The 102,663-nt window shown below is 64.3% G+C and carries 94 protein-coding genes; 40 read left to right on the top strand and 54 right to left on the bottom strand.

All coding sequences use genetic code 11. The features are described 5' to 3' along the window. Window positions 1-757 precede the first annotated feature (757 nt). The gene (locus AC0L3C_RS26345) at window positions 758-1,240 is read right to left on the bottom strand and encodes a cupin domain-containing protein (protein ID WP_473264064.1); all 483 of its coding nucleotides are present in this window, start codon (window positions 1,238-1,240) and stop codon (window positions 758-760) included. A gap of 188 nt (window positions 1,241-1,428) precedes the next feature. Next, the gene (locus tag AC0L3C_RS26340; RefSeq protein ID WP_473409351.1) at window positions 1,429-2,307 is read right to left on the bottom strand and encodes an SDR family oxidoreductase; all 879 of its coding nucleotides are present in this window, start codon (window positions 2,305-2,307) and stop codon (window positions 1,429-1,431) included. Between the two features lie 124 nt (window positions 2,308-2,431). Here AC0L3C_RS26340 and AC0L3C_RS26335 point away from each other — a divergent pair, with 124 nt between their 5' ends. Next, entirely contained in the window at window positions 2,432-3,055 is a 624-nt protein-coding gene (locus AC0L3C_RS26335) for a TetR/AcrR family transcriptional regulator (protein WP_473264066.1), read from the top strand. Between the two features lie 150 nt (window positions 3,056-3,205). Here the strand turns inward: AC0L3C_RS26335 and AC0L3C_RS26330 are convergent, their stop codons facing one another. From AC0L3C_RS26330 to AC0L3C_RS26315, 4 genes are all read right to left on the bottom strand, one after another. Next, window positions 3,206-3,385 (bottom strand): hypothetical protein, encoded by a 180-nt coding sequence (locus AC0L3C_RS26330; protein WP_473279548.1) that lies wholly within the window; start codon window positions 3,383-3,385, stop codon window positions 3,206-3,208. Window positions 3,386-3,981: 596 nt separating this feature from the next. Beyond that, on the bottom strand, window positions 3,982-4,386 hold the full coding sequence (locus tag AC0L3C_RS26325) for a YccF domain-containing protein (RefSeq protein WP_473264068.1): 405 nt from the start codon (window positions 4,384-4,386) through the stop codon (window positions 3,982-3,984). A gap of 101 nt (window positions 4,387-4,487) precedes the next feature. Further along, window positions 4,488-6,032 (bottom strand): acyl-CoA synthetase, encoded by a 1,545-nt coding sequence (locus AC0L3C_RS26320; protein WP_473409348.1) that lies wholly within the window; start codon window positions 6,030-6,032, stop codon window positions 4,488-4,490. Between the two features lie 138 nt (window positions 6,033-6,170). Continuing rightward, a complete protein-coding gene (locus AC0L3C_RS26315; protein WP_473409347.1) occupies window positions 6,171-6,980 on the bottom strand; it encodes a crotonase/enoyl-CoA hydratase family protein in 810 nt (269 codons plus the stop codon). 116 nt (window positions 6,981-7,096) lie between these two features. Here AC0L3C_RS26315 and AC0L3C_RS26310 point away from each other — a divergent pair, with 116 nt between their 5' ends. Continuing rightward, a complete protein-coding gene (locus AC0L3C_RS26310) occupies window positions 7,097-7,969 on the top strand; it encodes an SDR family oxidoreductase (protein WP_473264071.1) in 873 nt (290 codons plus the stop codon). Window positions 7,970-8,190: 221 nt separating this feature from the next. Beyond that, entirely contained in the window at window positions 8,191-9,771 is a 1,581-nt protein-coding gene (locus AC0L3C_RS26305) for a fatty acid--CoA ligase (protein WP_473409346.1), read from the top strand. Window positions 9,772-9,965: 194 nt separating this feature from the next. On the opposite strand, the gene AC0L3C_RS26300 is transcribed toward AC0L3C_RS26305, so the two are convergent. Beyond that, a complete protein-coding gene (locus AC0L3C_RS26300) occupies window positions 9,966-11,240 on the bottom strand; it encodes an acyl-CoA dehydrogenase family protein (RefSeq protein ID WP_473409345.1) in 1,275 nt (424 codons plus the stop codon). A gap of 209 nt (window positions 11,241-11,449) precedes the next feature. On the opposite strand from AC0L3C_RS26300, the gene AC0L3C_RS26295 reads away from it, so the two are divergent. Further along, the gene (locus AC0L3C_RS26295; RefSeq protein WP_473409344.1) at window positions 11,450-12,229 is read left to right on the top strand and encodes an enoyl-CoA hydratase-related protein; all 780 of its coding nucleotides are present in this window, start codon (window positions 11,450-11,452) and stop codon (window positions 12,227-12,229) included. A gap of 154 nt (window positions 12,230-12,383) precedes the next feature. On the opposite strand, the gene AC0L3C_RS26290 is transcribed toward AC0L3C_RS26295, so the two are convergent. Genes AC0L3C_RS26290 through AC0L3C_RS26280 form a run of 3 tightly spaced genes read right to left on the bottom strand, consistent with a single transcriptional unit; the run spans window position 12,384 to window position 14,549 of the window. Then, on the bottom strand, window positions 12,384-12,761 hold the full coding sequence (locus tag AC0L3C_RS26290) for a DUF6285 domain-containing protein (protein ID WP_473264075.1): 378 nt from the start codon (window positions 12,759-12,761) through the stop codon (window positions 12,384-12,386). 2 nt (window positions 12,762-12,763) lie between these two features. Then, the gene (locus AC0L3C_RS26285) at window positions 12,764-13,750 is read right to left on the bottom strand and encodes a phosphotransferase family protein (RefSeq protein ID WP_473409343.1); all 987 of its coding nucleotides are present in this window, start codon (window positions 13,748-13,750) and stop codon (window positions 12,764-12,766) included. Window positions 13,751-13,760: 10 nt separating this feature from the next. Continuing rightward, complete coding sequence (locus AC0L3C_RS26280) at window positions 13,761-14,549, bottom strand: enoyl-CoA hydratase/isomerase (RefSeq protein WP_473409342.1); 789 nt, start codon at window positions 14,547-14,549, stop codon at window positions 13,761-13,763. Between the two features lie 167 nt (window positions 14,550-14,716). Here AC0L3C_RS26280 and AC0L3C_RS26275 point away from each other — a divergent pair, with 167 nt between their 5' ends. From AC0L3C_RS26275 to AC0L3C_RS26265, 3 genes are all read left to right on the top strand, one after another. After that, window positions 14,717-15,496: an SDR family NAD(P)-dependent oxidoreductase gene (locus AC0L3C_RS26275; protein WP_473409341.1), complete on the top strand. Its 780-nt coding sequence runs from the start codon at window positions 14,717-14,719 to the stop codon at window positions 15,494-15,496. 108 nt (window positions 15,497-15,604) lie between these two features. Further along, on the top strand, window positions 15,605-15,985 hold the full coding sequence (locus AC0L3C_RS26270; RefSeq protein WP_063993157.1) for a VOC family protein: 381 nt from the start codon (window positions 15,605-15,607) through the stop codon (window positions 15,983-15,985). A 276-nt stretch (window positions 15,986-16,261) separates the two neighbouring features. Further along, on the top strand, window positions 16,262-17,539 hold the full coding sequence (locus tag AC0L3C_RS26265; protein WP_473409340.1) for an acyl-CoA dehydrogenase family protein: 1,278 nt from the start codon (window positions 16,262-16,264) through the stop codon (window positions 17,537-17,539). Between the two features lie 168 nt (window positions 17,540-17,707). Here AC0L3C_RS26265 and yghU read toward each other — a convergent pair whose 3' ends face one another. Next, the gene (yghU, locus tag AC0L3C_RS26260; RefSeq protein ID WP_473409339.1) at window positions 17,708-18,589 is read right to left on the bottom strand and encodes a glutathione-dependent disulfide-bond oxidoreductase; all 882 of its coding nucleotides are present in this window, start codon (window positions 18,587-18,589) and stop codon (window positions 17,708-17,710) included. Window positions 18,590-18,893: 304 nt separating this feature from the next. On the opposite strand from yghU, the gene AC0L3C_RS26255 reads away from it, so the two are divergent. Beyond that, on the top strand, window positions 18,894-20,027 hold the full coding sequence (locus AC0L3C_RS26255) for a nitronate monooxygenase (RefSeq protein ID WP_473409338.1): 1,134 nt from the start codon (window positions 18,894-18,896) through the stop codon (window positions 20,025-20,027). 168 nt (window positions 20,028-20,195) lie between these two features. Then, entirely contained in the window at window positions 20,196-21,704 is a 1,509-nt protein-coding gene (locus AC0L3C_RS26250) for an acetyl-CoA acetyltransferase (RefSeq protein WP_473409337.1), read from the top strand. Between the two features lie 146 nt (window positions 21,705-21,850). Here the strand turns inward: AC0L3C_RS26250 and AC0L3C_RS26245 are convergent, their stop codons facing one another. From AC0L3C_RS26245 to ltnD, 6 genes are all read right to left on the bottom strand, one after another. Further along, window positions 21,851-23,053, bottom strand: coding sequence for an efflux RND transporter periplasmic adaptor subunit (locus tag AC0L3C_RS26245; RefSeq protein ID WP_473409336.1), 1,203 nt, complete (start codon window positions 23,051-23,053; stop codon window positions 21,851-21,853). Continuing rightward, window positions 23,040-26,219 (bottom strand): efflux RND transporter permease subunit, encoded by a 3,180-nt coding sequence (locus tag AC0L3C_RS26240; RefSeq protein ID WP_473409335.1) that lies wholly within the window; start codon window positions 26,217-26,219, stop codon window positions 23,040-23,042. The genes AC0L3C_RS26245 and AC0L3C_RS26240 overlap by 14 nt, the downstream gene beginning before the upstream one ends. A gap of 245 nt (window positions 26,220-26,464) precedes the next feature. Beyond that, the gene (locus AC0L3C_RS26235; RefSeq protein ID WP_473409334.1) at window positions 26,465-28,156 is read right to left on the bottom strand and encodes a methyl-accepting chemotaxis protein; all 1,692 of its coding nucleotides are present in this window, start codon (window positions 28,154-28,156) and stop codon (window positions 26,465-26,467) included. Between the two features lie 168 nt (window positions 28,157-28,324). Next, complete coding sequence (gene otnK / locus AC0L3C_RS26230) at window positions 28,325-29,614, bottom strand: 3-oxo-tetronate kinase (protein ID WP_473409333.1); 1,290 nt, start codon at window positions 29,612-29,614, stop codon at window positions 28,325-28,327. Next, a complete protein-coding gene (gene otnI / locus AC0L3C_RS26225) occupies window positions 29,611-30,393 on the bottom strand; it encodes a 2-oxo-tetronate isomerase (RefSeq protein ID WP_473409332.1) in 783 nt (260 codons plus the stop codon). Before otnI ends, otnK begins: the two co-directional genes overlap by 4 nt. 14 nt (window positions 30,394-30,407) lie before the next feature. Next, entirely contained in the window at window positions 30,408-31,325 is a 918-nt protein-coding gene (gene ltnD, locus AC0L3C_RS26220; RefSeq protein WP_473409331.1) for an L-threonate dehydrogenase, read from the bottom strand. Window positions 31,326-31,428: 103 nt separating this feature from the next. Here ltnD and otnC point away from each other — a divergent pair, with 103 nt between their 5' ends. Next, window positions 31,429-32,103, top strand: coding sequence for a 3-oxo-tetronate 4-phosphate decarboxylase (otnC, locus tag AC0L3C_RS26215; RefSeq protein ID WP_473409330.1), 675 nt, complete (start codon window positions 31,429-31,431; stop codon window positions 32,101-32,103). Between the two features lie 184 nt (window positions 32,104-32,287). On the opposite strand, the gene AC0L3C_RS26210 is transcribed toward otnC, so the two are convergent. From AC0L3C_RS26210 to AC0L3C_RS26185, 6 genes are all read right to left on the bottom strand, one after another. Further along, complete coding sequence (locus tag AC0L3C_RS26210) at window positions 32,288-32,992, bottom strand: ABC transporter ATP-binding protein (protein WP_473264090.1); 705 nt, start codon at window positions 32,990-32,992, stop codon at window positions 32,288-32,290. Further along, a complete protein-coding gene (locus tag AC0L3C_RS26205; protein ID WP_473366291.1) occupies window positions 32,976-33,707 on the bottom strand; it encodes an ABC transporter ATP-binding protein in 732 nt (243 codons plus the stop codon). The genes AC0L3C_RS26210 and AC0L3C_RS26205 overlap by 17 nt, the downstream gene beginning before the upstream one ends. Further along, a complete protein-coding gene (locus AC0L3C_RS26200; RefSeq protein WP_007593738.1) occupies window positions 33,704-34,687 on the bottom strand; it encodes a branched-chain amino acid ABC transporter permease in 984 nt (327 codons plus the stop codon). Before AC0L3C_RS26200 ends, AC0L3C_RS26205 begins: the two co-directional genes overlap by 4 nt. Further along, the gene (locus AC0L3C_RS26195) at window positions 34,687-35,565 is read right to left on the bottom strand and encodes a branched-chain amino acid ABC transporter permease (protein WP_026233279.1); all 879 of its coding nucleotides are present in this window, start codon (window positions 35,563-35,565) and stop codon (window positions 34,687-34,689) included. Before AC0L3C_RS26195 ends, AC0L3C_RS26200 begins: the two co-directional genes overlap by 1 nt. Before the next feature lie 154 nt (window positions 35,566-35,719). Next, window positions 35,720-36,964 (bottom strand): ABC transporter substrate-binding protein, encoded by a 1,245-nt coding sequence (locus AC0L3C_RS26190; protein ID WP_473279531.1) that lies wholly within the window; start codon window positions 36,962-36,964, stop codon window positions 35,720-35,722. A gap of 89 nt (window positions 36,965-37,053) precedes the next feature. Beyond that, window positions 37,054-37,869, bottom strand: a complete 816-nt coding sequence (locus AC0L3C_RS26185; RefSeq protein ID WP_473409329.1) for a putative hydro-lyase — start codon at window positions 37,867-37,869, stop codon at window positions 37,054-37,056. Between the two features lie 120 nt (window positions 37,870-37,989). Between AC0L3C_RS26185 and AC0L3C_RS26180 the strand changes: the two genes are divergently transcribed. From AC0L3C_RS26180 to AC0L3C_RS26165, 4 genes are read left to right on the top strand one after another with little or no spacing between them, the layout of a single operon-like run. Next, a complete protein-coding gene (locus tag AC0L3C_RS26180; RefSeq protein ID WP_473264094.1) occupies window positions 37,990-38,907 on the top strand; it encodes a LysR family transcriptional regulator in 918 nt (305 codons plus the stop codon). Between the two features lie 32 nt (window positions 38,908-38,939). Then, entirely contained in the window at window positions 38,940-40,190 is a 1,251-nt protein-coding gene (locus tag AC0L3C_RS26175) for an allantoate amidohydrolase (protein ID WP_473409328.1), read from the top strand. A gap of 12 nt (window positions 40,191-40,202) precedes the next feature. Next, complete coding sequence (locus tag AC0L3C_RS26170; RefSeq protein WP_473409327.1) at window positions 40,203-41,114, top strand: NAD(P)-dependent oxidoreductase; 912 nt, start codon at window positions 40,203-40,205, stop codon at window positions 41,112-41,114. An 11-nt stretch (window positions 41,115-41,125) separates the two neighbouring features. After that, window positions 41,126-42,199: a malate/lactate/ureidoglycolate dehydrogenase gene (locus AC0L3C_RS26165; RefSeq protein ID WP_473409326.1), complete on the top strand. Its 1,074-nt coding sequence runs from the start codon at window positions 41,126-41,128 to the stop codon at window positions 42,197-42,199. Window positions 42,200-42,360: 161 nt separating this feature from the next. Here the strand turns inward: AC0L3C_RS26165 and AC0L3C_RS26160 are convergent, their stop codons facing one another. After that, window positions 42,361-43,434, bottom strand: coding sequence for a tartrate dehydrogenase (locus tag AC0L3C_RS26160; RefSeq protein WP_473409325.1), 1,074 nt, complete (start codon window positions 43,432-43,434; stop codon window positions 42,361-42,363). Between the two features lie 157 nt (window positions 43,435-43,591). Here AC0L3C_RS26160 and AC0L3C_RS26155 point away from each other — a divergent pair, with 157 nt between their 5' ends. Together AC0L3C_RS26155 and AC0L3C_RS26150 are read left to right on the top strand one after the other, a co-directional pair. Then, window positions 43,592-44,368 carry an SDR family oxidoreductase gene (locus AC0L3C_RS26155; protein WP_473409324.1) on the top strand — a complete coding sequence of 259 codons (777 nt, stop codon included), beginning with the start codon at window positions 43,592-43,594 and terminating at the stop codon, window positions 44,366-44,368. Between the two features lie 156 nt (window positions 44,369-44,524). Further along, window positions 44,525-45,943, top strand: a complete 1,419-nt coding sequence (locus AC0L3C_RS26150; RefSeq protein WP_473409322.1) for an amidase — start codon at window positions 44,525-44,527, stop codon at window positions 45,941-45,943. A 70-nt stretch (window positions 45,944-46,013) separates the two neighbouring features. Here the strand turns inward: AC0L3C_RS26150 and AC0L3C_RS26145 are convergent, their stop codons facing one another. Together AC0L3C_RS26145 and AC0L3C_RS26140 are read right to left on the bottom strand one after the other, a co-directional pair. Then, window positions 46,014-47,117 (bottom strand): amino acid ABC transporter permease, encoded by a 1,104-nt coding sequence (locus tag AC0L3C_RS26145; RefSeq protein ID WP_473409321.1) that lies wholly within the window; start codon window positions 47,115-47,117, stop codon window positions 46,014-46,016. 2 nt (window positions 47,118-47,119) lie between these two features. Beyond that, window positions 47,120-48,307, bottom strand: coding sequence for an amino acid ABC transporter permease (locus AC0L3C_RS26140; protein ID WP_473264102.1), 1,188 nt, complete (start codon window positions 48,305-48,307; stop codon window positions 47,120-47,122). Window positions 48,308-48,393: 86 nt separating this feature from the next. Here AC0L3C_RS26140 and AC0L3C_RS26135 point away from each other — a divergent pair, with 86 nt between their 5' ends. From AC0L3C_RS26135 to AC0L3C_RS26120, 4 genes are all read left to right on the top strand, one after another. Beyond that, window positions 48,394-49,266 (top strand): MurR/RpiR family transcriptional regulator, encoded by an 873-nt coding sequence (locus tag AC0L3C_RS26135; protein WP_473264103.1) that lies wholly within the window; start codon window positions 48,394-48,396, stop codon window positions 49,264-49,266. A gap of 3 nt (window positions 49,267-49,269) precedes the next feature. Then, the gene (locus AC0L3C_RS26130) at window positions 49,270-50,619 is read left to right on the top strand and encodes an aspartate aminotransferase family protein (protein WP_473264104.1); all 1,350 of its coding nucleotides are present in this window, start codon (window positions 49,270-49,272) and stop codon (window positions 50,617-50,619) included. A gap of 12 nt (window positions 50,620-50,631) precedes the next feature. After that, a complete protein-coding gene (locus AC0L3C_RS26125; RefSeq protein WP_473409320.1) occupies window positions 50,632-51,645 on the top strand; it encodes an amino acid ABC transporter substrate-binding protein in 1,014 nt (337 codons plus the stop codon). Window positions 51,646-51,708: 63 nt separating this feature from the next. Continuing rightward, the gene (locus AC0L3C_RS26120) at window positions 51,709-52,359 is read left to right on the top strand and encodes an aspartate/glutamate racemase family protein (protein ID WP_473264106.1); all 651 of its coding nucleotides are present in this window, start codon (window positions 51,709-51,711) and stop codon (window positions 52,357-52,359) included. On the opposite strand, the gene AC0L3C_RS26115 is transcribed toward AC0L3C_RS26120, so the two are convergent. After that, entirely contained in the window at window positions 52,356-53,003 is a 648-nt protein-coding gene (locus tag AC0L3C_RS26115) for a TetR/AcrR family transcriptional regulator (protein WP_473264107.1), read from the bottom strand. The genes AC0L3C_RS26120 and AC0L3C_RS26115 overlap by 4 nt on opposite strands. Before the next feature lie 134 nt (window positions 53,004-53,137). On the opposite strand from AC0L3C_RS26115, the gene AC0L3C_RS26110 reads away from it, so the two are divergent. From AC0L3C_RS26110 to AC0L3C_RS26090, 5 genes are read left to right on the top strand one after another with little or no spacing between them, the layout of a single operon-like run. After that, the gene (locus tag AC0L3C_RS26110; protein ID WP_007607931.1) at window positions 53,138-53,347 is read left to right on the top strand and encodes a ferredoxin; all 210 of its coding nucleotides are present in this window, start codon (window positions 53,138-53,140) and stop codon (window positions 53,345-53,347) included. A 57-nt stretch (window positions 53,348-53,404) separates the two neighbouring features. Continuing rightward, on the top strand, window positions 53,405-54,628 hold the full coding sequence (locus AC0L3C_RS26105; RefSeq protein ID WP_473264108.1) for a cytochrome P450: 1,224 nt from the start codon (window positions 53,405-53,407) through the stop codon (window positions 54,626-54,628). A 33-nt stretch (window positions 54,629-54,661) separates the two neighbouring features. After that, the gene (locus tag AC0L3C_RS26100; protein ID WP_473279521.1) at window positions 54,662-55,984 is read left to right on the top strand and encodes an MFS transporter; all 1,323 of its coding nucleotides are present in this window, start codon (window positions 54,662-54,664) and stop codon (window positions 55,982-55,984) included. A 3-nt stretch (window positions 55,985-55,987) separates the two neighbouring features. Continuing rightward, window positions 55,988-56,650, top strand: coding sequence for a sulfite oxidase-like oxidoreductase (locus AC0L3C_RS26095; RefSeq protein WP_473264110.1), 663 nt, complete (start codon window positions 55,988-55,990; stop codon window positions 56,648-56,650). 27 nt (window positions 56,651-56,677) lie between these two features. After that, window positions 56,678-57,901 carry a bifunctional alpha/beta hydrolase/OsmC family protein gene (locus AC0L3C_RS26090; protein WP_473409319.1) on the top strand — a complete coding sequence of 408 codons (1,224 nt, stop codon included), beginning with the start codon at window positions 56,678-56,680 and terminating at the stop codon, window positions 57,899-57,901. A gap of 10 nt (window positions 57,902-57,911) precedes the next feature. Here AC0L3C_RS26090 and pdxR read toward each other — a convergent pair whose 3' ends face one another. Beyond that, window positions 57,912-59,342, bottom strand: a complete 1,431-nt coding sequence (pdxR, locus tag AC0L3C_RS26085; RefSeq protein WP_473409350.1) for a MocR-like pyridoxine biosynthesis transcription factor PdxR — start codon at window positions 59,340-59,342, stop codon at window positions 57,912-57,914. A 99-nt stretch (window positions 59,343-59,441) separates the two neighbouring features. Between pdxR and AC0L3C_RS26080 the strand changes: the two genes are divergently transcribed. Further along, window positions 59,442-60,356: a DMT family transporter gene (locus AC0L3C_RS26080; RefSeq protein ID WP_473409318.1), complete on the top strand. Its 915-nt coding sequence runs from the start codon at window positions 59,442-59,444 to the stop codon at window positions 60,354-60,356. Here AC0L3C_RS26080 and AC0L3C_RS26075 read toward each other — a convergent pair. The 16 genes from AC0L3C_RS26075 to AC0L3C_RS26000 all read right to left on the bottom strand — a co-directional run bounded on the left by AC0L3C_RS26075 (window position 60,335) and on the right by AC0L3C_RS26000 (window position 74,293). Next, on the bottom strand, window positions 60,335-61,393 hold the full coding sequence (locus AC0L3C_RS26075; RefSeq protein ID WP_473409317.1) for a YeeE/YedE family protein: 1,059 nt from the start codon (window positions 61,391-61,393) through the stop codon (window positions 60,335-60,337). The two genes, AC0L3C_RS26080 and AC0L3C_RS26075, sit on opposite strands and share 22 nt — an antisense overlap. Window positions 61,394-61,395: 2 nt before the next feature. Beyond that, window positions 61,396-62,400, bottom strand: coding sequence for a quinone oxidoreductase family protein (locus tag AC0L3C_RS26070; RefSeq protein WP_473409316.1), 1,005 nt, complete (start codon window positions 62,398-62,400; stop codon window positions 61,396-61,398). Between the two features lie 51 nt (window positions 62,401-62,451). Next, window positions 62,452-63,783 carry a phenylacetate--CoA ligase PaaK gene (gene paaK, locus AC0L3C_RS26065; protein ID WP_473409315.1) on the bottom strand — a complete coding sequence of 444 codons (1,332 nt, stop codon included), beginning with the start codon at window positions 63,781-63,783 and terminating at the stop codon, window positions 62,452-62,454. 35 nt (window positions 63,784-63,818) lie between these two features. Then, on the bottom strand, window positions 63,819-64,268 hold the full coding sequence (paaI, locus tag AC0L3C_RS26060; protein ID WP_473264116.1) for a hydroxyphenylacetyl-CoA thioesterase PaaI: 450 nt from the start codon (window positions 64,266-64,268) through the stop codon (window positions 63,819-63,821). Between the two features lie 55 nt (window positions 64,269-64,323). After that, window positions 64,324-65,406 carry a 1,2-phenylacetyl-CoA epoxidase subunit PaaE gene (paaE, locus tag AC0L3C_RS26055; RefSeq protein ID WP_473409314.1) on the bottom strand — a complete coding sequence of 361 codons (1,083 nt, stop codon included), beginning with the start codon at window positions 65,404-65,406 and terminating at the stop codon, window positions 64,324-64,326. A 2-nt stretch (window positions 65,407-65,408) separates the two neighbouring features. Further along, window positions 65,409-65,912 (bottom strand): 1,2-phenylacetyl-CoA epoxidase subunit PaaD, encoded by a 504-nt coding sequence (gene paaD, locus AC0L3C_RS26050; RefSeq protein ID WP_473409313.1) that lies wholly within the window; start codon window positions 65,910-65,912, stop codon window positions 65,409-65,411. Continuing rightward, on the bottom strand, window positions 65,906-66,682 hold the full coding sequence (paaC, locus tag AC0L3C_RS26045; RefSeq protein WP_473409312.1) for a 1,2-phenylacetyl-CoA epoxidase subunit PaaC: 777 nt from the start codon (window positions 66,680-66,682) through the stop codon (window positions 65,906-65,908). The genes paaD and paaC overlap by 7 nt, the downstream gene beginning before the upstream one ends. Continuing rightward, window positions 66,682-66,969, bottom strand: coding sequence for a 1,2-phenylacetyl-CoA epoxidase subunit PaaB (paaB, locus tag AC0L3C_RS26040; RefSeq protein ID WP_106942621.1), 288 nt, complete (start codon window positions 66,967-66,969; stop codon window positions 66,682-66,684). Before paaB ends, paaC begins: the two co-directional genes overlap by 1 nt. Window positions 66,970-66,979: 10 nt before the next feature. Then, complete coding sequence (gene paaA / locus AC0L3C_RS26035) at window positions 66,980-67,972, bottom strand: 1,2-phenylacetyl-CoA epoxidase subunit PaaA (protein WP_007607910.1); 993 nt, start codon at window positions 67,970-67,972, stop codon at window positions 66,980-66,982. Between the two features lie 76 nt (window positions 67,973-68,048). Next, a complete protein-coding gene (gene paaX, locus AC0L3C_RS26030; RefSeq protein WP_473409311.1) occupies window positions 68,049-68,915 on the bottom strand; it encodes a phenylacetic acid degradation operon negative regulatory protein PaaX in 867 nt (288 codons plus the stop codon). Window positions 68,916-69,112: 197 nt separating this feature from the next. Next, window positions 69,113-69,883, bottom strand: coding sequence for an esterase/lipase family protein (locus AC0L3C_RS26025; RefSeq protein WP_473264121.1), 771 nt, complete (start codon window positions 69,881-69,883; stop codon window positions 69,113-69,115). Between the two features lie 201 nt (window positions 69,884-70,084). Beyond that, the gene (locus AC0L3C_RS26020; protein ID WP_473409310.1) at window positions 70,085-71,371 is read right to left on the bottom strand and encodes a DUF445 domain-containing protein; all 1,287 of its coding nucleotides are present in this window, start codon (window positions 71,369-71,371) and stop codon (window positions 70,085-70,087) included. Window positions 71,372-71,582: 211 nt separating this feature from the next. Next, window positions 71,583-72,038 carry a phasin gene (locus tag AC0L3C_RS26015; protein WP_027568907.1) on the bottom strand — a complete coding sequence of 152 codons (456 nt, stop codon included), beginning with the start codon at window positions 72,036-72,038 and terminating at the stop codon, window positions 71,583-71,585. A 202-nt stretch (window positions 72,039-72,240) separates the two neighbouring features. Then, window positions 72,241-72,834 carry a GNAT family N-acetyltransferase gene (locus AC0L3C_RS26010; RefSeq protein WP_473264123.1) on the bottom strand — a complete coding sequence of 198 codons (594 nt, stop codon included), beginning with the start codon at window positions 72,832-72,834 and terminating at the stop codon, window positions 72,241-72,243. Further along, the gene (locus tag AC0L3C_RS26005; RefSeq protein ID WP_473264124.1) at window positions 72,831-73,913 is read right to left on the bottom strand and encodes a PHA/PHB synthase family protein; all 1,083 of its coding nucleotides are present in this window, start codon (window positions 73,911-73,913) and stop codon (window positions 72,831-72,833) included. The genes AC0L3C_RS26010 and AC0L3C_RS26005 overlap by 4 nt, the downstream gene beginning before the upstream one ends. Beyond that, window positions 73,910-74,293 carry a hypothetical protein gene (locus tag AC0L3C_RS26000; RefSeq protein ID WP_473409309.1) on the bottom strand — a complete coding sequence of 128 codons (384 nt, stop codon included), beginning with the start codon at window positions 74,291-74,293 and terminating at the stop codon, window positions 73,910-73,912. The genes AC0L3C_RS26005 and AC0L3C_RS26000 overlap by 4 nt, the downstream gene beginning before the upstream one ends. Window positions 74,294-74,464: 171 nt before the next feature. Here AC0L3C_RS26000 and AC0L3C_RS25995 point away from each other — a divergent pair, with 171 nt between their 5' ends. Together AC0L3C_RS25995 and AC0L3C_RS25990 are read left to right on the top strand one after the other, a co-directional pair. Beyond that, window positions 74,465-75,379, top strand: a complete 915-nt coding sequence (locus AC0L3C_RS25995; protein WP_473409308.1) for an alpha/beta fold hydrolase — start codon at window positions 74,465-74,467, stop codon at window positions 75,377-75,379. 149 nt (window positions 75,380-75,528) lie between these two features. Further along, window positions 75,529-75,993: a nuclear transport factor 2 family protein gene (locus tag AC0L3C_RS25990; RefSeq protein WP_473264126.1), complete on the top strand. Its 465-nt coding sequence runs from the start codon at window positions 75,529-75,531 to the stop codon at window positions 75,991-75,993. A 100-nt stretch (window positions 75,994-76,093) separates the two neighbouring features. Here the strand turns inward: AC0L3C_RS25990 and AC0L3C_RS25985 are convergent, their stop codons facing one another. The 6 genes from AC0L3C_RS25985 to AC0L3C_RS25960 are packed head-to-tail and all read right to left on the bottom strand — an operon-like array spanning window position 76,094 to window position 83,738. Continuing rightward, window positions 76,094-76,768: a spermine/spermidine synthase domain-containing protein gene (locus AC0L3C_RS25985; RefSeq protein WP_473409307.1), complete on the bottom strand. Its 675-nt coding sequence runs from the start codon at window positions 76,766-76,768 to the stop codon at window positions 76,094-76,096. 30 nt (window positions 76,769-76,798) lie between these two features. Further along, a complete protein-coding gene (locus AC0L3C_RS25980) occupies window positions 76,799-80,032 on the bottom strand; it encodes a bifunctional cytochrome P450/NADPH--P450 reductase (protein ID WP_473409306.1) in 3,234 nt (1,077 codons plus the stop codon). 45 nt (window positions 80,033-80,077) lie between these two features. Further along, complete coding sequence (locus AC0L3C_RS25975; protein ID WP_473409305.1) at window positions 80,078-81,073, bottom strand: alpha/beta fold hydrolase; 996 nt, start codon at window positions 81,071-81,073, stop codon at window positions 80,078-80,080. A gap of 10 nt (window positions 81,074-81,083) precedes the next feature. Then, complete coding sequence (locus tag AC0L3C_RS25970; protein ID WP_473264130.1) at window positions 81,084-82,634, bottom strand: WS/DGAT/MGAT family O-acyltransferase; 1,551 nt, start codon at window positions 82,632-82,634, stop codon at window positions 81,084-81,086. Window positions 82,635-82,680: 46 nt separating this feature from the next. After that, complete coding sequence (locus AC0L3C_RS25965) at window positions 82,681-83,481, bottom strand: esterase/lipase family protein (RefSeq protein WP_473409304.1); 801 nt, start codon at window positions 83,479-83,481, stop codon at window positions 82,681-82,683. Then, window positions 83,481-83,738, bottom strand: a complete 258-nt coding sequence (locus AC0L3C_RS25960) for a DUF6489 family protein (RefSeq protein WP_007593837.1) — start codon at window positions 83,736-83,738, stop codon at window positions 83,481-83,483. Before AC0L3C_RS25960 ends, AC0L3C_RS25965 begins: the two co-directional genes overlap by 1 nt. A 306-nt stretch (window positions 83,739-84,044) precedes the next feature. On the opposite strand from AC0L3C_RS25960, the gene AC0L3C_RS25955 reads away from it, so the two are divergent. The 12 genes from AC0L3C_RS25955 (at window position 84,045) to AC0L3C_RS25900 (ending at window position 97,843) form a co-directional block, all read left to right on the top strand. Next, window positions 84,045-85,640 (top strand): ABC transporter substrate-binding protein, encoded by a 1,596-nt coding sequence (locus AC0L3C_RS25955; protein WP_473279502.1) that lies wholly within the window; start codon window positions 84,045-84,047, stop codon window positions 85,638-85,640. A 105-nt stretch (window positions 85,641-85,745) separates the two neighbouring features. Next, window positions 85,746-86,726 carry an ABC transporter permease gene (locus AC0L3C_RS25950; RefSeq protein ID WP_007607877.1) on the top strand — a complete coding sequence of 327 codons (981 nt, stop codon included), beginning with the start codon at window positions 85,746-85,748 and terminating at the stop codon, window positions 86,724-86,726. Window positions 86,727-86,736: 10 nt separating this feature from the next. Beyond that, the gene (locus AC0L3C_RS25945) at window positions 86,737-87,708 is read left to right on the top strand and encodes an ABC transporter permease (RefSeq protein ID WP_473279501.1); all 972 of its coding nucleotides are present in this window, start codon (window positions 86,737-86,739) and stop codon (window positions 87,706-87,708) included. A 57-nt stretch (window positions 87,709-87,765) separates the two neighbouring features. Then, window positions 87,766-88,752, top strand: coding sequence for an ABC transporter ATP-binding protein (locus AC0L3C_RS25940; protein ID WP_473409303.1), 987 nt, complete (start codon window positions 87,766-87,768; stop codon window positions 88,750-88,752). Continuing rightward, complete coding sequence (locus AC0L3C_RS25935; RefSeq protein ID WP_473409302.1) at window positions 88,749-89,738, top strand: ABC transporter ATP-binding protein; 990 nt, start codon at window positions 88,749-88,751, stop codon at window positions 89,736-89,738. The genes AC0L3C_RS25940 and AC0L3C_RS25935 overlap by 4 nt, the downstream gene beginning before the upstream one ends. An 81-nt stretch (window positions 89,739-89,819) precedes the next feature. Next, a complete protein-coding gene (locus tag AC0L3C_RS25930; protein ID WP_473409301.1) occupies window positions 89,820-91,631 on the top strand; it encodes a gamma-glutamyltransferase family protein in 1,812 nt (603 codons plus the stop codon). Window positions 91,632-91,640: 9 nt separating this feature from the next. Next, window positions 91,641-92,351, top strand: coding sequence for a DUF1028 domain-containing protein (locus AC0L3C_RS25925; RefSeq protein ID WP_473279499.1), 711 nt, complete (start codon window positions 91,641-91,643; stop codon window positions 92,349-92,351). Next, window positions 92,348-93,337, top strand: coding sequence for an ABC transporter ATP-binding protein (locus tag AC0L3C_RS25920; protein ID WP_473409300.1), 990 nt, complete (start codon window positions 92,348-92,350; stop codon window positions 93,335-93,337). Before AC0L3C_RS25925 ends, AC0L3C_RS25920 begins: the two co-directional genes overlap by 4 nt. Continuing rightward, window positions 93,337-94,455 carry an ABC transporter ATP-binding protein gene (locus tag AC0L3C_RS25915; RefSeq protein ID WP_473409299.1) on the top strand — a complete coding sequence of 373 codons (1,119 nt, stop codon included), beginning with the start codon at window positions 93,337-93,339 and terminating at the stop codon, window positions 94,453-94,455. The genes AC0L3C_RS25920 and AC0L3C_RS25915 overlap by 1 nt, the downstream gene beginning before the upstream one ends. Window positions 94,456-94,460: 5 nt before the next feature. Continuing rightward, window positions 94,461-95,978 carry an ABC transporter substrate-binding protein gene (locus AC0L3C_RS25910; protein WP_473409298.1) on the top strand — a complete coding sequence of 506 codons (1,518 nt, stop codon included), beginning with the start codon at window positions 94,461-94,463 and terminating at the stop codon, window positions 95,976-95,978. 31 nt (window positions 95,979-96,009) lie between these two features. Continuing rightward, on the top strand, window positions 96,010-96,951 hold the full coding sequence (locus AC0L3C_RS25905) for an ABC transporter permease (RefSeq protein WP_035974921.1): 942 nt from the start codon (window positions 96,010-96,012) through the stop codon (window positions 96,949-96,951). A 4-nt stretch (window positions 96,952-96,955) separates the two neighbouring features. Further along, on the top strand, window positions 96,956-97,843 hold the full coding sequence (locus AC0L3C_RS25900) for an ABC transporter permease (RefSeq protein WP_007607862.1): 888 nt from the start codon (window positions 96,956-96,958) through the stop codon (window positions 97,841-97,843). Between the two features lie 206 nt (window positions 97,844-98,049). On the opposite strand, the gene cnbZ is transcribed toward AC0L3C_RS25900, so the two are convergent. The 4 genes from cnbZ to AC0L3C_RS25880 are packed head-to-tail and all read right to left on the bottom strand — an operon-like array spanning window position 98,050 to window position 102,487. Continuing rightward, the gene (gene cnbZ, locus AC0L3C_RS25895; protein ID WP_473247592.1) at window positions 98,050-98,796 is read right to left on the bottom strand and encodes a 2-amino-5-chloromuconate deaminase CnbZ; all 747 of its coding nucleotides are present in this window, start codon (window positions 98,794-98,796) and stop codon (window positions 98,050-98,052) included. A gap of 9 nt (window positions 98,797-98,805) precedes the next feature. Then, window positions 98,806-100,056, bottom strand: a complete 1,251-nt coding sequence (locus AC0L3C_RS25890) for an adenylate/guanylate cyclase domain-containing protein (protein WP_473264141.1) — start codon at window positions 100,054-100,056, stop codon at window positions 98,806-98,808. Then, a complete protein-coding gene (locus AC0L3C_RS25885) occupies window positions 100,053-100,442 on the bottom strand; it encodes a response regulator (protein ID WP_027516726.1) in 390 nt (129 codons plus the stop codon). The genes AC0L3C_RS25890 and AC0L3C_RS25885 overlap by 4 nt, the downstream gene beginning before the upstream one ends. After that, window positions 100,439-102,487 (bottom strand): sensor histidine kinase, encoded by a 2,049-nt coding sequence (locus AC0L3C_RS25880; protein ID WP_473409349.1) that lies wholly within the window; start codon window positions 102,485-102,487, stop codon window positions 100,439-100,441. The genes AC0L3C_RS25885 and AC0L3C_RS25880 overlap by 4 nt, the downstream gene beginning before the upstream one ends. Window positions 102,488-102,663: the final 176 nt, after the last annotated feature.

The raw sequence follows: 102,663 nt of genomic DNA, 5'->3' as shown, positions 1-102,663 counted from the left end.
AGCCGCCGGAGGCGGTGGCGCGCAAGCGCCAGCCTTGAGGCCGGCCGATCGCCGGGCTACTTCAACACAGTTGCTCCCCGGGGAGCGATGCACTATTGCCCCCGTCGCCTTGCGGACGATCGATGCACGCACCCGGTCGGGCCGCACATCACCGCAAGCCTTGACGCACAGACCCCGGGCGTCAGGACCACACGCTTTTGCCGTCCGCGGACGTCCCTCCCCGGACATCCGGAAGCTCGCGCGTGCTCGCCTCCGAAGCCGAAAAGAACCGCTGTGACAGTGCCGGGTCGTTCGCGCAGATCGCGATGGCTCACAGGGGTCGCCCGCCCTGCCACCTCGTCACGCGCCGGCGCTGCCGCGTCCATTGCATCCCGGCCCACGCATCGTGACGATCGCGAAACGCCCTTTTTAGCGGGCCGGAATGTCTGCGGTTTACCCGAATTTATGAATTCGGTCAATCAGAATATTTGGCAACACAGCCCTTGACCTGTCTGTGGCGTGTTTTGCCTGTCGGGCAACGCGAGGGATGGTGGGCGGAAGGTGCTTGAGCGCAACGGCCTCGCCGGATGGGGCGACGACGCACGGATCATCAGACCGGCCGCCTCGGCCTGCGGATAGCCGCTAAGTGTTGCGCATCGCGCCTGGACTCGCCAGCTCCGGCGGACGGTTCGATAGGTCTCGGTGACGCTCTCCCCATCCTACGAGTTCTGAAGCGCACGGCGGTCGGCCATGTACTGACAACCGAAGGAGCACAACTTTATTTTTGCTTTCGTGGATCATCCTCGGCGTTCAAATAGTCGATGCCGGTCGGTCCGATCCCGGTGATCTCGAAGATCACCTCTTCATCCCTGGTTTCCGCAAACTGCCACACCTTTGGCGGCACGTGCGAAAACGTACCGGGAGGAAAGCTCAGGAGTTTCGATGCATCGACCTTGTCGCCGAGCGCAGAATAGTACGTTCCCGAAATGATAACGCGAACGCGTTCGTCAGGGTGTGAGTGCACAGGCATCTTGGAATTCGCCGGTACTTTGAGTCGAACAGTATACAGGCCAGGCTTGCCCGGATTGCCGTGGAGCACCACCGATTGCGTCCCTCTGGGCATCGAAGCCAGCGGGCTCCACTTCAAGGCGGTCGCCGTCACGCGGTTGTATTCAAGTGAACTATCTTCCGCCAAGGCCGCACAAAATCCACTCGCCGCAAGGACGGCCAAAAAAGCGATCCCAAACTTGAAAAAGGACATCTCGCGCTCCGTTGAAAATATCCGGCGCGGCTACTCTACTCCAAGTGGTCTTTCTCTGCCATGGGTCGTCGCCACGCATAGGAAAGGTACAGCCCTTGCGAAACCCATCATGCTTCGTCATCGCTGACGGTGATGGGTTTCGCTCTCTATCCTTCCTACGAACTGACAGTGTGCTTATCGTCTTCGCGTCAAATCATGCTCGCCATGCCGAGCGCGCGAAGGAGGTCGTTCTGGATCGGCGCGACGGCCTCGTTCAGCCGCTCGACACCGAAATCCATGCCTTCGGGCATCACGACCGTCCGCAGAGGCCGCCGTTCCGTGGCCTCGACCAGCTGCGCGATTGCATTCGCGACGCGCTGGGGCTGTGGCGGATTCTGCGGATCATTTGCATCGTTGGAGTGCTGCTTGATCTGACCCGGGATCGCCGCAACACCGCCATAGGTTTTCAGCACGTCCTGGTCGGACGGTTCGGGGCTGGATGGAAGAAGGTTGCTCGGGAACGGGCCCGGCTCGACGATGACCGAATCGACGCCGAAGCTCGAAAGCTCGTAGCGGTAGGCTTCCGCGAGGGCTTCGAGCGCGAACTTGCTGGCGGAATAGACACCGAAGAACGGGAAGACCACCCGACCCATGAGCGACGTGACATGGATGAGGACCCCGCTGCCGGCGGCCCGCATGTGCGGCAGAACGGCGCGATCGGTGCGAACGGCGCCGAAGAAGTTCACGGCGAACTGCGCTTCGATTTCCTTGACCGTATAGGCTTCCGTGACGCCGACGGGCATCATTCCCGCGTTGTTGACCAGGGCATCGACCCTGCCGTGCTGCCGGATGACATCCGCGATCGCGGCGTTGACGGATCGTTCGTCGGCGACGTCCATCTCGAGGACCTGGAGCGCATGCCCTTCAGCCTTTGCCGCCTCGACAAGCTCGTCGCGAACACGGCTATTTCTTCCTGCGACATCGCGCATGGCAGCAACCACCATGTGGCCCCGCTTTGCGAGTTCCAAGGCGGTGAGTTTTCCGAAACCACTGCGTGCACCCGTCACAACCACAACTTTTCCGCTCATTTCAGCTCTTTCTTTGAAATCCAAGGGACGACGGAACTTGTAGACAGACCTGTATGTATTTGCAATCCCAAACTTGACAGAATAGTCTGTCCAGCGACGCAAACGGCTCGGTTAAGGACGATCGATGGGCACGCTGCTTGATTTCGTGGACGTGGATATTCAACCGCTCGATGCGCTCGCCCCGCGCGAGCGCATTTTGAAGACGGCGTCAGACCTGTTTTACCGGTTCAGCATCAACTCTGTCGGCATCGACCGGATCATCGCCGAAAGCGGCGTGGCCAAGATGACGTTCTACAAGCACTTTCCCTCGAAGGCCGACCTCATCGCCACCTACCTGCGCTATAAGAGCGCCGTCTGGTTTCAGATGCTTTTGACCTCCACGGAGCGAGCCGGTCTCACGCCAGTGGAGCGCGTTCTCGCTGTTTTCGACGCACTCGAACAACCGCTCCTTTCGCCTTCGTTCCGCGGCTGTCCGTTCGCGAAAGGCATGGCCGAATTCGGCCCGGAGGCAAACTCGCCGGGCGTAGAGGCGACCATCGCAGCGTATTTTACAAAGTTGCACGACTTCGTTGCGTCACTCATTGAGCCGTTGTCATTGAGCAAACCCGAAAGGGCCGTGATCCAGATCCTGTCGCTGTTCGAAGGCTCGCTCGTGATCGCACAGTCAACGCGTGATCCCGCCATCGTCGGGGCTAACCGCGAGGCAGCCAGAGTGTTGCTGGAACAAGGGATCGCATCGTCGTCTTAATCTGGAGCCCTTGCGAAACTCTTCCTTCTTCGTCATCGGCAAGCGGACTGATGAGTTTCGCTTCGCCTACCCATCCAGCGGGCTATAGACTGTTTCTCTGCCCAAGAAAATTGTCCCACTCCTCCCTGAGGATTGTGCGTTAGTTGGTGATCAAGCTCCCGGATGTGCTTCGCGGTACGTATTAGCGCGGTCACCAACTCCGATCTCGGGACAATAGTGACGCTTACGAGTGGTGATGGTGCCGCCAGCCATAATGATGGCCTCGACCTCTGCCCCAACCGTAATGATGACCACGGCCACCGTGATGACCCCAGCCGTGGCCACCACCATGTCCGTGGCCGCCCTTGACCTCGATAGTGGCAGTCTGAGACGCGCCCAGTGCGTCCGGCTTGGCAACGGGCATCGCCGAAGCAGAAGGTGTGGGTGTTAAAGCAGCGGCCCCCGCCACAAAGCCGACCAAGCAAAGCCATTTCATGCAATCGCCTCTCGATAAGAATGAGCCAAGGGCCAGCCAGCCGCGGCACATTGCGGCCGCGTTCGCTCTCGTTCTTCAACAATGAAGCCGGGAAAAGTTGCAATGAAATCTGACGCATTGCCGAGGGGCGGGATAGCTATGCCGGTTGAAAGCAGTCTCGGTCCACTTCGAACCAGCGCGTCGGATGGGTTGAGCCCTTGCGAAACCCATCATGCTTCATCATCGGCGGACGGATTGATGGGGTTTCGCTGGCGTTCTATCCATCCTACAAGCGGAGCAAGCGCCTCGTCCTTCGAGACGACCGCTTCGCGGTCTCCTCAGGATGAGGCTGAGCTGCGTCGGGACTCGTTGCAGGTGCAGCCAAGTGTTCGGCCCTCATCCTGAGGGCCCGCCGAGGGCGGGCGTCTCGAGGATGTGCCACGAGGACGCTGCTTCAAAACGCGTCCGCGCCTTAAGCCGGCACGATCACCTTGCCGATCGGCCAGAGCGCGATGCCCGCGAGCTTGAGATGGGCCCAAGCGAAGGGGATACCGATGATGGTAATCGCGAGGGCCAGGGCGGTAAGGAGATGGCCGAGCGCCAGCCACCAGCCGGCCAGCACGAACCAGATGATGTTGCCGATGACCCCGAGCGGGCCGGTGCCGATATCGCTCATGCCGGTGACCTCATAGCGGCTGACGGCCCGCGAGCCGAACGGCATCAGCGTGTAGACCGCGATGTTGAACGCCGCCCGCGCCCAAGGCAGGCCGATGATCGTGACCGCCATGATGACCGCGGCGACCAGCCAGCCGAGCGACATCCAGGCGCCGCCGATGAGAATCCAGAGCAGGTTTAGCAGGATGGAAACGGGAGCCATGGGATATCCGAAGGTCGATGATCCCGTTGGTATAGCACGATGAGCGAGGTTGCGGTCCATGAAGCCGCTCACGAATTCGCGGTCTCGTGTACTACGCACCGTCAGATCTTCCGCCCCGCCTGCTCCCAATAGGGATCGCGCAGGCGGCGCTTGAAGATCTTGCCGGAATCTTCGCGCGGCAGCCCGGCGCGGATCTCGATGTGCTTTGGGACCTTGTAGTCGGCGAGCGACGCCTTCAGCCGCGTGCGAATATCGCCGGCGTAGAGCGCGATGCCCACCTGCGGCTCGACCACCGCCATCAGCGCTTCGCCGAACTCGGCATCAGGAATGCCGAACACCGCGCAATCATGCACGCCGGGGACGGCGTGCAGCACGGATTCGATCTCGGCCGGGTAGATGTTGACGCCCCCCGAGATCACCATGTCGCGCTTGCGGTCGCAGATGAAGACGTAGCCCTCTTCGTCGATGTAGCCGACGTCGCCGGAGGTGATGAAGCCGTCGCGATCGATCTCGGCGCGCTTCTCCGGCTTGTTGTGGTAGGTGAAATCAGCCATCCCGGCCATGCGCGAGTAGATCTCGCCGATCTCGCCCACGCCCAGCAGGCTTCCGTCCTCGCCTATGAAGCGCAGCTCGGCGCCGGGCGATATTTTGCCGACAGTGCCGGGTTTCCTCAGCGCATCCTCGGAGGTTGCGAAGGTGACGGCGCTGGATTCGGTCGAGCCGTAGAATTCGTAGATCACCGGCCCCCACCATTCGATCATGGCGCGCTTGACGTCCGCCGGACAGGGTGCTGCGGCATGGATGATATGGCGGAGCGAGGAGACGCCGTATTTGTTGCGCACCTCCTCCGGCAGCTTCATCAGGCGGATGAACATGGTCGGCACCATGAAGATGGTGTCGATCCTGTACCGCTCGATCAACTGCAAAAACTCCTCCGGCTCGAAGCGCGGCATCAGCACCAGCGCACCGCCAAGCTTGCCGGCGCGGATGCCGAACGAGTTCGGCGCGGAATGATAGAGCGGGCCCGGCAGGATCGTGCGGGCGCCGGGCTTCAGCCCGTAGATCATCGCGCGCATGCGCTCGCCGGCGGCCGCCTGCTCCGGCGTCGGCGCATTGCGCCGCACGCCCTTGGGGTGGCCGGTCGTGCCCGAGGTGTAGATCATGTTCATGGGCTGCGGCACGATCGGACCGTCATAGGGCTGGAATGCCGCGAGCCATGACTCGAAATCGATCGCGAAGTCCGGCGTCTTCAGATGCTCGGGATCGATCTTGTAGCTGGACAGGATCTCCGGCGGCGTCGGCACGCTGAGCACGGTGACGGCTTTCGGGATCGCATCGCGCAAGGCATGCAGCATGTCGGCATGCCCGATCAGCACGGAGGTGCCGGTATCCTCAAGGATGTAGTCGATCTCATCCGGCTTGAAGTGCCAGTTGATCGGCACGCCGTAGGCGCCCAGCCGCATGGCGGCGTAGGCGGCTTCCAGAAAGGCGATGTCGTTGCGCATCAGCATGCAGACGCAAGCGCCCTGCCTGACGCCGATTTGGCTGAGACCGCTCGCGATGCGATCGGCACGATCAGCGACCTCGGCATGGGAGCGGCTGCGCTCGCCGGAGACGATGCCGAGGAAATTTGAGGTTTCGCTCATTTGTTTTTCTTAGTTGTTTAGCGACGATGTCCGCTAGTCGTCATCACCGGGCTTGTCCCGGTGATCCACGTTCTGCTTCGTCGCCTTTCCAAAGAACGTGGATGGCCGGGACGAGCCCGGCCATGACGGAGAAAGTCGCTAATCCGCAAACCTCGGCGCGCGCTTCTCCAGATTCGCGCGCACCGCTTCGGTCTGGTTCGCACTGCCGATCAGCTTCTGCTGCTCGACGGACTCGGCGAGCAGCGCGGGGCCCGGATCGACCGAGAGATTGTTGAGCAGGCGTTTGGCGGCGCGGATCGCATCGGGGCTCTTGCCCGCGATCTCGCGCGCGACTTCGAGGGCGCTCGCGCGCGGGTCGTCGCAGATGCGCGTGGCGAGACCGTAAGCCATCGCCTCCTGCGCGGAGAAGATCCGGCCGGTGTAGGTGAGATCGCGCAAGATGTCGTCGCGCACGAGCGAAGCCAGGATCGGTGTGCCCGCCATGTCGGGCACCAGGCCCCATTTGATTTCCATCACCGACATCCGCGCATCGGGGGTGAGGAAGCGCATGTCGGCGCCGAGTGCGAGCTGGAATCCGCCGCCAAAGGCGACGCCCTGGATCGCTGCGATCACCGGCACGGGAAGCTGTCGCCAACCCCACGCCGCCTGTTGCGCAAAATTCGCCTGGCCGTGCGTACGCTTGGTGAGATCGCGATTTTCGCCACCCGGAATTCCGTTGCCGCCCTTCTCCTTCATGGCGGCAAAACGCCCCATGTCGAGACCGGCGCAGAAGGCACGGCCTTCTCCGGACAGCACCACGACGCGCACGCCTTTGTCCTTTGAAAGCCGATCCGTTGCGGCAACAAGCGCCTCGAACATGGCCTGATCCAGCGCATTCATCTTGTCCGCGCGCACCAGGCGCACGTCGGCGACGCCTTCCGAGATCGAGATCGAGACGCGCTCTTCCATGGATGAATTCTCCCCTGGTTCCCTGCTGTTCTTGTTCGGTGCCGCTTTACAGAAAGACGGCGGCCGGATTTAGTCAATCGACCAATTAACTGACAATCCCTGCGGAGGAAACAGCCATGTTCAAGGAAAACCTTCTGGCCGGCCGCAACATCCTCGTGACCGGCGGTGGCACCGGGCTCGGCAAGTCGATGGCGGCGCGCTTTCTCCAGCTCGGCGCAGAGGTGCACATCTGCGGCCGGCGCAAGATCGTCTGCGACGAGACCGCGACCGAGCTGATGGCCGAGTATGGCGGCCGCGTGAGCAGCCACGGCGTCGACATCCGCAACGCGCTCGCGGTCGAGGAGATGATCGAGACCATCTTTCGCGACGCCCCCCTCACCGATCTCATCAACAACGCCGCCGGCAATTTCATCTCGCGCAGCGAAGAACTGTCGCCTCGCGGCTTCGACGCGGTCGCCAACATCGTCATGCACGGCACGTTCTACGTGACGCAGGCGGTCGGCAAGCGCTGGATCGCCTTGAAGCAGCCCGGCAATGTCGTCTCGATCACCACGACCTGGGTGCGCAACGGCTCGCCTTACGTGGTGCCGTCGGCGATGAGCAAGTCCGCGATCCATGCCATGACGATGTCGCTCGCGGCCGAATGGGGCCGCTACGGCATCCGGCTGAACACGATCGCGCCGGGCGAGATCCCGACGGAAGGCATGAGCAAGCGCATCAAGCCCGGCGACGAAGCCGGCGCGCGCACCAAGGCGATGAACCCGATGGGCCGCGTCGGCACCATGGAGGAATTGCAGAACGTCGCGGTGTTCCTGATTTCCGGCGGTTGCGACTGGATCAGCGGCGAGACCATCGCCATGGACGGCGCGCAGGCACTCGCGATGGGCGGCAATTTCTACCAGCTCCGCGACTGGAGCGACGACGATTGGAAAACCGCGCGAGAGAGCATCATGGCGCAGAATGAGAAGGATCGGGCGAAGCGGGGGTAGTTGTTGTCGTCCCGGCGAAGGCCGGGACCCATAACCACCGAATCTTGTTTGGCGAAGATTGGCCATGGCCAGTCTTCGCCAAATTGCGTTTTGTGGCTATGGGTCCTGGCTTTCGCCAGGACGACGGCGTGGAGGCGTCAGCGCGACCCCCTCCCGTCTTGTCATCGCCCGCGGATGACGCCACACTCCGCACCATAAAAACAAGACGTCACGGGAGAGACATGTCCACCACACAGCCATTGGCTAATCTCGCCGACATGGTGCGCGAGCGCGCGACGAGCCGCGGCGACGCCATCGCCTTCGAGTTCGAGGGGCGCGCCACCAGCTTTGCCGAATTCGACGTCAAGACGAATAAAGTGGCCAACGCGCTGATCGCGATGGGTGTGAACAAGGGCGAGCGCATCGCCTATCTCGGCAAGAACAGCGACATCTATTTCGAGCTGCTGATGGGCGCGACGAAGGCCGGCGTGGTGATGGCGCCGGTGAACTGGCGGCTCGCCGGCCCCGAGGTCGCCTTCATCGTAAGGGATTGCAAAGCGCCGGTGCTGTTCGTCGGACCTGAGTTCATCACCCAGGTCCGCCAGATCAAGGACCAATTGCCGGGCGTGCGCAGCGTCATCACCACCGAAGGCGGCGCAGCGGAATGGCAGGATTTTACAGTCTGGCGCGATGCACAGGGCGGCGACGATCCCAAGGTGCCGATCGCGACGCGGGACATCGCGATTCAGCTCTATACGTCGGGTACGACAGGCAAGCCGAAGGGCGCGATGCTGTCGCATGCGAACTTCCTCAACCTGGTGCAAACCGGCAATGCCGAGGACAAGCCCGAGTGGAACCGGTGGTCGACCGATGACGTGTCGCTGGTGGCGATGCCGATCTTCCATATCGGCGGCTCCGGCTGGGGCGTGATGGGGCTCTATCACGGTGCCCGCGGCGTAATCGCGCGCGAGTTCGATCCGACAAAAGTGCTGGATTTCTTCGAACAGTCCGGCATCACAAAACTGTTCATGGTGCCGGCCGCGATGCAGTTCGTGGTGCGGCAGCCACGCGCGAAAACGGTCGATTTCTCCCGGTTGAAATACATGCTGTACGGCGCCTCGCCGATCCCGGCGGCGCTGCTGAAGGAATGCATCGAGATCTTCAAATGCGGCTTCGTGCAGATGTACGGCATGACCGAGACGACCGGCACCATCGTCGCGCTGCCGCCGGAGGATCATATCGAGGGGCTCGAGCGGATGCGCTCGGCCGGCAAGGCGCTGCCGGGCGTCGAGATCGCGATCCTCGATGTCGACGGCAAGCCGCTGCCGCCGCGCCAAGTCGGCGAGATCGCGACGCGCTCGGGCTCCAACATGGCGGGCTATTGGAATTTGCCCGAGGCGACCGCCGCGACGCTCCGTGGCGACGGCTGGCTGCGCACCGGTGACGCCGGCTACACGGACGAGGACGGCTATCTCTACATCCACGACCGCATCAAGGACATGATCATCTCCGGCGGCGAGAACATCTACCCGGCCGAGGTCGAGAGCGCGCTGTGCGATCATCCCGACGTCGCGGAAGCTGCCGTGATCGGCATACCCGACGACAAATGGGGCGAGGCGGTGAAAGCCGTCGTGGTGATGAAGCCGGGCAAGCAGGCGACCGCCACCGACATCATCAACTTCACCCGCGAGCGCATCGCCGGGTTCAAGACGCCGAAGAGCGTGGAGTTCCTGCCGGCCCTGCCGCGCAATCCGTCAGGCAAGATCTTGCGGCGGCAGTTGAGGGAGCCGTATTGGGCGGGGAAGGATAGAAGGGTGAATTAGGCCGCTCTATCCACATCGTCGTCCTGGACAAGCGAAGCGCCGATCCAGGACCCATTATCCCAGAGAGCAGTTTGGGGAAGACTCGTGGTGACCTGCCTGCTTCGCCAACTTCTTCCTGGGGCAATGGGTCCTGGCTTTCGCCAGGACGACGTGGAGAGATAACCCGACGTGGAGAGATAGTTCGCAACAATGCCTCAATGCTTCCCCGGCCCCATATACCCGAACAAAAATCCCGCCACCTTGCGGATCTGGATCTCCTCGCTGCCCTCGGTGATGCGGTAGCGGCGGTGATGGCGGTAGATGTGCTCGAACGGCTTGTGTCGTGAGTAGCCCATGCCGCCGTGGACCTGCATGGCGCGGTCGGCGGATTCGCAGCAGAGGCGGTTTGCCCAGTAGTTGCACATCGAGACGCGGTCGGAGAGCGTGCGCTCGATCTGCTCCTCGGTGAGCTTGTCCATTTCCCAGGCGGTCTTGCGGATCAGCAGGCGCAGCATCTCGGCTTGCGTCGCCAGCTCGACCAGCGGGAACTGGATCGCCTGGTTCTCGGCCAACGCCTTGCCGAACGGTTTGCGCTCGCGCGCATATTTCACGCTCTCGTTGATACAATAGACAGCCGCGCCCAGCGAGCTCGCCGCCTGCCGGATGCGGTTCTGATGGACAAAACACTGCGCCAGCGACAGGCCGCGCCCGACCTCGCCGAACAGCGCGTCCTCCGGCACGAACACGTCCGTGAAACTGACGCGCGGATGATCGGTCGGCATGTTGAAGGTCCACATGTACTCTTCGATCTTCACGCCGAGGCTCTTGGCAGGCACCAGGAAGCAGGTGATGCCGCGCGCATCGCCGTCATTCCCTGACGTCCGCGCGAACAGCGCACAGTGCGTGGCGACGTGCATGCCGGTCGTCCACATCTTCTCGCCGTTGATGATCCAGCCTTTCACGTTGTCGCGGGTCGCGGGCACTGCGCGCGTTTCCATGTGGGTGGCGTCGGAGCCATGATTTGGCTCGGTCAGGCCGAAGGTGATGCGGTACTTGCCTTTGATCGAACCGTCGATCATCGCCTTCTGGTCGTCGCGTCCATAGCGATCCAGCATGGTGGCGACGGGGAAGTTGCCGACGATGGAATGCTCGTTCTGGAGGTCGTTGTGCAGGCCGAGCCCCTTGGCGGCAAAGTGCTCGCGGATCACGGCCATCCAGAGGTTGGAGCCATCCTTGCCGCCATATTGCTTCGGCACCGCAAAGCGCAGGTGGCCGGCGGCGTCCGCGAGATCCTTGGCCTTGCGCAGCAGCGCTTCCCATTCGTGGCGCGGCAGGCCGCCGTTCTCGAAATCGGTACGCGCCCATTCGCGGCGGTGATCGAAGAAGCGGATATTGTCGTCGGCCGCTTCCAGCGGCTTGATCTCGCGTTCGATGAAACGGTCGAGCTCTGCGAGATAGGCGACGAGATCGGCAGGCAGTGAGAAATCCACGGCTCTCTCCCGGGTGTTTTTTCGTTTTGCGTTAAGGCGCTGGGCGCAGCTTTGCTTCGCACGATTAAGGTGAGAAGAGCGCCGCCAAGTCAAGCAATGCGAGGCGTGTGAGACGCGCAAGGCGCGCCCGCGCAATTCGATGGTGCTGAAACGCGCCCGCGCGCTAGTATAGCCGCAATATTCCTTCACGAGAAAAAGCGGGAGCGACCATGGAGCTGAAGTTCTCAAAGGTGGAACGCAAGGGGCCGATCACGATCGTCACGCTGTCGCGGCCCGAGGTCTACAACGCGCTGCACACCGACGCGCATTTCGAGCTGCAAAAGGTGTTCGACGATTTCTCCACTGACCCTGCGCAGTGGGTCGCGATCGTCACTGGTAGCGGCGACAAGGCGTTCTGCGCCGGCAACGATCTGAAATGGCAGGCGGCCGGCGGCAAGCGCGGCTGGGACAAGGGCGGCTTTGCCGGCCTCACCGCGCGCTTCGACTGCGACAAGCCGATCATCGCCGCGGTCAATGGCGTTGCCATGGGCGGCGGCTTCGAGATCGCGCTGGCCTGCGACCTCATCATTGCCTCGGAGAACGCGACCTTCGCCCTCCCCGAGCCGCGCGTAGGGCTGGCCGCACTCGCCGGCGGCCTGCACCGGCTGCCACGCCAGATCGGCTTGAAGCGCGCCATGGGCATGATCCTCACCGCGCGCCATGTCAGCGCCAAGGAGGGCCTCGAACTCGGCTTCGTCAACGAGGTGGTGCCGCAGGGCGAGGCGCTCACGGCCGCGCTGCGCTGGGCCGAGATGATCACCAAGAATTCGCCGATGTCGATCCGCGCTTCGAAGCAGGCGATCCAGAAGGGCCTCGGCGTGTCGCTGGAGCAGGCGATCGAGGAGCAGCGCGAGTATCCGGCCGTGAAGGCGATGGTGGCTTCACAGGACTACATCGAAGGCCCGAAGGCGTTTGCGGAGAAGCGGCCGCCGAAATGGGTGGGGAAGTAAACTGTTTCCGTCATGGCCGGGCTTGTCTCGGCCATCCACGCCTCAGCGCACGGCACGAAGAACGTGGATGCTCGGGACGAGCCCGGGCATGACGATGCGGAGAGAGTAGCGCGCCTGCTTCGTCGCTACGCTCATCGCAATGACGAGGAGAGGTCTACCCACCTCGCGACAACTCCCGTTTGTACGACGCATAATTCGGCTGGTCGACTGCAAGCTTGTCCATCGTGGTCGCCCACAGATGCTCGGCAAGGCCGGGCGTCGCCAGATCGGCCTCGCCCTTGGCGATGCGCTCGGCGAGTGCGCGGTTGAGATCGGTCACCGAGCCGTCCATGCCGAGCAGAGCACGCAGCCGCTCCATCTCCGCACCGTCGCTCCCCTCTTCCTGCGTCAACTGCCGCGTCACGAGGTCGAGGATGTTGATGGCCACGCGCAGCTTGAAGGCCTGGTGGCCGGAGATCAGCGGCGCGATGTCGTTGCGGAGGAAATCGGAGACCGATTTGGTCAGCTCGATCGGGGTCGGCTCGTCCTGCATGGTCAACTCCCCCGCGGCGCCAGCAGCCGCAACAGATCGATCTCGGTCTCGGAAGCGCGACGGCCGATCATGGCGCGTTCCATCGAATGGTCCGGGCCTTCGCGAAATCGCTGCATCATGCCGCCGCACATGATACCCCAGCGTAGCGTGCCCATCACTTCCCAGAATTTGACACGCGATGGATCGACCTTGCGCCCTGCCGCCTCATAGCCGGCGAACAGCTCCTCACGCGAGCCAAACCCGCCGACGGGCTTGTCGATCTCGCCAAAGCGCCAGGAGTTGACGCAGACCCAGCCGAGATCCTCCATGGGGTCGCCGAGATGAGCGAGCTCCCAGTCGAGCACCGCGCGCACGCCGTCGGCGCCGATGATGAGATTGCCGTTGCGGAAATCGCCATGCACCAGCGTGGTCTCGGCCGAAGGACCCGGGTCGTGGTCGCGCAGCCAGCGCAGCGCCAGCTCGAACACGGGTTTTGGCCAGTCCAGGCTGCGATAGTCGCGTTCGAACTCAGAAATCTCCTCCGTCGCGGACCGGCTGCGCAGCTCGGGCAATTTGTCCCGCGGCAGCCCGTGCAGCTTCGCGAGCACGCCGCCGATCTGCCGTGCGAGATGCGGCCGCGCCGCGGCGAACTCGTCGTCGCGCAGGATCTTGCGTGCGATGGTCTCGCCCTCAACCCGCTGCATGATGAAGCCAGTGCCGAGATCGTCGCCCGGCGTGAGCACATGCATCACGCGCGGCGACGGCACGCCGGCCTCATAGGCAAGCTGCATCAGCTGCGCTTCCGCACCGAGTCCTGCCGCGCGCGTCGGCGCAGCGCCATACCCCTTCGGCGAGCGGCGCAGGATCGCACCGATCGGCCCATCGGGATGCGCGATATCGAAGCGCCAGGTCTCCTGACTGGCGCCGCCGGACAGCCTTGCCAGGCCGGCAACACCGGTCGCGCCCAGGCACCAGCGCGCGACGCTGCGGGACAGTTCGGCCTCGATCATCTGCCCTTGATCACTTACCGTTGAATTTGGCCGGGCGCTTCTCCAGGAAGGCGCCGACGCCTTCGCGGAAATCATCCGTGTCGCCGGCGCGGAGCTGGCACTGGAATTCGAGATTGAGCTGATCCTCGAAGGAATTCTCCGGGCTGTCCCAATAGAGCTTGCGGATCAGCGACAGCGCGACCGTCGGGCCGCTGGCGAGGTCGTGCGCGAGCTTCATCGCCTCCTCCATCAGCACGCCGTCATCATAGACGCGGTTGACGAGGCCCCATTCCAGCGCCTTCTCGGCAGGGAGCCGCTCGCCCATCAGCGACAATTCGATCGAACGAGCCTTGCCGATCAGCCGCGGCAAGAGCCAGGTCGAGCCGCAATCCGGCACCAGGCCGATGCGGCGGAAGGCTTGCAGGAAATAGGACGAGCGCGCGCACAGGATCATGTCGCCGAGCAGCGCGAAGCTCATGCCGGCGCCGGCCGCCGGGCCGTTGACCGCGGTCACGATCGGGCAATGCAGATTGCGAATGCGACGCAGGAAGGGATGGAAGCCGGTCTCGAGCGTCAGGCCGGCCTTGGTCTTCTTCGACTGGTTGTTGCGGCCCTGGAGATTCGCCCCAGTGCAGAACGCCCGCCCCGCGCCCGTCAGCACGACGCAGCGCACCTCGTCCTTCTTTTCCTCGATCGCGTCGAGCGCTTCCGCGAGCCCGCCCAGCATGTCCACGGAGACCGCGTTCATCACCTCCTGATGGTCGAGCTTGAGGATCGCGACCGAACCATCGAGATCGAGCGTGACGTGTTTGAACTGCATGGTTTCCTCGTGAGTTGCGGCCTGCACCAGTTTCGCAGACCGGAATTGCTTTTGCCGGCGCGCATATTTGATTTTTGGCGCGGTCTTGTCCATGGTGATCGGAGCATAGCAAGCAATCTTGCGCGCAGCGGCTGATGCGCGACCCAAGCAAAAACAGGAAACGCGCCATGAACCTTTTCGACCTTTCAGGCCGGGTCGCCGTGATCACCGGCGGCAATGGCGGCATCGGGCTAGGCATCGCGCAGGCGCTCGCCGGCCAGGGCTGCAACGTCTCGATCTGGGGCCGGAATGCTGACAAGAACAAGGCCGCTGCCGCGAGCCTGGCGGGGCTATCCGGCAAGGTCGACGCGCGGGTCTGCGACGTCACCGACCCGGCCTCGGTCAATGCCGCGATGAAGGCCACGCTCGACACATTCGGCCGCGTCGACGGCTGCTTCGCCAATGCCGGAATCGGCGGCGGCGGCCGGCGCTCCTTCATCGAACGCACCGAGGAAGAATGGCGCACGATGTTTGCGACCAATCTCGACGGCGTGTTCCACGCGTTCCAGGCGGTCGCAAAACACATGACCGCGCGCGCCGAGGCTGGCGATCCCTTCGGCCGGCTGGTGGCGACTTCGAGCCTCGCCTCGATCTTCGGTACCGCCCGCAACGAGCACTACGCGGCGACCAAGGCCGCGATCAACGCGCTGGTCCGCGCGCTCGGCGTCGAGCTGGCGCGCCACGGCGTCACCGCGAACGCGATCCTGCCCGGCTGGATCAAGAGCGACATGACCTCGGGCCTGATGGCCAACGAGAAGTTCGTGGCCAACGTGATGCCGCGCATTCCGGTGCGCCGCTTCGGCGAGCCCAGCGATTTCGGCGGCATCGCGGTGTATCTGATGAGCAAGGCCTCGTCGTATCACACCGCGGATACGTTCGTGATCGACGGCGGCTATACGGCGTTTTGAGTCTCGTAGCCCGGATGGAGCGCAGCGCAATCCGGGACCGCCAAAAAGGCAAACAAGACCCGGTTTTCGCTTCGCTCCATCCGGGCTACAAGATGAGGGAACGGCAAAATGTTTTCACACGTGATGATCGGCACCAACGACCTCGACAAGGCCAAGGCGTTCTATGACAATTTGCTGACCACGCTCGAGGTGCGGCCGGCGCGCGTCGACGGCCATCGCATCTTCTACATCACCAAGACCGGCGTGTTCTCGGTGACGAAGCCGATCAACGGTGAGGCGGCAACGCCAGCGAATGGCGGCACCATCGGCTTTGCCGCCAACTCGCCTGAGCAGGTCAATGCATGGCATACGGCCGGCATCGCCGCCGGCGGCGTTCCTTGCGAAGATCCTCCCGGCATCCGCCAGGGCCCCGGCGTCAACCTCTATATTGCGTATTTGCGTGACCTCGACGGCAACAAGATCTGCGCGATGCATCGGATGGCGAACTGAGCCAGCCGCAACCACCGCTGTCATGCCCCGGCTCGACCGGGGCATCCAGCACGCCGCGGCCTCTCCATGAATCACCGACGCCTCGGAGTACTGGATCGCCCGATCAAGTCGGGCGATGACAGCGAGAATGCAGCCCCATTCAAACAACATTTCAAACGCCCTCGCGATATTCCATCACGTGGCATGGCTCATGTTGGAAAAATGCGCGCTCGCACTTTGGCGACGCTGCGACTATTCTCCGGCTCAACGCGATCTCAGCGCCCCCCGGGAGGAACAATGACAAAACACACCTATATTCCCCGCACCACCAACTACACCCTCAATCCCGGCGACGAGCTCAACGACCTCCGGATGTCGGACCAGGTCCGGCCGCTCTATGATCACGTCAGGAAATTCATCCGCGACACCGTCGAGCCGATGTCGATCGAGTTCGCCAAGGCTGGTGAAGGCAAAGCTGATCGCTGGAGCTTCACGCCGAAGCAGCTCGAGGTGCTGGAGAAGGCCAAGAACAAGGCAAAGCAGGAAGGCCTCTGGAACTTCTTCCTGCCCGACGACGAGACCGGCCAGGGCCTGAAGAATCTCGACTACGCCTATATCGCATCCGAGCTCGGCAAGAGTCCGCTCGCCTCGGAGAGCATGAACTGCTCGGCGCCGGATACCGGCAACATGGAGGTGCTGGAGCGCGTCGGCACCCAGGAGCAGAAGGAGAAGTGGCTGAAGCCGCTGATGAACGGCGAGATCCGCTCGGCCTATGTCATGACCGAGCCGAACGTCGCCTCCTCCGATGCCAAGAACATCTCGACCACCGCCAAGCTCGTCGGCGACGAATGGGTCATCAACGGCGAGAAGTATTACATCTCCGGCGTCGGCGATCCCCGTTGCAAGATCCTCATCGTGATGGTGAAGACCAATCCGGATGCGGCGCCGAGCAAGCAGCAGTCGCAGATCCTGGTGCCGCGCGACACGCCTGGCGTCGAGGTGCTCGGCCCCATGTACGTGTTCGGCCAGGACCACGCGCCGCGCGGCCACATGCACATGCGCTTCAACAATGTGCGCGTGCCCAAGGAGAACATTCTGCTCGGCGAAGGCCGCGGCTTCGAGATCTCGCAGCTTCGGCTCGGGCCGGGCCGCATCCATCACTGCATGCGCACCATCGGCAAGGCCGAGAAGGCGCTCGATTTGATGGTGCAGCGTGGCCTCACCCGCGAGGCCTTCGGCAAGAAGATCGCCCATCTCGGCGGCAACATGCAGATCATCGCGCAGGCGCGCTGCGAGATCGAGGCGATGCGGCTGATGGTGCTGAAGGCCGCCAAGGCCATGGACGTGCTCGGCAACAAGGAGGCTCGTGTCTGGGTGTCCATGGTCAAGGCCATGGTGCCGGAGCGCGCCTGCAAGATCATCGACCAGTCGATCCAGATGCACGGCGCCACCGGCATCTCGCACTGGACCCCGCTGGCCGAAATGTACCAGGACGTCCGTCATCTCCGCTTCGCGGACGGTCCGGACGAGGTGCACTGGATGGTGGTGGGACGCCACGAGCTGAGCATGGCGTGATCTTTCTTCCCCTTCTCCCCGCCTGGGGGGAGAAGGTTGGGGATGAGGGGGAGTCTCCGCGGGGACGCTGTCAGTGGGACTCGCGGAGACTCCCCCTCGCCCGGATTGCATCTTCGATGCAATCCGACCTCTCCCCGCAAGCGGGGCGAGGTGAAGCGAGCACCGCCCTTACGACGCGGCCACCTCGCCGATCTTGTCCTGCGTCCTGGTCTCGAAATCGCTGACGTCGTGCCGCTCGTGGAGCTGGCTGGCGGGATCGCCGGAGACACGGTTGACCATGCGGCCACGCTTGACGGCCGGACGCTTGGCGATCTGGTCGGTCCAGCGCTGCACGTGCTTGTAGTCCTGCACGGACAGGAATTCGCCGGCGCCGTAGACCAGCCCCTTGGCGAGCGCGCCGTACCAGGGCCACACCGCCATGTCGGCGATGGTGTAGTCGCTGCCGGCGAGATATTCGTTGTCGGCGAGCCGGCGGTCGAGCACGTCGAGCTGGCGCTTGGTCTCCATCGCGAAACGGTCGATGGCATATTCGATCTTGGTCGGCGCGTAAGCGTAGAAATGGCCGAAGCCACCACCGAGATAGGGCGCGCTGCCCATCTGCCAGAAAAGCCACGACATCGCTTCGGTGCGGGTCTTGATGTCCTTCGGCAGGAAGGCGCCGAACTTTTCGGCGAGGTAGAACAGGATCGAGCCGGACTCGAACACCCGGATCGGCTCCGGGCCGGAGCGGTCCGTCAGCGCCGGGATCTTGGAATTCGGATTGATGTCGACAAAGCCGCTGCCGAACTGGTCGCCGTTGCCGATCTTGATCAGCCAGGCGTCATACTCCGCGCCTTTGTGGCCGAGCGCCAGAAGCTCCTCCAGCATGACGGTGACCTTGACGCCGTTCGGCGTCGCCAGCGAATAGAGCTGGAAGGGATGCTTGCCGACCGGTAGCTCCTTGTCGTGGGTGGGACCGGCGATCGGGCGGTTAATGCTGGCGAACTGTCCGCCGTTCTCCTTATTCCAGGTCCAGACTTTCGGCGGCACGTAGGCGGGGGTGTCGGTCATGGGAGGGCTCCGGCGAAAAAGATGCGCCTGCATTAATTAGCCCACGGACGGCCGATGGCAAGCCCTGCCGGCCCTGCGTCCTGCGCGGGCCTCGCGACCGCGTCATGCATCCGACGTTGCCGAGGACGGCCATCACGAGAATCCGCTTCTGTCGAGCCAGGCGTACGGCTTCGCGCAACACGGCGTGTGCACGCAAGATGCGCTGCCAAATCCGGATTGGCATTGCGCAAGACGATGGTCTAGCGTCGATGAGCCTTCGCTCAAGATTGCAACGACAGCAACGCGAGGCCGCCGGGAGAGAACGATGAAATCGCCGATCTGCGACATGCTGGGCATCGATTTCCCGCTGCTCGCCTTCAGCCATTGCCGCGATGTCGTCGCCGCCGTCAGCCGGGCCGGCGGCTTTGGCGTGTTAGGTGCGACCGTGCACACGCCGGATACGCTGGAGCGCGAACTGAAATGGATCGACGAGCACGTTGACGGCAAGCCTTACGGCATCGACGTGCTGATCCCCGAAAACATCTCGACCTCGGGCGAGAAGGACGTCACCTGGAAGAGCCTGGAAGCGCGCGTGCCACAGGAGCACCGCAACTACACCCGCGATCTCCTGAAGAAATATGACATCGAACTCACGACCACCGAGGTCGCCGACAACCAGCCGCAGCCGTTCGATGGCAGGACCGCGCTGGAGCTGCTGGAGGTGTCGTTCAACCACCCGATCCGGCTAATCGCCAATGCCCTGGGCGTGCCGCCGAAGGCCATGATCGAAATGGGCAGGAAGCATGGCGTGCCGGTCGCGGCGCTGGTCGGCGCCAAGGAGCACGCGCTGCGCCAGGTCGCAGCCGGCGTCGATATCCTCGTGGTCCAAGGCACCGAAGCCGGCGGCCATTGCGGCGAGGTCTCGACCATGGTGTTGGTGCCGGAGGTGATCAAGGCGATCAAGAAGGTCCGCGACGTGCCGGTGCTGGCCGCCGGCGGCATCATGACGGGACGGCAGATGGCAGCCTGCATGGCGATGGGTGCCGCGGGCGCCTGGACCGGGTCGGTGTGGCTTGCCACCGTGGAGGCCGAGACCACGCAGATTTTTCGCGAGAAGATGATCGCGGCGTCCTCGCGCGATGCGATCCGCTCGAAGGGCCGCACCGGAAAGCCGGCACGGCAGCTTCGCTCGGTCTGGACCGACGCCTGGGACCGCGCACCCGAGAGCCCCGGCGCATTGCCGATGCCGCTGCAAAGCATCGTCAGTCGCGACGCCTTCAACTCGATCGACCGGGCGGCGGCGGGCGGCAACGCGAAGGCGCGCGATCTCGTGAGTTACTTCGTCGGCCAGGGCGTCGGGCTGATCGACAGCGTGAAATCGGCCGGCGCGGTGGTGCAGGAGTTCAAGGAAGAGTTCGCCGAAGCCGTCGAGCACATGAATGCGCTGGTGGCGGAGTGATGGTGTGTGTGGCCCATCCTTCGAGGCTCGCCAAGCGCCGCAAGCGTCGCTCGGCTCGCACCTCAGGATGACGCTTCCCCCGTAGCCGTCACCCTGAGGTGGTCGCTTCTTCAGCGGCCCTCGAAGGGCGACGGCCTACCGAAGATCTAGAAAGCGAACCACGAAGAAATGACCAATACCCCCGAAGACCGCATCCCCGTCATCGTCGGCGTCGGCGAGATCGTCGATCGCCCCAAGGAGATCACCGATGGCCTCGAGCCGCTCGACCTGCTCGAAAAGGCCTTGCTGCGCGCGGAAGCAGATGCCGGCACAAGGCTGCTCGGCGAGGTGCAATCGCTCGACGTCGTCAACTTCCTGAGCTGGCGCTATCGCGATCCGGAAAAACTGCTGGCGCAGCGGCTCGGCATCACGCCTTCGCATTGCTATTACGGGCCGGTCGGCGGCGAGAGCCCGATCCGCTATATTCACGAAGCCGCAAAGCGCATCGCGCGCGGTGAATGCAGTGTTGCCGCAGTTTGCGGCGCGGAGGCACAGTCGACGGCGACCAAGGCCGAGCGCGCCGGCGCGAAGCTGCCATGGACGCCGTTCGCGCATGATGTCGAGGAGCCGAAGCGCGGCGCGGCATTCCAGAAGCCGCTGGCCGTGAAGCTCGGCGTGTTCCGGCCGGTCACGGTGTATCCGTTCTACGAGGCGGCCTCCTCCGCGCATTGGGGGCAGACGCCGCGCGACGCGATGGCAGAGTCTGGCGTGCTGTGGTCGCGCTATTCCGAAGCCGCCGCGCAAAATCCGAATGCCTGGCTGAAGCGGCGCTATGCGCCGGAGGAAATCACGACACCGACGGCGGACAACCGCCTGATCGCCTGGCCCTACAACAAGCTCATGGTTGCCAACCCTAGCGTCAACATGGGCGGCGCGCTGCTGCTCACCAGCCTCGCCAAGGCGCGTGCGGCAGGCATTGCCGAGGACAAGCTCGTCTACCCGCTCGGCGGCGGCTCGGCCGAGGAGCCGCGCGACTATCTGTTGCGCGACCAGTTTTACGAGAGCCATTCGCAGAACGCCGTTTTGAAGGCCGTGATGGATCTCGTCGGCGGCGACGGCAAGACGTTCGACGCGATCGAGCTCTATAGCTGCTTTCCGTGCGTGCCCAAGATGGCGCGGCGGACGCTGGGCCTGGGTGCGGACGTGCGGCCGACCGTGACCGGCGGCCTCACCTTCTTCGGCGCACCGCTCAACACCTACATGACCCATGCCGCCTGCGCGATGGTGCGGCGGGTGCGCGACGGCGCAAAGCTCGGCCTGCTCTACGGCCAGGGCGGCTTCGTCACCAAGCATCATGCGCTGGTGGTGTCGAAGGTGCCGCCGCGTGAGGCATTGGCACAGGAGACGAGCGTGCAGGCGGCGGCAGACAGCAACAGGCGCGCGGTGCCGGAGTTCGTCACGGATGTCTCGGGCAAAGGCAAGGTCGAGAGCTTTACGGTGCTCTACGGCCGGGCCGGCGATGTCGAGCACGGCGTGGTGATGCTGCGGGCGGAAGACGACAGGCGCACGCTGGCGCGGATTCCGGCGAGCGACACGGCGACGCTGGCGCATTTGCTCGACATGAACAGGACGCCGGTGGGTTCGCTGGGCGAGATCACGATGGCCGCCGATGGCGTGCCGGAGTGGCGGGTGGCGTAGTGGTCTCCCTCGCCCCGCTTGCGGGGAGAGGGTGGGGTGAGGGGGAGTCTCCGCAAGGACGGTGAGAGTTGGACTCGCGGAGAGTCCCCCTCACCCGATCGCTTCGCGATCGACCTCTCCCCGCAAGCGGGGCGAGGTGAAGAAACCTACCCCTTCGGCGCCTGCTTCTCGGACGCGGTCGCCGGCTTGCCCTTGGCGCCGGCGCCGGTCACGCGGACCTGGTCGCCGTCGGAGAGGCCATCCGGTGGTGCCGTGATGACGCGGTCATCCGCTGCAATTCCGGAGGCGAGCTCGATCTCGCGGCCGAGATCACGGGCGATGGTCACGGGCTTGAACAGCACCTTGTCGTCCGGACCGACGGTTGCGACGCGCAGGCCGTTGCCGTTGAAGATCAGCGCGCTCGCGGGAATGCTGAGTGGCGCGGCATCGCGCTGCAGGCTGAGCTTCACGCTGGCGTAGCCACCGGGCATCAGCTCGCCTGAGGAATTGTCGAGACCGAGTTGCATGCGCGTCGTGCCGGAGGCGACATCAACCGCCTGGGAGGAGGCCTCCACCGTCGCCTGGAAGGTCCGGTTCGGATACTCCGGCAGCACGATGGCGGCCTTCGCGCCGATCTTGATCGCGGGCACGTAGTTCTGGGGAACGTTGATGTAGACGCGCAGCTTGGTGATGTCGGAGACCACGAACATCGCCGGGCCCGAGCCGCCGCCTGAATTGATCAGCGCACCGACGTCGGTGTCCCGCGCCGTAACCACACCGTCAAACGGAGCGGTGATCTTCTTGTAACCGGCGAGCGCCTCGAGCCGCTCGACATTGGCCTGGCCCGAGCGAACCGCCGCGTTCTTGTTGGAGAGATCGGCGGTACGCTCGTCGATCTCCTGCGCGGAGACGAAGTTGGAGGCGACCAGCGTCTTGCGGCGGTTGAGGGTGGCTTCCGACAGCCTGGCGCTGGACTGCTGGCTGGCGAGGTCGGCGCGGGCCTGAAGCAGTTGCTGGTCGAGGTCGGGCGCCTCGATCTCGGCGATCACCTGACCGGCCTTCACCCGCGCACCGATGTCGGCGCTCCAGCTTTTGAGATAGCCGGGAACGCGGGCAAAGATCGGCGCGCGATAATAGGCTTCGAGACGGCCCGGCAAGTCGATGGTCGAATTGAGAGCCTTGGCATTAGGCAGCGTCACCGCGACGCTGGGAACGGCCTGGTCATCGGTCCATGCCTTCAGCCTTGAGCCCTGCTCCTCGCGGGCACGGATGCCGGTGCCCACGACCAGCCCCGCCGCGATCAGCGCCACCACGCCGAAAATGCCCAGTTTCCGGTGCGACACCGGGGAGCGGGATTCAGTGGGCGACATGCGGGGTCTCCAGGGAGGCGGCCGCTTTGGCGCCTTGCTTCTTGTGTACCATGCTGAACACCACGGGAACAAACATCAGCGTGGCGAAAGTTGCAAAGATCAGGCCGCCGATCACGGCGCGGCCGAGCGGCGCATTCTGCTCGCCGCCCTCTCCGAGCCCCAAGGCCATCGGCGCCATGCCGATGATCATGGCGAGCGCGGTCATCAGCACCGGGCGGAACCGGACGAAGCCGGCTTCCAGCGCCGCGGCGATGGGATCGCCGAGCTCTTCGTAGCGCTCGCGCGCGAACGAGATCACGAGTACGCTGTTGGCGGTGGCAACGCCCATGCACATGATGGCGCCGGTCAGCGCGGGCACCGACAGCGTCGTCTCCGTGGCGAACAGCATCCAGACGATGCCGGCGAGCGCGGCCGGCAGCGCCGTGATGATCACAAAGGGATCGGACCAGGACTGGAAGTTCACGACGATCAGGAAATAGATCAGGACGACCGCTCCGAGCAGGCCGAACAACAAGCCGGTGAAGGCGCTGTTCATGGTCTGCACCTGGCCGAGCAGCACCACGGAAGAGCCTTTCGGCACCTCCTTCGCGGTGTCGGCGATCACCTGGCGGATGTCGGTCGCGACCGCACCAAGATCGCGGCCCGATGTCGTGGCGAAGATCTGCACCATCGACTGGATGTCGTATTGCGAGACCACCGCGCTCGAGGTCGAGCGCCTGATATCGGCGATGCCGCCGAGGATCGGCGACTGCGAATTGCCGACGGCCGTGATCGGCAACGTCTGAAGCGCGCTGAGCGAATCCATCTGGTATTGCGGCGTCTGCATCACGATCGAATAGGACACGCCGTTATCCGGATTGAGGTAATAGGTCGGCGCTACCTGCGAGGAGCCGGCAAGGTTGACCACGAGACTGTTGGTGACGTCGCGCTCGGTCAGGCCGACATATTGCGCGCGGGTGCGGTCGACATCGATGTTGAAGGTCGGATTGTTCGGCGACTGCTGGATGCGCGCATCGGCGACGCCGGGAATCCTGCGGACCCTGGCCAGCAGATTGTTGGCGTACGCGAAGTTAGCGCTGAGATTGGCACCGCGGATCTGCAGGTCGATCGGCGCCGGCGCGCCGAAGTTCAGGATCTGGCTGACGATGTCGGCGGGCAGGAAGGCGAAGCTGACGCCGGGGAACAGCCGCGGCAGTTGCTCACGCAGCACGCGCACATGCTCCTCCGTCGGCTTGTGGCCTTCCTTCAGCTTGATCTGGATGTCGCCATCCTGCGGGCCGATCACGCCGGTGTTGTTGTAGGTCATGTTGATGCCGGAGATCGGCATGCCGATGTTGTCGGTCAGCGTGTCGATCTCGCCCGGGATCAGCTTGCGGATCGCCTTCTGCACGTCGGCGAGCTGGTTTGCGGTCTCCTCCACGCGGGTGCCGACCTGGGTGCGGACGTGCATCAGGATGTTGCCGGCATCGACCGCGGGGAAGAAGTTGCGCCCGAGGAACGGCACCAGCGCGAACGACGCGCCGACCACGCAGAGGAAGCCGATCACGAACACCGGACGGTGCGCGAGCGCGAGCCGGAGGAAATTGTGATAGCCACCGCGAATGCGCTCGAAGCGAGCCTCGAAACCGCGCTGGAACCAGACCAGGGGATTGCGCGACTTCGGCGGACCGTCCTCGTGGTGGACATGCGCCTGCAACAAATAGTTCGCCATGGTCGGCACCAGCGTGCGCGACAGCAGGAACGACCAGATCATCGCGAACATCACCGCTTCCGCCATCGGCACGAACAGGAAGCGCGCCACGCCGCTGAGGAAGAACATCGGCACAAACACGATGCAGATGCAGAGCAGCGAGACGAAGGCCGGCGTCACGATCTGGTTGGCGCCGTCGAGGATCGACTGCTCGACCGGCTTGCCCTGCTCCAGATGATAGTTGATGTTCTCGATCGTGACGGTGGCGTCGTCGACGAGAATGCCGACCGCGAGTGCCAGGCCGCCGAGCGTCATGATGTTCAGCGTCTCGCCGATCGCCGACAGCATGATGATGGCGCCGAGCACGGAGAGCGGGATCGAGACCGCGATGATCACGGTCGAGCGCCAGCTGCCGAGGAACAGCAGGATCATGACGCTGGTGAGCAGTGCCGCGATCACGCCCTCGAACGCGACGCCTTCGATGGCGCCGCGGACGAACACCGACTGGTCGCCGATGAAGCCGATCTTGAGCGCGTCCGGCAGCTGGTCCTTGACGTCGATCACCTTCTGCTTGATGCCTGCGATGATGTCGAGCGTCGAGATCGCGCCCGCCTTCAGCACCATCATCAGCACCGAGCGATTGCCGTCGACATGGACGATGTTGGTCTGCGGCGGGTTGCCGTCGCGCACGGTCGCGACATCGCGCACATAGACCATCGCGCCATTGACGGTCTTGATCGGCAGATTGCCGAGTTCCTCGATCTTCAGCGGCGAGTTGTTGAGCTGGATGTTGTATTCGAACTGCCCGATCTTCTGGGTGCCGACGGGCGTGATCAGGTTCTGGGCCGCGAGCGCGTTGGCGACGTCCTGGCCGGACAGGCCGCGGGCCTGGAGCGCGGTCGGGTCGAGATCGATCTGGATCTGGCGCTGCTTGCCGCCGAATGGATACGGGATCGCAGCACCCGGCACGGTGACCAGCGGCGTACGCAGCTGGTTGATGCCGATATCGGCGAGGTTCTGCTCGGTCAGCCCGTCGCCCGACAGCGCCACCTGGACGATCGGCACGGTGGAGGCGGAGTAGTTCAGGATCAGAGGCGGCGTCGCGCCCGGCGGCATCTGCTTGATCAGCGTCTGCGAGATCGCGGTGACCTGCGCATTGGCGGTGCGGATGTCGACGTTCGGCTGGAAGAAGATCTTGATGATGCCAAAGCCGTTATAGGAATTGGCGGTGATGTGCTCGATGTCGTTGACCGTCGTGGTCAGCGCGCGCTGGAACGGCGTGGTGATGCGGCCCGACATCTGGTCGGGCGGCAGGCCGGTGTATTGCCAGACCACCCCGATCACGGGGATGCGGATGTCCGGGAAGATGTCGGTCGGCGTCCGCAGCGCCGCCAGCGGTCCGATGATCAGGAGCAGGAGCGCGAGCACGACAAACGTGTAGGGCCGGCTCAGGGCAATACGGACCAGAGCAATCATTCGTTGGGCAATTCCAGATCAGGGACCGGAAACACCGCCCCCGCGGGTTCCTCGGCTGATTTACCTGAAGACCGCACAAATGGCCAACGACGCTGCGGCACCTGCGGTAACTTCCCTGCTATCGCACTGCGAAATCGCATTCCAGATATGCAGCTCAGGCCCGAAAGATGACAGAAGCCGCTGTTCCCCGCGTAAAAAAAGCGGCCTCCGCGGACGCCGCTTTCAGGAATTCCGTGCCTGCCAGCCTAGGCCGCGCGGACGTTGGTCAGGAACTTGCTGACTTCGGTCTTGAGCCGGTTCGAGTCGTTCGACAGCATCTGCGCCGCCGACAGCACCTGCGAGGAGGCCGTGCCGGTCTCGGTCGCGCCGCGCTGCACGTCGGTGATATTGGAGGAAACCTGCTGGGTGCCCTGCGCTGCCTGCTGGACGTTGCGGGCGATCTCCTGGGTCGCCGCGCCCTGCTCTTCCACGGCCGCCGCGATCGCCGACGAGATCTCCGACAGACGCTCGATGGTCGACGAGATCTCCTTGATCGCGCCGACCGAGTCGTTGGTCGCCGCCTGGATGCCGGAGATCTGCTGGCCGATCTCACCGGTCGCCTTCGCGGTCTGCTCGGCGAGCGCCTTCACCTCGGAGGCGACGACCGCAAAGCCGCGGCCGGCTTCGCCGGCGCGTGCGGCTTCGATGGTCGCGTTCAGCGCCAGAAGGTTGGTCTGGCCGGCGATGGTGTTGATGAGCTCGACGACGTCGCCGATGCGCGAGGCTGCCTTGGAGAGCTCGCTGACGCGTTCGGTGGTGGTGCGCGCCTGGCCGACGGCGTCGCCCGCCATCCGCGCAGATTCCTGCACCTGACGGCTGATCTCGCCGACCGATGAGGCCATCTCCTCGGTGGCCGAGGCCACCGACTGCACGTTGGTCGAGGCCTCCTCCGACGCTCCGGCAACCGTGGTCGCCAGCCGCTGGGAGCGGTCGGCGGTCGAGGTCAGCGTCGAGGCGGAGGCCTCCAACTGGGTCGAGGCCGACGACACGGTCTGGACGATCTCGCCGATCATCGTTTCGAATTCGCGGGTGATGTTGTCGACGCGGCGGCCGCGCTCGATCTTGGCTTCGGCATCGGCGGCGGCAGCCTCGTCGGCGGCCTTCTTGGCGATCAGCGCGTCCTTGAAGATCTGGAGCACGTCGGCCATGGCGCCGATCTCGGTCTTCGCACCACGGTGCGGAACCTCGGCGGAAAGGTCGCCCTTGCCGAGTGCCTGCATCGGCTGGGTAATCGAGTTGATGCCGTTCGAGACGTCCTGCACCAGGTAGAAGCCAACGCCGGAGCCGACAAGGACGGCGGCGCCGAGAATGATCGCGACCAGCATGAAGGCATAATAGTAGCTGTTGGCGGCATCCTGCGCGGCCTGGTCGCCACCCTTGGTGTTGAGCTCGATGTCCTTGCGCAGAACCTCGTCGGCCTGAAGCCCGATCTTGTTGACCGTCTTGGTGTTCAGCTCATGCGCCTCGTGCGGGACCTTGCCGGCCTCCTTGCGCGACAGCGCCATGACCTCCTGGGTGCCCTTCTTGTAATCGTCCCAGAACCTGGACCATTCACCGTAGAGTGCCCGTTCTTCAGGCGAGGTAATCATGTCCTCGTAAGTTTTGCGGAATTTGCTGTTGGCCTCGATCACGGTCGCAAGCGTCTTCTCTGCCGCGAGCTTCTCGTCCAGCGTTTCCGACAGCATGTGCTCCCGGATGACGTTGCGGTAAGTGATGACGCCGGCACGCAGGTCGCCGAGCACGCGCACGCTGGGCATCCAGCTCGTGGTGATGTCGACGGTGTTGGCATTCATCGACCGCATCTTCATGACGGCGAGCAGGCCCATGCCGGCCATCGCGACCAGCAGGAACGCCACGACACTGATGATCTTGGCGCGGATGGAAATGGTGGCGAGCATATGGAGTCTCTTTGTGCTGGCGCGGCGGCGCGTCCGGAAGTCTACGAATCAACCTAAGGGAGCAGCACCGACATCCAACACCAGAGCACCTGAGCAGACGTTAACGACGACTCCGTACGAGTACGGAAGCCTGAAACAAGTGAACACGACGCTAAAAATGCCCTGCGCTCAGCGCATGAGCCTAAGCGCACCGGAGAAAAACTCGGGCCCGCCGAAATTTCCGGACTTCAAGGCGAGCAACATGTCGCCTTTTTCAGCACCGACCGCGCGCAGCACCGGGACGCCCGCCGCAATCTCTACTCCAACGAGAAATCCGGGGATCTTCAGGCGGTCGACCACGGCGCCGGATGTCTCCCCGCCGGCAACGACCAGGCGCTTGACGCCGGCTTGCACCAGACCCTCGGCGATGTCGGCCATCGCCTGCTCGATGGCGTGACCGACCGCGTCGCGACCATGGCGCGCCTGGAGCGCGGCGACCTGATGGGGCGTCGAGCTCGATGCGATCAGGACCGGACCGTCGGCCAGTCGCGGCTTCGCCCAGGCCAGCGCGCGCTGCGCCTCGTCCTCGCCCGTAGTAATACGGTCCGGATCGAGATGCAGCACCGGCATGACATGCTCGGCATTGGCGATCTGCTGAAGCGTCGCCTGCGAGCAACTTCCGGCCAGGCACGCCGCCGGTCCGCCGACCGCTGCCCCCGCCTCGCTGCTCGCCGCGGTCGATGTGACCTTGCCTGTGGACAGCAGCGCCCGCGCCAACCCAAGGCCGATGCCGGAGGCGCCGACCGACAACCGATGCTGGGCAGCGACGAGGCCGATGGTCTCGAGGTCGCGATCGAACACGGCGTCGATGATCGCCGCGCCAATGCCCTTGCCCGCGAGTTCGGCCAGCCGCGCCCGCACGGCATCCGCGCCGCGCGTGACGGTGGCGAGGTCGACGAGGCCGATTTGCGTCCTGCTCTGGCGCGCCAGCACGCGCACCAGGTTGGAATCGTGCATCGGGTTGAGCGGATGGTCCTTCAGCGGGCTCTCGTTCAGCGGCACGGCACCGACGAACAGATTGCCCTGGTAGACGGTGCGGCCGGTCTCCGGAAAGGCCGGCGTCACCAGCACGGCCGCCTCGCCGCCATCGGCGCGCAGCGCGTCCATCACCGGGCCGATATTGCCGGCATCGGTGGAATCGAAGGTCGAGCAGATCTTGAACAGCACGTGGCTTGCGCCGCGGCCGCGCAGCCATGTCTCGGCCGCGCGCGAGCGCGACACGGCGAGGCCGGCCTCGATCGAGCGGCTCTTCAAGGACACCACGACGGCGTCGACCTCGGGCAGCGCGAGATCGTCCGCGGGCACGCCGATGGTCTGCACGGTGCGCAAGCCGGCGCGCGTCAGCGTGTTGGCGAGGTCGGAGGCGCCGGTGTAGTCGTCGGCAATGCAGCCAAGAGAGATTTTCGCTGCAAGTGTCACGGCTTCACTCCCGCATAAGGCTTGAACCAGGCGAGGCCGTCGGTGGTCTTGCCGCGCGGATTATATTCGCAGCCGACGAAGCGGGCATAACCGAGCCGGTCGAGTTCGTCGAACAGGAACGGATAGTTCAGCTCCTCGCCGTCAGGCTCGTTGCGCGAGGGGATGCTGGCGATCTGGATGTGGCCGATCAGCGGCATCATCTCGCGCAGCCGCATCGTGACGTCGCCATGGATGATCTGGCAGTGATAGATGTCGAACTGGAGCTTCAGGTTCGGAAGCCGCAGCTCCTGGATCAGGTCGCGCGCGAATCCGAAATCGTTGAGGAAATAGCCGGGCACGTTGCGTGCATTGATCGGCTCGAGCACGATGTCGATGCCGTGCGGCGCAAAGAACTCGGCGGCCCACGCCACCGATTTGTAGAACGCCTCGATGGCGACGCGCTCGCCGCGGTTGGCGATGCCCGCCATCAAATGCAGCCGCTTGACGCCGGTCGCCTTGGCGTAGGGCAGCGCGGTCTCCAGGCTCGCCTTGAGCTCGGGGAATCGCGACGGGAGTGCCGCAAAGCCCTTCTCGCCGGCATTCCAGTCGCCCGGCGGGAGGTTGAACAGCGCCTGGGTCAAGCCGTTGCGCTTGAGCCGCTCGCCGACGGCCTCGGCCGGATGCTCATAGGGAAAGAGAAACTCGACGGCGGTGAAGCCGGCTGCCGCGGCGGCGTCGAAGCGGTCGAGGAACGGCACCTCGGTGAACATCATCGAGAGATTGGCGGCAAAACGGGGCATGGGGATCCTCTTGGCTATTTGTCGCCGGGCAGCTTGACGCCGGTGACCTGTGCATACATCCTTGCCACCGACGCATCGTCGTCGCGGCCCATGCCGGCGGCTGACGTCATCAAGAACATCTGAAGTGCTGCGGCGGAGACCGGAACCGGGAATCTGGCACTGCGCGCCATGTCCTGGATGATGCCGAGATCCTTGACGAAGATCTCGACCGCACTGCGCGGCGTGTAATCGCCGTCGAGCACGTGCGGCATGCGGTTCTCGAACATCCAGGAGTTTCCGGCGGACGCCGTGATCACCTCATAGACCTTGCGGATATCAAGACCCTGCTTGGCCGCGAACGCGATCGCCTCGCTGGCCGCGGCGATATGCACGCCGGCGAGCAACTGGTTGATCATCTTGAAGGCGGCGCCCTGGCCTGCGGCATCGCCGAGCTCGTAGAGCTTTGCGGCCATGGCATCGAGCGCGGGCCGCGCTTTCTCAAACGCAGCCGGACTGCCGGAGGCGAGAATGGTCAGCTCGCCCTGCGCTGCGCGCTGCGCCCCGCCGGAGATCGGCGCATCCAGATAGTGCCGGCCCGTCGCCTCCAACTGCTTGGCGAGACGCCGCGCCACGTCGGGATCCATGGTCGCCGACGACAGGAAGACGCTGTCCCTGGCCATGGTTTCGGCGACGCCATCCTTGCCGAACAGGATGGTCTCGGTCTGCGCGGCATTGACGACGACGCTGACGACGATGTCGGCGCCTTTGGCGGCTTCAGCCGGCGTCTTGGCGCCGGCGCCGCCCTCCGTCACGAAGCGCGCGACCGCATCAGCCGAGACGTCGCAGCCGGTGACGACATGACCGGCGCGCTTCAGCGAAGTCGCCATGCCAAACCCCATCGAGCCGAGCCCGATGACGGCGATGCGCTGATTCTGTGACGTGGAGGCGGACATGCAACTGATCCTTGCGACGTTTCCCGGACGGCCGCCCTTTGCGGCAGCTTGGCAACCGATTAACACGGCTTGGCCGCGCTGCCAAAGCGTGAGACAAACGGACATGACGGCCATGAGCAACGAGACACGGCTCCGCGAAGACATTTGCCGCTTCGGACGGTCCCTGTTCGAGCGTGGGCTGACGCCCGGCTCCTCCGGCAATATCAGCGTCAGGCTGGACGGCGGCGGCTGGCTGGTGACGCCGACCAATGCCTCGCTCGGCTTCCTCGATCCCGCAAAACTATCGCGGCTGGACGATCAGGGCCGACTGGTTTCGGGCGATGCGCCGACCAAGGAAGTTCCGCTGCACAATGCGCTCTACGCCACGCGCGGGAGCGCAAGGGCGATCGTGCATCTGCATTCCACCCATTCGGTCGCGCTGTCGATGCTCCCGGAGATCGAGCCGCGCGCTGCGCTGCCGCCGATGACCGCTTATTATCTGATGAAATGCGGCGCCACCGCGCTCGTGCCTTATTACCGCCCGGGTGATCCCGCGGTCGCCGATGCGATCAGGGGGCTGGCGGGGAAATACTCATCCGTGCTGCTCGCCAATCACGGCCCGGTCGTCGCGGGCGACACGCTGGAAGCAGCGGTGTTCGCGACGGAGGAGCTGGAGGAGACGGCGAAGCTGTATCTGTTGCTGCGCGGGATGAACCCGCGGTATTTGTCGCCGGAGCAGGTGACGAATCTGGTGAAGGTGTTTGGGCTGACCCTGCCGGAGCATGGGCACGAGCATTGAGCCTCGTGCAGCCGAGGGCGAACTAACACCGCCCTACTCATCGCTGTCATTCCCCGCGAAGGCGGGGAATCCAGTACGCCGCAGCTTCTCGGCTCAATCACAACGGCCTCTGGAATACTGGATCGCCCGCCTTCGCGGGCGATGACGCCGAGGGTGTTGCGCGAGCGTGCCCAACACTTCGCGGCTACAGCCCCAGATACGCCTTGCGCACGTCCGGATTGCCCTTGATCTCGCTTGCCGCACCCTGCATCAGCACGCGGCCGGTTTGCAGGATGTAGGCGCGGTCTGCGATCTCGAGGCACTCCGCCATGCGTTGCTCCACGATCAGCACGGTCATGCCGGCATCGCGGATGTGCTTCACAGCCTGGAAGATCTCGTCGACAAGCTTCGGCATGATGCCCTGTGAGGGTTCGTCGAGCATCAACAGCCGCGGGCGCGTCATCAGCGCACGGCCGATCGCGAGCATCTGCTGCTCGCCGCCGCTTAGCGTCTCGGCGCGCTGCTCCAGGCGCTCGGAGAGGCGCGGAAACAGCTGGAACACGAGATCGAGCGGACTCTCGCGGTCGGCCTCGCCGCGGTAGAGATAGCTGCCGAGGCGCAGATTGTCGCGCACGGAGAGGCGCGGAAACAAGCGGCGGTTCTCCGGCACATAGGCGATGCCCGTGGCCGTGATATGATGCTGCGCCATCCCGTCGAGGCGCTTGCCGTCGAACGTCACCGTACCCGAACGCGGGCGCTCGGCGCCGGCGATGGATTTGAGCAGCGTCGACTTGCCCGCGCCGTTGGCGCCGGCGACGCAGACGATCTCGCCCTTGGCGACCTCAATGCTGACCGCGGAGATCGCGACCAGGCCCTGATAGGCGGTCGTGACTTCACGCACCGACAGCATGACGATCTCCCAGATATGCGCTGATCACCTTGGGATCGCGGACGATTTCAGTGGGCTTGCCCTCGACCAGCACCTTGCCGAGGTCGAGCACGATGGCTCGGTCGACCAGCGGCATCACGATCTCCATGACGTGCTCGACCATCAGCACGGTGATGCCGGCGTCACGCACCTTGCGCACCAGCGCGACACCGGTCTGCGCTTCGGTCGGCGTAAGACCGGTGAGGACTTCGTCGAGCAGCAGCAGCTTTGGTTCGGTCGCAAGCGCACGCGCGACTTCGAGGCGGCGCTTTTCGGCCGGCACGAGGTCGCTCGCGAGCACGTTGGCGCGCGCGGCAAGACCGGTGAACTCCAGCACCTCATGCGCCTTGCGGCGGGCCTCGCGCATCACGGTGTTGCGCACCAGCGCACCGACGATCACGTTGTCGACAACCGTCATGGTCTCGAAGCTCTTGACGACCTGGAAGGTGCGACCGACGCCGCGCTGGCAGCGCTCGGCGGCCGGCATGCTGGTGACATCCTCGCCGTCGAACCAGATCGAGCCTTGCGTCGGCGGCAGCACGCCGGCGATGAGATTGAACAGGGTCGACTTGCCGGCGCCGTTGGGGCCGATCAAGCCGACGATCTCGCCGCGGCCGACCGAGATCGAGACGTCGCTGTTGGCGACGAGGCCGCCGAACCGCTGCCAGACGCCGCGGGTTTCAAGCAGCGGGGTCATCGCGTGGCTCCCTTCCGCTTCGCACGAGAGAACAGGCTCACCAAACCCTGCGGCAGGGCGAGCGAAATCAGCACGATCAGCGTGCCGTAGACGATCAGGTCGACGCCGCGGCCCGAGCCGCCGATATAGGAGCGCGTCAGCTCCGTCATCGGGATCAGGATGGCCGCCCCCAACACGGGCCCCCAGAGGGTGCCGATGCCACCGAGCACGGCCGGCAACGCCATCAGCAGCGAGAACTGGAAGCCCATGACGCTTTCAGGATCGATATAGGCGAGAAACTGCGCATAGAAAGCGCCGCCGATGGCCACGAGGAAAGCGGAGACGGCAGCCGCGCCCATCTTGGAGTTGAACACGACGACACCGAGGCTCTCGGCCGCTTCCGGATTGTCCTTTACCGCGCGCCACCAGAAGCCCCATTTGGAGTCCTCCAGCCACCAGGTGACGAACCAGGCGAGGCTGCACAGCACCAGTGCAAAATAGAAGTACGGCAGCTTGCTGCGCATGAACTGGAATTTCAGCCAGCTGTCGCCGCGCACCGGAATGGTGATTCCCATCGCGGCCCCCGCCCATTCCCAGTTCTGGAACAGCAGCAGCCCGATCTCGGCGATGACGATGGTCGCGATCACGAAATAATGGCCGCGCAGGCGGAAGAAGGGATAGCCGAGCCCCATCGCGATCGCGGCCGCGACTGCGCCGCCGGCGAGCATCCCGAACCATGGCAGTACGCCGAACTTGGTGAACAGCAGCTCGGTGGTGTAGGCGCCGATGCCGAAATAAAGCGCATGTCCCAGCGAGATCTGTCCGCAATAGCCGGAGAGAATATTCCAGCTCTGCGACAGCGCCGCATACATCAAGGTCAGGATCAGGATGTTCTGGACGTAGACGTCCTTGATGAACAGCGGCGCGAGCGCCGCCAGGGCGGTCAGCACCGCAGCGATGATGAGGTCGCGGCGGCGCCGCGCGGCAAAATCCTTGTCCATCACATCGATCCGAACAGGCCGCGCGGCCGGATGAAGACGACCAGCAGGTAGACGGCGTAGATGCCGACCGATTTCAGGGACGGCGGCAGCACCAGCGCGGTGGTGGCCTCGACGAGACCGACGATGATCCCGCCGGCGAAAGCGCCGAACACGCTGCCGAAGCCGCCGAGCGCGACCGTGACGTAGGCGATCAGCGCAAAGGACGCGCCGACGTCGGGATAGATATAGAAGAAGCTCGCCATGATCGCTCCGGCGAGACCGACCAGCGCGGCACCAAGCCCCCAGCCGAGCGCGAACACGCGATTCTTGTCGATGCCGACGAGGGCCACCGCGCCGGGATCTTCACGGGTGGCCTCCAGAGCGCGACCGAAATCGGTGCGATGGATGAAGAAGTAGAGGCCGGCAAAGGCCAGGATCGAAACCAGCGCACCCATGAGCTGCGGCTCGGGCAGGAAGACGCCGGCGATCGAGATCGTCTTGCCACCGAGCCAGGACTGCGGAACGCTGCGATAATCGGGCGTGAAGAAGAATTGCGCGAGGCCGCGCATCACGATGGCGAGGCCAAAGGTGGAGAAGATCTGCACCATGCCGGCATTGGCCTTGGCCCGCATGGCGAAGCGTACGATCAACAAATAGACGACCGCTCCGAATACGAACAGCGCGGCGGCCACCAGCGGGGCCGACAGCAAGGGGTCGATGGCGAAGAACGTGAACAGGAAGAAGCTCACATACATCGCGATCATCAGGAACTCGCCATGGGCGAAGTTCACGACGTCCATCAGGCCGAAGATCAGCGCGAGACCGACGGCGATCAGTCCGTAGAGCAGGCCCATGAGAAGGCCGCTCGCGAGACTTTGGATAATGGTTTGGGCTGTCAAAAGTCTGTCCCCCGAACTACGTCCTCATCCTGAGGAGCGCGCACCGCGCGCGTCTCGAAGGATGGCCCAGCCCTCGTCCTTCGAGACGCGGGCTGCGCGCCCGCTCCTCAGGATGAGGGCGGGAGCTACGATCTGTGCTCCCGCTCGCCGTGTCTTACTTCATCGGCCAGATCGCCTCGGCGATCGCGGCCTGCGGCGGGAAGATGGTGACGAACTTGCCGCCGACATATTGCAGCAGCACCGGGTCGGCGTCGTTGTTCTGGCCCATTTCGTCGAACTTGACGCGCTTCCAGGGCATGATCGTCTGCTCGCCCGGGATGTCGGTGGCAGCCAGCGCGTCGCGGATCTTCTCGCCGTCGGTCGACTTGGCGCGGCTGATGGCGTCGGCGAGGATGATCAGGCCCATGAACTGACGCGAGGTGAGATCGTTGAAATCCTTGCCCGACCGCGTCTTGAACATCTCGTTGATCTTGCCGACCATCGGGCGCTTCTGCGCGAGATCGAGCGAGAAGGTGCCGCGCGAGATCACGCCTTCGAGCTTGTCGCCGACGGCGTCGTAGAGCGCCTTCTCGGAGAAGCCGGCGTCCTGCGCCACGATCGCGTTCGGCTTGTAACCGAGCTCGCCCATGGTCTTGACCAGCAGGATGCCGTCAGTGGTGTAGCTCGAGGGCATCAGCACGTCAGCGTTGGCGCTCTTGAGCTGCTGCACCTCGGCAGAGAGCGAGGGCGAGTTGGCGCGATACTTGATGTCGGAGACGATCTTGTAGCCGCGCTCGCCGGCGATCTTGGCCTGGGCGTTGCCGGAATCGGTGCCGAAGATGGTGTCCTCGTGGAACAGCGACAAGGTCTCGATCTTGGTGCCCTTCTTCTTCAAGGCATCGAAGAAGTCGAACATCGCGGCCGAGTACATCTCGTCATGCGGCGCGGCGCGGAAGTAATATTTCAGGCCGCGACGGTGCAGGCTCGGCGAGGAGTTGTCCGCGGAGACGAACGGTATCTGATAGCGCTCGCAGATCTGGCTGACGGTGACGGCGACCGCGCTCTGATAGGTGCCGATGATGGCGGAGACCTTCTCCTGCGTGATCAGGCGCTCGGCCTCGGCGCGGCCCTTCTGCGGATCGGCCTGGTGGTCGGCGAAAACGAGGCGGACCTTGGCGCCGCCGAGACCCGGCAGGCCCGCGCCCTTGGCCAGCGGCAGGTCGAAATCGGTGTCCTTGTTGATGACCTCGAGCGCGGTCTCATACGCCTTCTGCGCGTCGACGCCCTGCTGTGCGCTGCCGCCGGAGAACGGATAGATCACGCCGATCACGACTTCCGAAGCCTGTGCGCGTGCTGCCAGCGGCAACAGCGCGGCCGTAGCGGTGGCTCCCAACAATACGTCGCGGCGAGTGATCGTCATGGCAAAGTCCCCTGTTACTGAATTTCGGCTGATCGAATGAAGCGATTGGTGGATGCGGTAAAGCTCGAAGAAGCAGCAAACGCTGCCCACTAAATCACGGCCATGGTCCTGTTCTTGAGATCCGTCACCAACATCAGGCCCGGCGAATGCGTGATCGCGAACGGCAGCCTTGCGGCGTTGATGACTGATTGCGGCGTCACGCCGCAGGCCCAAAACACCGGGATCTCATCGTCGGCGACCGGCACCGGATCGCCGTAGTCCGGCTTGGCGATGTCCTTGATGCCGATCAGATGCGGATGGCCGAGATGCACGGGCGCGCCGTGCACGGCCGGATAGCGCGAGGTGATCTGCACTGCACGGATTGCATCCGCCGGCTTGAACGGACGCATCGACACCACCATGGGGCCGGCGAAGGGACCGGACTCGCCGCAGGCGATGTTGGTGCGATACATCGGCACGCGCACATTGTGCTCGATGTGGCGGATCGGCATGCCCTCGTCGAGCAGCGCCTCTTCGAACGAGAACGAGCAGCCGAGCACGAAGGTCACGAGATCGTCGCGCCAATGCTTTGTCACATCGGTCGGCTCGTCCACGACTTCGCCGTCGCGCCAAACGCGATAGCGCGGCACGTCGGTGCGGATGTCGAGATCGGCGCCAAGCGAGGGGATGTGCGGACTGCCGACATCGGACATGCCGATGATCGGGCACGGCTTGGGATTGAGTTGGCAGAAGCGGTGAAAGGCGCCGGCATGTTCCGCCGGCAGGATCGCCAGATTGCCCTGGACGAAGCCGGGGGCGACGCCGGCGGTGGAGGCGACCAGCCCCTCGCGGTAGGCAAGCCGCGCCTTGCGGCTCGGGAGCGTGTCGGGCGTTTCAGTTTGCTGCACTGCCACCAAAACAGTCATGAGATCGACCTGCCTATAAACTCGACAAAGACAAGCCAACACCACGCGTGCTATAAAGTCTAATCTTCCTTTCTAATCAATATCGATAAATTTCTTTTATCGAGCAGGAAAATCCCTCCAATGCTGGACTTCAGATCGATCGAGACGTTCCTTTGGGTTGTGAAGCTCGGCAGCTTTCGCGGCGCCGCAGCACGCCTCAACACGACCCAACCGGCGATCTCGCAGCGCATCGCCCAGCTCGAGCGCGAGATGGGGGTGAAGCTGTTGAACCGCGACCACCGCGTGGCCTCGCCGACGCCAAGCGGCCGGCAGATGATGGTCTATGCGGAGAAGCTGATCGGCCTGCGCGCCGCGATGATCGCCGAGATCGGCGACCGCTCGGCGATGCGCGGCGTGATGCGGCTCGGCGTCGCCGAAACCATCGTGCACACCTGGCTGCCGCGGCTCGTAAAGAGCATGAACGAAGTCTACCCGAACCTGTCGCTGGAGATCGAGGTCGACATCACGCCGAACCTGACCGCGCGCCTGCTTGCGCAGGAAATCGAGCTTGCCTTCGTCGTCGGTCCGCTCTCAGCCTCCGGGGTGCACAACCGCGTCCTCGCCGACTATCCGATCGGCTTTCTGGCGAGTCCTTCGCTCGGGCTCGGCAAGGGTCCAGTGACGCCGGCGGATCTCGCGCGCTTTCCGATCATCACCTTCCCGCGCAAGACCAAGCCTTACGAGGTCGTGCGCGAGGTGTTCGACCGGCCGGAGCTGCCGCCGATCCGGCTGCACGCCTCCGCCTCGCTTGCGACCGTGATTCACATGGCGGTCGAGGGCCTCGGCATTGCCGTGATCCCCGACGCCATCGTCGAGAGCGAGCTCGCAGACGGGCGCCTGCAACTGCTCGACACCGATCTCAAAATCGCGCCGCTGACATTCACCGCCAGCTGGCTCGCCTCGCCCGATGTCGTGGCGGTGGAGCGGGTCGCAGAGCTTGCATGTCAGATTGCGCAGGGCAGCCTTACAGTTGACGCGCCCGCGCCGGCGCGTCATTGAAACAGGCGCCGGATTACTGAGAGACTGACCGCATGAGCCGAGCCGCCACCAATTTGCAAATCGATTCCGCCCGCCTCTGGGGCTCCATCCACGAGACCGCGCAGTTCGGCGCGACGGCCAAGGGCGGCGTGCGGCGGCTGACGCTGAGCGCGGAGGACAAGCAGGTGCGCGACTGGTTCCGCAAGGCCTGCGAGGACGCCGGCTTAGAGGTGCACACCGATGCGCTCGGTTCGCAGTTCGGCCTGCGCAAGGGATGCGACATGTCGAAGCCGCCCGTCGGCATCGGCTCGCATCTCGACACGCAACCCACCGGCGGCAAGTATGACGGCATTCTGGGAACGCTCGGCGCACTGGAAGTGATCCGCACGTTGAACGACGCCGGCATTGAGACCGAGGCGCCGATCTGCGTGGTCAACTGGACCAACGAAGAGGGCTCGCGCTTCGCTCCCGCGATGATGGCCTCCGCCGCTTATGTCGGCGACTTCACCACCGACGACATCCTGTCGCGCAAGGACGCCGACGGCACCACCGTCGGCCAGGCGCTCGACGGCATCGGCTATCGCGGCGACAAGCCGGTTGGCTTCCAGAAGCTCGGCTGTTTCGTCGAGCTGCACATTGAGCAGGGCCCGATCCTGGAAGCGGAAGGCAAGACCATCGGCGTCGTCGATTCCGGCCAGGGCGTACTTTGGTACGACGGCAAGATTTCCGGCTTCGAGAGCCATGCCGGGTCGACGCCGATGCCGCTGCGGCGCGATGCGCTGGCGACGCTGTCCGAGATCGTGCTGGCGATGGAAGTCATCGCGAGCAAGCATGGGCCGAAGGCCGTCGGCACCATCGGCGAGGCCGTGATCGCAAACCCCTCGCGCAATGTCATCCCCGGCGAGATCGCCTTCACGATGGACTGCCGCAGTGCGGACGGCGCGATCATGGATGCGCTCGATCGCGATCTGCGCGGCGCGATTGCCGAGATCGCCGTACGCCGCAAGGTCGAGGTGAAGATCGACCTGGTCTGGCGCAAGCCGCCGACGCATTTCGATCCCAGATTGATTGCGGCAGTCGAGAACGCGGCGAAGACGCTCGGCTACTCCTCTCGCCGCATCACCTCCGGCGCGGGCCACGATGCCTGCAACCTCAACACAATCATCCCGGCCGCAATGGTGTTCGTGCCCTGCAAGGACGGCATCAGCCACAACGAGCTGGAAGACGCCACGCAGCCCGATTGCGCCGCAGGCACCAACGTCCTCATGCATACCGTGCTGGCGATCGCCGGCGTCGCGTCCTGACCGGAGAGAACCATGCGCGGAGTTTTCGTCGACGCCAATGAAGCTCTCGCCGTGATCATGGAGCGGCTGGAGCAGCCGGGCGATCCCAAGGTGCGGATCCACAGGGATCCCGACATCAAGCCCGAACAATATCCTGAAATCCTCGACGGCGCCGAGATCGCGATCGTCGACCACACCGCGCTGCCGACCGATGTCGCAAAGAAGTGCGCAGGCCTGAAGCACGTCGTGTTCCTCGGCACCGGCGCCCGTAGCTACATGAACCCGGAGGAGCTCGCCGAGCTCGGCATCTCCGTGCACCTGATCAAAGGCTACGGCGACACGGCGGTCGCGGAATGCGCGATCGCGCTGATGTGGGCTTCGGCCCGCGTCATCGCGATGATGGACCGCGAGATGCGCGGCGGAAACTGGCTCCGCGAAGACGGCATGCAGCTCACCGGCAAGACGCTCGGCCTGATCGGCTTCGGCGGTATTGCCGCTGAAGTCGCGCGCATCGCCTCGGGCAGCGGCATGAAGGTAATCGCCTGGAACCGCTCGCCGAAGAGCTATCCGGGCGTGGAATTCGCCGATCTCGATACGGTGTTGGCGAGAGCAGACGTCGTGTCGCTGCATCTGCTGCTCAACGACGAGACGCGCGGCATGATCACCCGCGAGATGATCGCGAAGATGAAGCCGGGCGTCATCCTCATCAACACCGCCCGCGCTGCCGTTGTCGATGAGATCGCCATGATCGATGCGCTGAAGTCGGGCCACATCCGCCATGCCGGCCTCGACGTCTTCAACATCGAGCCATTGCCCGGCGATCATCCGCTGACGAAACTGCCAAACGTGACATTGTCGGCGCATTCGGCGTTCCGGACCCCGGAGGCGAGCGAGAACCTGATTGGCGCGGCGTGGGAGCACTGCCGCCGGATCGTGAAGGGATGAGAGCACCAACAATGGCCGACTATCGCACCATCAAGGCACAGCCGCTCATCGAAGCCATCAGCGCCATCGTCAAGGCCGGCGGCTCCACGGACCGCGAGGCCGAGTTCGTGTCCACCAATCTGGTCGAGGCCAACCTCAAGGGACACGACTCGCACGGCGTCGGCATGATCCCACGCTATGTCCAGAGCGTCACCACAGGCGGCCTCGCCGTGAACCAGCACGTCAAGATCGTGCTCGACACTGGTCCGCTTCTTACCCTCGACGGGCTCACCGGCTACGGCCAAGTGATCGGCCATGAAGCGATGGAGCTGGCTGCCGAGCGCGCCAAGCGCAACGGCGTGTGTCTCGTCGGCCTCTCCAATTCGCACCATATCGGCCGCATCGGCCACTGGGCCGAGCAGTGCATCGACCACGGGCTGGTCTCGATCCACTTCGTCAACGTGATCTCGCGTCCGATCGTGGCCCCCTGGGGCGGCAGCGATGGGCGCCACGGCACTAATCCGTTCTGCGTCGGCATCCCGCGCGCGGGCAAGGACCCCATCGTGCTCGATTTCGCCACCAGCAGGATCGCGCAGGGCAAGACCCGCGTCGCCCACAACAAGGGCGTCGAGCTCGAGCCCGGCACCATCATCGACAACGAGGGCAAGCCGACCACCAACCCGCGCTACACCGTGATCCCGCCGCACGGCGCCATCCTGCCGTTCGGCGAGCACAAGGGTTCGGGGCTCGCGCTGGTGTGCGAAATCCTCGGCGGCGCGCTCTCCGGCGGGCAGGTGGTCAAGGGCCCCTCCGACGGCAAGCACAACGTCCTCAACGGCATGCTCTCGATCGTCATCGACCCGAACAAGCTCGGCACCGCCGAGAATCTCGCGCGCGAAGTCGAGAGCTTCGTCGCCTGGCACACCGGCTCACCGCCGGCCCCCGGCGTCGACAAGGTGAAGATCGCCGGCGAGCCCGAGCGCGAGACGAAGAAGAAGCGGCTGGCTGAGGGTATTCCGGTCGATCCGACCACCTGGCGGGATATTTTGGAAGCTGGGAAGCAGTTTGGGCTGGATCAAGCCGCGATTGAGAAGATCGCGGGCTAAGTCATTACAACCGGTGTCGTCCCGGCGAAGGCCGGGACCCATAACCACAAAAAGCAGTTTGACGAAGGCTCGGAGCTACCAGCTTCACTCCACAACCACTCCCTGGGGTTGTGGGTCCCGGCCTTCGCCGGGATGACCCCGTACGTAGTTGGTGACTCGGCTTAATCCACCATATCCGCAACCGCCTTGCCGCAAGCCGCGGTGTCGGCGTTGCCGCCGAGATCCTTGGTGCGGAGCGTGCGCTCCGCCAGCGTGCGCTCGATCGCATCGACGATCGACTTGCCGGCTTCCTTCTCGCCGAGATGCTCGAGCATCATCGCACCGGACCAGATTGCGCCGATCGGGTTGGCGATGCCCTGCCCCGCGATGTCGGGCGCCGAGCCGTGCACCGGCTCGAACACTGACGGGAAATTGCCCTCGGGGTTGATGTTGCCCGACGGCGCGATGCCGATGGTGCCGGTGCAGGCCGGGCCGAGATCGGACAGGATGTCGCCAAACAAATTGGAGCCGACCACGACGTCGAACCAATCCGGGTGCAGCACGAAGTTCGCCGTCAGGATGTCGATGTGGTACTTGTCCCACTTCACGCCCGGGAACTTCTTCGCCATCGCCTCCACGCGCTCGTCCCAATAGGGCATGGTGATGGAGATGCCGTTCGACTTGGTCGCCGAGGTCAGGTGCTTCTTCGGCCGCGACTGCGCGAGTTCGAACGCAAACTTCAGGATGCGATCGACGCCGATGCGGGTCATCACCGTCTGCTGCGTCACAAACTCGCGGTCGGTGTCCGGGAACATGCGGCCGCCGACGGAGGAATATTCACCTTCGGTGTTCTCGCGCACCACCCAGAAATCGATGTCGCCGGGCTTGCGGTTTGCCAGCGGCGACGGCACGCCCGGCATCAGCCGCACCGGGCGCAAATTCACATACTGATCGAACTCGCGGCGGAACTTGATCAGCGACCCCCAGAGCGAGACGTGATCCGGAATCTTTGCCGGCCAGCCGACCGCCCCGAAATAGATAGCGTCGTGCTTGCCGATCTTTTCCTTCCAATCGTCCGGCATCATCTGGCCGTGCTTCTCGTAATAGTCCCAGGACGAGAAGTCGAAATGATCGAAATGGAGGGACACCCCGTGCTTCTTCGCCGCGGTCTCCAGAACGCGCAGACCCTCCGGCATCACTTCCTTGCCGATGCCGTCGCCGGGAATGACCGCGATCCGGTATTGTTTCTTGCTCATCGAGAACGTCCTTGATTGCTCCGGCAGCCGCCGTCTTTTTGACCGCACTGCAATGGACCAAACGCGACGGCAGTGCAACGCTGCACTGCAATGTTGACGATGGCGCGGCCAGCCCCCTACTGCTTTCATTCCTGTTCCTCTCCTGCGAGTAACTCCCATGGATCTGCATCTGCGTGGCAAGCGTGTCCTGATCACGGGCGCGTCCAAGGGTATCGGCGCAGCCGCCGCCGAGGCCTTTGCCGAGGAAGGCTGCCATCTCCTTCTCGCCGCCCGCAACGGCGATCAGCTGAAGGCCCTGGCCGAGCGCTTGCGCTCGGCGCACCAGATCGATGCCACCACGAGCATCGTGGATTTGCGCAAGAGCGAGGATTTGACGCGGCTCGCCAAGGAAGCCGCCGACATCGACGTGCTCGTCAACAATGCCGGCGACATTCCCGGTGGCTCCATCGACAAGATCGACGAGGCGACCTGGCGGCACGCCTGGGACCTGAAAGTGTTCGGCTACGTCAATCTCACGCGCATGATCTACGCGCAGATGAAGGCAAAGGGAGGCGGCGTGATCGTCAACGACATCGGTGCCGCCGGCGAGAAATTCGACGCCAATTACATTTGCGGCAGCGCCGGCAACGCAGCGCTGATGGCCTTCACCCGCGCGCTCGGGGGCAAAAGCCTCGCCGACAACATTCGCGTGGTCGGCATCAATCCCGGCCCCGTCGGCACCGACCGTCACGTCACCCTGCTGAAGACGCGGGCAAAGCACCAGTTCGGCGACGAGAGCCGCTACAAGGAATTCCAGAAGAGCCTGCCGCTCGGCAGGCCTGCGCATGCGCGCGAGATCGGCGACCTCATGGCGTTCCTCGCGTCCGATCGCGCAGGGTATACGTCGGGGGTCATCTATACGGTGGATGGCGGAATCAGCGCAGGATGGGGTTAACTCTATCCACGTCATTACGAACGCAGCGACTTGTCCGCCGAAGCTTAGCGAAGGCGGAAGCAATCCAGAAATGTATCTGCGGCAAAAGCCTGGATTGCTTCGTCGCTTCGCTCCTCGCAATGACGGGGCCTAGAAACAAGCACAGGAGTAAAATAGTTGTCTCAGGACTTGATCCGCGAATCCGCTTGCGCCGTGGTCGACAAGCTGCGGTCCGGCGACGTCTCGCCGCTGGAGCTCTTGGATGTGCTGGAGAAGCGCATCGGCGAAGTCGACGGCAAGGTCAACGCACTGCCGACGCTGTGCTTCGATCGCGCGCGGGATAGCGCAAAGGCGCTGATGCGGAAGCCGGCGGGTGCGCGCGGATTGCTCGCCGGTCTGCCGGTGCCGATCAAGGACCTGACCGATGTTGCTGGCGTGCTGAACACCCAGGGCTCGCCGATCTTCAAGGACAACATCCCGGCGTCGTCCGACATCCTGGTCGAAAATCTCGAGGCCAACGGCGCGGTCGTCTATGCCAAGTCGAACACGCCGGAGTTCGGTGCGGGCGCCAACACCTTCAACGAGGTGTTCGGCGCAACCCTCAATCCCTGGGATACGTCCAAATCGGCAGCCGGCTCGTCAGGCGGCGCGGCCGTTGCGCTCGCCACCGGCATGGCCTGGCTCGCGCAAGGCTCCGACATGGGCGGCAGTCTGCGCAGTCCGGCAGCTTTCTGCGGCGTCGTGGGCATGCGGCCGAGCATCGGCCGGGTCGCACATACTCCAAAATCAGCCATCGATCGTAACCTTGGCGTCGTCGGTCCGATGGCGCGCAGCGTCGAGGATCTCGCGCTGCTGCTCGATGCCATGAGCGGCGACTATGCATCCGATCCACTGTCGCTTCCCGCGCCTGCAACCTCATTCCTGTCGGCGGCACAATCAGGCAAGAAGCTGAAGCGCATCGCCTATTCGGCCGATCTCGGCATCACCCCGGTCGATTCCGAAGTCAAAGCGATCACACGCAAGGCGGCGGAACGCTTTGCCGAAGCCGGCGCCATCGTTGAGGAGGCGCATCCGGATTGGCGCGAGGCGCATGAGTGTTTCCACGTGCTGCGTGCGTTCGACTTCGCGATCAGCAAGGCGCAGCTGCTGCGCACCAAGCGCGACCTGCTCAAGCCCGAGGTGATCTGGAACATCGAGGAAGGCCTCAAGCTCACTGTCGAGCAGCTCGAACGCGCCGAGGCGCAGCGCGTCGGCATGACCGCGCGCGCGATCGAGTTCTTCAAGAGCTACGATCTGCTGCTGGTACCGACCACGATCGTGCCGCCCTTCCCGATCGAGCACCGCTATGTCGCCGAATGCGCCGGCAAGAGGTTCGACAACTACGTCGAGTGGCTCGGCATCGTCTACGCTATCACGCTCGCTTGCTGTCCGGCGCTGTCGCTGCCGTGCGGCTTCACCGCATCGGGACTTCCGGTCGGCCTGCAGGTCGTCGGGGCTCCGCGCGCGGATGCGCAGGTGATCGCCGGTGCGAAGACGCTGGAGGATATTCTGGGCCTGCGCGGCACGACGCCGATTGATCCGCGAGTGAAGAAGTAGGCCTCCGCTCTCGTGCCCCGGACGCGGCGCAGCGCGTCGCGCTGCACCTTGTCCGGGACAAGAGAGATAGTCACCTTCCGCTTGTCGCCTCCAGGCTCCGGCTATACCGCGACATCGCGAAGCAGAAGACAAAATAGATCCCGGCGACGAAGATGTAGACTTCGACGGAGAATTGCTGCCACGCCGGATCGATGATCGCGGTCTTGGCCGTCGTCAGCAGGTCGAAGATACCGATAATCAGGACCAGGCTGGTGTCCTTGAAGAAGGCTATGAAGGTGTTGACCAGCGGCGGGATGACATGGCGGATCGCCTGCGGCAGGACGATCAGCCGGTTCTTGCGCCAGTAGGACAGGCCGAGCGCGTCAGCCGCCTCGTATTGCCCGCGCGGCACGGCCTGGAGGCCGCCACGAATGACTTCGGCAAGATAGGCACCCGCGAACAGGATGATCGCGACCTGCGCGCGCAGGAGCTTGTCGATGTTGAATCCGTTCGGCATGAACAGCGGAAACATCACGCTCGCCATGAACAGCAGACTGACCAGCGGCACGCCGCGGATCAGCTCGACATAGAGCACGCTGAGGGAGCGGATCGCCGGCAGTTTTGAGCGCCGGCCAAGCGCGACGAGGATGCCGAGCGGGAAGCCGAAGGCCAGACCGAAGGTCGCCAGGATCAGCGTCACCGGCAAGCCGCCCCAACGGTCCTGCGAGACGAACGACAAGCCGAGTATGCCGCCCCACATCAGCACGCTGATCAGCGCGAGCGCTCCGATCCAGAGATAGGCCAGTTCGCGCCGCCATAAGGCGCGGCGGGTGGAGAGATAGAACAGGGCGATGAACAGCAGTACCGCCAGCGCCGGCCGCCACTGCTCGTCGAACGGATAGGTGCCGAACAGGATGAAGCGGTATTTTTCGGGGATGATCGCCCAGCATGCACCGACGCCGCGTACCGCGCGGCAGGCGCTGGAATCGTTCGCCGGGGTGAGCCAGATCGCATTGGCGATGCCCCATTGCGCGAAGCTGAAAAGGCCTTTTGCGAGCACCGCCAGCAACACGACCGAGAGGATGCCGTTCGGGATCGACGAGAACAGATTGGCGCGCAGCCAGCGCAGCACCGGATTGCCAATTTGCGGGCGGGCGGTGCGCGGTGCTTCCGGAATCTCGGCGATCGCCGTCATGGTCAGCGCTCCACCAGCGCGATGCGCGAATTGTACCAGTTCATGAAGAAGCTGATGCCGAGGCTGATGGTCAGAAACACCGCCATGATCAAAGCAATCGCCTCGATCGCCTGGCCGGTCTGGTTCAACGTCGTGTTCGCGATCGAGACCACGTCCTGATAGCCGATCGCCACCGCGAGCGAAGAGTTCTTGGTCAGGTTGAGGTACTGGCTCGTCATTGGCGGCACGATCACGCGTAGCGCCTGTGGCAGGATGATCTGCCGCAGCATGAAGCTGCGGCGCAGTCCCAGCGCATTGGCGGCATCCCACTGCCCGCGCGGCACCGACTGGATGCCGCTGCGCACGATCTCGGCGATGAAGGCCGAGGTGTAGGTGACGAGCGCGATCAGCAGCGCGAAATATTCCGGCGCGAGCGTCAGTCCGCCGACGAAGTTGAAGCCGCGCAACTCAGGCCATTCGATCGTCCAGGACACGCCGAGCAGCACGGACACCGCCGCGGGCAACACAACGAGCAACCCGAGCACAAAAGGCCAGGCCGGCCGCGGCTTGCCATCGCGCATCTGCTGCGCGATGAGCCGCCGCCGGATGACGTAGAACACGACGAGCCCGAGCACTGCCGTGCCGAGCACCCAAAGCTGCGGCGTCTCGATCGGAATCGCCGGCAGGATCAACCCGCGATTGGACAAGAACACGCCCTCGATCGGCCGCCATGCCGCGCGCGCGGCCGGCAGCGCCTGCATCAGCACGTACCAGAACAGGAGCTGGAGCAGCAGCGGGATGTCGCGGAGCGTTTCGACATACACCGCGGCGAGCCGCGACAGCAGCCAATTGGCCGACAGCCGCGAGATGCCGATCACCGTGCCCAAGATGGTTGCAAGCACGATTCCGATCACGGCGACGCGCAGGGTGTTGGCGACGCCGACGACGAAGGCCCAGAGATATGAGTCTCTCGGATTGTAGGCGAGCAGGCTATCGGAGATGGGCATGCCGGCCTCACGGCCGAGGAATGCAAAACCGGTCGTGATGCGGCGCGCGGAGAGATTGGTGACGGTGTTGGACCAGAGGAAGACGATGACCGCGACTGCGATCCCGACCACCACGGCCTGCCAGAACAGGCCTTTCAGCTCGCGTTGTCCGAAAGCGCCGAAGAAGCGGCGGCGCGGCGGCGGTCTCGGAGCGTCTGACGTCACAGCACAAAAATCCTTCTCAAGACGGCGATTTCCGGCGGCGTACGTCAACTGTTGCACCAAACTCTACTTTGTGCAACAAATGTTTCATGGCCGAGCCCGCGAAATCCTCGCCGCTGAGCGAACTGCGCATTGCATTGCCATCGCTTCCGATGCGACTGCAGGAGGTCGGGCGTTTCGTCGCGGCGAATGATTACGACGCCACCACGCGTTCGATGCGCGATCTCGCAGCGGTCGCCGGCGCCGATCCCGCCGCGTTCACGCGGCTTGCCAAGGCGATCGGCTATTCGGGCTGGGATGAATTGCGTGCGGCGCTGACGGAGGCGCGGCGGCCCTCGCAGATCGCGCCCTTCTCCGGCCGCGCCAAAAGTCGCCGCCACGGCCCGAACGCCGATGTTGCGCTCGTCACCGAGAAGCTGCAGGCCGAGGCCGCCGGCCTTCCGCGCATCCCGGCCCAGCCGATTGCGGAAGCGGCGCGTGCGCTCCACGACGCCAAGCGGATCTGGATCACCGGCTACCGAAGCTGTCGCAGCGTCGCGGAACTGCTGAACTACGAACTCCGGCTGTTTCGTCCCGAACAGGTGCAACTCGTCGGCGCGTCCGGCCCCGATGATCTCGACATGGGCGCGTTCCGGCCCGGCGAGGCCGTCATCGTCATCGGCTTCATGCCCTACACCCATGCGAGCGTCCGGGTCGCGCAGGCCGCCTATCGCGCCGGCGCGGCCCTGATCGCGATCGCCGATAGCCCTTCGGCGCCGATGGCTGAAGGCGCCGATCACGTGCTGCTGTTCGAGGCGGCCTCCTCTCCCGGCTTTTTCCCGAGCCTCACCGGCGCCATTGCGATCGCGCAATCGCTCGCCGCCGTGACGTTTTCGCTCGGCGGCACGACCGCGAAGAAGCGCCTTGAGAATACCGAGGCGCGGCTCGCCGCGGCTTCAACTTACGTATCCGAGAAAGGTTGACCCATGGCCGCTCGCACCAGCCGTGTGCTGCATCGCTCGCTGCGCGAAACGCCGCCCAAGGCGATCGGCGGCGAAGGCGTCTATCTCTTTGCCGAGGACGGACGCCGCGTGATCGACGCCTCCGGCGGCGCGGCGGTCTCTTGTCTTGGCCACCAGCATCCGCGCGTGATCGCAGCGATCACGAAGCAGGCTTCGACGCTGGCCTACGCTCACACAGCCTTCTTCACGTCCGAGCCGGCGGAGGCGCTGGCCGAGAGGCTGGTCGGGCATGAGCCCGGTGGCCTCGCCTACGCCTATTTCGTCAGCGGCGGATCGGAAGCGATCGAAGCCAGCATCAAGATCGCGCGGCAGTATTTCATCGAACGCGGCGAGCCGCAGCGGCAGCACTTCATTGCGCGGCGGCAGAGCTATCACGGCAATACGCTCGGCGCGCTCGCGGCGGGCGGCAATGCCTGGCGCCGCGCGCCCTACGCGCCGCTGCTCTCAGACGCCTTCAGCCATGTGACCCCGGCTTTCGCTTATCACGAGAAGCACGAGAGCGAATCCGACGCACAATTCGTTGCCCGGCTTGCGGCCGAACTCGAAGCCGAGTTTCAGCGCCTCGGCCCCAACACGGTCGCCGCATTTCTCGCCGAGCCCGTCGTCGGCGCCACCGCTGGTGCTGTGACGGCGCCGGACGGCTACTTCAAGGCGGTGCGCGAGATCTGCGACCGACACGGCGCCCTGCTCATTCTCGACGAGGTCATGAGCGGCATGGGCCGCACCGGCACCGCGCACGCCTGGGAGCAGGAAGGCATCGCGCCCGACATCCAGGCGATCGCCAAAGGTCTCGGCGGCGGCTACCAGCCGATCGGCGCGATGCTCGCCAGTGGCAAGGTCATCGACACAATCCGCTCAGGCTCGGGCGCCTTCCTGCACGGCCACACCTATCTGGCGCACCCTCTCGCTTGCGCTGCTGCGCTCGCGGTGCAGGACGTGATCCGCGAGGACGGCCTGCTCGATCGGGTCAAGGAGCGCGGCAAGCAGCTCGAGCAGCGGCTCACCGAGCGCTTCGGCAATCACCGCCATGTCGGCGACATCAGGGGCCGCGGCCTGTTCTGGGCGATCGAGCTCGTCGCCGATCGCGCCAGCCGGACCTCGTTCGATCCCGCGCTGAAGCTGAACCAGAAGATCAAGGCCGAGGCCTTCGCCAACGGTCTCGGCTGCTATCCCGGTGGCGGCACCGTGGACGGCGTCCGTGGCGACCACGTGCTGCTGGCGCCGCCCTATATCACCTCCGCGGAGGAGATCGACCTGATCGTCGACAAGCTCGGCACGGCTGTCGACAACGTATTGTGTCGTGTCAATCAGTGAGGGGAGAATAGCATGATGAGGAAAGTGGTTATCGTAGCCGGCTTGCTCGCGGCATCGACAGTCGTCGCGGCGGCGGCAACGCTCGACACTGTGAAGAGCCGCGGCACGCTGATATGCGGCGTCAGCGCCGGTTTTGCCGGCTTCTCCGCACCGGATTCGCAAGGCAACTACAAGGGTCTCGACGTCGATTATTGCCGCGCACTCGCCGCCGGCGTGCTCGGCGATGCCACCAAGGTGCGTTACGTCTCGCTGACCGCGCAGAACCGCTTCACCGCGCTCCAGTCCGGCGAGATCGACGTGCTCTACCGCAACTCGACGCAGACCTATCTGCGCGGTGTCACGCTGGGCCTGCGGCAGGGTCCAATCAACTTCTACGACGGCCAGGGCTTTGTGGTGAAGAAAGACCTCGGCGTGAAGGAGATCAAGGATCTCAAGGGCGCCACCGTCTGCGTCGCGCAGGGCACCACGCATGAGGTCACGCTCGGCGACTACGGCCGCGCCAACGGCATCGACTGGAAGCCGCTGGTGTTCGACCGCGTCGACACCATGTACCAGACCTTCTTCGGCGGCCGTTGCGATGCCATGACCCAGGACGCTTCCGCGCTCGCCGGCGCCGTGACGACCGCGGCGCCGAACGCGGCCGACTACGTCGTGCTGCCGCAGACCATCAGCAAGGAGCCGCTCGGCCCCTTCACCCGCAATGGCGACGAGGTCTGGAGCGACATCATCACCTGGCTGCATTACGGCTTGATCGAGGCCGAAGAGCTCGGCGTCACACAAGGCAGTGTCGACGAGATGGCGAAGTCGCAGACGCCCGCGATCCAGCGCCTGCTGGGCGCCTCCGGCGATCTCGGCTCGCGCCTCGGGCTCGACAACAAATGGCTGGTCACGGCCCTCAAGGCCACCGGCAATTACGGCGAGATCTACGAGCGCAATGTCGGCAAGGCGAGCCCGCTCAAGCTCGAGCGCGGCCTCAACGGCCTCTGGAGCAAGGGCGGCTTGATGTACGCGGTGCCGTTCAAGTAAACGTTTTGCGTGTCCCGGACGCGCTGCGTCCGGGGCACGCGACCTCCCATCAGGTAACGTTCAATGCCGACGTCTCCTCGCATCGCCCTCATCCACGCCCTCAAGCATTCCATCGCTCCGATCGAAGCTGCGTTCGCGAAGGCGTGGCCGGAAGCACGGCTGATGAACCTGCTCGACGACAGCCTCTCGTCGGATCTGGCGCGTGACGGCAAGCTCAATGATGCCATGACCGAACGCTTTCTTGTGCTCGGCCACTACGCCGCGGCGACAGGCGCGGATGCGATCCTGTTCACCTGCTCGGCCTTCGGTCCCTGCATCGAGGCGGTCGCGCGCGCGCATGCGCCGATGCCGGTGCTCAAGCCGAACGAAGCCATGATCGAACGGGCGGTGACGATGGGCCAGCGCATCGGCCTGCTCTCGACATTCGCGCCGACGCTGGCCTCGATGCCGCCGGAGTTTCCTTCCTCCGTCCAGATCGTACCGAAGCTTGCCGAAGGAGCGCTGGCCGCGCTCGACCGCGGCGACCGCGCGACTCACGACCGGCTGATCGTGGAAGCCGCACATGATTTGCGCGATTGCGACGTCGTCGCGCTCGCGCAGTTCAGCATCGCGGCAACTGCGCCCGTAGTGGCAGAAGCTACCGGCCGCCCCGTCGTGACCACGCCTGAAAGCGCCGTCGAGAAGCTGATGAAGTTGCTGAAAGCGAAGACCTAGGCGCCAGCCTTTTTCCGGCGCCGCGCACCCTTGATCGCCGCCGCAAGTGCCGCCTTCGTTTCGCTGACAAAATCCTCGACAAGGTCCTCGCGCGTGGCATGGGCCGCCTCGCCGGTGAACAGTCCCTGCTCGGCCAGCATCACCACGCCGTGCACCGCCGCCCAGATCTTGAGCGCCTGCCGCTCGCGCAAGTAATCAACTGCCGGAGCTTCCAGCGCCTCGACCACGAGCGCAAAGGTTTCGCGCGTCGCTTCGTGCAGCTCGCTGCCTTTCGCCGCACACGACACCGTGCGCGAGGCGAACATCAAGCGATAGACACCGTTGCGACGTAAGCCGAAATCCAGCGTCGCCTGCGCCAGCAGCGACAGTTTCGACCGCTTCGACGGCTTTGCCATCGCCGCCCGCAAGATCCCGCTGAGCTGCCGGAACGCCTCCGCCGTCACCGCCGCAAGCAGCGCCTCGCGATCGGCAAAATGGCGGTAGGGCGCCGGCTGCGAGACGCCCAGCTGCTTTGCCAGCGCTTTGATGCTGATCGCCTCCGTTCCACCCTGCTCGGCTTCGCGCAGTGCGGCCTTGATCAAGGCGTCGCGGAGATCGCCATGGTGGTAGGTGTTCTCGGGCTTGCGGGCGAGTTGTGAACGCATGTTGCGCAGAGCCTATAAGTTTGCGCTTGACAGGGGAAGCCTGCCGCGAATGTAATAGCCTATAACTTGAACAAAAATTCAAATGGGAGCGCGCGCCGGCTTCGGCCGGGGTGCACACGACCGAGGAAGCCGCCATGACAGAGCGACTGAGGGTTCACGTCGATCCCGACAAATGCCAAGGGCACGCGCGCTGCAAGGCGCTGGCGCCGGAGTTGTTCGAGCTCGACGAATACGGCAACGCCCACGAAGCCGGCGACGGCACCGTCCCGCCCGGCCTCGAAGACAAGGCCTGGCTTGCCAAATCCAATTGTCCGGAAATCGCGATCGACGTGATCGAGGAGTAGCGCGCCCGGCTTCTGCCCGCGTGCCTTCCGTGACCACGAGCCCCGAGGGATTTCGAGATGTCCGACATCAGCCAGCCCGCCGCCCATCCGCCCGTGACCGACTGGGTCCATGATTTCGACCACACCGATCCGCAATGGACGGAAGATCCCTTCCCGATCTGGGACGAGCTGCGCGCCGCAAGCCCGATCGTGCATACCGACCGCTTCCTAGGCTGCTATCTGCCGACGACCTATGAAGCGGTGCGCGAGATCGCTAACGACAGCGAGCATTTCTCCTCGCGTCGCATCATCGTCCGCGACGTGCGGCCGGAAATCACCAGCAGAAACGCCGCCCCGCCGATCACGTCCGATCCGCCGGTGCACAAGCCAGCCAAGCAATTGCTGCTGCCGCCGTTCACGCCGGACGCGATGAAGAAGCTGGAGCCGCGGGTGCGCGCGATCTGCAACGAGTTGATCGACGGCTTCATTGCTGAAGACCGGCTCGACGCGGCAGAGCGCTACACCAAGCACATTCCGGTTCGCGCAATCGCCCACATGCTCGGTATCCCCGAGACAGACAGCGATCTCTTCATCCGCTGGATCCACATGATCCTGGAACTTGGCATCAAGGACGAAAACACGTTGCTACAGGCGGTGCACGAGATGAGCGCCTATTTCAGTGGCCATATCGAGGCGCGCAAGCAAAAGCCGACCGACGACCTCATTTCCTACCTGATGAATGCCCGGGACAAGGACGGCAATCCGCTCGAGGATTCACACGTGCTGGGCTCGTTGCGCCTGCTCCTGATTGCCGGCATCGACACCACCTGGAGCGCGATCGGCTCCTCGCTGTGGCATCTTGCCCGGACGCCCGCCGATCGCGAGCGCCTGATTGCCGAGCCCGGGCTGATCCCGACCGCGGTGGAGGAGCTGCTGCGCGCCTATTCGCCGGTGACGATGGCCCGCGAAGTCGTCAAGGAGACCACGGTCTCAGGCTGCCCGGTCAAGGCAGGCAATATGGTGCTGCTGTCCTTCCCGGCCGCCAACCGTGACCCGAAAATGTTTCCGGATGCTGACAAGGTCGTGATTGACCGCCGCGAGAACCGCCACGCAGCTTTTGGCCTCGGCATCCACCGCTGCGTCGGCTCGAACCTTGCGCGCATGGAGATGCAGGTTGCGCTGGAGGAATGGCTGAAGCGAATTCCGGACTTCGCCCTCGATCCGGCAGGCACGGTGACCTGGTCCCAGGGAACCGTCAGAGGCCCCCGCCAGTTGCCATTTTTGCTTGGAAAGGCGATGTAGACCTTTCCAAACTGCGATACGGAGAGGCCGGACGTGACTGAGCAGCTAAACCGACCGGCCTCCGACCACATTGACATCGCCGACGCCAAGCGCCGGATCAAGGCGATCTTCATCGGCTCGATCGGCAATCTCGTCGAGTGGTACGACTTCTACGCCTATACCGCGTTTGCGCTCTATTTCGCTCCCGCCTTCTTTCCCGGCAACGACCCCGTCGTCCAGCAATTGAATGTCGCCGTCGTATTCGCGGCGACCTTCCTGATGCGGCCGCTGGGCGGCTGGCTGTTCGGCTATATCGCCGATCATTACGGGCGGCGCATCTCGCTGACGCTGTCGGTCGTCTTCATGTGCTTCGGCTCGCTGATCATCGCGTTGACGCCGACCTACGCCACGATCGGCTTCGCCGCGCCGGTGATCCTGGCGCTCGCCCGCGTCATCGAAGGCTTGAGTCTCGGCGGCGAATACGGCGCCAGCGCCACCTACCTCAGCGAGGTCGCCGACCCCAAGCACCGCGGCTTCTATTCGAGTTTCCAATACGTCACCCTGATCGGCGGCCAGCTCACCGCGATCATCGTGCTGCTGCTTCTGCAAAAGATCTTCCTCACGCCGGAGGAATTGAGAGCCTGGGGCTGGCGCATCCCGTTTGCGATCGGTGCGGCGCTCGCGATCTTTGCCGCGGTGATGCGGCGCGGCTTGCACGAGACCGAGGCCTTCGAAGAAGCCAAGAAGGTGGTGAAGCCGACCGGCTCGCTCACCAATTTGCTGCGCTATCCCCGCGAGTTGCTCCTGGTGGTCGGCCTGACCGCGGGCGGCACTGCGGCGTTCTACACCTTCACCACCTACATGCAGACCTTCGTCAAGCTTTCGGTGGGGTTGACCGAGGACCAGACCACTTTCGTGATCTTCGGCACGCTGATCTTCGCGACCATCCTGCAGCCGATCTATGGCGCCATCTCCGACAAGATCGGCCGCAAGCCGCTGCTGATCTTCTTCGGCGCCGCCGGCACGCTCGCAACCGTGCCCCTGCTGATGACGCTGAAGGAGACCAAGTCGCCCTTCATCGCGTTCATCCTGATCTGCTGCGCCTGGCTGTTCGTCGCCGGATACACCTCGATCAACGCCGTAGTGAAGGCCGAGCTGTTCCCGACCAATGTCCGCGCCCTCGGCGTCGGCCTGCCCTATGCGATCACCGTCTCGCTGTTCGGCGGCACGGCGCCGGCGATCGCGCTCTATTTCAAGAGCATCGGGCATGAGGCGTGGTTCTACTACTATCTCGCCGGTATCATCTGCCTGTCACTGATCATCTATTCCACCATGCGCGACACCAAGCACGCCTCTGCGATGCACCGCCACGAGTAGCCGATGGCCGAAGACAACGAGCCGCCCGACAGCAAGCTGACGCGCACCAAGGAAAAATGGGCGCGTGAAGGCCGCTTTTTGACCGGCAAGATCACGCGCCCGGAAGATCAGCGCCTGCCGCCCGGCCAGCATCTGACAAAAGACTGGCCGGTGCTCGATCTGGGCGTCGTGCCGCCGATTTCGCGCGAGCGCTGGCGGCTCGACGTCTACGGCGCGATCGAGACCCCCGTGTTCTGGACCTTTGCAGAGTTCGCCGCCCAGAAGCAGGCGCGGTTCACCTCCGACATCCACTGCGTCACCACATGGTCGCGCTACGACAATGAGTGGGAGGGGCTCGCCACGCGCGAGCTGCTCGCGGCCTGCCAGCCGCGCCAGGACGCGCGCTTCGTCGTGCTGCATTCCCATGACGGCTACACCACTAACCTCGCGCTGGACGACTTTGCCGCCGATGACGCATTGCTCGCCCATAGCTGGTCCGGTGAGCCATTGTCGGCCGAACATGGCGGCCCGGTGCGGCTGGTCGTGCCGCATCTGTATTTCTGGAAGAGCGCCAAATGGGTTCAGTCGATCGAATTCCTGACCGAGGACGCGCCGGGATTCTGGGAAGTCCGCGGCTATCATAACCGCGGCGATCCCTGGGCAGAGCAGCGCTATTCGGGCGATTAGATTCAAAGCAAGGACGGGGGGAAGCCCATGCCGACAGAGCGCTTTCAATTCATCGGCGAAGGCGGCCATCAACTTTCGGCCGCGCTGGAGCTACCCGACGGCGAGCCCGCGGCCTTCGCGCTGTTCGCGCATTGCTTCACCTGCGGCAAGGACACGCTGGCCGCCAAACGCATCTCGGTCGCGCTCGCCGCCAAGGGCATCGCGGTGCTTCGCTTCGACTTCACCGGGCTCGGCTCGAGTGAAGGGGATTTTGCCAATTCGACGTTTTCCTCAAACGTGGCCGATCTCGTGCGCGCGGCCGATCATCTGCGTAGCGTCCGCAAGGTGCCATCCATCTTGATCGGTCACAGCCTCGGCGGCACCGCGATCCTTGCGGCAGCAGGACAAATCCCGGAAGCCAAGGCGGTTGTGACCATTGCGGCACCGTCCGATCCCGCCCACGTCACCGGCCTGTTCAAAGAGCATCTCGACGACATTCGCACGCAAGGTGAGGTCGAAGTCTCGCTTGCAGGACGCCCGTTCCGGATCAAGCGCGAATTCCTCGACGACATCACCGAGCACGAACTGATGAAAGACGTCACCGGCCTGCACAAGGCGCTGTTGGTGATGCATTCTCCGGTCGACGATACCGTCGGCATCGAGAATGCGACGAAGCTCTTCGTCTCCGCCCGGCATCCCAAGAGCTTCGTCTCGCTCGACCATGCCGATCATCTCCTGACCAAGCCTGCCGACGCGCTCTACGCAGCCGACGTGATCGCGGCCTGGGCAAGCCGGTACATCGACACGGCAAAACCTGCGAAGGCGATGGATCTCCCCGAGGCGCCGCGCCGGGTCGTGGTGCAGGAGACCCGCAAGAGCAAGTTCAACCAGACCATCTCCGTCGGTCCGCATCAGCTCATCGCGGACGAGCCGGTCGCCGCCGGCGGCGAGGATGCCGGCCCTGGTCCCTACGATCTCCTGCTCGCTGGCCTCGGGGCCTGTACCTCGATGACTATGCGTCTCTATGCCGACCGCAAGTCGCTGCCGCTCGATCGTGTCACCGTCTCGCTGAAGCATTCCAAGATCTATGCAAAAGACTGCATGGAGTGCGAGACGCGCGAGGGCATGCTCGACCAAATCGAGCGCGACATCGCGATGGACGGCGCGCTCGATCCCGAGCAGCGCAAGAAATTGATGGAGATCGCCGACAAGTGCCCGGTGCACCGGACGCTGACCTCGGAAATCCGCATCGTGACGAGGGCTGTGGCCTAGGACGCTGGCGCTAGAAGCACGACGCCATCGTTCGCAATGCCGCGGTGATCTCGCCCTCGCGCCAGGCCGCGAAGCCGAGCAACAGACCGTGATCGCGCGGCCTGCCAACTGCCAAGCCGGACAGGGCACGCGTTTCAACGCCCGCTTCGACCAGCCGCTTGACCGCCGCCTGATCGGCGCGACCGCGCTTGAGGCGCGCGACGAGCTGAATGCCGCCCGGGGGCACTTCGGCCGCGAGCGCTTCCCCTAAATGGCGCTCCAATCCCTGCACGAGGTGATCGCGGCGGGCGTGATAGATCCGGCGCACCCGGCGCAGGTGCGCCAGGAAATGCCCGTCGGCAATGAACTCGGCCAGCGCTTCCTGGACGTGGCTCGGGGCGATCAGCCCGATGTGCCGCTGTGCGATCTCCAAGGTGTTGACCAGGGACGGCGGAACGACGAGGTAACCGAGCCGGATGTCCGAGGTCATGGCCTTGGAGAACGTGCCGACATAGAACACGCGGCCATGGGCATCGAGTCCCTGCAAGGCCGGCACCGGCCGGCTGTCATAGTGGAATTCGCCGTCGTAATCGTCCTCCACGATCCAGGTCTTGCCGGGCCTGCTCAGGCCAAGAAATTCCGTGCGGCGCGAGAGCGACATCAGGCGACCGGTCGGGTGTTGGTGCGACGGCGTCATGAAGATCAATGTCGGGGTCGCCATCCCCGGAATCCGCTGCATGCCCTGCTCGTCCAACCTGATCCCGGTCACGCGCGCACCGGACGCGCGGAAGGCGGCTGCGGCGCCGGGGTAGCCGGGATCCTCGACCCAGACGTCGTCGCCGGGCGTGATGAGGGCAGCCGCAATCAAGGTCAGCGCCGCCTGTGCGCTCGGCAGAATCAGGATCTGATCCGCCGTCGCGCGCACACCCCTGCTGGCCGCGAGATAGTGTGCCAGCGCCTCGCGCAGGCGCGTCCGGTTGACCGGTCCAAGCTCGCGCTTGGCCGCGCGCACGGCGCTGCGGCGCAGGCAGCGCGCCCAGACCTCGTTTGGAAACTCCCTGAAATCGCCGTGCCCGGGACGCAAGGGTCTCATTCGCGCCTGATAAGACATCGGCCAGTCGGTTTGCGTGAGGCTCGAGGCCCAGGGCGAAAGCCGCGGCTTGCCAGGGCGCATGCGAGATGCGACGGCGCCCGCCTCTGCGACGCGCTCGCCGCCGTCGACTGTGACCATCGGACGGCGGCCGTGCGAGGCTTCGAGATATCCCTCGGCGGCGAGCTGCTCGAACGCATAGCTGACGGTGTTGCGCGAGACGCCGAGATCGCTCGCAAGCCGGCGGCTCGACGGCAGCGTGCGGCCTTTGCCGAGGCGGCCCGTCGCGATCAAGCTTCGGAGCTGGCTCGTCAGCTGAGCCACCAGTCCGTTGTCGTCGGCCCGGTTCAGGTCGATCAGGGCGGAAATCATGCTGTCCGGAACTGGCACCTTAATCCTTTCCGATCTGGCACTTTTTCAGGTGCCAAACGGGATGCTATTCGCCTGATAGAACTGCTTCAAGGATTTCCGATGAACTCCCTCTCACCCCGCGCGGCCGTCGGCCTGTTCCTCATCGTCGTGCTGGCCTGGGGCGTGAATTGGTCGGTGACGAAGCAGCTCGTCCAGTTCCTCCCGCCCCTGTGGACGTCGGCAATCCGGAGCTGGATCGCGCTGGCCGGATTGTTCGCGATCCTCGGACTGAGCAACAATCTGGTGATCCCGGAGCGGCGCGACATTCCGGTAATCCTCAGCGTCGCACTGCTGCACATGACGGTGTTCTCGGTGCTGGTTGCGACTGGTGTGCGCTTCCTGCCCGCAAGCAAGGCCATCGTGCTGGGCTACACCACGCCGCTCTGGGTCGCGATCGCCGCGCCGCTGCTCGGGAAGGACACGCTGACCGCCCCAAAGCTGGCCGGCGCCTTGCTCGGGCTGATCGGCCTTGCCGTGATCCTGAATCCGGCATCGATCGACTGGACCAACACCAATGTCGTGCTCGGCGCCGGCATGATCATCCTGGCCGCGATTTCATGGGCCGCGAACATCATCTATATCCGCGCGCATCGCTGGAACGCGTCCCCGCTCCAGCTTTTGATCTGGCAGGTGCTCGTGGCGACGATCGTGCTGACTGGATCGGCCGCCGTGACGCACGGACTGCCGCACGCGGAATGGTCGTGGAGGCTCGTGCTACTGTTCCTGTATTCCGGCTTGATCGGGACGGCGCTGGCCTATTGGGCGATGTCGATGGTCAACAAGAGCATCTCGGCGCTGACGACGTCGCTCGGCACCACCGGGACGCCGCTCGTCGGTATCGCCACTGCCGCGATCCTGCTGGGTGAACCCATCGACATGAGCCTTGTCATCGCAGCCGCGCTGATCGTCACGGGCATCGGCCTCGCGACGCTGGGCGACCGGTTGCTCCGCCGTCAGGCTACGGCCAGCGGCTGAACACGCAGGCTTCCGCGCAGGCCAGCCGTCGTGCCCAGCAGGATGCCGGTGATCGCGACGAACGAGCCCAGCGCCAGCGTCGACACGCCGGTGAGCCCCTGCCCGATCGAACAGCCGAACGCCATCACACCGCCGATGCCCATCAGCGCAGCGCCGCCAGCCGATCGCAGCATGTGACGTGGCGAGGAATAGCCTTCGAGGTGGAAGCGGCCCGTGGCAAGGGCGGTGACCAGACTGCCGGCGAAGACGCCGGCAACTGTCGCGATGCCGAAGTTCAGCGTCAGGCCGGTCGAGAGCATGGCATATTGCAGGCTGTCCGCGATCGGCGCGATGAACGTGAGCGAGGTCACAGGGACGGGGTTGAAATCATCCGCGCCGAGATAGCCGGTGACGAACCAGCCGCCCGCGACGAGAAGACCGACGATGACACCGGCCGCAATCTGGCCGGGCGAACGCCGGAACGCCGGGTGCGCGAAAGCAAACAGGATCAGCACAACGACAACGACAGAAGCGGCCATCGCGCGCGAAACCGCTTCAGCCGGACCGAACATGGCCAACAATGACGGCAGCGAATTCACGTTGACCGTGGTTTGCGAGGCCTGGACCAGCGCTATGCGCGCCGGCGCGATCAGGCCTTTGAGCGTCATCTGCGCGGCGATGGCGAGCACGACCACCACGACGAAGGAGCGGAGATTGCCGCGACCGAGCAGCACCAGCGCGCGCGAACCGCAGCCGTTCGACAGCACCATGCCGTATCCGAACAGAAGCCCGCCGAGAAACAGTACTGGCACCGAAAAGGACTGTTGCAGGTAGATCGATTTGCCGAGATCGACCATGCCGTTGCCGGCGAGGAATTGGCTCGCTGCCGTCGCGACCGCGATCGCCAGCGCATAGGTGCGTACCAGCCGCCCATCCCCCTCCGACAACCAGCCGCGCATGCTGCTCATCAGGCAGAAGCCGCTGAGCAGGCCGACGGCGCCGTAAACCACGCCAATGACGAGGCCGGCGAGGACGACGAGCTGGGTGGACGATTCCATGATCAAGGCTTCAGGATCACACGATCCCGCGACGAGCCGGCAACGGCGACATAGGCCTCCTTCGCGCGTTCGAGCGGATAGACGGCGTTCGCCTTGATCGGGAACGGTTTCAGGTGCCCGCTCGCGAAGCCCGGGCCGAGGTCACGCAGCACAGCGCCTGTCGCGATCGACGACAGGCCGAGCGTGTCGATGCCGACATAGGTATGTTGCCCGCGGTAGAATTCGAGAATGTTGAACTGCACGATGCGGTCGATCGCGGCGATCAGGATCTGGCGGCCGCGAAGCGCGAGCGACTTGTGCGCCGCCTGGAAATAGGGATCGCCGACCGTGTTGAAGACGATGTCGGCGCCTCTACTATCGGTCAACTCGCGCACGCGCGTGGGGACATCGGTCGTGGAAGCGTCGATCACCTCGATGGACGCGTTGGTATGGCCCTCATAAGCTTCCGCCTTGCGCACCACGCCGATGACACGCGCGCCCTGCCACGTCGCGATCTGCACCGCAGCTTGACCGACCTTGCCATTGACGCCGAACACGAGAACGGTCTCGCCGCTCTTCGGCCCACCGGCGCGGCGAAAACCCTCCATGGCGGTGACAAAGGGCACCCCGATGCCGGCGGCCTCCTCCCAGGACACGGTCTTGGGCTTATCGACCACCGCGTCGGATTCAACGACGAGATGGCTGGCGTGAGTGCCGTCGCGACGGATGCCGAGATCGCCGGAGGAGCCGAACACCTCGCGGCCGATGGTACCGGCCGGCCCCTCGATCACCACGCCGGCGTAATCGCGACCCGGCGTGCGTGGGAAGACGGCATACGGCATCAGCCCGGTCGCGGCCTTGACGTCGGAGGGATTGACGGCGGCGGCCTTCAGCTCGATCAGCAGATCGCTAGGGCCGCGAACAAGCGCGTGAGGCTCGACCACCGGCGCAACCGCAGCCGCGTTCTCGGCCTTGGCATTGAGGCGCACACAGCGCGCGTCGACGGCTTTGGGATCGGCTGTTGACATGGAAAGACCCGCGATTTCTCGCGGGCCTTGTCGCCTCTGCGGACGATCAAGTCAATCCTTCGGCCGCTTGTCGTAGAGGCGCTTGGCCTTGCCGAGCGAACGTTCCAATGTCGCAGGCGCAACCACCCGCACGTTGGAGCTGATCCCGATCGTGTTCTTGATATGAGTCGAGATCCGGTCGGCATGATCGATGAGACCCCGGCCGTCCCAGCTCTCAGGCCGCGCCTCGGCGATGATGGTCAGCTCGTCCATCCGGCCTTCGCGGGTGAGTTCCAGGACGAAGTGCCCGCCGCACCAATCGGTCGCCAGCAGAACCTCCTCGATCTGGGTCGGGAACAGATTGACGCCGCGCAGGATGATCATGTCGTCCGAGCGCCCCGTCACCTTCTCCATCCGCCGCATGCCGGGCCGCGCCGTGCCCGGCAGAAGCCGCGTCAGGTCGCGGGTGCGATAGCGGATCACCGGAAAGGCTTCCTTGGTGAGCGAAGTAAACACCAGTTCGCCCTTCTCCCCGTCGGGCAGCACCGCACCGGTCTCGGGGTCGATGACTTCAGGATAGAAATGATCCTCCCAGATGTGCAGGCCGTCCTTGGTCTCGATACATTCCTGCGCGACGCCGGGCCCGATCACCTCGGAAAGACCGTAGATGTCGGTCGCGTCCATGTCGAAGGCGTCTTCGATCTCGCCGCGCATCGCATTGGTCCAGGGCTCCGCGCCAAAAATGCCGACCTTGAGCGAGCATTGACGCGGATCGAGCTTCTGACGCTTGAACTCGTCGAGGATCGCCAACATGTAGCTCGGCGTCACCGTGATGATGTCGGGCCGGAAGTCGTTGATGAGCTGCACCTGCCGCTCGGTCATGCCCCCGGAGATCGGCACCACGGTGCAACCGAGCTTTTCGGCGCCATAGTGCACCCCCAACCCGCCGGTGAAGAGACCGTAGCCATAGGCATTGTGGATGATCATGCCGGTGCGGCCGCCGGCGGCGCGGATCGAGCGCGCCATCACCTCCGACCAGGTGTCGATGTCGCGTTGCGTATAGCCCACCACGATCGGCTTGCCCGTCGTGCCGGAGGACGCATGCACGCGCACCAGCTTTTCACGGGGCACGGCAAACATGCTGAAGGGATAATTGTCGCGCAGGTCCGTTTTTACGGTGAACGGAAATTTCGCAAGGTCCGAGAGCTCTCGAAAGTCGGACGGGTGCACGCCAGCCGCGTCGAAGGCGTTGCGATAGTGCGGGACGTTGTCGTAAGCGTGCTTCAGCGACCAGGCCAGCCGCTCCGTCTGGAGCGCCTTGATCTCGTCGCGCGACGCGCGCTCATGCGCATCCATTTCGGCGCGATAGGTGTTACCACGTTCCTTGAGCCTCGTCAGAGCCATCCTCGTTTCCCCACATCATTGGTTTGTTCTTTTCTTTATTGATCTTGCGTCGGCAACCACGAACCGGAAATAACCCGCGAATGCCCGCGGAATTCGGCGATGACTGTATCGCCGGCGGTGACGCGCACGTCATAGATGCCGGAGCGCCCGCCGCGCGTGACCTCGCGCGCCTTTGCGACGAGGCGATCGCCGAGCTTGCCCGGCTTGATGAAGGTGATCTGGCCCTGCGCCGCTACGACGCGATCGTTGTGCGAGTTGCATGCGAAAGCGAAGGCCGAATCGGCCAGCGTGAAGATGAAGCCGCCATGGGCAATGCGCTGGCCGTTGACCATGTCCGGCCGTACAGTCATGGCCAGCGTGGCATAGCCCGGCCCGACCTCGACGATCTCCATGCCGAGTCCTTTGGAGGCATCGTCCTCCGCCCACATCGCATCGGCGCAGGCGCGGGCAACATCCTCGGGCGACAAGGTGGCTTTGACGTTCACGCGCTCCTCCCGTCCGATTGTTTGGACACGATGTTCTGCTGCCTGGCTAAGACTGTCAAACTTGGTCGTAATCGACCACGACCCGCTCCGACGATGGCTTGGCCTGACAGGTCAGGACAAAGCCGGCCTTCAGCTCCCACGGTTCCAGCGAGTAGTTGACATCCATCGGCGCCTCACCCTCCACCAGTTTGGCACGGCAGGTCGAGCACATGCCGCCCTTGCAAGCGAAGGGCAGATCGACACCTGCGCGTAGCGCGGCGTCGAGGATCGCCTCGTCCTGGGCCACCGGCACATCGCGGCGCTTGCCGTCGATGATCAGCGACGCGATCGCTTTCGGCGGCGCGTCCGGCGCAACGATCTTCTTCGGCCGCGGCTTGCCGCCGAACTCGGAGACGAAGCGCTCGACATGGATCCGCTCTTCCGTGATGCCGAGCCCTCGGCAGGTCGCCTCGATGTCCTCGCTCATGCCGAGGGGGCCGCAGATGAAGACGTGATCGACGCTTCCCGCCGGCACGAGCGAACGCAGCAGCACCCTCACCTTGTCGCCGTCGAGTCGGCCGTGCAGGATCGGAATGTCCTGTTCCTCGCCCGAGATGACGTGGAAGATCGAGAGCCGGTCGATGTAGCTATCCTTGAGCTCTTCGAGCGCCTCGAGGAACATGATGTTGTCGGTCGTGCGATTGCCGTAGAACAGGAAGAAGCGGCTGTCCGGTTCGCGCGCAAGCGTGCCCTTGACGATCGAAAGGATCGGCGTGATGCCGGAGCCTGCGGCAAAGCCGACATGGATCCGGCCGGCGCTGGCCGGCGGGATCACGCCGAAGCGTCCCGTGGGCGTCATCACGTCCAGCGCGTCGCCGCACTTCAGATCGTCCGCCGCCCAGCTCGAAAACGCGCCGCCGTCCACCTTCTTCACGGCGATGCGGATCTCGCCGTCCTCAGGACCGGAGCAGATCGAATAGGAGCGGCGCACTTCCTCGCCATCCAGCACGGTGCGGAGCGTGAGGTATTGGCCGGGCGTGAAGGCGTAGTCGGTCGCAAGCTCCGCCGGGATGGCGAATGTCAGCGATATGGCGTCCGACGCCTCGCGGCGGAGGTCGTTGACGGCTAGGCGATGGAAGCGCGGTGCGGCTGCTGACATGATCAATGACATTTGAAATAATCAAAGGGTTCGCGGCAGGCCCTGCAGCGCCAGAGCGCCTTGCAGGAGGTGGAGCCGAATTCGGACAGCAGCTCGGTATTCGCCGAGCCGCATTGCGGGCACGCAACGGCTTGCTCGCCGAACAGTGCGCGGCGTGAATTCGAAGCTTGCGGCGGCGCGATTCCGTAGGCGTGAAGCTTCCCCCTGCCCTCCTCGCTCATCCAGTCGGTGGTCCAGGCCGGCGACAGTACGGTGCGGACCTTTGGACTGCGGAAACCCGCGCGCTCCAGCGCGACCTCGATTTCCAGCGCGATCATGTTCATGGCCGGGCAGCCCGAATAGGTCGGGGTGATCGCGACCTCGACGTGATCACCATCGAGGACAACATCACGCAGCACGCCGAGATCGGCGATGGTCAAAACCGGAATTTCGGGATCGACCACGCTCGCCGCGGCATCCCAGGCCCGTTGGCGCAGTTCGCTATGGGGCTCCAGCACCATCACCATGTCTGCCCCGGGAAGGTGCGCTGTACCGACTGCAGCTCGGACAGAAGATGGCCAAGATGTTCGCTGTGCCGGCCCACGCGGCCGCCCTGCTGCATCCAGTCGTTCTGCGGCAGTTTGAGCGTGGCTTCGCCGATCACGTCCGAGAGTGTCGTCAGCCAGGCACCTCGCAAGGTCCCTGGGTCTACGGCGATACCGGCATGGATCAAGGCGCGCTCGCCGTCGTGGACGGCAAACATCTCACCGGTGAACGCCCAGAGATGATCGATCGCGGCCTGCGCGCGGGCATGGCTCTCGTCGGTGCCGTCGCCCAGCCGGATGATCCACTCCGAGGCATGGCGAAGGTGATAGGCGCTCTCCTTCTCCGACTTGGCGGCAATGGCCGCAAGCGCAGCGTCGCGCGAACTCATCATCGCCCGCCAGTAGAGATCAGCGAAGGCGGAGTAGAAAAACTGCCGCACCAGTGTCTGGGCGAAATCGCCATTGGGCTGCTCGACCAGCAGCAGATTGCGGTACTGCCTGACGTCGCGCAGGTAGGCGAGCTTGTCCTCGTCGTTGTCTTTGCCTTCGGCCTTGGCGGCGTAAGAGTAGAGCTCGCGGGCCTGGCCGATGAGGTCGAGCGCGATGTTGGAGAGCGCCATGTCCTCTTCCAGCATCGGCGCATGTCCGCACCATTCCGACAGCCGGTGGCCGAGGATCAGCGCATCGTCGGCGCGGCGCAATGCGTAAAGCACTAGCGGCGTTTCGGAGACCTGGATGTTCGCGACGGGCATCACATGTGCCCCACTTCCTCGGGCACCTCGTAAAACGTCGGGTGCCGGTAGATCTTCGATTCCGCCGGCTCGAACATCATGCCCTTGTCTGCGGGGTCGCTCGCAGTGATCGCCGTCGACGGCACGACCCAGATCGAAAGACCCTCGCCGCGACGGGTGTAGATATCGCGGGCGGCCTGCAAAGCCATCGTGGCGTCGCTCGCATGCAGCGAGCCGACATGCTTGTGCGCGAGCCCGTTGCGGCTGCGAATGAAGACTTCCCACAGCGGCGTGTTCGGCGTGGCCATCGCGATCTCCCTACTCTGCCGCTTGTGCAGTTCGACGCTGCGCGCGCTTGGCGGCATAGCTAGCTGCCGCCTCGCGTACCCAGGCGCCCTCGTCGTGCGCCTTGCGGCGCGCGGCCATCCGGTCACGATTGCAGGGGCCGTTGCCGGCGAGCACCTGCTTGAACTCGGTCCAGTCGATCTCGCTGTAGCGCCAGTGCCCGTCCGCATCCTGAATCATGCCGGGATCGGGAATGGTGAGGCCGAGATATTGCGCCTGCGGGACGGTGGCGTCGACGAACTTCTGCCGCAGCTCGTCATTGGAGAAGCGCTTGATCTTCCACTTCGTCGAGGTGTCGCTGTGCTGGCTGGTGGCATCGGGCGGGCCGAACATCATCAGCACCGGCCACCACCAGCGGTTCAGGGCGTCCTGCGCCATCGCCTTCTGCTCGTCGGAGCCACGGCATAGCGTCAGCATGATCTCGTAGCCCTGGCGCTGGTGGAACGACTCTTCCTTGCAGACGCGGATCATCGCGCGTGCATAGGGACCGTAGGAGCAGCGGCACAGCGGGATCTGGTTCATGATCGCGGCGCCGTCGACCAGCCAGCCGATGGTGCCGATGTCGGCCCAGGTCAGCGTCGGATAGTTGAAGATCGAGGAATATTTTGCCTTGCCCGCGAGCATGGCGTCGACCAGCTCTTCGCGCGACGTGCCGAGCGTCTCGGCGGCGGCATAGAGATAAAGGCCATGGCCGCACTCGTCCTGCACCTTGGCGAGCAGCGCGGCCTTGCGGCGCAAGGACGGCGCACGCGTGATCCAGTTGCCCTCGGGCAGCATGCCGACGATTTCGGAATGAGCGTGCTGGGAGATCTGACGGGTGAGCGTCTTGCGATAGGCCGCCGGCATCCAGTCGTTCGGCTCGATGCGTTCCTCGGCATCGATGCGGGCCTGGAACTGCGCAGCCTTGCCCGCGTCCTCGAGGCCGCGATCATCGCTCTCGGCCGTATTCAGCGCCTGGGTATACATGCGCATCCTCCCAATCTTATTGGGAGCAATATATAACAGAAACTAGGTCATGCAAGATATTTCTGTAACATATCGATCAGGCCGCGAACCTTCGCTCCAGAAGCTTTCGGGCCGGTGGCAATGGCCCCTTCTCATTGGTTCCATGGCCATCAAGCCATTGTTCGGATGGGACGAGCAGCGCCCGATAGATCTCGCCGCAGAGTTCGCGGGCAGCCCTGCCCGGCCAATCGGCCGGCAGCAGGCTCTCGGGCAGCAGAGGATCGCGCAGCACGACGCGGCGGTAATGGTGGATCAGGAGGATGCGCGCGGTGAAGGCGTCGGCCTCGGACAAGTCGCTGCCCCGTGCGATCACGGCGCGCAGCGGCTCGAACGTCTTCATGAACTTGAGATAGGCATCCGCGGTGCGATCCAGCGGCCAGCTCGCGCTGAGCAGCCGGCGGCCGCTGTCATCCTCGGCCGAGACTTCCAGACGGATGGCGCCCGCCGCTTCGTCCGGCACTGCCACGCCGGACGGCGCCACCCACACGCCCGGCAGCGGGCTACCGAAGCCGGCATTGCGGAGCGCCTCGCGCGAGGCGTCGCGATCCTCGCCATTGCCGATCAGCAGCAGCTCGAAGCGCCCGGTCCAGTCGGATGGCGGCGGATCGTAGATGTGGCGTGTCGCGGCCTCGAAGATCTGGCGGCCCTTGTCGGCCAAGCGGTAAAAACTATTGCGGCCGACCTTTTCGCGCGTCAGCCAGCCATCGGCGGCAAGCCGCGACATCGCGGTACGCACCACGCCGCTGTCGATGTCCAGGGTCTCGAAGAATTCCAGGAGCGTGCCGAGCCATACCGAGCCGCCACGCGGCACGATGGCATCGCCGAACACGGTGATGACGATAGAGCCGGTGCGCGACGGCTCGCGCTTGAGCTGCTCGATGATGCGGGACAACGGATGCGCCATGCGCGAGGCATAGCGCGTTTGGTGCGGGCGCGACAATGGACCGGTGCGACAATGCAAGAGCCGGGCTCAATCCTTCGAGACGGCGCTTCGCGCCTCCTCAGGATGAGGTCTAACTACCTACGCGCCGCGCCACGTCGTCTCAATCCTCATGGTGAGGAGCGCGGCAAAGCCGCGCGTCTCGAACCATGCAGGCCCGGCTACCGATGCGGATCGGGATAGACCACGCTGCGCCAGCCGCTACGGTCGAAGGGCCGCCAGCTGCCTTCCTTCTGCGCAAGGCGATCAGCCACCGCGAAGACAGCGGCCGGATGATGGCCCATGCCGCAATGGCTGCTCTCGATCTCGATGCTCTCGGTCTGCGTGCCCGTCTTCTCCATGCAGCCCTGCCAGGCGCAGACGCCGTCGGTGCGGCTGAAGATCGCCGTGGTCGGCACCGGCGGCGGAACGGCGAGATCGCCGCCGAACTGCGGATCGACCTCGTCGGACTTCCGCCCGCTCGCCCATTCATAGACGCGCCAGGCGTTGGTCGAATGCGGATCGCCGGCAAAGGGGCTGCCGAGCGTGATCACCTGGCGTACGCGGTCGGGCATCATCTTGGCGAGCTGGCGCGCATAGAGACCGCCGAGGCTCCAGCCGACCAGGCTGATCTTGCGGCCATGCCTGTCGCTGAGCTCCTGAACCAGATCCACCATCGCGTGCTGCACGCCCTCGCGCAGGCCGTAATTGCGGCCCTGGCGCCAGCCGCTCACCGCATAGCCCTTGCCCGACAGAAACGTCCGCAGCGCGCGCGTGGACCCGTCGGAGGCCACGAGGCCCGGCAGCACCAGCACCGGATGTCCATCGCCGCGCGGCGCAAGGCTGAGCAGCGGCAGCGCGCCGAGGAACGCGCCGAACTCGTGGATCGCTCGCCCTTCCAGGAACATCAGGGTGCGAGACGGTGGGCTCAGCGTCTGGGCAGTAGTGGTCATCAATGGTCCCCTTGGGAGAATTGCTGAAAAGGCCACCGGTTGTTTGCCGGCAAATGGGTATGGGATTCCAACACGCCGGCTTCTTGATCGTTCCGCAACGCAACATGAATCAGCTAGGCAGCGGGTTCCCGACATTCAAGCGGGAGACACACCGGGCCACAATAGGCCGGCGCGCTAATGCTGGCGTCCGTGACGCAAAAGTCACAACAATCGAAGCAGGAATTCTACGGAGTAAAGCGCAAGGCCCGCCAGCCCGCCGATCAGCGAGCCGTTGAAGCGGATGTATTGCAGGTCGCGGCCGATGTTGATTTCGATCAGCGAAATCAGCTGCGCCATGTCCCACGACTTGACCTGGTCGGAGATGAAGGTTGAAACACCGCTCTTCTGGTCCGCGACGAAACTGCGGAGCACCGCGACCAGACCCTTGTTGATCTCGCCGCGAAGCTCGGCATCGCCGGCAAGCGCTTCGCCCGCCGCGACGCACATGCCGGCGAGATGATGCTGCAGCACCTGCGTCTCGCCGCTTGCACTACGCTCGATGAATGACCGCGTGTTGGCCCAGACGGTGCGGGCGAGATCGGCAAGCTCGGGACGCGCGAGCAGATCGCGCTTCAAGCCGTCGATGCGGTCGACATAGGCCTGGTCGGTGCCGAGCCGGTCGACGAAGCTCAGCACCATGCGATCGAACTCGCCGCGGAACGGATGTTTGGGATCGCTGCGCACTTCATTGAAGAACGCGGTGGCGGAGGCCACGATCTTGTTCACCAGAAATTTGTCGGCCCGGTAGAGCCTGAGCAAGGTCGGCAACTCCGCACGCACCTTCTCGCGGATCATCGCCATCGTCTCGGTCTGGTTCAGCGTCTCGTGCATCACGCGCAGGAGATCGTCGAACAGGATCTGGTGGCGTCCCTCCGCGACGAACCCGCGCAACGTGCCGGCCGCGAGCGGCGCCAGATCGATGGCCTGGAGCTGCGAGGACATGCGGCGAAGGATGAAGGTCATCAGGCCCGAGCTTTCCGTCGCAGAGACGGCCTCCGGCAGCAGGCGCAGCGCAAAGCGCGCGAGGTCGTCGCTGCGCTTGCGGTCGCGCAGCCAGTCGGCGACGAAGGAGCCGAAATCAATCTCCTTCAGCTTGGCCTCAACGGGAGCAGCCTCGAGGAAATGCACCTGGATGAACTCGCCGAGCTTGTCGGCGATACGGGCCTGGTTGCTCTGGATGATCGCGGTGTGCGGGATCGGCAGACCCAGTGGACGCTTGAACAGCGCCACCACCGCATACCAGTCGGCGAGCCCGCCGATGGTCGCGGCTTCGGCAAAGGCCGCGATGAAACCGAACACGGGATGCACGGGCAGCAGCCATTTCGCGACGACGAACAGGACAAGCGTCGAGCCCAGCACCAGCGTCGCCAGCGCTTTGACGCGGCGAAGCTCGGCTGCGCGTTCGGCGTCGCCTGGGGAATCGAACGAGAAGGTGGCGGGTGGAGTCATGGTAGATACTTAGCGCGTCGATCTCCGCGTGTCCCGGACGCGGTGCAGCGCGGAGCGATGCGCCGCAGAGCCGGGACCCAGCATGGCCCCCGGATCAGCAGTGCACCACGCCGCAAACGCGGCGCGCTGCACAGCATCCGGGGAACGCAAGAGACAAAAAACAAGGCCCGCCGAAGCGGGCCTCAAATTCAGTTTTACTCAGGGCGTCGTATCAGGCGGTCTTGTTGTAGACCTTGGCAAAATTGTCCTGAGCGGACTTCGCACCGTTAGCGGCGAGCTTGCCGAAATAGTCGGTGGTCGCCTTGGCGCGCGAGACGAACGCTTCGCCGCGGGCGCGGAGCAGGCCGGACTGGATCTCGACAGCTTCGCTGAACGACTTGGCGGACGCGAGCTTGTCGATGCCCGCGAAGAATGCCTCGGCGTCCTCGTAGATCGCCTGCTGGATGTTGCGGCTGATCTTGCCGGCTTCGGTGACGGACTCGGTCACCGCGTTCTCGACGGCAGCGGTCACGCGCTCGGAGCCAGCGAACACCTCGGCAGCACGGTCCTTGGCGGTGTTGGCGGACTTCTTGACGAACTCGCGGGCGGCCTCGGGAACTTCCAGGTTCTGGATGTTCTTGAACGCGTCCTTGAAGCCTTCGAAAGCGGTGTTGGTTTCGGTGGTCATTGGGGTCTCTCCATCCTCATTGGGTTGAGCTATGGGCTCACCCCGTCCGGTTTTGGCCCGGGGCATGACTTATATGGCATAGTTAATTGTGCGATGCAATATACATATTGCAGTGCGATATCACGAAATCGTGAATAGCCCTAATGTGAGGCAATCTGGCGCCTCCCTGACCATCCGGGTCCCAACACCCGCTCAGAGGTTCTCAGTGCTGGACGGCGCCGGGCAGCCCATAGGCCTCCATCTGGGCCTGCACCTGCGAGATGTTATGACCGAGCACGACGATGTCGTGGGTCTTGCCATCGACGTCCCGGACATGATCGCGCAGCAAGGCCTCGGCCTTGAAGCCGAGGCTCTCGAACAGCGTGATCGCTGCCTGCTGGTCGACCGTCATCTGAACCGAGAGCTTCTCGAGGCCGGCGCCGAGCGCGAGTGCGAAGGTCTCCTGCGACAGCGTCCGTCCCACCCCCTTCCCGCGCACGTCGAGCGAAACCACCATCCGGATCTCGCCGACATGGGGCGACCAGGAGTGCGGGTCGCGCACGAGCGTGCCGCAGCCGACGACCGTGCCGCCCCTGACCGCGAGCAGGCTCGTGATCGCGCCGCGCTCGATCTCCTTGACCCATGCGGAGAGCACCTTCGCCTCACTGATGTTGCGCGGCAGGAACAACAGGTCGTGGGTCGGCAGGCCCTTGCCGAACGCGAGGACCGCGGCTTCGTCTGCCGGGGACATCAGGCGTATCTCGATATCGCCGGCGTCCGTCTTCACATGACGCGGATAGGAACGCTGCTCACTCATGTCGATCTCTTCCCCAACCAGGAATCCAGTTTCGGCCACAGCCGCTTCACCGCATTGGCGCCGGCGACGAGCGAGACATGACCGCCTTTCAGCATCACCTCCTCCTTGTCCTCCGATCCGATCTTGGCGATCAGGTGCTTTGCCGCCTCATACGGCACGATGTGGTCATGCTCCGCCACCGCGTGCAGGAACGGCACCTTGATGTCCTCGAGCTTCGCCGCACGGCCGCCGACCGACATGGTGTCGTTGAACAGCTTGTTGTCCCACATCAGGTCCTTGGTGATGGTGCGGAAATATTCGCCGGCCAGCGGCAGCGTGTCGGTCGCCCAGCGGTCGAACATCCGGTACGATTTGACGAACTCGTCGTTCCAGATGTTTTCCCAGAGCTGGATCTGGCTGACGGTGCGTGAGGCCGGGCGCAGCATCTCGAACGACGACAGAATCATCTCGGGCGGCACGTTGCCGACGCTGTCGACGAGGCGATCGACGTCGAAATAGCGACGGTCGGAGAAGTTCGAGAACAGTTTCATCTCGCGAAAGTCGATCGGCGTGGTGAAGCAGATCAAATTCTTCATCGGCCCGTCCCTGTGGATCGAGCCATAGAGCAGCGACAGCACGCCGCCAAAGCAATAACCGATGACGGAGACGTCTTGTTCGCCGGAATCCTGCTGCACGCGGCGGATGCAGTCTGGGATGAAGTCGAGGACATAGTCCTCCATGCGGAGACTCTTCTCCTCCGGCCGTGGCGCGCTCCAGTCGAGCATGTAAACGTCGTAGCCGCGCTTCAAGAGGAACTCGATGAAACTCTGGCCGGGCACGAGGTCGAGAATGTAACCGCGATTGGTGGTCGCCATCACGATCAAGATCGGAATTCGATAGATCTCGTCGGACATCGGCCGATAATGGTAGAGGCTCATCGTGCCGCGCGAATGCAACACGTCCTTCGGGGTTGAGCCGAGCGTGGGACCGGACGTCGAGAAATATTCGACGCCCTTGATGCTGCGCTGAATGGCGCGTTGCACCTCGGACTGGATGCGCTCCGGGATCCCTGCGTAATCTAATCCGGCGGGTGCATTCATGTCTGCTCTCCGCCTTCAGATGGCGGCCGCTTGGTGCGCGGCGGGCGCAATGCGGGATCGGGACCCTGAGATAGGCCGGAACTTGCAGCCATCTGGCTTAGCATCGACTTGATCTCACCGATCTGTCCTTCGATGGACTGCAGCCGTTCCGCAAGGCCGGTGACCTGGTCCCGGCTCGGTAGATTCATGGAGACCAGATATTTCTCCATGAGGTCGCCGAGCTGCTTCTGAGCACCTGCAGCAGCGCCGCCGGCCCGGTTCACGGCTTGCGAAAACTCGGGCGACGACATCGCCTGATTGGCGAAGGAGTTGAACCCCTTCTCCATCTCGCCAACCATCTTCTGCCACATGGCAATGGGGTCGTTGCTCTTGTCGGTCATCGGCGTCCTCCTGAACTCGAGAGCTTCGATGCCCTTCCTTTTTTTCACCATACCACACCGTTGCGCGGTGCCGGTCAACCGGCAAGCAGCGGGTCCGGTGTCGCGAACGCAGCTTCATTGCGAGGGGAAACCGTGCGATACAGTATTGATCAAAGCCGAGGGAACGCACCCGTGAACGCCTATCACCCGCCGCAAACCGTCCACGCCAACGGCATCGACATCTGTTACGAGATTTTCGGCAACGATAATGCCGAGCCGCTGCTCCTGATCATGGGGCTAGGCGCCCAGATGATCCACTGGGACGATGCGTTCTGCGAGCAGCTCGCCGCGCACGGCTTTCGCGTCGTTCGGTTCGATAATCGCGACATCGGCAAGTCGAGCCATCTCACCGGCGGCAAGCGCCTGACGCCGCTCGAGCTGTTGAAGCTCCGCTTCCTCAGGATTCCTGTGGCCGCAACCTACAAGCTGATCGACATGGCGAAAGACACGGTCGGGCTGATGGATGCGCTCGGCATCAAGTCGGCGCATCTGGTCGGGGCGTCCATGGGCGGCATGATTGCGCAGGAAGTGACGTTGTCGTTTCCCGAGCGCGTGCGCTCGCTGACCTCGATCATGTCGACGACCGGCAATCCGCGCGTGCCGCCGCCGACACGTGAGGCCGCCGCGATGCTGATGGCGCCGCCGCCGCGCAGCAAGGAGGAGTTCATCGTCCGCTACGGCCAGACCTGGAACGTGTTGCGGGCCGGGTCCTTTCCGGAAGAAGAGGCGCTCGATCCCGGTCGTGCCGAGCGCGTGTTCGCGCGCGGACTCAATCCGGCCGGCGTCGGCCGGCAGCTCCGCGCGGTGCTCGCCTCCGGCAGCCGCAAGGAGCGGCTGCATGGCGTGAAGATGCCGACGCTGGTCATTCACGGTACCGTCGATCCCCTGGTCCGTCCCGAGGGCGGCAGGGACACGGCAGAGTCAATTCCGGGCGCCAAGCTGTTGATGATCGAAGGCATGGGCCACGCGCTGCCGATGCGGTTCTGGCCAGAGATCATTGGCGCCATCGCCAAGCACGCGCATAGCGCAGCGGCGCAGGCGGCGTAGATTGACCGGCGCAGCAGGTCGCCTCGCGGTGACCATGTGAGCTGCCGGTTACTCTCTTAACGGAAGCCGGCCCGAAAGCTATACTGGCCTCCTTCAATCGCCGAGAACCTCAATCGCCAACAAAGAGGCTGCGGCCTCTCGGAGTTCACATGCATCTCATCGTCCGGTCGGCCGCAATCGTCGCTGCTTCAGTCCTCACGCTGTCCCTCGCCAGTGGCGTCGCGATGGCGGGTAGCGCGCAAGAAGAAGCCAATCGCAAAACAGTCCTTGCGTTCTACGAGAAGGGGCTCAACCAAAAGGACGCCGATGCAGCCCTCGCCCATGTCGGCGACCGCTACGTCCAGCACAATCCCAACGCGGCCGACGGTCCGGACGGATTCCGAAAGTTCATCGGCTTCCTCCGCGAGAAATTCCCGAACTCGCACAGCGAGATCAAGCGCAGCTTCGTGGATGGGGACTACGTGATCCTGCACGTTCACGCGGTTCGCGAGCCCGGCAGCAGGGGCAACGCGATCGTCGACATCTTCAAGCTGGAGAACGGCAAGGTCGTCGAACACTGGGACGTCGTTCAACCGATCCCGGAAAATCCGGCGAACAACAACACGATGTTCTAGCTCGGAGCCGTAGCCCGGATGGAGCGCAGCGCAATCCGGGTTCTTGCGCGGATCGACCGCCCCGGATTTCGCTCCGCTCATCCGGGCTACAAATAGCCGCCTAACTCTTCCTGGCCAACCAGATCACGTGACGCGCGCCACCGCCTCTTCCGGTGGCGCGAATGTTGACTTCATTGACGTCGAAGCCGGCGCTCCCGAGCCGCTTGGTGAAGGCCGGGTTGGGTCCCGAGGACCAGACCGCGAGCACGCCTCCCGGCCGCAACGCCGTCTTCGCCGCTTTCAACCCGCTCGCATTGTAGAGCGCATCGTTGCCCTTCCGGGTCAGCCCTTCCGGTCCGTTGTCGACGTCGAGGAGGATGGCATCGAATGCCGACCGCCGCGCCCGGATGATTTCGCCAACGTCGGTTTCCCGGATGCTCACCCTGACATCATCGAGACTGTCGCCGAACACCTGCGCCATCGGGCCCCGCGCCCAGGCGACCACCGCCGGCACGAGCTCGGAGACCACAATCTTCGCCTTGCTTCCGAGCACGGTCAGCGCCGCACGCAGCGTAAAACCCATGCCCAGGCCCCCGATAAGGACGACAGGTTTCGCGACCGTCTCGATCTGCTTCGCCGCGAGCGTGGCGAGCGCAGCCTCCGAACCCGACAGGCGGTTGTTCATCAGCTCGTTGGCGCCGAGCTTGATGGAAAACTCCTTGCCTCGCCGCATCAGGCGAAGCTCTTCATCGGAGCCGGGGATTTTGGCGGTATCGATCTTTTCCCAGGGAATCATGCGACAGCTTTAGCACGTCCGGCCGCCGGCCTACCCACCTGCCCACACGTCCAGCACATACCTGTTCTTGGCGCCCATCTCCTCGATCCAGCGGGCAGCCGCGGCGGCATCGCTGCCGCTCTTCTCGCGATGGATCGCGACCAGCGCCGCCTTCACGTCGGGCTCCATCTTGCTGCCGTCACCGCAGACATAGACGATCGCGCCTCGCTCGATCAGCGGCCAGACCTTGTCTTTCTGGGCGGCGAGGACGTGCTGCACATAGGTCTTCGGGCCCTCCGCGCGCGAGAACGCGGTGAACAGCTCGGTGACGCCGCTCGCCGCCAGCGCCTTCAGCTCGTCCGCATAGAGAAAATCCTGATCGGGATGACGGCAGCCGAAAAACAGCATGGCCGGACCGAGCGCGGCGCCCCTGGCCTTGCGCGCGGCGCGCTCCTGGAGGAAGCCCCGGAACGGCGCCAGTCCCGTACCCGGGCCGATCATGACGATCGGCACGGATGGATCGTCCGGGAGCCGGAAGCCGGCCTTGGTCTCACGCACGGTTGCATGGATCACGTCGCCCGCGCGTCGATTGGCGAGATAGTTCGAGCAGATACCCTTGTAGGTGCCGCGGCCGGAGGCGGCCGGTCCTTCGACCACGCCGACCGTGACGCTGCAACGAACCTGGTCCACCGACGGCGAAGACGAGATCGAATAATAACGCGGCGCCAGCAGCGAGAGCATTTCCAGATAGACGTGGAACGGCAATTCGCAGGCCGGATATTCGAGCAGCAGATCGAACACCGATTTCCGCTTGGCCAGAATCTCGCTGCGATAGCGCTCCAGCGGCTGGGGCTCCTCGCCGACGAAGGCCAGCAGCTTCGGCTTGGTTACCGGGCAGCGCGTGTGTTCGGCCATGATCTTGATCTGGTTCCGCGTCGCGACCTGCTGCAGCTCGACGAACTCGCTGAGCAGGCGGCCGACCGACACGGCATCGCCGACCGGCAATTGCGCGCGGCGGCCTTCGGCGACCTGAAGCCTGATCTGGTCGGCCGGCAGGAAGCCGAAGCGACGGGCGACCGAATCCACCAGCGTCGGATCGTTGCGCGGAACCACACTCAGATGGTCGCCGACGCGGTAATTGATGTTGGACGGCAGCTGCACCTCGATGTGGCAGGTCGAACGCTCTGACGGATTGGAACCAGCCTTGTTCTGTAGCTCGTCATTGACGAGCACCTTCATCGCCACCGCGCCGCCCTGGGCAACGATGGTGTTGACGGCGGTCACCGCGACCGGCTCGATCGCGTAGAGCGGATCGTCCTCCGCGGTACGGGTGAAATTCCAGTCGATGCCGAATTCCTTGGTCGCGACCTGGGCGGCCGCTGGGAACCATTTCTGGAACTGGCCGTCGAGATCGCTGCGCGCATCGCCTTCGCCGCGCGGATAGACCGCGCGCGCGCCATGCTTCGACAACTGCTCATCGATGAAACGCGGCACCGACTGGTAGGTCGCGGCCCAGTCGCTGTTGCCGCAGCCGAACACCGCGTAACGCACATTGGCAAACGCATCCTTCGGCAGCTCGTCACCGAGCCATTTGACGAATTGCGTCGCGTTGTCCGGCGGCGCGCCGTTATAGGAGGCGCAGATGATCAGCACGCCGCCCTCCCGCGGCAGCTTGCCGACGTAGTCGTCGAGCGGCCCCAGATGCACGGCAAAGCCGTTGATCTCGGCAAGGTCGGCCATGCGCGTCGCGAGCTCCTCGGCGGTGCCGAGATTGGAGCCGTAAAGGACCAGCATCGGCGTGTTGTGGCCGGGACGTGCGGTGGGCTGACGCGGGGCCTTCGGCGCCGACGACACCGCCACAGGTCCGCCATAGGCACCGCGCTCGCGATCGGCGCGCGGACGGACCTTGATCTTGAAGCCTTCCGGCTTCATCGTCAGCGTTTCCTTCAGATGCATCTGGTAGCGCTGGTGGTCGATCAGCTTGAATCGCTGGAGGATCATGCCGAGCGCGAGCGCGGCCTCGTGCATGGCGAAGCCGCGGCCGATGCAGGCGCGCTGGCCGTTGCCGAACGGCTTCCAGGCATTGATCGGCCGTTTGGCTTCCGCCTCCCGGCTGAAATTCTCCGGATCGAACGCGTCCGGGTTCGGACCCCAGACCGAGGGATCGCGATGCAGCGCGGTCACCAGGATGGTGGTGAACGTACCCTTCTTGAGCTTGTACTTGCCGCCGCCGATGGTCTCGTCGTTCAGCGGCGAGATGCCATAGGCCGGCGCCGGCGGCCATAGCCGCAGCGCTTCCTTGAGAATCTGCGTGATGTAGGTGAGCTGCGTGACCTGCTGATAGGTCGGACGCACGTCGACATTGGGACCGAGGACGCGATCGACCTCGTCATAGGCCTTCTTGAGAATGTCGGGGTGTTTCAGCAGCGCATACAGCGTGCAGGACAACAGGCCGCTGGTGGTCTCGTGGCCTGCGATCAGGAACGTGTTGATCTGATAGCGAATGTTGACGTCGTCGAGCTGCTCGCCGGTCGAGCGATCGACCCCGGTCATCATCGCCGCAAGCATATCCTTCTTGTCGTCGGTGGCATCGCCTCCCTTGCGGCGCTCCGCAATGATCTCGTCGACCATCCTATTCATGAAGTCGACGTCTTCGGCCATGGTCTTGCGCCGCTTCTGCATCCAGAGCTGCTCGAACGGCAGGCCACGCGTCATCATGATGGTTTCGAGCGAGCGCACCAGCGACTCGACGAAGGGATGGTAGTCGCGCCGGTAGAACGAATTGAAGCGGTAGTCGAAGCCGCACAGCCCGATCGTATCCAGCGTCAGCGCCGTCATGTCGTGGACGACGTCGATCTCGTCGTCAGCGTTGAGCCGTTCCCATTTGCCCACGAGCTGCTCGGCGATATCGACCATGCTCGGATGATAGGATTGCATGGCGCGGTTGCCGAAGGGCTGGAGCAGGATGTTGTGCGCCTTGTTCCAGTTCGGCTCCCTGGTGTCGGCCGTGAACAGGCCGTCGCCGCCGACCGCGCGCACCCGTCGCAATGCACCGCGCACCGTCTTGTCGAAACGCTTCTCGTCCGACAGCTCGTCGACGAGATCGTGGCCGGAGACGACCACGATCGGCGAGCCCATCATGTCGAGCCAGAAGATCGGCCCCAGCTCCTTGGCAAGCCGGGTCAGATGCTGCACCGGCGCGGCCGAATCCAGCGACAGCATGTTGCCGACCACCGGCTTGGTCGGGGGCTGCGGGATCGGATCCAGACGGTTCTTCGATGACATTAAAAGTGCTTCCCCTGCCTCGGTATTCAACGTCGTCGTTGCGAGCTAGCCAAATCGCCTTCTACGCCATTCGATCAGTTTCGCGCTGACCTCATCCGGCTTCTCTTGTTGCGTCCAATGCCCGCTGTCCTTCACCAGATATTTCTCCAGGTCAGATACCAGCGTCTCCATGCCGTCGGCCGCCGACGGCGGCAGCACGGCATCGTTCTCCGCCATGATCATCAATGACGGCACGTGCACGTGATGGTCCAAACCTTTGGCGCGCTCCCAATTGCGGGTGAAGTTGCGATACCAGTTGATGCCACCGGTGAAGCCGGTTTTCGTGAACGTATCGACGAACACCTTCTTCTCGTCGGCCGACAGGATCGGCGTACGCGGATCGTGCTTTGCATCGTAGGCTGCGATCATCTGCGGGAATGCCAGATTGGTCTTCGACGAGGCGCCGACACCCGCGATCGGCGGCCCCTCCGGTTTTTCCGCCGGCCGCGCCAGCGGCTTGCGCATGAACGCGTCGAACGTCTGCTCGACGCGGCTGCCGAAGATCCTGTCCGGCTCACGCGCGGGATCCTGAAACTGGACGATGTACATCTGATCGCCGAAGCGCTGGCGGAACAGCGAGATCGGATCGATCGGCGCGCGGTCCCAATGCGGCGTGTTGACGCCGACCACACCGGCGACGCGCGAAGGATGCCGCAGCGGCATCTGCCAGACGACGAATCCGCCCCAGTCGTGGCCGACAAAGATCGCCTTATCGATCCCGAGATGATCGAGCAGCCCGACCAGATCGCCGGTCAAATGCTCCATGTCATAATCCTCGACCGGCTCGGGCCGGTCGGTCGCGCCGTAGCCGCGCTGGTCCGGCGCGATCACGCGGATGCCGGCCTCGCTCAGCGCCTTGATCTGGTGGCGCCAGGAAAATGCGAGTTCGGGCCAGCCATGGCACAGCACCATCGGCGGCTTGTCTGTGACCGGGCCCGCGTCGTAATAGCCCATGCGGATTCCGTTCGTCTGCACGAACCGGAGCGGTGGCATTTCAATCATCGGGACATTCCTACTCAGCGGCGCCCTTGATGTCCGCAGCGGGCAAAGCATAGGCCGCCTCCAGCGCGGCGAACTCTTCCGGCAGCATGTCGCACATCACCTGCACGTGCGGAATGATGTTGGCGCCGACGATGAAGCCGAAATCGAGCTGGTCGCGATAGCTCTGCACGGTGATGTTGAGCGCCTGTCCGTGTGTCGAGATCGACACCGGGAAGATGTGCAGCAGCTCCGCGCCCGCAGCGTAAAGCGTCTGCCGCGGCCCGGGTACGTTGGACACCGTGATGTTCGCAGCCGGCGGCAACACGTCCGACAAATCGGAGCGACTGTAGAGCAGCGCCATGATCTGCACGACGATCGGCGCGCCCAGCATCGAGATATTGGATATCTGCGGCATCAGTGCCCGCAGCGGATGCGACATCTCCTTGGACTTGGTCGATTGCGCGATAATGGCTTGCAGCCGCTCCTTGGGATCGTCGATGTTGGTCGCGATCGAGCAGATCATGCCGAACACCTGGTTGTTGGCCTCGGTGTTGCCCTCTTCGCGTAGCGAGATCGGCACCGCGGCCGTCAACGATTTTGCCGGCAGCGTGGCATATTGCTGGAGGTAGCGCCGGACCACACCGGAGGCGAGCGCCAGCACGACGTCGTTGAGCTTGCCGCCGGCCTGCTTGGCCAGCGCCTTGGATCGCGACAGCGAGATCGAGACGCCGGCGAAACTGCGCTCGGACGAGATCGACTTGTTGAGCATGGTCGGCGGGGACACCATGCTGGCGAGGCTCTCGCGCGATTTTGGATCGGATATCTTGCCGAGCACGTCCGAGACGCTCTTGACCATGGTCGGGATGTTGCCGGCAAAGCGCACCGCACTCTCGATCTGGTACATCGCATTGTCGAACAGGATCGAACCGATGTCGCTCTTGCCGGTGCGCGGCAGCTGCAGGTTCTTCGCGGCCGCCGATGCATCGAGCGGCTGGGTGAAGAGCTGCTGGTAGGAATCGACCAGGTTCGCTGCGATGTCGCGCGGCTCCTGCCCGGGCTTCGCTCCCGCGGTCGGCGGATCGACCTTCCGCGGGATCGGCGAGATATCGTAGATCATGTTGGTCAGCGCCGCGCCGGCGCCGCCGTCGATGGCGGCATGATGCATCTTCGAATAAAGTCCGACCTCGTTGTCCTTCATGCCCTCGAACACGTAGAACTCCCAGAGCGGGCGGGCGCGATTCAAGAGCTTGGCGTGCATCCAGCCCACGATGCGTTCGAGCGTGGCGCGGTCGCGCGGCTGCGGCAGGCTGGCGCGGAAGATGTGACGGTCGATGTCGAACTGATCGTCCTCGACCCAGGAGGGATGATCGATATCGAGCGGCGCCTTCTCCAGTCGCGCCTTGAGGATCGGCGCGATGTGCAGGCGCGAGACGATCATCGCCTTGAAATCTTCGAAGAAGTCGCCCTTGTAGTCGTCCGGCAGGCGGAAGATCGCCATGCTCCCGACATGCATCGGCATTTCAGGCGTTTCCAGATAGAGAAACGACGCATCCAGCGACGACAGTTTCTTACCGTCAGCCATAGTTCCCTCCCGAGTATTTGACGGGCGCCTTAGGCGGCGCTTCTCGTCAGGCCGATACTGCCTGTTCCGGCGGGGCATATGCAATGGCAAACGGCCCCGCCCTGTCAAATGGCCAGAACTCCCCCTCCGGTTGCGCAAGGCGGTCCGCCACGGCCCATAGCGCTGCGGGATTCACCCCAAGCCCGATATGGCTCGCCAGGTGCACCTCGATGTTCTCGGCGCGGTCGGAGGGACGCAGCAGGCAGGTCCGCCAGTTCACGATGCCGTCGGCGCGCGAATAGATCGACGTCGCCGGTACCGGAAGATCGCCGGCGATCGCCTCACGCAGCTTGACGAAATCCTCGACACGCTCGCCGGACATCATCTCGTAGAGCCGCGTCGCATTGGTCGCTCTTATGTCATTGGCAAAAGGGCTGCCGAGCGTGATGACATTGCGGACCAAGTCGGGCGCCTGCAGCGCGAGATCGCGTGCATAGACACCGCCGAGGCTCCAGCCCACCAGGCTGACCTTGCGTCCGCTCGCAGCATGGATTTCGGCGAGACGGGCGCGCAATGAATCCCGCATCCGTCCGAACCCGCCGAAATTGCGACCCATCCGCCAGGCATGTGCCTCATAGCCGAGCTCGCTGAGATAGCGTCGCATCGGCGCCATCGAGAGGTCGCTGGCGAGGAAGCCAGGCAGCGCCAGCACCGGATGACCATCGCCTTTGGGGGCCCGCATCAGGACCGGCGACAGCAACAAGCTGGCGTTGAGTTCGAGCAACCCACGGGCTTCGGCGAGCAGCAAAGCAAGGCCGGGCGGACGAAGCCGGCCTGGGGTCTGCGGCCCGTCCGGACCCGGCGGCATTATTTCTTCTTGTCGCCGCTGCGCGTGCCGCCCAGGCCGGCCATGGTGACGAACATGTCCTGAAACCGTTCGGCCAGCTTGGGATCGAAGGTGAACCAGCTCTGGATCAGCGACTCCGGCGAGACCTTGTCGATGTTGCTCAAGACCTGCTGCTGCAGCTTGTCCATCACCGCCGTCTGCATCGGTGCCAGATCGGGCAATCCGATGAACTGACGGGCTTCGAGGGGGGTGCAGTCGATTTCGATATTAACCTTCATGTCCCCTCCAGATGAGATTCGAGCGCCCGGCCGCAGTATCGCCGCGAGACGGTGTGCAACGCAAGCGACCTGAGGCCGGTCGCGGTGCTTCGGCTTCCGCGATCGGCGCATATGGTCAATCAAAATCGGCCGCGTCCGCGCCCATCCACCCGTCAATGCCGGTCAGCATTGCTGCACAGCGGTGCAACTTGGCGCGTTCCTTGCTGGAATGGCGCTTGCACGGGTCGAGAACTCTGGGCAACATGGATTGGGACGCCCCGCCGAACAATCAAAAATCACGGCGCGGCCGAGTTGAGAGGATCAAGAATGTCAGTCGGTCGAACTCTGATTGCGGCGACGCTCGCCGGTATGCTTGCGTTGACGATGTCGCCCGCGTCGAGCCAGACGTTGCGCTATGCCAACCAGGGTGACCTGAAGTCGCTTGATCCCTACTCCCTGAACGAGTCCACCACCCACGCCCATCTCGGTCACGTCTATCAGGGCCTCACCGCGCGCGACAAGGATCTCAAGATCATTCCGGCGCTGGCGGAGAGCTGGGAAACTCCGGAGCCGACCCGCTGGCGCTTCCATTTGCGCAAGGGCGTCAAATTCCACAACGGCGACCCCTTCACCGCCGACGACGTGCTGTTCTCCGCCGACCGTGTTCGCAACAAGAACTCGAACATGCAGACCCGCCTGGCGCCCAACGTCAAGGTCGTCAAGGTCGACGACTACACGGTCGATTTCGTCCTGCCCTCGCCCAATCCCATCCTGCATTCGGCATGGGACGTGTGGTACATCATGGACAAGAAGTGGGCTGAGGAGAACAAGGCCGTCGAGCCGACGCCGGTGTCCGCGACCTCGCCGAGCTACGCCTCGCTGCACGAAAACGGTACCGGTCCCTTCATCATCGAGAGCCATCAGCCCGGCGTGAAGACCGTGTTCAAGGCCAACCCCGATTACTGGGGCAAGATGGAAGGCAACCTGAAGGAGATCATCTTCACCCCGATCGCCTCCGACGCCACCCGTGTCGCTGCGCTGCTTTCGGGCGAGGTCGACGTCATCGAGCCGGTGCCGATCCAGGACATCTCCCGCGTTGATGCAAGCCCGAATGCCCAGGTGCTGAAGGCTCCGGAGCTCCGCACCATCTTCATCGGATTCGATCAGACGCGTGACGAGCTGCTCTACTCCAACATCAAGGGCAAGAACCCGTTCAAGGACGCCAAGGTCCGCGAAGCCTTCTACAAAGCGATCGACATCGAGCTGATCAAGACGCGGGTGATGCGCGGGCTGTCGACGCCCTCGGCGCTGATGATCGCTCCGGAATTGTTCGTGCTGTCGAAGGAGTTCACCCGGCCGAAATTCGATCCAGATGGTGCCAAGAAGCTCCTGGCCGAGGCCGGGTACCCCGAAGGCTTCGAGGTCACCATGGATTGCCCGAACGACCGTTACGTCAACGACGCCGCGATCTGCCAGGCCGTCGTGGGCATGCTTGCCCGCATCGGCGTCAAGATCAATCTGCTGGCGCAGCCCAAGGCGCAATACTTCGCCAAGGTGTTGAAGCAGGGCGGCTATCAGACCTCGTTCTACATGCTGGGCTGGACGCCGAGCACGATGGACTCCCATAACGTGCTCTACGACATCATGGGCTGTCGCGACGATGCGAAATCATCGCGCGGCGAGGCCAATCTCGGCGGCTATTGCAACAAGGAATTCGACGCCATCACCGACAAGGTGCTGGTCGAAACCGACACCGCCAAACGCAATCAGCTGATCAAGCAGGCGTATGAGATCAGCATCAAGGACTGGGCCTATATTCCGCTGCATCAGCAGGCGCTGGCCTGGGGCGTATCGAAGAAGGTCAACCTGCCGCAGCGCGCCGACAATCTGGTCATGTTTCACTGGGCGACCAAGAAGGAATAGCGTCAGTTGAACACGAGGTCCCGGCAGCGTCAGGCTACCGGGACCTTGTCCTTTTCCGGCTGACAAAGACGTCGGCCAGACGCACACTCAAGGAAAGTGGAAGGCATGCTCGCTTTCACTCTTCGCCGGGCCGTTCAGGCCATCGGCGTCATGTTCGCCGTCGGCATCATCGCGTTCTCGATGTTCCGCTTCGCCGGCGACCCCATCAACCAGATCGTCTCGCTCGATACGCCGGCGGCCGAACGCGCCGCCGTGCGCAAGTCACTAGGTCTCGATGACCCTGTGCCGGTGCAGTTCGTGCGCTATTTCGCCGATGCCGCGCAATTCAAGTTCGGCGTCTCCTATCAATTCCGCCAGCCGGTCTCGACGCTGTTGATGGAGCGTATGCCCGCAACGCTGGAACTTGCGATCTGCGCGACCGTATTTGCAATGGTCTCCGGCATCCTGATGGGCGTCTATTCGGCGCTCAGGCGCGACACCTTGCTCGCCAAATTATTCCAGGCGGTTTCGCTGATCGGCATCTCGCTGCCAACTTTCCTGATCGGCATCCTTCTGATCTATCTGTTTGCGGTGACGTTGGGCTGGTTGCCCTCGTTCGGCCGCGGGGAAGTCGTCAAGCTCGGCTGGTGGACCACGGGCCTGCTCACATTGTCGGGCCTGAAGGCGCTGATCATGCCCTCGATCACGCTCGGCCTGTTCCAGATGACCCTGATCATGCGGCTGGTACGCGCGGAGATGCTGGAAGTGCTTCGGACCGACTATATCCGCTTTGCCCGCGCCCGCGGGCTGACAACCCGGGCCATTCATTTCGGCCACGCGCTAAAGAACACGCTGATTCCCGTGATCACGGTGGCCGGACTGCAGTTTGGCTCGGTTATTGCATTTTCGATCATCACCGAAACAGTGTTCCAGTGGCCCGGCATGGGACTTCTGTTCGTGCAGGCCGTGCAAAACGTCGATATCCCGATTATGGCCGCCTACCTGCTGATGGTCTCGCTGATTTTCGTCACCATCAATCTGGTGGTCGACATCCTCTACACCGTCGTCGATCCGCGCCTGCGCGCGACCGTCGGCCGCGCCACATAAGGCAGCCTGTATGTCCGAAGTGGTCGCCTCCAATCCCGACAAGCCGAGCACGCTGCCGACGCATGCCGCCCGTAGCTGGTTCAGCCGCGCACTCGACAGCGACGTCTTCTATTCGTTTCGCCGGTCCAAGCTGACCATGGTGGCGGCAACCATTACCGTGCTGTTCTTCCTGCTCGCGATCTTTGCCTCCGCGCTCGCGGTGCAGGACCCTTTCGATCCGGCACAGCTCCAATTGATGAATTCCAGGATCTCACCGCTCTGGACCGCCGAGGGGCAGAGCCCGTTCCTGCTCGGCACCGACGAGCAGGGCCGCGACGTGTTCTCCGCCATTCTCTACGGGCTGCGCATCTCGCTCGCTGTCGGCGTGGCCGGCGTGATCTTCGCGGGCGCGCTCGGCATCGCGCTTGGCCTGGTCGCCGGGTATTTCGGCGGCGCGGTGGACGGCGTGATCATGCGGATTGCAGACGTGCAACTCACTTTCCCCGCCATTCTGATCGCGCTGCTGGTCAACGGCATCGCGAAATCGATCCTCGGCAACCGGCTGGATGCAACCAGCATGCTGATCGTGCTGGTGATCTCGATCGGCCTGAGTTTCTGGGTTGGCTATGCACGGACGGTACGCGGCTCCGTGATGGTCGAGAAGAACAAGGATTACGTGGCTGCCGCGCAATTGATCGGCCTTCCCGCGCCAAAGATCATGTTCCGCCATGTGCTGCCAAACACAATGGGTCCGATCCTGGTCATCGCCACGATCAACCTCGCGCTCGCCATCATCACCGAGGCGACGCTGTCCTTCCTTGGCGTCGGCCTGCCCGACACAATGCCCTCGCTCGGCACATTGATCCGCATCGGCAACAACTACCTGTTCGCGGGCGAATGGTGGATTGTGGCCTTTCCCGGTATCGCGCTCGCCGCCTTGATCCTGTCGATCAACCTGCTCGGCGACTGGCTGCGCGACGCGCTCAACCCGAAGCTCCGATGACAAAATTTCGATGAGCAAAACTTGCATAAGCAAAATTCGGATGAGAGCGTCTCGCTCATGATCGACCCCATCCTCTCCGTGCGTAATCTTCAGGTCGAGTTCGCCTCCCGCCGCGGCACGCTACGCGCCATCGATGGCGTCTCCTTCGACATCGCCAAGGGCGAGGTACTCGGCGTGGTCGGCGAATCCGGCGCCGGCAAGTCCGTCACGGGCTTGGCTGTGATCGGCCTGATCGATCCGCCCGGCCGCATCGCCGGCGGCGAGATTCGTCTTGCGGGCCTGCGCATCGACAACTTGCCGGCGGAGGAGCTGCGCCGTATCCGGGGAAAACGGATCGGCATGATCTTCCAGGATCCCCTGACATCGCTCAATCCGCTCTATCGCGTCGGCGATCAGCTGATCGAGACGATCAGAACCCATCTGAACCTCTCCGAGACCGCCGCGCGCCGCCGGGCGATCGACCTGCTCGCCGAAGTCGGAATCCCCGCGCCCGAAAAGCGCATTGACGGCTATCCCCACGAATTCTCCGGTGGCATGCGCCAGCGCGTGGTGATTGCGCTCGCGATCTGCGCCGAGCCGGAGCTGATCATCGCGGACGAGCCGACCACCGCGCTCGATGTCTCCGTACAGGCGCAAATTATTTCGCTCATCAAGCGGCTAGGATACGACCACGGCACCGCCGTGATGCTGGTAACCCACGACATGGGCGTCATCGCGGAGGCGTCCGACCGCGTCGCGGTGATGTATGCCGGCCGCGTCGCCGAGATCGGTCCGGTGCAGGACGTGGTCAGGAACCCGCTGCACCCTTATGCCAAGGGCCTGATGGGCGCGATCCCGACCCTTGCAGGCGACGACAAGCGTCTGGTGCAGATCCCCGGCTCCATGCCGCGCCTGTCGGCGATCCCGCGCGGCTGCTCGTTCAATCCGCGCTGCGCGTTCGCATTCGACCGGTGTCGCGTGGAGCGGCCGGAGCCGCTGCAGCGCGGCACGCAATCCGTCGCCTGCCACCTCTATGACAGCGTGCCGGCGGAGAGCGCGGCATGAGCACTTCCTTCGTCCAGGCCACAAATCTGCGGCGCGTGTTCGACGTCTCGAAACCCTGGCTTAACCGCGTGCTCGAGGGCGGCCATCTCGAATACCTCAAAGCCGTCGACGGCGTCACCTTCGACATCAGGAAGGGTGAGACCTTCGCGCTGGTCGGCGAGTCCGGCTCGGGCAAGACCACGGTCGCACGGATGGTCGTGGGCCTGCTGCCGCCGAGCTCCGGCGACGTCCTGATCGACGGCGTCTCGATGACCGACCCGAGGCAGGCCCAGGCGCGGCGGAAACTGCGCCGCCGCATCCAGATGATCTTTCAGGATCCCTATGCGAGCCTGAACCCACGCTTCCGGGTCGACGCCATCATCTCCGAGCCGATCCGCGCGTTCGACCTGATCGAGGGCGAGCGCGACATCCAGGCCCGCGTCGGAGAGCTGCTCACCCTCGTCGGCCTGCATCCCGACGACAGGTTGAAATTTCCGCACGAATTCTCGGGCGGTCAGCGTCAGCGAATCGCGATCGCTCGCGCGCTCGCCTCCGACGCAGAGTTCATTGTCTGCGACGAGCCGACCTCCGCGCTCGACGTCTCCGTGCAAGCGCAGATCCTGAACCTGATGCGCGACCTCCAGGACAAGTTCGGTCTGACCTACATGTTCATCAGCCACAACCTCGCCGTGGTCCGCCACATGGCGAGCCGCGTCGGCGTGATGTATCTCGGCCGCATTGTCGAGATCGCGGAAGGACGTGAGCTGTTTGCTCGTCCTCGCATGCCCTACACCAAGATGCTGCTCGGCGCCGTGCCCGATCTTGCCATGAGCGGCCGCCAGCGCGTTCCCGTGAAGGGCGAGATCCCGAACCCGATCAATCCGCCGCCTGGGTGCGCCTTCAATCCGCGCTGCCCGCTGGCGTTCGATCTCTGCCGCAAGGAAGCACCTGAATTGATCGACGGCGTCGCCTGCCATGCGGTCAACACCGCGCCGGTACCGGCGTGACGCGCGCGTGCCATGCAGCCTGCGCATTTGGCGGCGGCCTGGCCCTGTGATCAATTGCGCGCGCCGCAAATGAGGTAGTCCATGGCCAGCATCGTCAATCCCGATCCCTTCACGACACGCCCCGAGATCGAAGGCACCTTCGGCGTCGTCGCGACCACGCACTGGATCGCGACCGCTATCGGCATGGCCATCCTGGAAAAGGGCGGCAATGCCTTTGACGCCGGCGTCGCCACCGCTTTCACGCTCCAGGTGGTCGAGCCGCATCTGAACGGCCCAGGCGGCGACGTTCCGATCATCGTGCACGACGTGAAGCGCGGCCGCACCGAGGTGATCTGCGGCCAGGGTCCGGCACCGGCCCGCGCCACCATCGCGCATTACAAGAGCGAAGGCCTCGATATGGTGCCCGGCACCGGCCTGCTCGCGGCTTGCGTTCCCGGCACCTTCGAATCCTGGATGATGCTGCTGCGTGACTACGGCACGATGCGCCTGCGCGACGTACTGGAGCCGGCGATCTCCTATGCGCGCGACGGCTATCCGCTGGTCGAGCGCGCCTGCGCCACGATCCAGACCGTCGAGCAATTATTCCGCAAGCACTGGCCGACGTCAGCCGCCGTCTATCTCCCGAACGGCGAAGTGCCAAAGCCCGGCATGCTCTTCACCAACAAGACACTTGCAGCGAGCTACGCACGAATTCTGAGTGAAGCCGAAAGCGGCGGCGGCGGCGGCGGCCGCGATGCCGAGATCGAGCGCGCGCGCAAGGCGTGGTCGCAGGGCTTCGTCGCGGAAGCCATCGACAAATTCTGCCGGACCCAGGAGGTGATGGACGTCAGCGGCTCGCCGCACCGCGGCGTGCTGTCGGCCGATGACATGGCGCGCTGGCAGCCGACGGTCGAGGCCCCGCTCACCTACGATTATGGCCGCTACACTGTCTGCAAGGCCGGGGTCTGGAGCCAGGGGCCGGTCACGCTGCAGCAGCTCGCGCTGCTGAAGGGCTTTGCCCTCGATGGGCTCGACCCGACGGGGCCGGAATTCATCCATCTCCAGATCGAATGCGCCAAGCTCGCCTTCGCCGACCGCGAAAAATTCTACGGCGATCCCAGGTTCAGCGAGATCCCGATCGCGACGCTGCTGTCAGATGCTTACAACGACGAACGTCGCAAGTTGGTGACCGAGAAAGCTTCGCTCGATCTCCGGCCTGGCGCGGTCGAGGGCTTCGGCGGCGTGGTCAAGTTGCGCCGCGCCGAAGGCCAACGCGAGGCCGTCGGCGCGCTCGGCGCCGGCGAACCAACCGTGGGGCGCTTCGGCGAGGTGCGCGGCGACACAGTGCATTTCGACATTATCGACAAGGCCGGCAACATGGTGTCGTCGACGCCGTCGGGAGGCTGGCTGCAATCCTCACCTGTCATTCCCGAGCTGGGTTTCTGCCTCGGCAGCCGCGCACAAATGTTCGATTTGGAAGAGAATCAACCGAGCTCGCTCGCGCCGGGCAAACGGCCGCGCACGACCCTGTCGCCGAGCATGGCGTTGCGGGACGGCGAGCCTTATCTCGCCTGGGGCTCGCCCGGCGGCGACCAGCAGGACCAATGGATCACGCAGTTTTTCCTGCGGCACGTCCATTGCAATCTGAATCTTCAGGAAGCCATCGACGCCCCGGCCTGGCACTCCGAGCATTTCCCGATCTCGTTCTGGCCCCGCACCGCGCGCCCCGGCGTGCTCGTGGTCGAAAACCGTGTGCCGAAGGCGACGATCGAGAATCTTCGCGAACGCGGACATATCGTCGAGGTTGGACCGGACTGGTCGGAAGGCCGTCTTACTGCGGCCTCGCGCGTCGGTCCGCGCCGCCGCGCCGCCGCCAATCCGCGCGGCATGCAGGGCTACGCCGCAGGGCGCTAAAGGCAGCACATGACCTGGTCGATCATCGCGCGCGATTCTGCTACCGGCCAGTTCGGCATCGCCGTTGCCACGCGGTTCTTCGCCGTCGGCGCGCGTGTCCCCTACATCGCGGCGGGCCTTGGCGCCATCGCGACGCAGGCTTTCGTCAATCCCTATTACGGCATCGACGGCGTCAAGCTGCTGCGTGAAGGTCTCAATGCGCACGACGTGCTGGCTGCCCTGCTCGCCACCGACGACGGCCGCGAGAGCCGCCAGATCCACATCATGGACGCGAGCGGCGCGATTGCTGCGCATACCGGTCGCGACTGCGTGGATTGGTGCGGGCACATTGCGGGCAGCGGCTTCTCGATCGCCGGCAACATGCTCGCGGGCGCCGATGTGCTCGAGGAGACCGCAAAAACCTATATCGCCAATGACAGTCTGCCCTTCCCGCGCCGCCTGCTCGCCGCGATGCGCGCGGGCGAAGCCGCCGGCGGCGACAAGCGCGGCAAGCAGTCCGCCGCGCTCCTGATCCACGGCGAGGAGGAATGGCCGGCGCTGGACATCCGCGCCGACGATCATCCCGATCCACTTGGTGAGCTCGAGCGGCTCGAGCGGGTCAGCCACGAGCTCTGGGTCCACTTCCGCGCCTCCATGCCGACGCGGCAGAACCCGGCCGGCAACACCGATCGCAGTGTCATCGACGCCAGCATCGCCGCAGCGCGCGCAAACCGATCATGAACCCGAGCCCCCTCATCGAGATCAGCGATCTGCGCATACGTTTTCACGGCGACGACGGCCGCGTCACCTACGCGGTCGACGGTGTCGATCTCAGCGTCGCCAATGGCGCGACGCTCGGCCTCGTTGGTGAATCCGGCTGCGGTAAGAGCGTGACGTCGCTGGCGATCATGGGCCTGCTGCCTAAGCAGAGCGCGGAAATCTCCGGCGCGATCCGCTTCGACGGTTTCGACCTGCTCAAGACGTCGGACCAGACGCTGCGCGACCTTCGCGGCAACCGGCTCGCCATGATCTTTCAGGAGCCGATGACCTCGCTCAATCCGAGCTTCACCATCGGCGATCAGATCGTCGAGACGATTTTGCGCCATCGCGGCGGTTCACGCAGGAGTGCGCGCGAGCGGGCGATCGATCTGCTGCGTCGCGTCCACATCCCCTCGCCCGAGCGGCGGATCGACGAATATCCGCACAAGCTCTCCGGCGGCATGCGCCAGCGCGTCATGATCGCGATGGCGCTGGCCTGCGACCCGCGGCTGCTGATCGCAGACGAACCGACCACCGCGCTCGACGTCACCCTGCAGGCGCAGATCCTGGAGCTGATGCGCGAGTTGAAGGCGGCGAGCGGCGCGGCCATCATCCTGATCACCCACGATCTCGGCGTCGTCGCCGAAGTCTGCGACGAGGTCGCGGTGATGTATGCCGGCGAGATCGTCGAGCGCGCGCCGGTGGACGAGTTGTTCTCGGCGCCGCAGCATCCCTACACCGTCGGCCTGCTCGGCTCGATTCCGCGGCTCGACCATCGTGCCGAACAGCTCGCCACGATCGAGGGCATGGTGCCGAACATGGCGCAGCCGCCCGCGGGCTGTCGCTTCGCCGCACGCTGCCCCTTCGTGCTGGACGCCTGCACCAAGGCGCCGCCGCCGCTGGTCGAAGTCAGTCCCGGCCACCTCTCGCGCTGCATCCGCGCGCCGCTCCAACGTCTGGTGTCGTGATGGCTCTGCTCGAGGTCCACGGCCTGGTCAAGCATTTCGTCGCCGAGCGTTCGCTGTTCGGCCGGGCGCTGGCGCATGTCAAAGCCGTTGATGGCGTTTCCTTCTCGCTCGTTGCCGGCAAGACGCTGGCGCTGGTCGGTGAATCCGGCTGCGGCAAGTCCACCGTCAGCCGCCTGGTACTGCGGCTGATCGAGCCGGATGCAGGCACGATCCGTTTCGAAGGCCGCGATCTGCTGTCGCTCGACGCCGGCGCGCTGCGCGCCTTTCGCCGCGAGGCCCAGATCATCTTCCAGGATCCCTACGCCTCGCTCAATCCGCGCATGACCGTCGGCCAGATCCTGACCGAGCCGCTGGCTCTGCACGATCTGGTGCCGCCCGCCCGGCGGCGCGAACGCATCGAGGAGATCTTGCGGCTGGTCGGGCTGGAGCCGCGGCTGGCGCGGCGTTACCCGCACGAATTTTCCGGCGGCCAGCGCCAGCGCATTGCCATCGCCCGCGCGCTCGCGGTCGAGCCGAAACTGATCATCTGCGATGAGCCGGTCTCGGCGCTCGACGTCTCGATCCGCTCGCAGATCCTCAATCTGCTGCGCGAGCTCCAGGACCGGCTTGGGCTGGCCTACATTTTCGTTTCGCACGACCTCGCGGTGGTCAAGCACATCGCCGACCACGTGGCGGTGATGAATCTCGGCCAGATCGTCGAAACGGCGGCGGCGGACGCGCTGTTCGCCGCACCGCGTCATCCCTACAGCCGGGCTCTATTGTCCGCCATCCCGGTGCCTAAACCGCGGGCAAAGCGCAGCCGGATTGTGCTGCAGGGAGAGATCCCCAGCGCGCTCAATCCGCCGCCGGGATGCCGCTTTCACACCCGCTGCCCCTACGTGGTCGACCGTTGCCGCAGCGAAATGCCTCAGCTCGTGCAGGATGGCATCGGACATGCAACGGCATGCCACCGAAGGTCGGAACTGCCGTCGTCCGAGGCGATCGTCCCAACGGACGGCGGCTTCTCCCCGGTTCTCGAAAAATTGGTCGCCGCCTTCAGCGGCGGCCCGGAAACAGTCCGCGGCAGCGGGGTTAGTTCATTGGGGACGAACCCGGCATGGCCGCAAAACAGAGGTTGAGAGCGATGAGTCCTATGCGTTTGGCACTCCTGGCGTCGGCATTGCTGACGTCGCTCGCAGGCGCGGCCCAGGCCCAGGCCCAGAGCACGCTTCGCATCGGCATCGCCGAGGATCCTGACATCCTCGATCCCAGCATCGGCCGCACCTATGTCGGCCGCATCGTGTTCTCTGCCTTCTGCGACAAGCTGTTCGACATCGACGAGAAGCTCAACATCGTGCCGCAGCTCGCGCTGTCGCATGAGACGTCGGCCGACGGCAAGGAGATGACGATCAAGCTGCGGCCCAACGTGAAATTCCACGACGGCGAGCCGCTCGACGCGGAAGCTGCAAAGTTCTCGATCGAGCGCCATATGACGCTGCCGACCTCGTTCCGCAAGTCCGAGCTCGCGAGCGTCGACCATGTGGAAGTCGTAGACCCTCTGACCATCAAGCTGGTGCTCAAGACGCCTTACTCCCCGTTGATCGCCCAGCTGACTGATCGCTCCGGCATGATGGTCTCACCGAAGGCCGCGAAGGAAGCCGGCGACAAGTTCGGCCTGCATCCGGTCTGCGCCGGTCCCTACAAGTTCGTCGAGCGCGTGCAGCAGGACCGCATGGTCTTCGAGAAATTCGCGGACTACTGGAACAAGGACAACATCCATATCGACCGCGTGGTGTTCCTGCCGATCGTCGATGCCACGGTGCGCCTTGCCAACCTGAAGTCCGGCGGGCTCGATCTGATCGAGCGCGTGCTCGCCACCGACATCAAGGATGTGCGTGCAGATTCGCGGCTCGTGCTGTCGACGGCGCCCGAGCTCGGCTATTATGGCCTGACCGTCAATATCGGCAACGACAAAGCGAAAGGGCCGCTCAGCCAGTCGGCGAAAGTGCGCCAAGCGCTCGATCTGTCGATCGATCGCGAAGCTCTCAATCAAGTCGTCTTCAACGGCGAGTTCACGCCCGGCAACCAGTGGGTCAGCCCGACCCATCCCTATTACCAGAAGGCCTTTCCGGTCCGTGGCCGCGACGTCGCAAAGGCGAAGGCGCTGCTGAAGGAGGCGGGCGTCACCACGCCGATAACGATCGATTACATGATTCCCAAGGGCGCGGAGAACGAAGCGGTTGCCCAGGTGATCCAGTCGATGGCCGCGGAAGCGGGCTTCGACATCAAGATCCGCGCGGTCGAATTCGCGACCACCTTCAAGCAGGCCCAGGCCGGCGAGTTCCAGATCTTCCAGATCAACTGGAGCGGCCGTATCGATCCGGACGGCAACTCCTACATCTTCATGCGCAGCAAGGCACCGCAGAACGATGGCGTCTATTCGAATCCGGAGGCCGATAAGCTGCTGGAAGAAGGAAGGGCGACATCCAACGTCGAGGAGCGGAAGGCGATCTACGCCAAGCTGAACAAGATCCTGCTCGACGACCTGCCGATCATATACATCTATCACCGCACGCTCCTGATCGCGCACACGACCAAGCTCCAGGGCTATAAGCAGGTGCCAGATGGCCTCGTGCGCGTGGTCGGGCTGAAGTTCAAGTGAGCACGGCGTCGCCTGACACGCGGCCGGCGCCATGCTGAACTTCCTCGCCCGCCGCATTGTGCAGATCGTGCCGACACTGTTCTTCGTGTCGGTGCTGATCTTCTCGCTCCAGCAATTGTTGCCGGGTGATCCGGCGCTGGTGATGGCCGGTGAGGAGCGCGACCCCGCCGTGATCGAGCAGATTCGCCAGCAATACCGGCTCGATCAGCCGATTCCCGTGCAGTACGTCTACTGGCTCAAGGGAGTCCTGACCGGAAATTTCGGTGAATCGCTCCGCAACAAGATGCCGGTGCGCGAGCTGATCGCGCAGAAGCTGCCGGTGACGCTCCAGCTCGGCTCGATGGCAATGTTGATCGCGCTCCTGATCGGTATTCCCGCCGGCATCGTCTCCGCCGTGAAGAAGGGCACCGTCTGGGACTACGGCGCCAATTTGTTCGCGCTGTGGGGCATCTCGACGCCGAATTTCTGGCTCGGCATCATGCTGATCTTCCTGTTCTCGATCGAACTCGGCTGGCTGCCGGCGTCCGGCTACGTGCCGCTGACCGAGAACTGGCGTGCGAGCCTCGCCGCCACCATCATGCCGGCCTTCGTGCTCGGCAACGCGATTTCCGCGGTCCTGATGCGGCACACCCGGAGCGCCATGCTGCAGGTGCTGGAAAGCGACTACGTCCGCACCGCGCGCGCCAAGGGATTGTCCGAACGCTCGGTCATCCTCAAGCACGCCATGCGCAACGCACTCACGCCGATCATCACGCTCGGCGCGCTCGAGCTCGGCACGCTATTGTCGGGAGCGGTCCTGACCGAGCAGATCTTCTCCATTCCCGGCTTCGGCAAACTGATCGTGGACGCCGTGTTCAACCGCGACTACGCGGTCGTACAGGGCGTCGTGCTGGTGACGGCGACGGTCTACATCACGTTGAACCTGGTTGCCGATATCGCCTACATCCTCGTCAATCCACGGCTGCGGGGCTAGACACATGACCGATGCCGTCCTGCCCGCTGCTCTCGTCGCGCAAGCTGACGAGCTGGACAGCCCGGCGCGTCGCGCCCGGCGGCGCCTGTTCAAACGCAAGGCCGCAGTGTTCGGACTTGTCATGATCAGTTTGTTCGTCGGCTTCGCGGCTCTCGCGCCGCTCGTCGTGCCCTACGATCCCATCGCGACGAGCTGGAGCCTGGTCCGCAAGCCGCCCACGGCGGCGCACTGGTTCGGCACCGACGAGCTCGGTCGCGACATCCTGAGCCGCGTCGTCTACGGTGCCCGGGCGTCGTTGCTCGCGGGCCTCATCTCGGTCGCGATCGCGCTGGGCGTCGGCGTTCCGCTCGGCCTGCTTGCCGGCTATCGCGGCGGCTTCGTCGATGCGCTGATCAGCCGGATGACCGACGCAATGCTGGCCTGCCCATTCCTGATCCTGGCAATCGCGCTCGCCGCATTCCTCGGTCCGAGCCTCGGCAACGCCATGATCGCGATCGGCATCTCGGCAACCCCGATCTTCATCCGCCTGACCCGCGGCCAGGTGCTGAACGTCAAGGCCGAGGACTATGTCGAGGCGGCGCGCGCGCTCGGCAATCCGCCGTGGCGAATCGCGTTCTCGCATATCCTGCCGAACATCCTGCCCGCACTGCTGGTGCAGGCCACGCTGTCGATTGCGGCCGCCATCATCGCCGAAGCTGCGCTGTCCTTCCTTGGCCTCGGCCAGCAGCCGCCGGCGCCATCCTGGGGCAGCATGCTCAATGCAGCGCAGCGCTTCCTGACCCAGGCGCCCTGGATGGCGATCTGGCCGGGGCTAGCGATCTTCCTCGTGGTGCTGTCGCTGAACCTGCTCGGCGACGGCCTGCGAGACGCGCTCGATCCAAGGCAGCGCTAGAGCGGAATGAGAATAGGTTGAATTGAGCGGCTCCGGGCTCGGTGCACCTCTCCCGCTTGCGGGAGAGGTCGGCGCAACGCGCCGGGTGAGGGCTCTCTCCTTTTGGGGGTTCTCGATTGCGGAAATACCCTCCCCAGCAAGCGGGAGAGGGAGCACACCTCCCCCGTTGCAGCAAACGAGCCTGATCTCACCGGTCCTTGGTCTAGCTAGATCACGGTCTCCCGCATCACCCGGCGGCAATCCATCTCGTATTCGAGATCGACCACAGGCGGCCGGGCATAGTGCCAGGTCAGGCCGGACCGCAACGCCCCGCGGCGGACGAGTTCGTCGACCAGCGCGTGGTGGAAGTCGTGCACGGAATAGGCCTGCACGCCGGTCGTGTCCTTCCAGCCGAAGCCGAAGGCCGTCATCCTGTTCTCCATCTGGGAGGTCGTCGTGAAGCGCACCTTCTCGCGAAGGCCGTCCGGGCTGAGGTCGCGGTAGCGCACGGTGCGCTCGACATAGGTCCCATTGCCCTCGCGCGCCTCGGCGCCGCCTGATATCACGAAGCTCGGCGTCTTCGAGCTTGTCGGCCGCGTGAAGGAGAACGCGTAGAACGACGGCTCGGCGGGTGGATCGATCTCCGGACAGACATTGCTGCGCGCCACAGGATTGGTGGTGCCGTCGAAGATGTTCCATTCGGACAACGTCTTCACATAGTGCAGGTTGAACGCGCGAAAGCCTTCCTCGCTGAAGGCCGCGGGCGAGCGCAGTTCGCAGGCGCAGAACGCCGTGAGCGGCCGCCCCGCCTCCTGAATATACTTCGCGGCAAGTGCAAACCCTTCCGCAAGCGGCACCAGGCGGTCGAAGCGGACGCGCTCGATCTCATAGCCGTCATTCGCGGCCGCACCGGCCGAATACTGGAATACGGACGGAATGAAACGGTAATTGCCGGTGGAGAATTCACCAATCATGTCGGACTCCTATTCCAGTTGCATGCGAATGCCCTTGGCGCCGTTAAGCAGGCGCTTCAGGTGAAAGCCAGCCAGGGAATCGCCGGCATGCATTCCAACCAGCGCGGCGAAGGCCGGCATGGCGGCGGCATCCCCGGCTTCCATCTTGGCAAACGCCTCGGAATACAGCGCCGTTTCCGGCGCAGCGAATTGGGCCGGCGTCAGTGGCTCGAACGCGCGCAACGGCTCGCTGCGTCCGCGCAGCGTCAGCTCACCGACAGGGCGACCCCGGAAATTCTCGGCCGCCTCGGCGATGCCGGCACTGACGCAAATCCGCGTGCCCAGATGCTTGTTCGCGGCTTCCAGCCGCGCCGCGATGTTGATGGAGTCGCCATACGCGGTGTAGTCGAAAAACCGGTTGCCGCCGAAATTTCCGACCAGCGCCGGCCCGGCGTGAATGCCGATGCGGGTGGCGCCGAAATTCACGCCTCTCGCTTTCCAGCGCGCGGAAAAATCCTCCGCCCAGACGTCGAGATCGTGCGCACAGGCGACCGCGCGCGTCGCATAGTCGGGCTGATCGCCGGGCGCGTTGAAGAGCACCTGGATCGCATCGCCGATGATCTTGGCAACCGTCCCCTCATGCGCGAAGACGATTTCGGTCATGCCGCCGACATATTCGTTGAGAAGCGCACCCAGCGTCTCCGGCGGCGCAGTTTCGACCAGCGAGGTGAAGCCGGTAATGTCAGTGAAGATGGTCGCGATATCGCGCCACTGCACTTCGATTCCCTCGCTCTCACCGTTGGCCGCCAGACGCTTGGCGAGCTCGGGCGAGAAATGACGCGAGAGCGCGGCATGGGCGCGCTCTGCCTCCGCCTGGCGGCCTCGCACCTCACGCAGCATTTCGATATGGCGGATGGTCTTCTGGATCGTCGTCTCCAGGTCGGCGAAGTCGATCGGCTTGGTCAGGAAGTCGAACGCGCCGCGGTTCATGGCAGTGCGAATATTGCTCATGTCGCCATAGGCCGAGACGATGATGGTGGACTTCTTGTCTTCGGCTTCCTGGAGCTTCGCCAGCAGCGACAGCCCGTCCATCCTGGGCATGTTGATGTCGGAGACCACCATGTCGACATGCGGGTTCTGCTCGAGCGACTGCAGCGCTTCGAGGCCGTCGCGGGCGAACATGATGGTCACCAACCCATCGCGAATCTGCTTGCGGAATTTTTGCAGGACCAACGCCTCGAGATCCGGCTCGTCGTCGACGAAAAGGATGGTCGCGGTCATGCGGCTTGCCCGAGCCTCGTGTCGATTTCCTGCCGCAGCAGCGCGAAATCGATCGGCTTGGTGAGAAGTCCGACTGCGCCGCGCTCGATCGCCTTCCGACGCGTCTCGGCATCGCCATAGGCGGTGATCATGATGACGGGAACGTCCGGATGCGCGTCACGCACCTTCGGCAGCATGTCGAGCCCGCTCATGCCGGGCATGTTGATGTCGGACAGAATCAGGATCAACGAGGGATCGCGAACCTCCGCGGCGAGCTTCAGCGCATCGGGTGCGGAAGGCGCGAATTCCATCTGGAAGCGGCCGGCGCGCAAATCGCGCCGAAACTGCTGCCGGAACAGCGCCTCGACGTCGGGCTCGTCATCGACGACCAGGATGTAAACGTTCAAGTCTTGCCTCCGGAAGTGTCGCCCGCCGCCATCATGCGCGGCAGGGTGATGATGAACTCGGTGAACACACCGGGCTCGGTGTTCACGTCGATCGTACCGCCGTGCTGATTCACGACGATGTCATGGCTCATGGAAAGGCCAAGGCCGGTGCCCTCGCCGGCCGGCTTGGTGGTGAAGAAAGGATTGAACATCTTCTCCTTCACCTCGGACGGGATGCCGGTACCGTTGTCGCGAATGCGGATCTCGACCTTGTCGCCGATAGTTTTGGTTGCCGCGCGCAAGGTGGGCTCGAAGGCGTCTGCGGCGCTCTCCTTGCGCTGGGCAGTGGCGTAGAAGCCGTTCGAGATCAGATTGAGGAAGACGCGCGTAATCTCCTGCGGATAGACATCGACCATGCCTGCGGCGGGGTCGAAGCCGCGCTCGATCGTGACATTGAAGCTGGGCCGTTCGGCACGTGCGCCGTGATAGGCGAGATTGAGGCTCTCCTCCAGGATCGCGTTGATATCGCTGGGGCGATGCTCGCCGGAGCCTTCGCGCGAATGCAGCAGCATGTTCCTGACGATGGAATCGGCGCGCTTGCCATGCTGTACCACTTTTTCGAGGTTGCTCTTCAGCATGCCAGTCAGCTCCTCGACCTCCTCCTTTGTCTTGCCGTCGAGCGAGGCCCCTTGAAGGGCCTCGTTGAGCTCGTCGATCAGTTCCGTCGACACCGCCGAGAAATTGTTTACGAAATTGAGCGGGTTCTTGATCTCGTGCGCGATCCCCGCCGTGAGCTGGCCGAGGGACGCGAGCTTCTCGGTCTGAATCAGGCGGTCCTGCGCGGTACGAAGATCGTTGAGAGATTGCCGGAGTTCTGCGGTCCGCTGCTCCACCTTGTTCTCGAGGTCTGCATACGATTCCTGCAGGCGCTCGCCCATGTGGTTGAACTGGTCTGCGAGACCCTCGAGCTCGTCACCGGTTCTGATCGAGATGCGCTGGGAGAAATCGCCGCTGCCGATGCGCTCGGCGCCGCTCCGCAGCGCCTGGATCGGCCCGACCATGCGGCGCGCGAGGAATATCCCGGCAAGCACCGCGAAGATCGACGCCGCGAGCAGCACGAATGCAAGCCGTTCCAACGCGGCATAGAGCGCCGCATAGGCCTCCTCGACGGGGAGCTCGACGAACATGGTCCAGTGCAGCGGCGCGATGGGGGCCGACGCGGTCAGCACCTTCCGTCCCTGGAGATTGCGCGCTTCGGAAAGCGCGTCGAGCGTGGCGCTGCCTCCGGCAAGCGCGGCGCGCACCTGGCTGAGACCAGACATATCGGTGTTGCGCAGGACCAGGCTGATATCGGGATGCGCGATCAGGCGTCCCTCCGGACCGACTACATAGGCATGTCCGTGCTCGCCGACCTTGATCTGGGACACGACGTCCCAGATCAGCTTGAGATTGACCTCCGCGATACTGACGCCGGCATCCTTGCGCGACCCGGCCTGCGCCAGGGTCATGTACGGCTCGGATTCCCTGCGGAAATAGACCGGACCGTAAAAAACCTTGTGCGCGACCGCCTCGGTGAACTTCGGATCGTCCGACAGGTCAATCCCGCTGTCGATCGCGTCCATGGCGAGCCGCGAGACCCGCAGCCGCTCCCTGCCGGTCGCATCGACCTGGGCGAGCTCGGTGACCGCAGGGACCTGGCGCAGCAGCCGCAGCGCATCGAACCGGCGCTGCTCGATCGAGCCCGCTGACCAGGGCAGCTGCGTGGTCCAGCCGAGCTGGCTCTCGATCTCCTTGACGAACTGACCGATCTTGGCCGCGGCCGCCTCCGCCTGTTCATGCTGAACCCGGATCAGCGCGGCCTTGTGCTCGCGATAGTAGAAGAGGACCTCGAACAGCCCGTTGGCCAGCAGCGCGATCGCGACGACAGCCACGAACAGCGCGACATATTTCGTGAAGAGCCGGCTCCTGATCCCCTGCCCTGGCGTCGTGCCGGACGCGACGGCAACCGGCGACGCGTTGGGCAGCGCCCTGGCCTGCGGGGTGTCGGGGTGGAGGGAAAGGCTCATCCCGCCGAACCTAGCAAGAAGACCGGACCTTGTCTCTCGCGAGCGGGGAAAGGCTGATGGGCAGGCGGGGGACCCCGGGCAATAGAAAAGGGGGGGCGCGGGTTGTGCCAGGCCGCCCAACACTTCGGGGGTAGTCCTGGGGAACTCGGCCGCCCCCGCCTGGAGCCGCCAGCTGG

The organism is Bradyrhizobium sp. WSM4872 (assembly GCF_055811715.1).
The sequence above is the reverse complement of the archived record's forward strand: the minus strand, read 5'-3'. Positions and strand labels throughout refer to the sequence as shown.

Excerpts from the sequence above, each read along its gene's own strand:
- AC0L3C_RS26305 (WP_473409346.1), top strand. The coding sequence starts at position 8,191 with ATGTCCACCACACAGCCATTGGCTAATCTCGCCGACATGGTGCGCGAG.
- AC0L3C_RS26125 (WP_473409320.1), top strand. The coding sequence starts at position 50,632 with ATGATGAGGAAAGTGGTTATCGTAGCCGGCTTGCTCGCGGCATCGACA.
- AC0L3C_RS26095 (WP_473264110.1), top strand. The coding sequence starts at position 55,988 with ATGGCCGAAGACAACGAGCCGCCCGACAGCAAGCTGACGCGCACCAAG.
- AC0L3C_RS25910 (WP_473409298.1), top strand. The coding sequence starts at position 94,461 with ATGAGTCCTATGCGTTTGGCACTCCTGGCGTCGGCATTGCTGACGTCG.
- AC0L3C_RS26185 (WP_473409329.1), bottom strand. The coding sequence starts at position 37,869 with ATGACTGTTTTGGTGGCAGTGCAGCAAACTGAAACGCCCGACACGCTC.
- AC0L3C_RS26265 (WP_473409340.1), top strand. The coding sequence starts at position 16,262 with ATGACAAAACACACCTATATTCCCCGCACCACCAACTACACCCTCAAT.
- paaE (WP_473409314.1), bottom strand. The coding sequence starts at position 65,406 with ATGTCAGCAGCCGCACCGCGCTTCCATCGCCTAGCCGTCAACGACCTC.
- AC0L3C_RS26010 (WP_473264123.1), bottom strand. The coding sequence starts at position 72,834 with ATGAGTGAGCAGCGTTCCTATCCGCGTCATGTGAAGACGGACGCCGGC.
- AC0L3C_RS26315 (WP_473409347.1), bottom strand. The coding sequence starts at position 6,980 with ATGGAAGAGCGCGTCTCGATCTCGATCTCGGAAGGCGTCGCCGACGTG.
- paaB (WP_106942621.1), bottom strand. The coding sequence starts at position 66,969 with ATGGCCACGCCGAACACGCCGCTGTGGGAAGTCTTCATTCGCAGCCGC.
- AC0L3C_RS26345 (WP_473264064.1), bottom strand. The coding sequence starts at position 1,240 with ATGTCCTTTTTCAAGTTTGGGATCGCTTTTTTGGCCGTCCTTGCGGCG.
- AC0L3C_RS26145 (WP_473409321.1), bottom strand. The coding sequence starts at position 47,117 with ATGACGGCGATCGCCGAGATTCCGGAAGCACCGCGCACCGCCCGCCCG.
- AC0L3C_RS26075 (WP_473409317.1), bottom strand. The coding sequence starts at position 61,393 with ATGGAATCGTCCACCCAGCTCGTCGTCCTCGCCGGCCTCGTCATTGGC.
- paaA (WP_007607910.1), bottom strand. The coding sequence starts at position 67,972 with ATGTATACCCAGGCGCTGAATACGGCCGAGAGCGATGATCGCGGCCTC.
- AC0L3C_RS26205 (WP_473366291.1), bottom strand. The coding sequence starts at position 33,707 with ATGACCCCGCTGCTTGAAACCCGCGGCGTCTGGCAGCGGTTCGGCGGC.
- AC0L3C_RS25975 (WP_473409305.1), bottom strand. The coding sequence starts at position 81,073 with ATGATTGAAATGCCACCGCTCCGGTTCGTGCAGACGAACGGAATCCGC.
- AC0L3C_RS26295 (WP_473409344.1), top strand. The coding sequence starts at position 11,450 with ATGGAGCTGAAGTTCTCAAAGGTGGAACGCAAGGGGCCGATCACGATC.
- paaX (WP_473409311.1), bottom strand. The coding sequence starts at position 68,915 with ATGGCGCATCCGTTGTCCCGCATCATCGAGCAGCTCAAGCGCGAGCCG.
- AC0L3C_RS25980 (WP_473409306.1), bottom strand. The coding sequence starts at position 80,032 with ATGTCATCGAAGAACCGTCTGGATCCGATCCCGCAGCCCCCGACCAAG.
- AC0L3C_RS25945 (WP_473279501.1), top strand. The coding sequence starts at position 86,737 with ATGTCCGAAGTGGTCGCCTCCAATCCCGACAAGCCGAGCACGCTGCCG.
- AC0L3C_RS25900 (WP_007607862.1), top strand. The coding sequence starts at position 96,956 with ATGACCGATGCCGTCCTGCCCGCTGCTCTCGTCGCGCAAGCTGACGAG.
- AC0L3C_RS26240 (WP_473409335.1), bottom strand. The coding sequence starts at position 26,219 with ATGATTGCTCTGGTCCGTATTGCCCTGAGCCGGCCCTACACGTTTGTC.
- AC0L3C_RS25930 (WP_473409301.1), top strand. The coding sequence starts at position 89,820 with ATGGCCAGCATCGTCAATCCCGATCCCTTCACGACACGCCCCGAGATC.
- AC0L3C_RS26135 (WP_473264103.1), top strand. The coding sequence starts at position 48,394 with ATGGCCGAGCCCGCGAAATCCTCGCCGCTGAGCGAACTGCGCATTGCA.
- AC0L3C_RS25950 (WP_007607877.1), top strand. The coding sequence starts at position 85,746 with ATGCTCGCTTTCACTCTTCGCCGGGCCGTTCAGGCCATCGGCGTCATG.
- AC0L3C_RS25890 (WP_473264141.1), bottom strand. The coding sequence starts at position 100,056 with ATGACCGCGACCATCCTTTTCGTCGACGACGAGCCGGATCTCGAGGCG.
- otnC (WP_473409330.1), top strand. The coding sequence starts at position 31,429 with ATGACGGCCATGAGCAACGAGACACGGCTCCGCGAAGACATTTGCCGC.
- AC0L3C_RS26280 (WP_473409342.1), bottom strand. The coding sequence starts at position 14,549 with ATGCAGTTCAAACACGTCACGCTCGATCTCGATGGTTCGGTCGCGATC.
- AC0L3C_RS26340 (WP_473409351.1), bottom strand. The coding sequence starts at position 2,307 with ATGAGCGGAAAAGTTGTGGTTGTGACGGGTGCACGCAGTGGTTTCGGA.
- AC0L3C_RS26285 (WP_473409343.1), bottom strand. The coding sequence starts at position 13,750 with ATGATCGAGGCCGAACTGTCCCGCAGCGTCGCGCGCTGGTGCCTGGGC.
- AC0L3C_RS25990 (WP_473264126.1), top strand. The coding sequence starts at position 75,529 with ATGCATCTCATCGTCCGGTCGGCCGCAATCGTCGCTGCTTCAGTCCTC.
- AC0L3C_RS25965 (WP_473409304.1), bottom strand. The coding sequence starts at position 83,481 with ATGCCGCCGGGTCCGGACGGGCCGCAGACCCCAGGCCGGCTTCGTCCG.
- AC0L3C_RS26020 (WP_473409310.1), bottom strand. The coding sequence starts at position 71,371 with ATGACTCCACCCGCCACCTTCTCGTTCGATTCCCCAGGCGACGCCGAA.
- AC0L3C_RS26170 (WP_473409327.1), top strand. The coding sequence starts at position 40,203 with ATGCGCGGAGTTTTCGTCGACGCCAATGAAGCTCTCGCCGTGATCATG.
- AC0L3C_RS26115 (WP_473264107.1), bottom strand. The coding sequence starts at position 53,003 with ATGCGTTCACAACTCGCCCGCAAGCCCGAGAACACCTACCACCATGGC.
- AC0L3C_RS25925 (WP_473279499.1), top strand. The coding sequence starts at position 91,641 with ATGACCTGGTCGATCATCGCGCGCGATTCTGCTACCGGCCAGTTCGGC.
- AC0L3C_RS26110 (WP_007607931.1), top strand. The coding sequence starts at position 53,138 with ATGACAGAGCGACTGAGGGTTCACGTCGATCCCGACAAATGCCAAGGG.
- paaC (WP_473409312.1), bottom strand. The coding sequence starts at position 66,682 with ATGCCCGTCGCGAACATCCAGGTCTCCGAAACGCCGCTAGTGCTTTAC.
- AC0L3C_RS26275 (WP_473409341.1), top strand. The coding sequence starts at position 14,717 with ATGAACCTTTTCGACCTTTCAGGCCGGGTCGCCGTGATCACCGGCGGC.
- AC0L3C_RS25955 (WP_473279502.1), top strand. The coding sequence starts at position 84,045 with ATGTCAGTCGGTCGAACTCTGATTGCGGCGACGCTCGCCGGTATGCTT.
- AC0L3C_RS25880 (WP_473409349.1), bottom strand. The coding sequence starts at position 102,487 with ATGAGCCTTTCCCTCCACCCCGACACCCCGCAGGCCAGGGCGCTGCCC.
- AC0L3C_RS26290 (WP_473264075.1), bottom strand. The coding sequence starts at position 12,761 with ATGCAGGACGAGCCGACCCCGATCGAGCTGACCAAATCGGTCTCCGAT.
- AC0L3C_RS26200 (WP_007593738.1), bottom strand. The coding sequence starts at position 34,687 with ATGGACAAGGATTTTGCCGCGCGGCGCCGCCGCGACCTCATCATCGCT.
- AC0L3C_RS26070 (WP_473409316.1), bottom strand. The coding sequence starts at position 62,400 with ATGTCAACAGCCGATCCCAAAGCCGTCGACGCGCGCTGTGTGCGCCTC.
- AC0L3C_RS26325 (WP_473264068.1), bottom strand. The coding sequence starts at position 4,386 with ATGGCTCCCGTTTCCATCCTGCTAAACCTGCTCTGGATTCTCATCGGC.
- cnbZ (WP_473247592.1), bottom strand. The coding sequence starts at position 98,796 with ATGATTGGTGAATTCTCCACCGGCAATTACCGTTTCATTCCGTCCGTA.
- AC0L3C_RS26105 (WP_473264108.1), top strand. The coding sequence starts at position 53,405 with ATGTCCGACATCAGCCAGCCCGCCGCCCATCCGCCCGTGACCGACTGG.
- AC0L3C_RS26155 (WP_473409324.1), top strand. The coding sequence starts at position 43,592 with ATGGATCTGCATCTGCGTGGCAAGCGTGTCCTGATCACGGGCGCGTCC.
- AC0L3C_RS25970 (WP_473264130.1), bottom strand. The coding sequence starts at position 82,634 with ATGGCTGACGGTAAGAAACTGTCGTCGCTGGATGCGTCGTTTCTCTAT.
- otnI (WP_473409332.1), bottom strand. The coding sequence starts at position 30,393 with ATGCCCCGTTTTGCCGCCAATCTCTCGATGATGTTCACCGAGGTGCCG.
- AC0L3C_RS26025 (WP_473264121.1), bottom strand. The coding sequence starts at position 69,883 with ATGACCACTACTGCCCAGACGCTGAGCCCACCGTCTCGCACCCTGATG.
- AC0L3C_RS26015 (WP_027568907.1), bottom strand. The coding sequence starts at position 72,038 with ATGACCACCGAAACCAACACCGCTTTCGAAGGCTTCAAGGACGCGTTC.
- AC0L3C_RS25905 (WP_035974921.1), top strand. The coding sequence starts at position 96,010 with ATGCTGAACTTCCTCGCCCGCCGCATTGTGCAGATCGTGCCGACACTG.
- AC0L3C_RS25960 (WP_007593837.1), bottom strand. The coding sequence starts at position 83,738 with ATGAAGGTTAATATCGAAATCGACTGCACCCCCCTCGAAGCCCGTCAG.
- AC0L3C_RS26080 (WP_473409318.1), top strand. The coding sequence starts at position 59,442 with ATGAACTCCCTCTCACCCCGCGCGGCCGTCGGCCTGTTCCTCATCGTC.
- AC0L3C_RS26335 (WP_473264066.1), top strand. The coding sequence starts at position 2,432 with ATGGGCACGCTGCTTGATTTCGTGGACGTGGATATTCAACCGCTCGAT.
- AC0L3C_RS26000 (WP_473409309.1), bottom strand. The coding sequence starts at position 74,293 with ATGACCGACAAGAGCAACGACCCCATTGCCATGTGGCAGAAGATGGTT.
- AC0L3C_RS26250 (WP_473409337.1), top strand. The coding sequence starts at position 20,196 with ATGACCAATACCCCCGAAGACCGCATCCCCGTCATCGTCGGCGTCGGC.
- AC0L3C_RS26130 (WP_473264104.1), top strand. The coding sequence starts at position 49,270 with ATGGCCGCTCGCACCAGCCGTGTGCTGCATCGCTCGCTGCGCGAAACG.
- AC0L3C_RS26160 (WP_473409325.1), bottom strand. The coding sequence starts at position 43,434 with ATGAGCAAGAAACAATACCGGATCGCGGTCATTCCCGGCGACGGCATC.
- AC0L3C_RS26090 (WP_473409319.1), top strand. The coding sequence starts at position 56,678 with ATGCCGACAGAGCGCTTTCAATTCATCGGCGAAGGCGGCCATCAACTT.
- ltnD (WP_473409331.1), bottom strand. The coding sequence starts at position 31,325 with ATGTCCGCCTCCACGTCACAGAATCAGCGCATCGCCGTCATCGGGCTC.
- AC0L3C_RS26175 (WP_473409328.1), top strand. The coding sequence starts at position 38,940 with ATGAGCCGAGCCGCCACCAATTTGCAAATCGATTCCGCCCGCCTCTGG.
- yghU (WP_473409339.1), bottom strand. The coding sequence starts at position 18,589 with ATGACCGACACCCCCGCCTACGTGCCGCCGAAAGTCTGGACCTGGAAT.
- AC0L3C_RS26320 (WP_473409348.1), bottom strand. The coding sequence starts at position 6,032 with ATGAGCGAAACCTCAAATTTCCTCGGCATCGTCTCCGGCGAGCGCAGC.
- AC0L3C_RS25940 (WP_473409303.1), top strand. The coding sequence starts at position 87,766 with ATGATCGACCCCATCCTCTCCGTGCGTAATCTTCAGGTCGAGTTCGCC.
- AC0L3C_RS25915 (WP_473409299.1), top strand. The coding sequence starts at position 93,337 with ATGGCTCTGCTCGAGGTCCACGGCCTGGTCAAGCATTTCGTCGCCGAG.
- paaD (WP_473409313.1), bottom strand. The coding sequence starts at position 65,912 with ATGGTGATGGTGCTGGAGCCCCATAGCGAACTGCGCCAACGGGCCTGG.
- AC0L3C_RS26270 (WP_063993157.1), top strand. The coding sequence starts at position 15,605 with ATGTTTTCACACGTGATGATCGGCACCAACGACCTCGACAAGGCCAAG.
- AC0L3C_RS26310 (WP_473264071.1), top strand. The coding sequence starts at position 7,097 with ATGTTCAAGGAAAACCTTCTGGCCGGCCGCAACATCCTCGTGACCGGC.
- AC0L3C_RS25920 (WP_473409300.1), top strand. The coding sequence starts at position 92,348 with ATGAACCCGAGCCCCCTCATCGAGATCAGCGATCTGCGCATACGTTTT.
- pdxR (WP_473409350.1), bottom strand. The coding sequence starts at position 59,342 with ATGATTTCCGCCCTGATCGACCTGAACCGGGCCGACGACAACGGACTG.
- AC0L3C_RS26005 (WP_473264124.1), bottom strand. The coding sequence starts at position 73,913 with ATGAATGCACCCGCCGGATTAGATTACGCAGGGATCCCGGAGCGCATC.
- AC0L3C_RS26255 (WP_473409338.1), top strand. The coding sequence starts at position 18,894 with ATGAAATCGCCGATCTGCGACATGCTGGGCATCGATTTCCCGCTGCTC.
- AC0L3C_RS26210 (WP_473264090.1), bottom strand. The coding sequence starts at position 32,992 with ATGCTGTCGGTGCGTGAAGTCACGACCGCCTATCAGGGCCTGGTCGCG.
- AC0L3C_RS25985 (WP_473409307.1), bottom strand. The coding sequence starts at position 76,768 with ATGATTCCCTGGGAAAAGATCGATACCGCCAAAATCCCCGGCTCCGAT.
- AC0L3C_RS25935 (WP_473409302.1), top strand. The coding sequence starts at position 88,749 with ATGAGCACTTCCTTCGTCCAGGCCACAAATCTGCGGCGCGTGTTCGAC.
- paaK (WP_473409315.1), bottom strand. The coding sequence starts at position 63,783 with ATGGCTCTGACGAGGCTCAAGGAACGTGGTAACACCTATCGCGCCGAA.
- AC0L3C_RS26180 (WP_473264094.1), top strand. The coding sequence starts at position 37,990 with ATGCTGGACTTCAGATCGATCGAGACGTTCCTTTGGGTTGTGAAGCTC.
- AC0L3C_RS26165 (WP_473409326.1), top strand. The coding sequence starts at position 41,126 with ATGGCCGACTATCGCACCATCAAGGCACAGCCGCTCATCGAAGCCATC.
- AC0L3C_RS26330 (WP_473279548.1), bottom strand. The coding sequence starts at position 3,385 with ATGGTGGTGGCCACGGCTGGGGTCATCACGGTGGCCGTGGTCATCATT.
- AC0L3C_RS26235 (WP_473409334.1), bottom strand. The coding sequence starts at position 28,156 with ATGCTCGCCACCATTTCCATCCGCGCCAAGATCATCAGTGTCGTGGCG.
- AC0L3C_RS26120 (WP_473264106.1), top strand. The coding sequence starts at position 51,709 with ATGCCGACGTCTCCTCGCATCGCCCTCATCCACGCCCTCAAGCATTCC.
- AC0L3C_RS26245 (WP_473409336.1), bottom strand. The coding sequence starts at position 23,053 with ATGTCGCCCACTGAATCCCGCTCCCCGGTGTCGCACCGGAAACTGGGC.
- AC0L3C_RS26190 (WP_473279531.1), bottom strand. The coding sequence starts at position 36,964 with ATGACGATCACTCGCCGCGACGTATTGTTGGGAGCCACCGCTACGGCC.